Below are 114,384 nucleotides of genomic sequence, written 5' to 3' on the forward strand. Positions count from 1 at the left end.
ACACCTCTTTTTCAACTTCCTTTTGGCTTCGATGACCTGAAGCACCTGCTGTCGAAATCTGCGTAACTCATTGTTTACCAAGGAGTTTTCCGTTTCGACTGCGCCGGAAGTGGGGCGAATTATAGGCCTCCAGAATCTGCCGTCAACCACTAATTACGCCTTTTTGGCAGAAGAGGCCTTTTTAGCCACTAGACGCGGTATTCGACGGGCCAAGGGCGGTAGCCGCAGCACTAAAAGCAGCGCACCTATAGATGCATAGATCGCCCACTCCTTCAGATCGGCGCGAACGATCCACAGCATATGCAGCAATCCAAGCACGAGAATCAAATAAGCCAGACGATGGAGCTTCTTCCAGCGAGCCCCCAAGCGTCGCTGACTGTATCGATTGGACGTGCACGCCAACGCCAGCAAACACAAAAAACCCAACGCCCCGACAATGATGTACGGACGCTTGCGCAGCTCCACCCCAAGCTGCGACCAATCAAATCCAAGAATGAATGCCAGATAGGCGCTCAGGTGCAGAACTACATAAGCGAAACACCACAACCCCAGTTGCCGCCGGACCGCTACCCACCCCGCCCAACCCGTCAGCCTCTGCAGCGGCGTAATGCTTAATGTAATGAGCAGCAGAACAAGTGTGCCCACCCCCAATCGATCAACCAACACCTTGCCCGGATCAGGCCCGAGCACTTCTGCCCAGGCCTGGTACAACCAGAGCAGTGGCCACACCATCGCTGCAACAAACACGGCCACACGCCAAAGCGGATATCGCATCAGTAGTTCTTCCGCAGATCGAGCCCTGTATATAGAGAAGCGACTTCATCCGCGTAGCCATTGAACATTTGCGTGTCACGCACATTCGGTTTGAACAGGCCGCTCGGCAAGCGCCGCTCCCGGGCCTGAGTCCAGCGTGGGTGGTCGACGGTCGGATTCACATTGGCATAGAAGCCGTACTCGTCCGCAGCAATACTCTGCCAGGTGGTTTTTGGCTGCTCACTCACCAAACTGATCCTCACAATCGACTTGATGCTTTTAAAGCCGTACTTCCAGGGCACCACCAGGCGCAAGGGTGCACCGTTCTGATTCGGCAACTCACGCCCATACATGCCCACCGCCAAAATCGCCAGAGGGTTCATTGCCTCGTCCAGACGCAACCCTTCTATATAAGGCCAGTCGATCAAGGCGAAACCGGAGCGCTGTCCCGGCATGCTTTGCGGGTCCTGCAGGGTTTCGAAGCGAATGAATTTCGCGCTGGAAGCCGGCTCGACCTGCTTGAGCAGCGCTGAAAGGGGAAAACCTATCCATGGAATGACCATCGACCAGGCCTCCACACATCGAAGGCGATAGATGCGCTCCTCCAGCTGATAAGGCTTCATGAAGTCTTCCAGCGCATATCGCCCCGGTTTACCCACTTCTCCGTCCACGACTAGTGTCCATGGCTCGGTCTTCAGCGCACCGGCATTGGCAGCCGGATCCCCCTTGTCGGTGCCGAACTCATAGAAGTTGTTGTAATGGGTCGCATCCTTGAACGGCGTTATCGCCTCGTCCTTGACGTTGACCGCACCCCACCGGGTTGCCGGGAGTTTTTCGCTGAACCAGGAAGGCGCCTTGCCGGGTTCAACATCCGGGTAACGCGCAGCATCGCCAGCACTGGCCCATTGCGGCAGGCTGCCCAGAGCGAAGCCGGCAACCGTGGCGCCGAGCACTTTGCGTCGAGACAGATAGAGGGATTCAGGCGTGACGTCCGACTCGTGGCAGTCGGACGCTTTGGAGACTTTGATCAGCATGGTTACTCCGCAGCTCTGGAAGACTGTTGCACCCATAGACTGCGGAGTATGAGGGAAGTCAGGCCTTCTTGTTACGACGAAGACGTAACAGGTATTGAACCGGACCAGAGGCTGCATAGGCGAGAAAAACCAGCAACAGGATGCGCGGCGGATCACTGAACACCACTGCGAACACCAGCACCACAGCGAGAATCGCCACGAAAGGCACTCGCCCCTTCAGGTCCAGCTCCTTGAAGCTGTTGTACTTGATGTTGCTGACCATCAGCATGCCGGCCGCAGCCACCATCAGCGCTACCAGGAAGGACATCTTCGAGCCCTGGATACCGTAATCGCTGAACGCCCAGACGATGCCCGCAACCACGCCCGCCGCCGCCGGGCTGGCCAGTCCGATAAAGTAGCGCTTGTCCGCCGTACCGACCTGAGTGTTGAAGCGCGCGAGACGCAGCGCCGCACCCGCGACATAGATGAAGGCGACCATCCAGCCCACCTTGCCCATGTCACCCAGCGCCCAACCGAAGGCCAGCAACGCCGGCGCGACACCGAAGGCAACCATGTCCGACAACGAGTCATACTCGGCACCGAACGCACTCTGGGTATTGGTCATGCGAGCCACGCGGCCATCAAGGCCGTCGAGAACCATCGCAACGAAAATGGCGATGGCGGCAAACGCAAAGTACTTGCTTGCGTTGGCGGAGTCGCCAGCACTCAAGGCTGCCTGGGCGCTCATCGAGTTGATGATGGAGTAGAACCCTGCGAACAGGTTCGCAGTGGTAAACAGATTCGGCAGAAGATAGATACCACGATGCCGGACTTTACGACCTTCAGCGTCATGGCCCTCCTCGACATGTTCATCGATGGGCAGCAGGCTTTCGGCGTCAGAAGCCTGGTTTGGCTCTTCGGGGCGTTCGCTCATGGACATTACCTTGCAACGGGGTGGAAAGTTTGGACAGGTGTCTGGGACGACGGTTCGACCACAAACGATGCAGCTTTATACCAGAACCGGCCTCCCAAACGAAAAAACGCGGCCTAAGCCGCGTTTTTCGTACAAGCGCGTGACTTAGTTTTTAGCTTTGTCGACGATCTTGTTGGCACCGATCCACGGCATCATGGAGCGCAGTTGCTCGCCGATGATTTCGATACCGTGAGCGGCGTTGTTACGACGCTTGGCGGTCATCGAAGGATAGCCGGTAGCGCCTTCGCTGATGAACATCTTGGCGTATTCGCCGTCCTGAATACGTTTCAGGGCGTTGCGCATGGCCTGACGGGATTCGGCGTTGATGACTTCCGGGCCGGTCACGTACTCGCCGTATTCGGCGTTGTTGGAGATCGAGTAGTTCATGTTGGCGATACCGCCTTCGTACATGAGATCAACGATCAGCTTCAGTTCGTGCAGGCACTCGAAGTAGGCCATTTCTGGCGCGTAGCCAGCTTCAACCAGGGTTTCGAAACCGGCTTTGACCAGTTCAACGGTACCACCGCACAGAACGGCTTGTTCGCCGAACAGGTCGGTTTCGGTCTCGTCCTTGAAGGTGGTTTCGATGATGCCGGTACGACCGCCGCCAACACCGGCAGCGTAGGACAGCGCGACGTTCTTGGCGTTGCCCGAGGCGTCCTGGTAGATAGCGATCAGGTCAGGGATACCGCCGCCCTTCACGAACTCGGAACGCACGGTGTGGCCTGGAGCCTTTGGCGCGATCATGATCACGTCGAGGTCGGCGCGCGGCACAACCTGGTTGTAGTGGATCGCGAAGCCGTGGGAGAAGGCCAGGGTGGCGCCTTTCTTGATGTTCGGCTCGATTTCGTTCTTGTACAGGGCGGACTGGAATTCGTCCGGGGTCAGGATCATGACAAGGTCGGCAGCCGCGACAGCGGAAGCAACGTCAGTCACTTTCAGGCCGTGGGCTTCAGCCTTGGCAACGGTAGCCGAACCTTTACGCAGACCAACAGTCACGTCAACGCCGGAGTCTTTCAGGTTGCACGCTTGGGCGTGGCCCTGGGAACCGTAACCGATGATGGCAACTTTCTTGCCCTGGATGATGGACAGGTCGCAGTCTTTTTCGTAATAAACTTTCATGAAATTCCCCTATATATCCAGGCCGTTCAGGCCGTTCGCTAATTTGGTTTAGATGCTGAGTACTTTGTCGCCGCGGGCAATGCCGGTCACGCCGCTACGGACGGTTTCCAGAATCGATGCGGTGCCGATGGACTGAATGAAGCTGTCGAGCTTGTCGCTGGTACCGGTCAGTTGAACGGTATACACGCTGGCGCTGACATCGACGATCTGTCCACGGTAAATATCGGTGGTGCGCTTGATCTCGGCGCGCTGGGCGCCGGTGGCCTTGACCTTGACCAGCATCAGTTCGCGCTCGATGTGAGCACTCTCCGACAGGTCGACCAGTTTTACCACTTCGATCAGCTTGTTCAGGTTCTTGGTGATCTGCTCGATGACTTCATCATGACCAACGGTGGTCAGCGTCAGACGCGACAGGGTCGGGTCTTCGGTCGGGGCCACGGTCAGGCTTTCGATGTTGTAGTTGCGCTGCGAGAACAGGCCAACCACACGAGACAGAGCGCCGGGTTCGTTTTCCAGAAGCAAGGAAATAATGTGCCGCATGATTAAGTACGCTCCGTCTTGCTCAGCCACATATCGCGCATGGAGCCGTCTTTGATCTGCATCGGGTAGACGTGCTCGCTGGTGTCGACCGAAACATCAATGATCACCAGGCGATCCTTCATGGCGAACGCCTCTTCCATCTTCGACTTCAAATCTTTCGATTCAGTGATGCGCACGCCAACGTGACCATAGGCCTCTGCCAGCTTGACGAAGTCAGGCAACGATTCCATGTAGGAATGAGAGTGGCGGCTGCCGTAGCTCATGTCCTGCCACTGGCGAACCATGCCCAGTACACCGTTGTTCAGGATGACGATTTTTACCGGCAAACCATATTGCAGACAGGTCGACAGTTCCTGAATGTTCATCTGGATGCTGCCTTCGCCGGTGACACACACGACGTCGTCATCCGGGAAGCTCAACTTGATGCCCATAGCTGCCGGGAAACCGAAGCCCATGGTGCCCAGGCCACCGGAGTTGATCCAGCGGTTCGGCTTGTTGAACCGGTAGTACTGCGCAGCGAACATCTGGTGTTGACCCACGTCGGAGGCTACAAAGGCATCGCCCTTGGTCACTTCGCACAGGGTTTCGATCACTGCCTGCGGCTTGATGACGCTGCCGTCGCCCTTGTCATAAGGGAACAGGCCACGATCACCGCGCCACTCATCGACCTGCTTCCACCAACTGGCTACGGACTCCTTGTTCGGGGTCTCGCCGATTTCCTTGAGGATCGCGACCATTTCGGTCAGGACGCTCTCGACCGGACCAACGATAGGCACGTCGGCCTTGATGGTCTTGGAAATCGAAGCCGGGTCGATGTCGATGTGAATGATCTTGGCGTTCGGGCAGAACTTCGATGCGCCGTTGATCACGCGATCGTCGAAACGTGCGCCGACAGCCAGGATCACGTCAGCATGGTGCATCGCCAGGTTGGCGGTGTAGCTGCCGTGCATGCCGAGCATGCCGATGAACTGACGGTCGGTGCCAGGGTAGCCACCGAGGCCCATCAGGGTATTGGTCACTGGCAGGTTGAGCATCTTCGCCAGTTCGGTCAGTGGTGCGGAGCCACCACCGAGGATCACGCCACCACCCGAGTACAAGACTGGGCGCTTGGCCGCCAGGAGCATTTCTGCCGCCTTGCGGATTTGACCGGAGTGACCGCGAACAGCCGGGCTGTAGGAACGCAGCTTGGCTTTTTTCGGGAAGACGTATTCGAACTTCTCGGCCGGGTTGGTCATGTCTTTCGGAATATCGACAACGACCGGGCCAGGACGACCGGATTGCGCCAGGTAGAAGGCCTTCTTCATGACTTCCGGGATTTCCGACGCGTGCTTGATCATGAAGCTGTGCTTCACGATCGGCCGGGAGATACCGATCATGTCGGTTTCCTGGAAAGCGTCGGTACCTACCATGGTGCTAGGCACCTGGCCGGAAATGACCACCATCGGAATGGAGTCCATGTAGGCCGTGGCGATACCGGTGATGGCGTTGGTTGCACCCGGGCCGGAAGTCACCAGTACCACACCGGCTTTACCGGTGGCACGGGCGTAGCCGTCAGCCATATGGGTAGCCGCTTGCTCATGACGAACCAGGATGTGGGTCACTTCCGGTTCTTTGAACAGGGCATCGTAGACATGAAGAAGAGCACCACCCGGGTACCCGTAGATATATTTGACGCCTTCGTCACGCAAAAAGCGGACGAGCATCTCACCGCCAGATAAAAGCTCCACGTTGCTCACCTCTAAAACGCCAGAATACCGCCCACGAAAAATGGGACGGGTCTTAATAGGTTTACTTCTCGGCAGAGCATGAGCGACGGTGGTCGCCGACTACGTCAGCACTGACTGAGCAAGTATTGGGATCGTCCCAAGTGTTGCGGGCCTTTCCCACCCAGCGCGAGGTAACGCGTTGCGGGTGTAACAGGTCGACGCGGATATGCGCCTCATGATCTGCTGAGAGGGTCTGCTTCTGGCAGTCCCTGTACAGCGGACTTTGGATTCTTCTGTTTCGCCCTTCGCAAGTCAAGTCGTCTATGCGCTTTATTCTACTAAGCACATGAGAACGCAAGAAAAAACCTGTAAATCCGCCGTCTGTTAGCTTCGATTGCGCAACTTTTGGTAAAAAATTGGCACGCGCATGCGCTTACCCGGCAATGGCCGACAAAATAGAGAGAGATTGTGAACAACTGCCAGCGGACGCTGGCAGCTTCTGGCTCAGCGAGACGCCGTGATCAACTGGTCGAACTGTTTGAGCAATACCTGCAACTGCCGGTCCCTGCCCTGGACATTGCGTCCGGCAAAGACCATTTCAGCCATTTCCTGAATGCCCGATGCATTGGGCAGCGGCAAATCCTGCTCGAGGATCATCTTCATGCGCGGCAGGAAGATCCATTGCAGCCATTGCTCGAAATCCAGTGTGTCGACCGAAAACGGCTCGACACTGGAAAGCGCTTCATCGGACGGGGGGACTTCATCCCACCATCCTTGCACTCGCAACTCACGCTCGATCAACAACAGTTGATCGGCGATTTCAAGAAAACGCGCATCCATCACAGCGTTACCTTGGCCTTCTGACGCGCCAGCGACGCGCCCTGGGCGTCACCCTGCTTCTCGCGCGCCTGGGCAATCAGTTCCCACAAATTGGCCTGCAGGGCCGGACGGCCATTGGCCAGGGTCAGGCCACGGCGAGCGAACTGCTCGGCCTGGGCCGCATCGCCTTGGGCCATCCGCACCTGTGCCAGACGGTAAAGCACCTGCGGCTCACGCGGAGCAACGCGCTGGGCGCGCTCGAGGCTGGAGGACGCACCATTGAGATCACCGCTGGCCTGCTGCTGTTGAGCGGTGGTCAGCAAGGCCAGTACCGGGCCGTCCAGTTGCTCGTCGGCGGAAAGCCCGCCCGAGCCGGCCGACGGAATCCCGCTTGGCGACGACGGCATGCTGTAGCTGCCCTGATTGATCGGTGCCGACTGGACCGGCGACGTGTCAATCGGCCCCGGCGTGATCGGACCCGGAGTGATCGGCGTGGTGCTGATCGGCGTCGAAGTCGTTGCCGCGCCTGGCACCATCACCACGACGCCGGTGTCGCCCTGCGGAATCGCCTGGGTCTGCGACTGACCTTGCGCTGGGCGCTTGACGGTCGTCTGGCGGAAGCCGCCATTGGCCGAGACCCGCTCGCTGTTGGAAACGGCAGTGCCGGAATCCACGACCGGAATCGAACCACGTTGTACGGTGGAGCAACCGCTGAGCAAAGCCACGGCGGTAACCGCTGGAATCAACCACTTGTTCACTTGAAACCCTCTTTGCTTAATTCATCCAGCCCTTGACCCAGTCCATCACCGACTCGGCAGGGTTTTCACCACCGCATGCGGCGCCGGGAGGCGGTTCGCTGCCGCGAATATACGGCATCTGCACGGCACCCGGGCAACCGGCGTCAGAACCTTGTCCGGTTCGTGAATCAACCCAGGCCTGAACGATATTATCCGGCTGCGGCATATCCAGCGGCAACGGGTCGGCCTTGCGCATGAAGCTGGTCCAGACCTGCAGGGCCCCGGTGGCACCGGTGAACGGGGTCTTGCCGTTGTCGTCGCGACCCAGCCAGACCACCGCCAGCAAGTCCTGGCTGAAACCGGCGAACCAACTGTCCCGCGAGTCGTTACTGGTGCCGGTTTTACCCGCCAGGGTCAGGGTTCTTGGCAACACGTTGTAAACCGAGCTGCCGGTACCTTCACGCATCACCCGCTGCATGGCGCTCTGGATCAGGTAAATGGAGGCCGGATCGAAACGCTGCTGAATCTGGAACGGATAACGCTTGAGCGGCTCACCCTCGGCCGTCAGCACGCTGCGAATCCCGCGCATCGGCGTATTGAAGCCGCCGTTGGCGAGGGTCTGGTACATGGTCGCCACTTCGATGGGTGTCATGCCGCCAGCGCCGAGCAACATCGACGGGAAGGCCGGGAATTCACGAGACACACCCAGGCGCTCCACCGTCTTCAGGACGTTCGGCACACCGACCGCCAACCCGAGCCGCGCGGTCGACAGGTTGTAGGAATGCGCCAGGCCCTGATAGAGGAAGACCGTGCCGTGGGAGCGACGATCGTAGTTCTGCGGCTTCCAGACCTGACCGTCCGCCCCTTTGACCGAGAAGGACTCGTCCGACAGCCAACTGGTCAATGTGTACTGGCTCGGTTTCTCCAGCGCCGTCAGGTAGACCGCCGGCTTGATCAACGAGCCGATCGGACGCACAGCATCCAGTGCCCGGTTGAACCCGGCAAAACTGGCCTGGCGACTGCCGATCATGGCCTGCACCTCACCGGTCTCCGGGTTGGTCACGACCATTGCCGCTTCGACGTCATCGGAACCCTTGCGCCCCGAAAGGCGCTTGAAGGTGTCGTTGACCGAGGCTTCAGCCTTCATCTGCAGGATCGGGTCGAAACTGGTGAAGATGCGCAGACCTTCTTCGGTCAAGTCTTCGTCGCGATAGTCTTCGCGCAACTGGCGCTTGACCAGATCGAGGAAACCGGGGAACGAGCTGTCCGCCAGGCTGCCACGCTTGGTCACGCCCAGCGGCATTTTCTTCGCCGCCTCAACCTGCTCGGCAGTGGCGACGCCCTGCTCTTGCAGCACATCGAGTACCAGGTTGCGCCGCTCGAGAGCACGCTCCGGATAACGACGCGGGTTGTAGGAAGAAGGTCCTTTGACCATGCCCACCAGCAATGCGACCTGATGCAACTTGAGTTCGGCCAGCGGCTGGCTGAAGAAGAACTGGCTGGCCAGCCCGAAACCGTGCACCGCGCGCTGACCGTCCTGCCCGATGAACACTTCGTTGAGGTAAGCCTCGAGGATTTCGCGCTTGTCGTAATGCAGCTCGAGCAGCAACGCCATCATCGCTTCGGTGAGTTTGCGGCTCAGGCTGCGCTCGTTGGTCAGGTAGAAGTTCTTGACCAACTGCTGAGTCAGGGTACTGCCGCCCTGACGCATGCGGCCGGACGAACCGTTGACCCAGATTGCGCGGGCGATCGACTTCGGCGAAACACCGAAGTGATGATAAAAATCGCGGTCCTCGACTGCCACCAGGGTCTCAAGCAGGTACGGCGGCACCTGATCGATCTTGATCAGGATCCGGTCTTCGAGGTTTTTCGGGTACAGGCCGCCGATCAGCAACGGTTCCAGGCGCACCACCGAAAGCTTCGAGCCTTTGGCTCCCGCCAGTTCCGCCACGTAATCGCCAGAGAAACGCACACGCACCGGCTGCGCCTGCTCCATGCCTTCATAGAACTGGAAGCCACGGGTGTTCAGATCAACGGTATTGCCGTTGACCGACGCCGCGCCCGGACCGTTGGCCACGCTTTCACGGCGATAGCCCAGGGCATCGAGTTCGGTCAGGAAATCATCCCTGCTCAGCTTCTGTCCGACGAACAGCTCGAGCGGACGCGCGTAAACCTTGGCCGGAATGGTCCAGCGCTTGCCGGAGAATTTCTCCTGGACGATCGCATCAAGGTAAACGGCGAATCCGGCCAGCACTACCAGGCCGACCAGACTGAGTTTAATGGCCCAGCCCAAACAGGGGCGCAGGCCTCTGGAGGGTGGTTTCTTGGGGGTACGAGGAGTTCGGGTACGAGTCATGGCGGCGGATTATACGCACTTTATTCATACTCAACAGGAGCGCTCCGAGGTTTGCGTCGAGCGGAGTTGCGGCCATAATGGCACCCTTGATTTTCCAGACTCTGAAGGATCGCCTGTGAGCCAGTCCCTGATCGCTGCCCTGCAAAACCCTGCCATCTACCCGCATCCTGTAGACGGATTCCAGGTCATCGAAACCCATATTTCCTGGGTCGTTCTCACGGGTCCCTTCGCTTATAAAGTGAAGAAGCCGGTCAATTTCGGTTTTCTCGACTTCACCAGCCTTGAAGCCCGCGAACACTTTTGCACTGAAGAGCTGCGCCTGAACCAGCGCCTGACCGACGATCTGTATCTGGAAGTGCTGCCCGTTACCGGCAGTGTCGAGGCGCCGCAACTGGGCGGTGAAGGCCCGGCGATCGAATATGTACTGAAGATGCGCCAGTTCCCGCAAACCGGCTTGCTCAGCACCCTGCAAGCCAATGGCGAACTGACCACCGCGCACATCGACGAGATGGCCGAGCAAATCGCCCGCTTCCACCTCAGCGCACCGAAAGTGCCGGCCGGGCACGAAGCCGGCACCCCGGACAGCGTCATGGCGCCGGTGCGGCAGAACTTCGAACAGATCCGCCCGTTCCTCAGCGACAAAGCCGACCTGCTGCAGCTAGACGCCCTGCAAGCCTGGGCCGAAAGCAGCTTCGAACGCCTCAAGCCACTGCTCGCCCAGCGCAAGGCCGAAGGTTTCACTCGCGAATGCCACGGTGATATCCACTTGGGCAACGCTACCGTAATCGATGGCAAGGTCGTGATCTTCGACTGCATCGAATTCAACGAGCCGTTTCGCTTCACCGACGTATATGCCGACACCGGCTTCCTGGCGATGGACCTGGAAGATCGCGGCCTGAAGTGCCTGGCGCGTCGTTTCATCAGCCAGTACCTGGAACTGACCGGCGACTATCAAGGCCTCGAACTGCTGAACTTCTATAAAGCCTACCGCGCACTGGTTCGCGCCAAGGTCGCCCTGTTCAGCATGCCGGCCGATGCTACCCCCGTGCAGCGTGCCACGACCCTGCGCCAGTACCGCAACTACGCCAACCTGGCGGAAAGCTACAGCACCATTCCTTCGCGTTTCATGGCCATTACCCACGGCGTTTCCGCTGTCGGCAAGAGCCATGTCGCCATGCGTCTGGTAGAAGCCCTGGGCGCGATTCGCCTGCGCTCCGATGTCGAACGCAAGCGCCTGTTCGGTGAACAAACCATCGAGAACGATGTACAGGCCGGCATCTATAGCGCTGACGCCAGCGCAGCGACCTATAACCGCCTGCACGAAATCGCCGACATCATTTTGCGTGCCGGCTTCCCGGTGGTGGTGGACGCCACTTATCTCAAGCGTGATCAGCGTGACAGTGCCGCAAAGGTGGCCGAGGCCACAGGTGCGCCGTTCCTGATCCTCGACTGCAATGCGCCGCAGGCCGTCATCGAAAGTTGGCTGACTACCCGCCAGGCAGACAAAAAAGACCCGTCCGACGCCACCTTGGCCGTCATCGCCGCCCAGCAGGCCAGCCGCGAAGCGCTGACCCCCGCAGAAATCCTCTGCAGCAAGCGCGTCCAGACCAATGAAAGCGGGACTCTCGATACCGTTGTGGAACAGATTCGCCAGCGCCTGCCAGGCCTGTAAGAAACTATTTCAGTCGTGGGGCCCGCACAGGCTTCACGACTGCAAAATAGTGGCACTATACTGGCGTCATAAAACCATCAGGTGATGCGACATGAGCCAGCCTAAACTTCTCGACACTCCGCTTTATGCCCTGTTGCACAAAGACGACATCAGCGGCTTCAACAGTGAACGCCCCAAGGATGCCCCTATCGACATGGTCGGTGGAGACTTCCGCGGGCTGGACCTGCGCGAACTGAATGCCGACGGCGTGGATTTCAGCGACGCCTACTTCCGTTCCGCCGACTTGCGCGGCATCGACTTTCGCAAGGCGAACCTGGAAGGCGCGAGCCTGGCCCACGCGCAAATCTCCGGTACGTACTTTCCGGTGGAACTCAGTGCCGACGAAATACTGATGTCGATGAACTTCGGTACGCGATTGCGCTATCGCACCCGCTGATCATCGTCGCTGACTGGCACGTCCAGCGCTCTCCCTGCGCTGGACTGCAACGATGTTCGCGCGCAATTGCCGATTGTTCCCCACCTCTTCCTACCGCGTTCCCGACTTTTCCTACACTGCCCCCTACTCGTCTCTTAGAAGCATTTGCGTCGAAAACGAGCAAACAATCACGCTTTTCCTACTGATGGCTACACTCCTCAGAAGATTGCCCACGCTCTCCATTCGGCCATCGCAAGGAGGCTTGATGAATGATGAACTGCAACACCTGAAGAATCTTGGCAAGACGTCAGCGCAATGGCTGCATGCCGTGGGCATCCATAGCGCGTCGGACTTGCGTCGCCTCGGGGCGGTGGATGCTTATCGGGCCGTGCGTACGCGCGGTTTTCGGGCGTCCAAGGTGTTGTTGTACGCAATTGAAGGCGCCCTGATGGACGTTCACTGGAATGACATTCCTGCCGAGCGCAAGGAAGCCTTGAACAAACAACTGGAAGCTATCTCTACACGCCACAAGAACTGATCCGATAAATCCCCCTGACGCTTTGCCACCTGAAACCCAATGATTACGGGGTCTACAGAGGTAAGTTCGACGAATCGCAAAGAAATCAAAAAACAGCGGTTGACTTGGTAATGAGAATCGATATGATTATCACAACTGGTCGCGAGACTGGTCGATATTCTGAATAGCCCTTGGTTCGGACTCTCAGATTATCTCCTCATCAGGCTAATCACGGTTATTTGACCCGGCTCTTGCCGGGTCTTTTTTTGCCTGTGGAAGAGCCGAATCATTGATCGGCTGCACCTGGATAGAACCCGTCCGACAAAAGCTTGAGGCTTTGCGGCAATCGTGGTCCCAACCCGCCAACCAACAGCGTCGGATCGAGTTCGATCACCCGCCCGTCCCTCGCCGCACGGGTCGAGGCCAGTATCGGGTTCTCCTTGAACAACGCAGCGCGTGCGGCATCGCCTGCCAACGCCCGATCGGCAAATACCAGGACATCAGGGTCCAGACTGACCAGCGACTCGACAGAGAAAGGCTTGTAACCGCTATGGGTCGCCAAATTGTGTCCCCCGGCCTGTTGCAGCATCCAGTCGGCCGCAGTGTCCTTGCCGGCGATGAGCGGTTTACCACCGGCATGCCCGAGCAACACCAGCACGCCTGGCGACTTTTGCGTGAGCTGAGCCTGGGTGACAGGGACCTTTTGCTGTTCGAGTTGTTGTTGATACGACGCCATCATTTGCGCGGCCTGATCTTGCGCGCCCAGCAACTCGCCCAAATGCTGCAGGTTACCCTGCAATGCCGCCAGATCAGGCCGGGCCGAAAACAGTTCTACCTGTACGCCTGCGTTTCGGATCTGGGAAAGTACCGGTGGCGGTCCCATCTCTTCGGTGCCGATCAGGATCTGTGGGCGCAGGCTCAAAATCCCCTCCGCCGACAGTTGACGCTGATAACCGATACTCGGCAGGGATTTCAGGGATGCGGGGTGCTGGCTGGTGGTGTCGACGCCCACCAGCTTCGATTCGCCCCCCAGCGCACTCACCCACTCGGACAATGCACCGCCGGCACTGACCCAACGTTGCGGCAACTCGGCAGCAGCAGCGTGATAGCTGCCGAGAAGTCCGATGCAGATCATGGCGACGCGGGTGGTCAGGCGCATAAACAGCTTCCTTTTAGAGGTTTGCCGGGCATCGAAGGAGCAGGCCACGTATCCTTGGCGATGTGGCGTCCATACCCGGTGGGCAAGACAGCCATTTGATAATTGTTAGCATTTGACCGTCAAGCTCGGACATTTCCGGTCACTGGCTGCGGAACCGAGGACAGACATGAAGTTGCTTTGCACAGGTGCCGAACTGGTCGACGACAGCAGCCGCGGGTTCGACATCGATGGCCAGAAACTTTTTGCGGTGCGCCGCAGCGGGCAGGTGTATGTCTATATCAATCGTTGCCCGCACCGGGGCGTTGGGCTGGAGTGGCACCCCGACCAGTTCCTCGACCCCAGCAACAGCCTGATCCAGTGCGCCACCCATGGCGCACTGTTCCTGATCGAAGACGGCGAATGCGTCGCCGGCCCCTGTGCGGGGCAAGCCTTGACCGCGGTGGCTTGTCGCGAGGATGAACAAGGGATCTGGATCAGCCTTTAGCCACCCGGCAACACGTCCAGACGCCGCTCGACCAGCATCTCTTCGTGATTCAAGCGCACACCGTAAGCCAACACCTCGACCCCGCAGGCGATGGCCTCACGCAAGGCCTGCGCATAAGCCGGATCGATTTCCTGCGCCGGGCGCACCGCCTCGATGTCGGTCAGGCAAACGCAGTACAACTGCACCGCGCGAATACCGTCCCTGGCCAAGTGGGCAAGCTCGCGCAGATGCTTGGCGCCGCGCTGGGTGACCGCATCGGGAAACGCCGCCACCGCCGTACCGTCGAAGCCCAGGGTCACGCTTTTGACCTCGATGTAGGCCGGCCCGTCGGGATATTCGAGGCGGAAATCGATGCGACTGTTTTCCTGACCATAAGCCACTTCACGCTTGAGCCCGGTAAACCCGTTCAGCTCAGTGATGACGCCCGCCCGCAGCGCCTCTTCGATCAATCCGTTGGCGCGGGCGGTGTTGACGCAAAACAGCCGCCCTTGCGGGGTTTCACCGATCTCCCAGGTGCCCGGCAACTTGCGTTTCGGGTCGTTTGAGCGGCTGAACCAGACCTGCCCGCCTTCGACCTGACAATTGAGCATCGAGCCGGTGTTCGGGCAGTGAATGGTCAGCAACTCGCCGCCCACGGTTTCGATATCGGCGAGAAAACGCTTGTAACGACGAATCAGACGGCCTTCTTCGAGGGGGGGATGAAATCGCATCAGCCTTGCCAGCTCCGCAATCCGCGGGCAATGCGTTCCACCGCCTCCTGCAAACGCTCGAGGTTTTGCGTATAGGCGAACCGCACATGGTGTCCGGCCTGATATCGCCCGAAATCGAGCCCCGGAGTGAACGCCACATGTTCGGTTTCAAGAAAATACTTACAGAACGCGAAGGCATCGCCGCCGAACTTGCTGATATCGGCGTACAAATAGAAAGCCCCCTCCGGCTCCACCGCAATACCGAAACCCAATTCACGCAAGGCCGGCAGCAGGTAGTCGCGACGCCGGCCAAATTCGGCGCGACGCTCTTCGAGAATGCTGATGGTTGCCGGCTCGAAACAGGCCAGCGCGGCGTGCTGCGCCATGCTCGGAGCACTGATGTAGAGGTTCTGGGCGAGTTTTTCCAGTTCACCGACGGCAGCGTCGGGGGCCACCAGCCACCCCAGCCGCCAACCGGTCATCCCGAAATATTTCGAAAAACTGTTGAGAACGAACGCACTGTCGTCGACTTCCAGCACGCTGGCCGCGTCGGTGCCGTAGGTCAGGCCGTGATAAATCTCGTCGACCACCAAATGACCATGGCGCTCCTTGATCGCCACAGACAGCTTCGCCAGCTCGTCGCGGGTCAGGATCGTGCCGGTCGGATTGGCCGGGGACGCCACCAGTGCGCCGACGCTGTCATGGTCCCAATGACGCTCGATCAGCCCGGGCGTCAACTGATAACGCACATCGGGACCGACCGGCACCAGCTGTGCCGCGCCTTCGACCAAGCGCAGGAAATGCCGGTTACACGGGTAGCCCGGGTCCGCCAGCAACCAGTGCTTGCCGGGGTCTACCAGCAAAGCGCTGGCCAGCAGCAACGCGCCGGACCCGCCGGGGGTGATGAGGATGCGTCGAGGGTCGATGTTCAAACCGTAACGCTGCTGATAAAAGCCGGAAATGGCCTCGCGCAGCTCCGGAATGCCGCGCGCGGCGGTGTAACGGGTTTTCCCGGCTGCCAGCGCAGCCTGGCCGGCCTGGATGATCGGTTCGGCGGTGGTGAAGTCCGGCTCGCCGATCTCCAGGTGGATCACATCGTGGCCGGCGGCCTGCAATTCATTGGCCCGCGCCAACAGCGCCATGACATGAAATGGTTCGATCGCACGACTGCGGGCACTGTAGGGCTGAGCCATTGGCCTTCCTTCAACGGGAAAAAAAACGATTCTACCCAAGCGCAGGAACGAGCGAGAACCTAAAGCGGTCAGAGGCCTTATCACCCCCGAACACAAACGACTCGGGCGCGCGCCCCAGGTTTGACTAAAATCATTAATTGAGCAGCGCTCCAGAGCCGCCAGACAACGGTTTGCCATCATTGGCAAGCAACATGAGCCGCAACCTCGACATCCGGGAGTAGCGCGGCCCGAGTTGATCTGGTAAGTTCGCCCGCTTGCAGCCGCAGGGCCGGCAGGTGTCGGTGATGGAGCAATCCTGCGCAGATGGATTACAAGAGTAGAGGCGGTCTATTTCATGTCCACCCAAGCAAAGCAGCAAAACCAGACGATCAGCGGCTTCGAGCCCTATGTTCAGAAAGCCGGCGAAGAGTACATGGGCGAGCCCATGCGCAAGCACTTCACCAAGGTCCTGAATCAGTGGAAAAAAGAGCTGATGGAAGGTGTCGACAAGACCGTGGACCACATGAAGGACGAAGCGGCCAACTTTCCTGATCCGGCAGACCGTGCCAGCCAGGAAGAGGAATTCGCCCTTGAACTGCGTGCCCGCGATCGTGAACGCAAGTTGATCAAGAAGATCGACAAGACACTTCAGTTGATCGAAGACGAAGAATACGGCTGGTGTGAATCCTGCGGCATCGAGATCGGCGTCAAGCGCCTCGAAGCGCGTCCTACCGCCGACCTGTGCATCGACTGCAAGACCCTGGCGGAAATCAAGGAAAAGCAAGTCGGCAAATAATTGCGACTTGAATGAAGAACGGAGCGTGCGAACGCTCCGTTTTTGTTTCTGATGTTTGTATGGCCCCGAATGCATCCATGACCGCCAACACCCCCTACATCGGGCGCTTCGCCCCCACCCCCAGCGGCCATCTGCACTTTGGTTCGCTGGTCGCCGCACTGGCTTCCTACCTTGACGCGCGCTCGGTGGGCGGACGCTGGCTGATGCGCATGGAAGACCTTGATCCGCCCCGTGAAGAACCCGGCGCCCAGGCTGCCATTCTCAAGGCCCTGGAAAGCTATGGCTTCGAATGGGATGGCGAACTGGTGCGCCAGAGCGAACGGCACGATGCCTACGCCGAGGTGCTCAATCGCCTGTTCAATCACGGCCTGGCCTACGCCTGCACCTGTTCGCGCAAACAGCTGGAACCGTATCACGGGATTTATCCGGGGCTGTGCCGCAATGCCGGCCATGGCACCGATGATGCTGCCATTCGCGTGCGCGTACCGGAACTGGAATACCATTTCCTCGACCGGGTGCAGGGCGAGTACCGCCAGCACCTTGGCCGGGAAGTCGGCGATTTCGTGATCCGCCGCCGCGACGGGCTCTACGCCTATCAACTGGCCGTGGTCCTGGACGATGCCTGGCAGGGCATCACCGATATCGTTCGGGGGGCCGACCTGCTGGACTCCACGCCCCGCCAGCTCTACCTTCAGGAACTCCTCGGCCTGCCGCAGCCGCGTTACCTGCATATCCCGCTGATCACTCAGCCTGATGGCAATAAACTCGGCAAATCCTACCGTTCCCCGCCGTTGACCGAGGATCAGGCAACGCCCCTGTTGCTGCGGGCGCTGCGCGCACTGGGACAAAACCCGGGAACCGAACTGACTTACGCCACGCCACGGGAAGTGCTGAACTGGGCCATTACCCACTGGGATGCCTCGCTGATCCCGCGCACACTGAGCCTGCCCGAGGCACAGCTGCGGTGATGGCACTTGCAGTGGCGCGCCCATCCGTTACCATCGCCGCACGTTTTCGGGCACGCGCATAAAAAAAGAGAGGCCGGGATGTACATCTATCGCTTGGTCCTGCTTTTGGTAGTGGGGATTTACCTGTTTTCCCCGGCCATCATGGATTGGTGGATCGACGCCACTGGCGCCTGGTATCGCCCTTATCTGCTCTGGCTGATTCTGATCGTCGTGACCTTCATCCTGCAGAGCCAAAAAGATGCCGATGAGCTTTAGCCTGACCCAGATGATCCTGATCAGCGCCGCGTACCTGGCGGTGCTGTTCGGTGTGGCCTGGATCAGTGAACGGGGCATGATTCCCCGGGCGATCATTCGCCACCCGCTGACTTACACCCTGTCGCTGGGCGTCTATGCCAGTGCCTGGGCGTTTTATGGCACCGTGGGCCTGGCCTATCAGTACGGCTATGGCTTTCTTTCCAGCTACCTCGGTGTCTCCGGGGCATTTCTGCTGGCGCCGGTGCTGCTCTACCCGATCCTGAAGATCACTCGCACCTATCAACTGTCGTCGTTGGCGGACCTGTTCGCCTTCCGCTTCCGCAGCACCTGGGCCGGTGCGCTGACCACGATTTTCATGCTGGTCGGCGTACTGCCGCTGTTGGCCTTGCAGATTCAGGCGGTCGCCGACTCCATCAGCATCCTCACCCAGGAGCCGGTACAGCATCGCGTGGCCCTGAGCTTCTGCGCCCTGATTACGCTGTTCACGATTTTCTTCGGCTCCCGCCACATTGCCACCCGCGAAAAACACGAAGGCCTGGTGTTCGCGATTGCCTTCGAGTCGGTGATCAAACTGATCGCCCTCGGCGGTGTCGGGCTGTATGCGCTTTACGGCGTGTTCGACGGCCCGCAACAGCTTGAACTGTGGCTGCTGCAAAACCAGACCGCCCTCGCCGCCCTGCATACGCCGTTGCAGGAAGGCCCGTGGCGGACGCTGCTGCTGGTGTTCTTCGCGTCGGCGATCGTGATGCCGCACATGTATCACATGACCTTTACCGAGAACCTCAACCCGCGCTCGCTGGTCAGCGCGAGCTGGGGCCTGCCGCTGTTCCTGTTGCTGATGAGCCTGGCGGTGCCGCTGATTCTCTGGGCCGGCCTGAAGCTGGGCGCCACCACCAACCCGGAGTACTTCACCCTCGGCATCGGCATCGCCGCCAACAGCAAGGCTTTGGCGTTGCTTGCCTATGTCGGCGGGCTGTCCGCCGCCAGCGGCCTGATCATCGTCACCACGCTGGCGCTGTCCGGGATGGCCTTGAACCACCTGGTGCTGCCGCTGTATCAACCACCGGCCGAAGGCAACATCTACCGCTGGCTGAAGTGGACCCGCCGGGCGCTGATTGTCGCGATCATCATGGCCGGCTACGGCTTCTACCTGATGCTCGGTGCCGAGCAGGACCTGGCCAACCTCGGCATCGTCGCGTTCGTCGCCACGTTGCAGTTCCTGCCGGGCGTGCTCTCTGTCCTGTATTGGCCGACCGCCAACCGTCGCGGCTTCATCGCCGGCTTGCTGGCGGGGATCCTGGTGTGGCTGGTGACCATGCTGTTACCACTGGTCGGCAACCTGCAGGGCTTCTACATTCCGCTGCTGAACATGATCTACGTGCTGGACGACACCAGTTGGCACATGGCTGCGATTGCCTCGCTGGCAGCCAACGTACTGATGTTCACCCTGATCTCGCTGTTCACCAACGCCAGCACCGAAGAGGCCAGCGCCGCTGAAGCCTGCGCCGTGGACAACGTGCGCCGCCCGCAACGCCGGGAACTGCACGCCGCCTCGCCCCAGGAATTCGCCACGCAACTGGCCAAGCCATTAGGTGCAAAAGCCGCACAGAAAGAAGTGGAACAGGCACTGCGCGATCTTTATCTGCCTTTCGACGAACGCCGACCGTATGCCCTGCGCCGCTTGCGTGACCGCATCGAGGCCAACCTCTCCGGCCTGATGGGCCCGAGCGTGGCCCAGGACATGGTCGAAACCTTCCTGCCGTACAAGGCTGGCGGTGAAAACTATGTCACCGAAGACATTCACTTCATCGAAAGCCGCCTCGAGGACTACCACTCGCGCCTGACCGGCCTGGCCGCCGAACTCGATGCCCTGCGCCGCTATCACCGCCAGACCCTGCAGGAATTGCCGATGGGCGTTTGCTCGCTGGCCAAGGATCAGGAGATCCTCATGTGGAACAAGGCCATGGAGGAACTCACCGGCATCGCCGCGCAACGCGTGGTCGGTTCCCGCCTGAGCACCATTGCCGATCCGTGGAAAGAATTGCTGCAAGGCTTCATCAATCTGCCGGACGAGCACTTGCACAAGCAGCACTTGGCCCTCGACGGCCAGACTCGCTGGCTGAACCTGCACAAGGCGGCGATCGACGAACCCCTCGCGCCGGGCAACAGTGGCCTGGTGTTGCTGGTGGAAGACCTGACCGAAACCCAGATGCTCGAGGACAAACTGGTGCACTCCGAGCGCCTGGCCAGCATCGGTCGACTGGCGGCCGGCGTCGCCCATGAAATCGGCAACCCGATCACCGGTATCGCGTGCCTGGCGCAGAACCTGCGCGAAGAACGGGAAGAAGACGGCGAGCTGAAGGAAATCAGCGGCCAGATCCTCGAGCAGACCAAACGCGTGTCGCGCATCGTCCAGTCATTGATGAGCTTTGCCCATGCCGGCAGCCATCAGCACAGCGACGAGCCCGTCTGTCTGGCCGAAGTGGCTCAGGATGCCATCGGCCTGCTGGCCCTGAACCGACGCAATTTCGAAGTGCAGTTCTACAACCTGTGCGACCCCGATCACTGGGTCGAAGGCGACCCGCAACGGCTGGCCCAGGTATTGATCAACCTGCTTTCAAACGCCCGTGACGCCTCGCCTCCCGGCAGTGCGGTACGGGTCAAGAGCGAAGCCGGCGAACACACGGTCGACCTGATCGTGGAGGACGAAGGCAGCGGTATTCCGTCGAGCATCATGGACCGATTGTTCGAACCTTTCTTCACCACCAAGGACCCTGGCGAAGGCACCGGTCTGGGCCTTGCACTGGTCTATTCCATCGTTGAAGAGCATTATGGACAAATCACCATCGACAGCCCGGCTGATGTTCAAAGCCAACGCGGTACCCGAATCAGGGTTACCTTGCCGCGTCATGTCGAAGCGACGTCCGCTGTGAACTGAGACCGTCGAGAGTATCGAATCAATGCCGCACATTTTGATCGTCGAAGACGAAACCATTATCCGCTCCGCCTTGCGCCGCCTGCTGGAACGTAACCAGTACCAGGTCAGCGAAGCCGGTTCAGTGCAGGAAGCACAAGAACGCTTCACCATTCCCTCGTTCGATCTGATCGTCAGTGACCTGCGCCTGCCGGGCGCGCCTGGCACGGAGTTGATCAAGCTCGCCCAAGGCACGCCAGTGCTGATCATGACCAGCTACGCCAGCCTGCGCTCGGCGGTCGATTCGATGAAAATGGGCGCGGTGGACTACATTGCCAAGCCATTCGACCACGACGAAATGCTGCAAGCCGCCGCACGAATCCTGCGTGACCGACAAACGGCACAAACCGGTGGCGAAGCCGTTCCTGGCAAAGCCGCCAATGGCGCGGCGAAATCCGGTGCCGACAACAGCAATGGTGAAATCGGCATTATCGGTTCGTGTCCGCCGATGCAGGACCTGTACGGCAAGATCCGCAAAGTCGCGCCGACCGACTCCAACGTGCTGATCCAGGGCGAATCGGGCACCGGTAAAGAACTGGTGGCGCGCGCTCTGCACAACCTGTCCAAACGCGCCAAGGCGCCGATGATTTCGGTGAACTGCGCGGCCATTCCGGAAAGCCTGATCGAGTCCGAACTGTTCGGCCACGAAAAAGGCGCATTCACCGGCGCCAGCGCCGGGCGCGCCGGCCTGGTGGAAGCGGCGGACGGCGGCACTTTGTTCCTCGACGAAATCGGCGAACTGCCACTGGAAGCCCAGGCTCGCCTGCTGCGCGTATTGCAGGAAGGCGAAATTCGTCGTGTAGGCTCGGTGCAGTCACAAAAAGTCGATGTGCGCCTGATCGCCGCGACTCACCGCGACCTCAAGAGCCTGGCAAAGATCGGCCAGTTCCGTGAAGACTTGTATTACCGCCTCCACGTGATCGCGCTGAAGCTGCCCGCCCTGCGCGAACGCGGTGCGGACGTCAACGAAATCGCCAACGCCTTCCTGGCGCGGCAAAGTGCGCGAGTCAACCGCACCGACCTGAAATTCGCCGCAGATGCCGAGCAAGCGATTCGTCACTACTCCTGGCCGGGCAACGTTCGTGAACTGGAAAATGCCGTCGAGCGCGCCGTTATCCTGTGCGAAAGCCCGGAAATCTCCGCCGAGCTGCTGGGCATCGACATCGAGTTGGGCGACCTGGACGACGACGAGTTCATTGGCCTTGCGCCCCAACAGGGCAACGGCAGCAGCAGTAACAGCAACCACGAACCGACCGAAGACCTGTCCCTGGAAGACTACTTCCAGCATTTCGTCCTCGAGCATCAGGACCACATGACCGAAACCGAGCTGGCCCGCAAGCTTGGGGTCAGTCGCAAATGCCTGTGGGAGCGTCGTCAGCGCCTGGGCATCCCGCGGCGCAAGACCGGGGTGGCCAGCGAAAGCTGAACCACACCTGTCGCATGTGCGGGTAACACGTGACTTTGTGAAAAAACTGTTACCTCGGTTTTTTCACGTAACAGAAGCCGGGGCTTACGGTAACGAAGCCCCGGCTTTTTTTGGCCCTCGAAATGCCTGTCGTTCGGCCTAACCCCTTGTTTTATTGGGTTTCGCAAAAGTTGGCACGCACCCTGCTATATGTTTGGTACAAGAACAATAACAAGCAATGCACAAGACAATAAAAATAAGACGAATCGACTCACGCACAATAAAAACAAGACGGCGAGAGGCGCAGCTAACTGATTCTTTTGGAGAGGCGTTGTATTTGGGGCTTGCCCCACGACCAGGCCGAGAACAACAAAAAACTGTCTTAAGACAGAGCCTGTACTGGTTGGATCGAAAGATCACTGCAATTCAGCGACCAAAGCAATCCGTTTGCTCTTGGCTCCCGATTGGGAGGGTCATGAAGGAAAGCTTCATGGCGAGGGCACTCAACAAAAACAAGAAGCCCGAAACCAAAAATAAAAATAGAGCATGCAACTACTTCTTGGGGAGCTTCGGCTCCCCTTGTGGTTTCCGTGATTCGGAAAACCCCTGTGGGAGCGAGCCTGCTCGCGAAAAACCCATTGGCGCCGCTGGACACCTGATTCCCGCATTATCGTTAACGACCATCGCGAGCGTGCTCGCTCCTACAAGGTCAATTTGCGCCGTCCTACACCATCCCCCGACTAAATGCTAGAATCCCCGCCCATCATGCGGTCATTCTTCTGTTATGGCCGAATATTCCTTCAAACAGTGCATCCCATGCTGAAGAAGCTGTTCCAGTCATTCCGTACTCCCAAGCGTCCTACGCAACACATTCGCAGCACGCCTGAAGTGCTAAACAGCGGCCAACACTCGCTGCAGAAGGCGCAATTCAGCCGCTACGCGGTGAATATCGTTGAACGCCTGCAGAACGCCGGTTATCAGGCTTACCTGGTTGGCGGTTGCGTGCGCGACATGCTGCTGGGCATCACGCCGAAAGATTTCGACGTTGCCACCAGTGCCACACCCGAGCAGGTGCGGGCCGAATTCCGTAACGCGCGAATAATCGGGCGCCGGTTCAAGCTGGTGCACATCCATTTCGGCCGCGAAATCATCGAAGTCGCGACCTTCCGCGCCAATCACCCGCAAAACGAAGACGAGGAAGACAGCAACCAGTCTTCGCGCAACGAAAGCGGGCGCATCTTGCGCGATAACGTCTATGGCACCCTTGAAGAAGACGCGCAACGTCGCGACTTCACCATCAATGCCTTGTATTACGATCCGGTCAGCGAACGCATCCTCGACTACGCCAATGGCGTACACGACATCCGCAATCACCTGATCCGCCTGATCGGCGATCCGACGCAACGCTACCAGGAAGACCCGGTACGGATGCTGCGGGCCGTGCGTTTCGCCGCCAAGTTGAACTTCGGCATCGAAAAACACAGCGCCCTGCCGATCCGCGGCCTGGCGCCAATGCTGCGCGAGATCCCGTCGGCCCGCCTGTTCGAAGAGGTGCTCAAGCTGTTCCTCTCCGGTCATGCCGCCGATACGTTTGAAATGCTGGTCGACCTGCAGCTGTTCGATCCACTGTTCCCGGCCAGCGCCGAAGCACTGGAATACAACCCGACGTACACCCACACCCTGATCAGCGAAGCCCTGATCAATACCGACCTGCGGATCAAGCAGAACAAACCGGTAACCCCGGCGTTCCTGTTTGCAGCCCTGCTCTGGCCTGCCCTGCCGGCCCGCGTCCTGCGTTTGCAGGAACGTGGCATGCCGCCGATTCCGGCGATGCAGGAAGCGGCGCACGAGCTGATTGCCGAGCAGTGCCAGCGCATCGCGATTCCGAAACGCTTCACCATGCCGATCCGCGAGATCTGGGACATGCAGGAACGCCTGCCGCGCCGCAGCGGCAAGCGTGCCGATCTGTTGCTGGACAATCCGCGCTTCCGTGCCGGCTACGACTTCCTGCTGCTGCGCGAGAGTGCGGGCGAGCAGACCGATGGCCTGGGCGAATGGTGGACGGACTATCAGGACGCCAATGAAAGCGAGCGTCGCGACATGATTCGCGATCTCAGCGGCAAGGAAGATGGCACCGGTGCTCCGCGCAAGCGTCGCCGCAGCGGTGGTTCCAAGCGCAAACGCGCCGCCGGCGCTTCGAGCACCACGGGCGAGTAATCGATGGAACGCATCTACATCGGCATGGGCAGCAACCTGGCTGACCCTGCCGAACAATTGCGCAGCGCCGTCGAGGCGCTGGCGTACTTGCCGCACACGGAACTGGTCGGGGTGTCCGCGTTTTATCAAAGCGACTCGCTTTTGCCCGGCCAACCGCGCTACACCAATGCGGTGGCCGCTCTCGACAGCACGCTGGCGCCACTGGATTTGCTCGATGCCTTGCAGGCCGTCGAAAACGGCCAGGGCCGCGAGCGCCTTGAGCGTTGGGGCCCACGCACGCTGGACCTCGACATCTTGCTGTTCGGTGATCGCCTGATCGACGAACCGCGCCTCAAGGTGCCTCATTACCATATGCAGGAACGGGCCTTCGTCCTGTATCCGCTGGCGGAACTGGCCCCTGCGGATCTGCGCCTGGCCGATGGCCGCACTCTGACCGAACTACTCAAGGCATGCCCGTTCGTCGGCCTGGAACGCCTGCACCTACACTGACCCCACTCCCGCATCAGGTTTGGCCAGGCACAAGATCTGCTGCTGAATCGCATCAGTTACCCCGGTAACACCCCACCCGTAACAATGCGGTAACACACGCAATTGACTTCCCTCGTTCTCCTCACGACTATAGGCGTCCCGCTGCCGCCAACCGGCGTTCAAGGGCGCAATCCAGGCCTTAAAAGCACGACAAAAGAGCGTGCGCCTGTATTCAACGAAGAATCACGCGCGTTACTCGCAGTAGTTTCCACAGCGCCTGAATGAGGAACTTTTCATGCCAGCCATCACCCTGACCACCCTGCAAGGTCTGAAGCAAAAAGGTGAAAAGATCACCATGCTGACCTGCTATGACGCAACCTTCGCCCATGCCTGCAACCAGGCCGGTGTCGAAGTGCTGCTGGTGGGCGACTCCCTCGGCATGGTTTTGCAGGGCCACGACAGCACCTTGCCTGTCACCACCGCGGAAATGGCTTACCACGTGGCTGCCGTCAAACGCGGTAACAGCGACGCCCTGATCCTCGCCGACCTGCCTTTCATGGCCTACGCCACCACCGAGCAAGCCATGACCAACAGCGCCCTGTTGATGCAGGCCGGCGCGCACATGGTCAAGGTTGAAGGCGCGTTGTGGCTGGCCGATTCGATCCGCCTGCTCGCAGAGCGCGGCATCCCCGTGTGCGCGCACATGGGCCTGACGCCGCAATCGGTGAACATCCTTGGCGGCTACAAGGTCCAGGGTCGCAATGAAAACCAGGCGCGGCAGATGCGTGCCGACGCGATCTCCCTGGAACAGGCCGGCGCGGCCATGCTGCTGCTCGAATGCGTGCCGAGTGAACTGGCGGAAGAAATCACCCAGGCGGTGAAGATCCCGGTGATCGGGATTGGCGCCGGCAATCGTACCGACGGCCAGGTGCTGGTCCTGCACGACATGCTCGGGCTGTCCATTACCGGCCGCGTGCCAAAATTCGTGAAAAACTTCATGACTGGCCAGACCAGCATTGAAGCTGCACTGAATGCCTACGTGACTGAAGTCAAGGCGGCGACTTTCCCTGGGATCGAACACGGATTCTCTGCATGAACACCGTAAAAACCGTACGAGAACTACGGGCCGCCGTGGCCCGGGCCCGTAGCGAAGGCAAGCGCATCGCCTTTGTACCGACCATGGGCAACCTGCACAGCGGCCATGTTGCGCTGGTGACCAAGGCCTCCCAACGGGCAGACTTCGTGGTGGCGAGCGTTTTCGTCAACCCGCTGCAATTCGGTGCGGGTGAAGACCTCGACAAGTACCCGCGCACCCTCGCCGCCGACCAGGAAAAACTGCTCCAGGCCGGTTGCCATCTGCTGTTTGCCCCCACTGTCGAAGAGATGTACCCCGACGGCATGGCCGGCCAGACTCGCGTCAGTGTCCCGCAATTGTCCGAAGGCCTGTGCGGCGCCAGCCGGCCCGGGCATTTCGAAGGCGTGGCGACGGTGGTCAGCAAGCTGTTCAACATGGTCCAGCCGGACCTGGCGATTTTCGGCGAAAAAGACTTCCAGCAACTGGCGGTGATTCGTGCGCTGGTACATGACCTGAACATGCCGATCCAGATCATCGGCGAGCCGACCGTACGGGCGGCCGATGGCCTGGCGCTGTCCTCGCGCAACGGTTTCCTCAACGAGGAACAGCGGGCCGTAGCGCCGGTGGTCTACCGCACGCTGAATGCGATCAGCGAGGCGATCAAGCTGGGCGAACGCGATTTCCCGGCGCTGATCGGTATGCAGCGCCAACAGCTCGAAGCCGCGGGCCTGCGTCCTGACTATCTGGAAATCCGCCATGCACTGAGCTTGCGCCCGGCGACGGCGCAGGATCGTGACTTGGTGATCCTGGTGGCGGCGTTCCTCGGGACAACACGGTTGATCGACAACCTGCACCTGAATCTCGACGCGCCGATCTAATCACCGAAATCGCTCCTGTAGGAGCGAGCCTGCTCGCGATGAATTCCGACGCGCCGCGTACATTCAGGAACACGCGTAATCGTTAACGTCCATCGCGAGCAGGCTCGCTCCTACAGGGGGTTACGCCCACAAACCCTTCGGGCCATGTGCCCGCCGACCTGGGAAACATCCATGCACGCCATCATGCTCAAAGCCAAGTTGCATCGCGCCGAAGTCACCCACGCCGTACTCGATTACGAAGGCTCCTGCGCCATCGACGGTGAGTGGCTGGACCTGTCCGGTATCCGCGAGTACGAACAGATCCAGATCTACAACATCGACAACGGCGAGCGCTTCACCACTTACGCCATCCGTGGCGAAGAGGGTTCGCGCATGATCTCGGTCAACGGCGCCGCGGCACACAAGGCCAAGGTCGGCGATCGCGTGATCATCTGCGCTTACGCCCATTACAGCGAAGCCGAACTGCTCAACTTCAAGCCACGCATGCTCTACATGGCACCGGGCAATGAATTGAGCCACACCAGCAACGCCATTCCGGTCCAGGTCGCCTGATCCGAGTCCTGTCTCTTCCGTTTGTCGGACTATTCCTAACTTCGATGTTAAAAAAGTACCGGAAACAGCTCAGACAAAGTCAAGACAGATCATTGCGCGGGGTTTACTGTATTCGCCCTGCGCCATGAAATCGTGTCGACGCAGTTGACCGGAACGCCCATCCATAGCGCTCCGGGATTTTTAGTGTTCAAAAGGCCGTTCAAGTAATAAGGAAACCCGCAGCGATGGCGTATTACCGCACTCCTCACGACGTTACCGCTCTGCCTGCCTGGCAAGCGCTGAATGACCACCGCCAAGCCATGCAGGATTTCAGCATGCGCGAAGCCTTCAATGCCGATCCGCAGCGTTTTACTCAATTCACCCTCAGCAGCTGCGGTCTGTTTCTCGACTACTCGAAGAACCTGATCAACGCCGAGACCCGCAATCTGCTGGTGGGCCTGGCCGACGAAGTTGACCTCAAGGGCGCGATCAAGGCGCTGTTCGACGGCGAAATCGTCAACGCTTCCGAAGGTCGTCCAGCCCTGCACACCGCCCTGCGGCGCCCGGTTGGCGACAAGCTGTCGGTCAACGGCGTCAACGTGATGCCGGAAGTGCACAAGGTGCTGAACCAGATCACCGACCTCGTGGGCCGTATCCACGATGGTCTGTGGCGCGGTTACACCGAGAAGCCGATCACTGACGTGGTCAACATCGGCATCGGCGGCTCCTTCCTCGGCCCCGAGCTGGTGTCCGAAGCCTTGCTGTCCTACGCCCAGAAAGGCGTGCGCTGCCACTACCTGGCGAACATCGACGGCAGTGAGTTCCACGAGCTGACCATGAAGCTGCGTGCCGAAACCACGCTGTTCATCGTTTCGTCGAAGTCCTTCAACACCCTCGAAACCCTGAAGAACGCCCAGGCCGCCCGTGCCTGGTATCTGGCCCAGGGTGGTTCGGAAGCCGAGCTGTATCGCCATTTCATCGCGGTATCGAGCAACAACGCCGCCGCCGTGGCGTTCGGCATCCGCGAAGAAAATATCTTCCCGATGTGGGACTGGGTCGGCGGCCGCTACTCGCTGTGGTCGGCCATCGGTTTGCCGATCGCCCTGGCCATCGGCATGTCCAACTTCAAGGAATTGCTGTCCGGTGCCTACACCATGGACCAGCACTTCCTGACCGCGCCATTCGAACAGAACATGCCGGTGCTGCTGGCCTTGCTCGGCGTGTGGTACGGCAACTTCTGGGGCGCGCAAAGCCACGCGATCCTGCCGTACGATCACTACCTGCGTAACATCACCAAGCACCTGCAACAGCTGGACATGGAATCCAACGGCAAGAGCGTGCGCCAGGACGGCAAGCCCGTGTCCACCGACACTGGGCCGGTGATCTGGGGCGGCGTTGGCTGCAACGGGCAGCACGCCTATCACCAGTTGCTGCACCAGGGCACCCAGTTGATCCCGGCCGACTTCATCGTGCCGATCGTCAGCTTCAACCCGGTGTCCGACCACCACCAGTGGCTGTACGCCAACTGCCTGTCGCAGAGCCAGGCGCTGATGCTCGGCAAGACCCTGGCCGAGGCCGAAACCGAGCTGCGTGACAAGGGCCTGAGCGAAGACGAAGTGCAGAAGCTGGCGCCACACAAGGTGATCCCGGGCAACCGTCCGAGCAACACCCTGGTGGTCGAACGCATCAGCCCGCGTCGCCTCGGCGCCCTGGTGGCGATGTACGAACACAAAGTCTTCGTGCAAAGCGTGATCTGGGGCATCAACGCCTTCGACCAGTGGGGTGTGGAACTGGGCAAAGAGCTGGGCAAAGGCGTCTACAACCGTCTGGTCGGCAGCGAAGAAACCGCCGCCGAAGACGCTTCGACCCAAGGGCTGATCAACTACTTCCGCGGTCGTCACCGCGGGTGATTTGATGGCCCCCTGTAGGAGCTGGCTTGCCAGCGATGACGGTGTGTCAGTCCAATAAATTTTGACTGATCCACCGCCTTCGCTGGCAAGCCAGCTCCTACGAGGGTCGCACAGCTCCCCTCTTGAACCCTTTCACCTCTCGGCGCATCTTTATCTTTGTCGCAATACAAGAATAAGGAACCGTCATGTTCGATATCAGCACGTTCCCCAAAGCCGATGCCGTCCGCCGGGCTGCGCAATTGAGTCAAGACGACTATCAGCGCCTGTATCGCCAATCCATCGAACACCCCAGCACCTTCTGGGCCGAACAGGCCGCGCGTTTTCTCGACTGGAGCGCGCCCTGGGAAACCGTCCAGCGCTACAACCTGAAGACCGGTGAAGCCAGCTGGTTTGCCGGCGCAAAATTGAACGTCAGCTACAACTGCATCGACCGACACCTGGAAAAACGCGGCGATCAGGTCGCCATCATCTGGGAAGGCGACGACCCTGCCGACTCGGCATCAATCACCTACAAACAACTGCATGACAACGTCTGCCGCCTGGCCAACGTGCTGAAAAGCCGTGGCGTGAAGAAAGGCGACCGCGTGTGCATCTATATGCCGATGATTCCGGAGGCGGCCTACGCCATGCTTGCCTGCACCCGCATCGGCGCGGTGCACTCGGTGGTGTTCGGCGGTTTTTCCCCGGACTCGTTGCGCGACCGCATTCTCGACGCCGACTGCCGCACCGTGATCACCGCCGACGAAGGCGTGCGTGGCGGCAGGGTCGTGCCACTCAAGCAGAACGTCGACAAGGCGCTGCAAAGCTGCCCGGACGTGAGCACAGTGCTGATGGTCGAGCGCAGCAAAGGGCAGGTGAACCGCGTCGAAGGCCGCGACATCAATTATCAGCAGGCCCTGCGCGACGCCGACAGCCATTGCCCGCCCGAACCGATGGATGCCGAAGACCCGCTGTTCATCCTCTACACCTCCGGCAGCACCGGCAAACCCAAAGGCGTGCTGCACACCACCGGCGGCTATCTGCTGCAAGCCGCGATGACCTTCAAGTACGTGCTGGACTACCGCGACGGCGAAGTCTTCTGGTGCACCGCCGACGTCGGCTGGGTCACCGGCCACAGCTACATCGTGTACGGCCCGCTGGCCAACGGCGCGACCACGCTGATCTTCGAAGGCGTGCCGAGCTATCCAACCAGCTCGCGCTTCTGGCAGGTCATCGACAAGCACAAGGTGAACATTTTCTACACCGCCCCGACGGCCCTGCGCTCATTGATGCGTGAAGGCCCCGGACCATTGAAGGGAACCTCCCGCGCCAGCATCCGACTACTCGGCACGGTCGGCGAGCCGATCAACCCTGAAGCCTGGGAGTGGTACTTCCATGAGGTCGGCGAAGAACGCTGCCCGATCGTCGATACATGGTGGCAGACCGAAACCGGCGGCATCATGCTCAGCCCGTTGGTCAGCGCGCAGCGGATCAAGCCCGGCTGTGCGACCCAACCGATGTTCGGCGTGCAACCCGTGCTGCTCGATGAGCAGGGCAAGGAAATCAAAGGTCCCGGCAGCGGCGTACTCGCCATAAAGTCCAGCTGGCCGGCACAGATCCGCAGCGTCTACGGCGACCCGCAGCGCATGGTCGATACCTACTTCAAACCGTATCCCGGTTACTACTTCACTGGCGATGGCGCGCGACGCGATGAAGATGGCGACTACTGGATCACTGGCCGCATCGACGATGTGATCAACGTGTCCGGCCACCGTATCGGCACCGCCGAAGTGGAAAGCGCCCTGGTGCTGCACGAGAGCATCGCCGAGGCTGCCGTGGTCGGTTACCCCCACGACGTCAAGGGCCAAGGCATCTACGCCTTCGTCACACCCATGAATGGTGCCGAACCCAACGACGAACTGAAAAAAGGATTGCTGGCCCTTGTCAGCCAGGAAATCGGCAGCTTCGCCAAGCCGGACTTGATCCAGTGGGCGCCGGCCTTGCCGAAAACCCGCTCGGGCAAGATCATGCGACGCATCCTGCGCAAGATCGCCTGCAACGAACTCGACAGCCTGGGCGACACTTCGACACTGGCCGATCCAAGCGTGGTACAAGGCTTGATTGATAAACGCCTGAATCAATAACGTGCCTTTGTAGGAGCGAGCTTGCTCGCGATGGACTAAAGCGCGCCGCGCATATTCAGGAAACACGCGTTATCGTTAGCGTCCATCGCGAGCAAGCTCGCTCCTACAGAATTACAGAGTCACCATGGAATTCATCCGCACCCGCATCGAAACCCAGATCATGAGCTTGACCGGTTTGTCCCTGGGCAAACTCGACCTGGAAAACCCCAAGGGCGACCCCGGCCTGTTCGGACCGGACTCGGTGAGCTGGCAAGTCCATGGCGACTTCAGCAGCATGCTGATCGGCGGCATCAGCGCCCTGATGCTGCAAGCCCTGCACCCACTGGCACTGGCCGGAGTCTGGGACCATTCGAATTTCCGTGAAGACATGCTCGGCCGATTGCGCCGCACCGGGCAGTTCATCTCCGGCACCACCTTCGGTTCGCGGCAGGATGCCGACTGGCTGATCGAAAAAGTCCGCACCATCCATTTGCAGATTACCGGCACCGCGCCGGACGGGCGCCCGTACGCCGCCAGCGATCCCGATCTGCTGACCTGGGTGCATGTGGCGGAAGTCAGCAATTTCCTCGCTGCTCATTTGCGCTATCGCAACCCGCATCTTTCACCCGCCGATCAGGATCGCTATTACGCGGAAATCGCCTTGGTCGCCGAGCGCCTGGGTGCCCGGGATGTGCCCCGTTCGCGCCGGGAAGTTGCCGACTACCTTGAGCGTATCCGTCCACAACTGCTGTGTGACGAGCGCAGCCGTGAAGTCCTGCGCCTGTTGCTGAACGCGCCCTCCCCCAGTCGCCTGGCCAAGCCTTTTGGCGGTTTGATGATGCAAGCCGGCATCGACCTGCTGCCGGACTGGGCCAGTGACATGCTCGGCGTCAGCCAGAACCCGCTGCAACGCAAACTGATCCGCGCCAGCGTCAATCGAAGTGCGCCGATGCTGCGCTGGGCGGTGCGTAATGGGTCGGTGCAGCGGGCTAAACGACGGATGGGGTTGTAGGAGCTGGCTTGCCAGCGATGAACGATAACGCGGATTGTCAGATAAGCCATGTTGCGGCCTTCGCTGGCAAGCCAGCTCCTACAGGTTGTGCTCCAAACTGTTAAACTCCCGCGCCCAATTCTCTCCTGCAAGGCGCCCAGCATGTCTTCCTTGAATCAGGCGCTGCGCGCCGCCCTCGATCAACGCCAGGACCTGCTCGCCGAACTGCACCAGCAAGGTACCGATTGCTATCGCCTGTTCCATGGCAGCCAGGAAGGCGCCGGTGGCCTGGCCATCGACCGCTACGGCCCGCAATTGCTGGTGCAAAGTTTCCACCAGGCGCTGGAGCGCGAGACGCTGCTGCAATTGCACGAAGCGATCAATCAGCACCTGGGTCTTGAAACCCTGCTGGTCTACAACGACCGCTCCCGTGGCAATTCGCGCATCGATCGCGAAGACATCGTCTACCGCGCCGACGAAGCCGCCCTGCAAGACCTGATCGGCCACGAATGGGGCCTGAACTATCGGGTCCGTGGCCGCCATGCCGGACAAGACCCGTTGCTGTTCCTCGACCTGCGCAACACCCGTGGCTGGGTCAAGGACCACAGCAAGAACAAAAGCGTACTGAACCTGTTCGCCTACACCTGTGGCGTCGGCCTCAGTGCTGCTGCCGGTGGAGCGCGCGAGGTCTGCAACCTGGACTTCGCCGAAGGCAACCTGGCGGTCGGTCGGGAGAACGGTTTACTCAACCCGCAGTTGCCGACCATGCAATTCATCCAGTCCGACTACTTCCCGGCGATTCGCCAACTGGCCGGCCTGCCGATCAGCCAGCGCCGCGGGCAAAAACTGCCGAGCTATCAGCGTCTGGAACAGCGCCAGTACGATCTGGTGCTGCTCGACCCTCCGGCCTGGGCCAAGAGCGCATTCGGCACAGTAGACCTCTTGCGCGACTACCAGAGCCTGCTCAAGCCGGCCTTGCTGACCACCGCCGACAACGGCGTGCTGATCTGCTGCAACAACCTGGCGAAAGTCAGCATGGACGACTGGCGCGAGCAGGTGTTGCGTTGTGCAGAGAAGGCCGGGCGGCCGGTGCGTGAGTGGACCGTGATGAAACCAGGCGCCGACTTCCCGTCGATGGATCAGCAACCACCGCTGAAAACCCTGATTCTGCAACTCTGACCGCTGTGGGATAAATCTGAAATATCCTCAACAGGCCAATCACTTCGGAACCGGAAACGCGTGCCATACTCCAAGGCACTCCGATTCAGACAGATGAAGCCGCACATGTACAAAGGATTGATCCGCGCCATCGGCGCCTTGTTGACTGCTCTGGCCCTCTACAGCTTGCTGGGCTTTCTGATTTTACCGGGGGTCGCGTTGCGCGTTGCCAACCAGCAACTGGCCAACTACGCCACCACCCCCGCCACGATCCAGCGGATCGAGTTCAATCCGTTCAGCCTTGAACTGACCCTCTGGGACCTGAACATCGGCGAGCCCGGCAAGGAGCAGGTCGCTTTCGAACGTCTGTACGCCAACTTGCAACTCGACAGTCTGTGGACCAAGGCGGTGCACCTGTCCGATATCGAACTGGACAAGCCCAAGACCGAGATCCTGTTCAGCAAGGACGGCAAGCTCAACCTGCTGGGGCTGTTCACACTGCCCGCGAGCGAGCCGACACCGGCCGACCCGGATGCCAAGCCGTTTCCGCTGCGCATCGAGCGGATCAAACTGGCCGGCGGCGCCGTGCACTTTGAAGATGCCCGGCCCAGCGAGCCCATCGAGTTTCTCTACGACACACTCGATTTCGAGCTGAAAAACCTCAGCACACTGCCCGAAGACAGCGCCGACATGACCTTGGTGGCCATCGGCCCCAACGGCGGACAGATCGACTGGACCGGCAATTTCAGCCTGATCCCGATCGCCTCCGAAGGTAAGCTGAAAATCACTGACGGCAAGATGAAAGCCTTTTGGCCCTACGTGCGCGATGCCGTGCCCCTGGACCTTGAAAACGGCGTGATGAGCATCAGCACCGACTACAAGCTCAACCTGGCCAAGGAAACCGAACTGCTGCTGAGCAATGTAGCGGTCAGCGTCGCCCCCCTCTCGATCAAGGCCCCCGATTGCCGGCCGCTGGTGAAGCTGGAGCGCCTGGACGTCAGCGAAACCACCGTGGACCTGGCGAGACAGCAAGTGGTGGTCGGCAAGATCCGCAGCAACAAACTGGAAACCTGGGCCGCGCTGGAGTCGGATGGCCAACTCGACTGGCAGAAACTGTTCGCCAGCCAACCGTCAAAACCCGCTGCCAAAGCCCGGGCCGATGCCGAACCGACCAGCGCACCGGCCGCCGCAGACTCCCCGAAGCCTGAACCGGCCGCACCGGACAAACCCTGGCAGGTGCTGCTCAAGGATGTGCAGCTGCGCAATTACACGGTGCATCTGGCTGACCGCAAGGCACAACCCGCCGTTGCACTTGATCTGACCCCGCTGAACCTCGACCTGCAGAATTTCGACAGCCTCAATGGCTCACCCTTTACCCTGAAGCTCGATACCGGCGTGGGCAAGCAAGGCAAGATCCTGGCCGATGGCGAGGTCAACCTGGCCCCGGTCAGCGCCCGGCTGAAGGTCCAGACCAGGGATATCGACCTGAGAGTTGCGCAGTCCTACATCACGCCGTTCATTCGCCTGGAACTGCGTAGCGGCATGCTCGGCAGCGACCTGGCAGTCGACCTCAAAAGCACCGAGCCCCTGGCATTCGGTGTCACCGGCCGCGCCCAGGTCGATCAGTTGCATACCCTGGACACCCTGAAAACCCGCGACTTCCTCAAGTGGCAGCAGGTCGTGGTCGAAGGCCTGAACTATCAGCACGGGGACAGCCTGTCGATCGACAAGGTCAACCTGTTTCAGCCCTACGCGCGTTTCATGATCAACGATGATCGCACCACCAACATCGATGACCTGCTGGTTCCACAACCGGCGGACGCCGGGACAAAAACGGCAGCGAACAAACCGGCCAGTAATGAAAAACCGCTGGGCATCCACATCGGCGGCATTTTCATCAATGATGGTTCGGCCAACTTCGCCGACTTCAGCCTGACGCCGAACTTCGCGACTGCCGTCCAGCAGCTCAACGGGCAGATCGGCACCATCGACAGCCGCAAACCGAAACCGGCCAGTGTCGACGTCAAGGGCAAGGTCGATCGTTACGCGCCGGTGACCATCAAGGGCGCGGTCAATCCGTTCGACCCGATGGCGAGCCTCGACATCGCCACCAGCTTCAAACGCGTGGAACTGACCACGCTGACGCCCTACTCCGGCAAGTTCGCCGGCTACCGTATCCGCAAGGGCCGACTCAATCTCGACCTGCATTACCAGATCACCAAGGGTCAGCTCAAAGCTGAAAACAAAGTGGTGGTCGAGCAGCTGCAACTGGGCGAAAAAGTCGACAGCCCGGACGCCGTGAGCCTGCCGCTGAAACTGGCGATTGCCTTGCTCAAGGACGTTGATGGCAAGATTTCCATCGAACTGCCGGTCACCGGTGACCTCAACAACCCGCAGTTCAGCGTCATGCCGATTGTCTGGCAGACCCTGCGCAACCTGATCGTCAAAGCTGCGGCGGCACCGTTCAAACTCATTGGCGGGCTGGTCAGCGGTGGCGGTTCGGAAGATCTGGGCAGTGTCTCTTTCGCTGCAGGCTCCAGCGACTTGGGCAAGGACGCCGAAGGCGCACTGGACAAACTGTCCAAGGCGCTCAAGGAGCGCCCGGCCCTGCGCCTGGAAATCGAAGGTACTGCCGCCCAGAGCAGCGATGGCCCGCTGATCGCCGAACAGCGCCTGGAACGCGAATACCAGTACAACTACTACAAAATGCTCCAGCGCCGGGGCGACAAGGTCCCGGCCCAGGCGTCGTTGCTGGAGGTACCGGACGGAGAAAAAGGCCCGCTGCTCGAAGGTATCTACCGCACCCGCCTGAAAACCCAGCCCCTTGCCGAATGGAAAGACCTGGGCAAGGAAGAGCGCACCGCGAAAATGCGTGCCGAGGTGATCAAGTTCTGGAGTTCCAGTGACGTGCTGTTGCGTCAACTTGGCCAGGAACGCGCCAGCAGCATCAAGGACTACCTGGTCGACAAGACCCAGCTGGAAGATGACCGGGTGTACTTCATCGACGCCAATCTGGGCGAAGCGGAAAGTGACGGCCGCGTGGTGACTCCGATGCATCTGGATGCCGAGTGATGATTCATCGGCTGCTGGCAGGCCTGATTCCGGCGTGAACCTGATCACCCGTAAACGCTGCAATTAGTCAGCCGCGACCCAATGTGGCAGCACTGCAAACAGAACAGGCCCCGGCAAAAAATGCGCGGGGCCTGTGGTGGCCAAACTCCTTTTGGCCGTTCGCATGAACACTCAGGTTGCAACAGACATATGACTCGGCTCGTCTGTTGCGCCCTCTCCCGGTCCAGGCGAGAAGCCTTGCCTTACTCGGCTTTCAGGCCGTCAGCGGAGACCGCTTTGACGCCTTTGATTTTCTTGGTGATGGCGACGGCGGTGGATTTCTGCGCGTCGGTGACCGCCACGGTGGACGACAGCGATACAACACCTTTGTTGGTTTCGACTTTGATATCGGTGCCTGGAATGCCTTTTTCGGTCATCAGGTCACTTTTGACTTTGGTGGTGATCCAGGTATCGGAAGTAGCTTCTTCAGCCTTGGTCATTTCACCCGCCGCCAGGGTCATTGGAGCCTGGGTGGCTTGAGTGGTCTGGGCGAATGCCGCGTTTGCCATGGTCAGGGTCAGCGCGGTAGCAGCAGCGGCAGTGATAGCGAACTTCTTCATACGAGTAACTCCTGTTTTTCGGAAAAGTCTGCCGGGTGTCATGTCGGCAGGGTTACCAGGGATATTGCGAACGCTGTGCCAACTTTGAAACAAGAATTAAAACCTTATAAATCAACAAGTTATAAAATTAGCCCATTTTCGAAATCATGCAAAATGCACGAGAAGCACAATCACTGCATGCAAGTTGCAGGTTTATGGAAAGTTCCTAAGATGCTGAAATTTCTGAGCTTTATCTGAGGTATTTGACGACGGGTCGACAATCAGGAAAGCCCCGCATTGGCGGGGACTTGAACCTGCAATTCCTGCTGTTTAACCGGTGCAGCCTTTAGGCCTGTAATCATCGGATACCGTGCTTTTACACGACCAGCCTTTGGCTTCATCCCGTGTCAGGGTGACGGTTTTGCCCTGGACCACCCCCGGGGCATTCTGCAACGTGCAAGCGATCGATCCCCCTCCCGCCGGGGTTGAAGCCGTCACGGCAAGTCCGCAGTGGGTGGTCGCCGCTTCGCCGGCCGGCGCCACGTTGGCAATTGTCGGCGTGTCCCCCTGATTGAGCACATCCTCGAACGGCACCTTCATTGCAGTCAGCTCCGCCAGTGCCGCCGTGACTTTGGCCCGAGCCTGGTATTTGGAATACATCGGCAGACCCAGTGTTGCCAGGATCCCGATGATCGCCACCACGACGAGCAACTCGATCAGGGTAAAACCTCTTTGATTGTTCATGTACAGGCTCCATGCATGAGTCGAAGGCTCATGACCTGCCCCATGGCAGCACAGCCTGTGCCAAGGCATAGACTCCCTGCTGGCTGGGGCCGTGGCGCCTGCGAAGCCCTTCCCCGCCATCAGGATCAGCACTATCTGACGCTTTTTGTCACCTCAACCTTGCCGGTTTGGCTCCGTCGTTTGACTAGGCTATAAGAGCAACTCAACCGGATTACCCAGGACTGAACATGGCGGTCAAGGCAGCGAAAATCAGTGTGTATGCATGGGAAGGGATTGACCGCAAAGGCACAAAGGTAACCGGTGAGCTCAGCGCTCAGAACCCGGCACTGATCAAGGCGAAACTGCGCAAGCAAGGCATCAGCCCCGGCAAGGTACGCAAAAAAAACCATTCGCTTTTCAACATGGGCAAGCGCATCAAGGCCCAGGACATTGCCCTGTTCACCCGGCAAATGGCGACGATGATGAAGGCCGGCGTGCCGTTGCTGCAGTCGTTCGACATCATCGGCGAAGGCTTTGACAACCCTGCCATGCGCACGCTGGTGGACGAACTGAAACAGGAAGTCGCGGCGGGCAGCAGCTTCGCCACCGCCCTGCGCAAGAAACCCCGGTACTTCGATGAGCTGTATTGCAACCTGGTGGATGCCGGCGAGCAGGCCGGGGCCCTCGACACCCTTTTGGAACGGGTCGCGACCTACAAGGAAAAAAGCGAATCACTCAAGTCCAGGATCAGGAAAGCCATGACCTATCCGCTGGTGGTGGTTTTTGTTGCGGCGATTGTCACCGCGATTCTGCTGGTCAACGTCGTGCCGCAGTTCGAGTCGGTGTTCAAAGGCTTTGGCGCCGAACTGCCGGCCTTTACCCTGATGGTCATCGGCCTGTCGCAATTCATGCAGGCCTGGTGGTGGACGGTGCTTGGTGCGCTGATCGCATTGGTGTTCGGGGTGCGCCACGCCCTCGCGACATCCCCGGCCTTTCGTGACCGGATGGACACCTGGCTGCTGAAACTGCCGCTGGTGGGCACGTTGATGTACAAGTCCGCCGTGGCCCGGTTCGCCCGTACACTGTCGACTACTTTCGCGGCCGGCGTGCCGTTGGTGGAGGCCCTGGAATCAGTGGCCGGCGCGACCGGCAATAGCGTGTTCAAGCGCGCTGTGCTGCGTATCCGGCAGGATGTGTCGACCGGCATGCAATTGAACTTCGCCATGCGTACTTCCGGCGTCTTCCCGAACATGGCGATACAAATGACCGCCATCGGCGAAGAGTCCGGCACCCTGGACAATATGCTCGACAAAGTCGCGGGGTTCTACGAAGACGGCGTCGATAACATGGTCGATAACCTCACCAGCCTGATGGAGCCGTTCATCATGGTGGTTCTGGGTGTTATCGTCGGTGGACTGGTAGTTGCCATGTACCTGCCCATCTTCCAACTCGGCTCAGCGATCTGACATGCCCTTGAATGAAATCCTGATTCACTATCCGCTGGCCTTTGTCCTTCTCGCAGGCATCACCGGTCTGCTGGTCGGCAGTTTCCTCAATGTGCTGATCTGGCGCCTGCCGAAAATGCTCGAGCGCGAATGGCGTGTGCAGGCCCATGACATTCTCGGGCTGCCTGGCGAAACGCCGGTGCCCACCTACAATCTGCTGCTGCCCCATTCCCAGTGCCCGCACTGCGGTCACCGGATCCGCGCCTGGGAAAACATCCCGCTGCTCAGTTATGTATTTTTGCGCGGCCGCTGTTCAGCCTGTGCGACGGCGATCAGCCCGCGCTACCCGTTGACCGAACTGGCCTGTGGCCTATTGTCCGCGTTTGTCGCCTGGCACTTCGGTTTCGGTTGGCCGGCCTGCCTGCTGCTGGTTCTGAGCTGGGGTTTGCTGGCGATGAGCCTGATCGACGCCGAACATCAGATACTGCCGGACGTGCTGGTACTGCCATTGCTGTGGCTGGGGTTGATCGCCAACAGCTTCGGCTTGTTCGTATCGCTGCACGAGGCGCTGTGGGGGGCGATAGCCGGCTACAGCGTGCTGTGGTCGGTGTTCTGGCTGTTCAAGCTGATCACGGGCAAGGACGGTATGGGTCACGGTGATTTCAAGCTGCTGGCAATGCTGGGCGCCTGGGGTGGCTGGCCTATTTTGCCGTTGACCATCCTGCTGTCCTCGCTGGTAGGTGCCATTATCGGGCTGATCCTGCTGCGCTGGCGCAATGCAAAAACCTCGACGCCGATCCCTTTCGGTCCCTATCTGGCCATTGCCGGCTGGATTGCCTTGCTCTGGGGTGGTCAAATAACCGACCTCTATTGGCAGTTTGTCGGTTTGAAATGAATACCCCTGTGGAAAAACCCTGGATTCTCGGCCTGACCGGCGGCATCGGCAGCGGCAAAAGCGCGGCCGCCCAACACTTCATCGACCTTGGTGTGCACGCGGTCGACGCCGATCACGCTGCCCGTTGGGTGGTGGAGCCGGGGCGTCCGGCACTGGCGCAAATTGCTCAACATTTTGGCCCCGGCGTACTGCAACCCGACGGGCAACTGGACCGCGCCGCGCTGCGCAAGTTGATCTTCGAGGTGCCTGAAGAACGCCTGTGGCTGGAGGCCCTCCTGCATCCGCTGATCGGCGAGGAGATTGCCCACCACCTGGCGCTGGCAAAATCACCCTATGCGATCCTGGTTTCGCCATTGCTGATCGAATCCGGGCAGTACGCCATGACTCAGCGAGTGCTGGTCATTGATGCCCCCGAGCAGCTCCAGATCGAACGCACCTTGCGGCGCGACCAGACCAGCGAGCAACAAGTCCAGGCGATCCTCAAGGCCCAGTCCAGCCGTCAGGATCGCGTGAGCCATGCCGACGACGTCGTGGTCAATGATCGCGACCTTGCCTGGCTGCACAGCGAGGTTGAGCGCCTGCATCACTTTTATCTTACTTTGCGTGGAGGCCAGTCATGAGCCAACCAACAACCGTCGAATGCCCAACCTGTGGCGCCCCCGTGGAATGGACCGCCGAGAGCAAATTCCGGCCCTTCTGCTCCGACCGCTGCAAACTGATCGACCTGGGCGCCTGGGCGTCCGAAGAACACAAGATTCCAGTGGCCCCCGATGCCGAGGACGAATTGTTCAGCGGCGACTTCGATCCGCGCCACTGATCCACCGGGCCGACGATTTCAAGACTTGGGATCGTCGTCCTTCCAGGGGGCCGAGAGGTAGCGGGTGCGGTTGAACGTCTCCAGCCATTCCGGGCAGAACACCACCAGCGCGCTGACGACCATGCCGTTGATGAACGCCTCGGGAAAAATGATCAGCCACAGATAACCGACAAAATCCTCCAGCCAATACGGCATCTCGAAACGCTCATCGAACCACAGCAACCACAGCGCCAGCAGCAGGCACAGCAACGCCGACAGCGCGGCGGCAAAGAATCCGGAAACGAAGATATACACAAAAGGATTTCGTGGCTGTGCACGCTCCACCAGAATCGCGCAGCACTCGGTGACCAGCACCGGCAGCGCTATCAAGAGCGCGCCATTGACCCCGACCGCCGCCAGGTCCTGACGGCCGAGCAGCACCAGCCCCAATTGCGCCACCAGGCCACCCATCAGCGCCAGCGGCCAATCCAGCAACAGGGTGACCGCCGTCATGCCGATAAAGTGATAAGACACGCCGGTATCAAAGTCGCGCCGCACCAGCCACAGCAGAAACAGCGCAAACACCGTCCCGAACAGCAGATGCTGACGACGGCTGTCGGTGAACAGTTCAACCCACGGCGCGCGACAGATCGCCCAGATCAACACCGGCACATAGATCAGCCAGCCGACCGCAAGGGTTTGCGATGACAGCAACTCTGCACCGATCATGGCTACGCACGCCTCCCAGGCGAAGAACAACAGACACTCAGTCTACACCGCCGCTCGTCTGCCCTTCGACTTCAAGCCCAATGCCGCGGATCATTCATCACCGCGTCATGTTCGGCGAACAGTTTCGGTAGCTCAGACTTGAGAAAGTCCACCCAGGTGCGGACCTTGGCATCGAGAAAGCGTCGCGAAGGATACAGCGCATACACATTGCGCTCGCGCAGGCGCCATTCAGGTAACACGCGCAGCAACGTGCCATCCCTCAAGGGCCGCGTCGCGGTATAGAACGGCAGCAGGCTGATGCCCATGCCCGCCTCCGAAGCCTTGACCATCGACTCGGCCACATTGCACTGAAAGGTCTTGGCCGGGCTGACGGCGTGTTCGCCGTGCTGGTCCTGGAACAGCCATTGATCGCTGTACAGCGGGTCGAGCATGCGCAGGCATTGATGATCGCCCAGCGCCAGCGGCTGCTGCGGCACACCCCGGCGGTGCAAGTAAGCCGGGGAGGCACAGGGCACGCTGTAGATCTGCCCGATGGCCTGCGCAACCATTTGCGAATCGGCCAGTTCGGGAGCGATCGAAATCACCACATCGTGCCCCTCCTCCAACAGGTCGGGATTGCGCTGCGACAAGGTCAGCTCGAACACCACATCGGGATAAAGCTCGCTGTAGCGGGCGATCAATGGCGTGAGCAGCACACCGAGGCCGGTCATGCTGTGCACCCGCAGCCGACCCGCAGGATTGATATGGGCGCCACGAGCTTCGGCCGTTGCCTCCTCCGTGGCTTCGACGATTTCCCGGCTGCGCAGCAAGAACCGCTCGCCGGCGTCGGTCAGGCTCAAGCGCCGCGTGGTGCGCTGCAGCAGGCGCGCCTGTACATGTTCCTCCAGATCCGCCACCAATCGGGAGACCTGCGCGGTCGACAGATCCAGTGCATCGGCAGCCCCGGTGAAACTGGCGCAGTCAACCACCCGGATGAACACGCGCAAGTTGTTAAGCAAATCCATAAGCCTCCTTCGAGCGGTGATTGTTACGTTTCATGTAAGGCTGCATCCGCCGTTCGCCCCTTTATCCGCCGGTGGCAAAGACTAAAATTCAGACATCGAAACCGACACGGAACACGCCAACATGAAAACGTTGATCAGCCTGTTGCTGACCGTCATCGCCACCTCGGCCATGGCCACCGACAACGAGCCACTCGCGGTCCTGTACAACCCGGCGCAGCCACTGGACATCGCCAAGGTGGTTTCGGTATCGGACACGGCGACCGCGTGTGGAGTCGTACCGGCCACCATGGAGTATGTCGATCATCAGGGCCAGACCCACCGCGTGACCTATAACGTCATCGGTGACTGCACCAGTAACCTGTGATCAAAGGGCTCACAGCAAGGTCCACGTGTAGCTGAGGATCAAGCGGTTCTCGTCGATATCACTGCGGTAGTTTGAACGCGCCATCGCGTTGCGCACACGGATGCCAAGGCCTTTGAGGCTGCCGCTCTGCAGCACATAGCCGATGTCCAGGTCACGCTCGCGATCCTTGCCTTCGTAGCCCTTGCCGGTATCGACATTGTTGCCGCTGATGTAGCGCACGGTGCTGGTCAGCCCCGGTACGCCGAGCGCTGCGAAGTCGTAGTCGTAGCGCGCCTGCCAGGAACGTTCATCGGTGAAAGCGAACTCATAGGTCGGCACTTCGTTGCCCAGCGGCGATATGTTGGCAAACACCCGTGGGAACGCACTGTCACCGAACATGCCCTGATAACCGACGTAAAACGTATGGCCGCCACGCTTGGCCGACAGCAACGAGAAGAACGCCTGGTTGTCGATGTTGCCCAGCAGTTTCTTGCCGTCCTCGCGCGAATCGTAGTAACCGAGGTTGGCACCGAGGATCCAGTCGCCCACCGGTTCACTGTGCTTCAAACCCAGAAAACGCTGGTTGTAGATATCTTCCAGTTGCCCGTACCAGGCGCTGACCGAGCTGCGCTTGTCGTTGAAGACATAATCAGCGCCGGCAAAATTGAAACCGTCACTGCTGACCTGACGCTGCGGCACGTGCCCCAGCATCGCTTGCATCTTTTCGTCGCCAGCCTCGTTGCGCAGACTGGTTGAACTCAAGTGCCCCCCCTGCAGCGTCAGGCCATTGATCTCGTTGGAGGTGATGCTTGCGCCCTGATAGCTCGGTGGCAACAGGCGAATATCGCTGAAGGCCAACACCGGCAGATTGGGTTGCAGCTCGCCGACTTTCAGCTCGGTTCTGGAGTAGCGCATCTTCAACGCGCCTTCCAGACGACTGTAGTTGTCCGCCGCGCGGCCGTCGTCCTGCACCGGCAGCAACCCGGTATTGGTCCGGTCCGGGGCGCTGTCGAGCTTGAGGCCGAGCAAGCCGATGACGTCCACCCCAAACCCGACGGTGCCCTGGGTGTAACCGGACTTCACGTTGAGGATGAAACCCTGGGCCCACTCTTCCGCCTTCGATTGCTGGTTGGCGCCGACGATGTCGGAATAGTCGCGGCTGAAGTAGTAATTGCGCGCCTGCAACGTCGCGGTGGTGTCTTCGACAAAGCCTTTTTCAGCGGCCATCGTGCCTGTGGATAAACTCGAGACGACAGCCAGGGACAACACCGAACCGGTTGTTGGGAGAATCTGTTTCATCGTTTTTCTCTTATTGTTATTGATCGACTGGTTGAAGGACTTCAGTTGCAGTGGATTTGCGAGGGAGAACGGGACGACGGGCGCTCAACAGCACATGGGTGACCATGCCGAAAATCAGCCCCCAGAATGCCGCGGACAAACCGAACAACGACATGCCCGAAGCCGTGACCAGAAAGGTCACCAGCGCGGCTTCACGATCACTCGGCACCGCCATCGCGCCCGTTAACGCGCCGGCAATGGCGGCGAACAAGGCAAGGCCGGCCAGCGCCGCGATCAACTCTTTGGGGAACGCAGAAAACAGCGAGACCAGCGTGGCGCCGAAGATCCCCAACAGCAGGTAGCACAGACCGCCGACCACCCCGGCTACGTAGCGTTTGCCAGGATCTTCGTGGGATTCGCGACCGGTGCAGATCGCCGCGGTGATCGCCGCCAGATTCAGTCCATGGCACCCGAACGGCGCCAGCAATGCCGTGCCCAGCGCGCTGCTGGCGATGATCGGGCTCGCCGGCGTTGGATATCCACTGGCCCGCAGCACCGCCATACCGGGCACGAACTGACCGGTCAGCGCCACCATCACCAGCGGCAAGGCGATGTTCAGGATCGCGCCCAGGCTGAACTCGGGGGTGATCCACACCGGCGTGGCCAGGCCGATCACCAGCGCTTCACGATGCAAGTCACCGGTGAACGCGGCAATCGAACAGCCCACCAACAGCACCATCATCACTGCATAACGCGGCATTACACGCTTGCAGACCAGGTACGTGGCAAACATCGCCAGCACCAACAGCGGCTTGCGTTGCATCGACACGAACAACCCGGTGCCGAAACTGAACAGGATCCCCGCCAGCATCGCCGCCGCGATGGCTGCAGGCAGTTTGCTGATGATCCGGTCGAAAGCCCCCGAGATGCCGACCACGAAAATGATCAGGCTGCTGACCAGATAAGCCCCCACCGCCTCTGCCATGGAGATGTCCGGCAACAGCGTCACCAGCAACGCCGAGCCCGGCGCCGACCAGGCGATGATCACCGGAACGCGGTAGCGCAGGCTCAAACCGATCCCGAGCACCGCGCTACCGATAGAGATCGCCCAGATCCAGGACGACAACACTTCCCGCGAAAGATGTGCCGCTTCTGCCGCCTGAAAAATGATCACCAACGGGCCGGCGTAGGAAATCACCGTGGCGATGAATCCAGCCACGGCGGCTGACAACGAGAAGTCCTGGAAAAACGCTTTCATGATTCAGGCACCGGTCGCTGACAAAGCCGGGTTGACGCCAGCAGCGCTGCGTCGGCTGCTGATGGCGAACACGGTCATGGCCAGGGCCGCCACCGCGCCGGGCAAGGCAAACGCCATGAAGTTCAGTTGCAGGGGCAGGCTGATCCCGAGCAAGGCACCACCCAGCAGCGGACCGACGATGGCCCCGTTGCGCCCGATGCCCGAGGCCCAGCCCAGGCCGGTCGAACGAATCGTCATGGAGTAGAACTGCGCGGCGCAGGCGTACAAGAGAATCTGCGAGCCAATGGTGGTGGCACCCGCAATCGCGATCAGCAGGTACAACACCGGCATCGGGCTGTTGAAGCCCAACAGGGTGATAGACACCGCCGCCATGGCGAAAAACACCGACAGCACCCGCGGCAGATTGAGTTTGTCGCCCAACACCCCGCCACCGACCGCGCCGAAGATCGCCCCGAAGTTCAACACCAGCAGGAACGACAGGCTCGAACCCAGGCTGTAACCGGCGTTGGCCATCAGTTTCGGCAGCCAGGAGCTCAGCGCGTACACCATCAACAGGCAGCAGAAAAACGCCAGCCACAGCATCAGCGTGCGCAGCGCGCGGCCTTCACGGAACAACTGCAACACCGGGGTGCCCGTGCCTTTCACTTCGGCCATGTGCAATTGATCAGAGGATTGCGCGACGTAGGCCGGATCGATGCGCTGAAGAATGTTGCGCGCCTCTTCATTACGCCCCTGACGCAACATGAAACCCACCGATTCGGGCAGGAAATACATGATCAGCGGCAACAACAGCAACGGCAGGACCGCCACGTAAAACACCGACTGCCAGCCGAAACTCGGGATCAGCACAATGCCCAGTCCGGCGGACAACATGCCGCCCACCGAATAACCACTGAACATGATCGCGACCAGCGTGCTGCGGATTTTTTTCGGCGCGTACTCGTTCATCAGCGCCACGACGTTAGGCATCACGCCGCCAATGCCGAGCCCGGCAATGAAACGACACAGTCCGAACTCCGTGGGGTTGCGGGCGAAACCGTTGAGCACGGTGAAGCCACTGAAGAGCATCACACAGATCGTGATGGCCTTCTTGCGGCCGATTCTGTCCGACAGCGGACCGAAGAACAGCGCGCCGAACATCATGCCGAACAGTGCATAACTGCCCAATGCACCCGCTTGCAGGGGACTGAGCCCCCACTCTTTCATCAGCATCGGCAAAACCACGCCGTAGATCACCAGATCGTAACCGTCGAAGATAATGATCAAGGCGCACCAGAACAGCACCATCCAGTGAAAGCGGTTGAAACGAGCGTTGTCGATGACCTCATGTACGTCGATCTTGCGCATGGCATCTTTCTCTTGTTGTTGTTTTATTAGAGCGGCGGTAACACGGCTTACGTCCGTACAGCCGAGGGTAGAGCCGCCCGATGCGTGGCAATAGCCAGTCAGCGCAGATCACTATCCGTTTTGTGCAGGGCCCTGGAACAGGAGGCTTTGAGCCTCTGCGACAAAATTGTCTTCTTTGCGATCACATTTGAACGCTAAGCTTGGGCCTATGGATGACTCAGATTACTTACGCCTGCTGACCATCGCGGCCGAGCAAGCCAACGCATTCCTGTCCAATGCCCGCAAATGGGAGCGCGAGCGTTGGGTCTGCCAGCGCCTGCTGCAAGGCTTGAACATCCCCTACCGTGCAGATGAGTTCGCCCCCGCCGGGGAGCCGCCGGACGTGCTGTTTCGTGACGCCAGCTTCGAGGTGTTTTTCGTGCTCGACGAGGGCCGGCGCCTCAACGATGAATGGCGTGACGAGCTGCAACGCCGCCGCAGCGCGTTTTCCCTGAGCCAACTGGTGCGCCGCGAAGCCAAGCCACGACGCATCCCGGCCAACGAATTCTTGCTGCGATTGGCGCCGACCTTGCGCAAAAAAGCGCACAACTACAAAGAGCGCGGCATGGACCTGGGTGAGCTGGACATCATTGCCTTCGCCAGCCTCAAACGCGAAGTGCTGGACCTCAACAGCCATTTCCCGCCGCCGACCGAATACCTGCGCCAGGGCTGGCGTTCGCTGTCACTGGTCGGGCCGACCTTCGCCCGCGTGCTGTTCGCCCACCCGGATGCACCGGACTTCCTGCGCAGCAACCTGGGGCGCAGCATTGTTTTTGATGTCGGGATCAGTTTGTGAGCCCGCTGCAGGAGCTGATCGCCGAGGTGCCGCAACAAGGTCGCGTGCGCTGGATCGGTGTGCGCCCGCAATCACGCTCGCAGATGCTTGAACTCGATGCCGTGGAAGCGCGCCTGGAGGCCGGCCTGACCGGCGACCATGCCCGCCCCGGCGTGCGCAACGCGCGACAGGTGACGCTGATTCAGTGGGAGCACCTGGCCGTGATCAGCTCATTGATGGGGCGAGCGCAGGATCAGCCGGTGCGGCCTGAAGATCTGCGGCGCAATCTCGTTATCAGTGGCATCAATCTGTTCAGCCTCAAGGGCCGCCGTTTCCGCATTGGCCAGGCAACGTTCGAAACCACCGGCTGGTGCCAGCCTTGTGCACGCCTGGAAACCAACCTCGGCCCCGGGACCTTTCAGGCCGTGCGCGGCCATGGCGGAATCACCGCCCGGGTGTTACAAAGTGGAATCATTCGCCTGGACGATATCGTCAGCGTCGAACCCATACCGGACAGCGGCTATGCTGCGTTCAACCCCGGGTAAAAACACTGTAGCTTCTACACATCAAGCAACGTCTACCCCTGACGAGGCCCAATATGACCAGCCGCCTGAACCCCGACGACCAGAAGCATGTCGAAGAGTACCTGCATTTATCCCAGCACCAGGTTGAGCGCCGACCTTTCCGGCCGTGGATGCTCCTTGTTCTGGTATTGGCAGTGACCATTGGTCTTGGCCTGCTGAGCCGACTTATCAGTTACCTGACGCTATGAGCTGCCTTGCGCTCGCTTGGGTAACCGTACCGATTTCCTTTAGCCTTGCGAGTTATCCCCATGTCCCATCGTATTGTCATTGTCGGCGGCGGCGCCGGCGGTCTGGAGTTGGCTACCCGTCTGGGTAAGACCCTGGGCAAGCGCGGCACCGCCAGCGTGATGCTGGTCGACGCCAACCTGACCCACATCTGGAAACCGTTGCTGCACGAAGTGGCGGCCGGTTCCCTGAACTCTTCCGAAGATGAACTCAACTATGTCGCCCAAGCCAAATGGAACCACTTCGAGTTCCAGCTGGGGCGCATGAGCGGGCTCGATCGCGCGAAGAAAAAAATCCAGCTGGCCGCCACCTATGATGAAGCCGGTCTGGAACTGGTGCCGGCCCGCGAAGTGCCTTACGACTCGCTGGTGATCTCCGTCGGCAGTACCACCAACGATTTCGGCACCCAGGGCGCGGCGCAGCACTGCCTGTTTCTCGACACCCGCAAACAGGCCGAGCGCTTCCACCAGCAACTGCTCAATCACTATTTGCGCGCGCACGCGGGCCAGTCCGACGCCGTCGAACAAATCAGCGTGGCCATCGTCGGCGCCGGTGCCACCGGGGTCGAACTGGCCGCCGAACTGCACAACGCCGCCCATGAACTGGCAGCCTATGGCCTGGACCGGATCAAACCGGAAAACATGCACATCACTCTGATCGAGGCCGGACCACGCGTCCTGCCGGCGCTGCCGGAGCGGATTGGCGGGCCTGTGCATAAAACCCTGGAAAAACTCGGGGTCAACGTCATGACCAATGCTGCGGTCAGCGAAGTGACGGCCGAAAGCCTGATCACCGCCGACGGCAAAGTGATCAACGCCAGCCTGAAAGTCTGGGCCGCGGGGATTCGCGCACCGGGTTTCCTCAAGGACATCGATGGCCTGGAAACCAACCGCATCAATCAGCTGCAAGTGCTGCCGACCCTGCAAACCACCCGTGACGAGAACATCTTCGCCTTCGGTGACTGCGCCGCCTGCCCGCAACCGGGCAGCGACCGCAACGTGCCGCCACGTGCCCAGGCTGCGCATCAACAGGCATCGTTGCTGGCCAAATCGCTGAAACTGCGCATCGAAGGCAAGGCGCTGCCGGAGTACAAGTACACCGATTACGGCTCGCTGATCTCGCTGTCGCGTTTTTCGGCTGTGGGTAACTTGATGGGCAACCTCACCGGCAGCGTGATGCTCGAAGGCTGGCTGGCGCGGATGTTCTATGTGTCGCTGTACCGTATGCACCAGATGGCGCTGTACGGGCCGTTCCGCACGGCGATGCTGATGCTGGGCAGCAAGATCGGCCGTGGCACCGAGCCACGCCTCAAGCTGCACTAAAGCAAACCATGTGGGAGCTGGCCTGCCAGCGATTGCGGTATGTCAGTCAACAAAGATGTCGACTGGCCCGACGCCATCGCGGGCAAGCCACGCTCCCACAGGTTTCAATGGCGTTCATGCATGTTTTCGCGTTTTTCGCGGACAAAAAAAATCCCCGTATCTTTCGATACGAGGATTTTTAATATGGTCGGGGTAAGGGGATTCGAACTCCTGACATCCTGCTCCCAAAGCAGGCGCGCTACCGGACTGCGCTATACCCCGGTAAAAAAAAGGCACCTTTGAAAGGCGCCTTCTTCGATCAGCGCTTTTGGCCTCTGATCTTAAGATTCGATTCCAGCGCTAACTGGTTTCAAAAATGGTGGGTCGTGTGGGATTCGAACCTACGACCAATTGGTTAAAAGCCAACTGCTCTACCAACTGAGCTAACGACCCAAAAATGGTCGGGGTAAGGGGATTCGAACTCCTGACATCCTGCTCCCAAAGCAGGCGCGCTACCGGACTGCGCTATACCCCGGTTTGAAATTGGCTCCGTGACCAGGACTCGAACCTGGGACCCAATGATTAACAGTCATTTGCTCTACCGACTGAGCTATCACGGAACTACACATTTCAATTTACAACTTTGAAGCTTTACTGCGTTCTCTTCGACCCGTTCGCATCGCTGCGTTCGTGTGTCTGAGGCGCGCTATTCTACAATCTTCAGCACCTCTGTCAACCCCCTAAATTGCTTTCAAGTTAATGATTTGCAACTTATTTTGGATTCCTGCCTGGGAAGCGGAAACCCTGGTGGGTGACTGACTGCGGGGCGCACTTTACAAGCCTTTTCCTTTGAGTTCAACAGCCTAACGAAAAAAAGGCCTCGCGATGCGAGGCCTTTTCGATTTTGCCGCCGTTATGGATCAGACGAAGACGATTTCGTCGTTCTCCACCACGCCATGGGCCGTATCGCCCGGCATGAAGCGTCCGGACAGGATCAACTGCGCCAGCGGGTTCTCGATCCAGCGCTGGATCGCTCGTTTGAGCGGCCGTGCGCCGTATACCGGGTCGTAACCGACCGCGATCAGCTTGTCCATCGCTTCAGGGCTGAGATCAAGCTTCAGCTCCCGCTCGGTCAGGCGGCTGCGCAGACGACCCAGCTGGATCTCGGTAATACCGGCAATCTGATCCCGCGCCAACGGCTCGAAGATCACCACTTCGTCGACCCGGTTGATGAACTCCGGCCGGAAGTGACTGGAAATCGCATCCATCACCGCTGCACGCTGCGCCTCACGGTCACCGACCAACTCCTGGATCTGCACCGACCCCAGGTTGGAGGTCATGACAATCACGGTGTTCTTGAAGTCCACCGTGCGGCCATGGCTGTCGGTCAGTCGGCCGTCCTCGAGCACTTGCAGCAAGATGTTGAACACATCCGGGTGTGCCTTCTCGACTTCGTCCATCAGGATCACCGAGTACGGCTTGCGACGCACGGCCTCGGTCAGGTAACCGCCCTCTTCATAGCCCACGTAGCCTGGTGGCGCACCGATCAATCGAGCCACGGAATGTTTCTCCATGAACTCGGACATGTCGATCCGCACCATCGCCTCTTCGGTATCAAAGAGGAATTCGGCCAACGCCTTGCACAGCTCGGTTTTACCGACACCGGTCGGGCCGAGGAACATGAACGAACCACTCGGCCGGTTAGGGTCGGACAACCCGGCACGGGAACGTCGTACCGCGTTGGAAACCGCGACCACCGCTTCATCCTGGCCAATCACACGCTGGTGCAACAGGCTTTCCATCTTCATCAGTTTTTCACGCTCGCCTTCGAGCATCTTCGACACGGGAATACCGGTCCACTTCGACACGACTTCGGCGATCTCTTCTTCAGTCACCTTGCTGCGCAGCAACTGGTTCTCGCTTTTGCCATGCTGGTCGACCATTTGCAGGCTTCGCTCCAGGTCCGGGATGACCCCGTACTGCAATTCGGCCATGCGGTTCAGGTCGCCTTTACGGCGGGCTGCTTCCAGCTCCTGACGAGACTGTTCGATTTTCTGCTGAATCTGCGCAGAACCCTGGACTTCGGCTTTTTCCGAGTTCCAGATTTCTTCGAGATCGGAGTACTCACGCTCATGACGAGCGATTTCTTCCTGCAATTTTTCCAGACGCTTTTTCGCCGCGTCGTCGCTTTCTTTCTTCAGCGCCTGGGATTCCACCTTCAGCTGAATCAGGCGACGCTCCAGACGGTCGAGCACTTCCGGCTTGGAGTCGATCTCCATGCGGATGCGGCTGGCGGCCTCGTCGATCAAGTCGATGGCCTTGTCCGGCAACTGACGGTCGGTAATGTAGCGATGGCTGAGCTTGGCTGCGGCAATGATCGCACCGTCGGTGATCGCCACCTTGTGGTGAACCTCGTAGCGCTCTTTCAGGCCACGCAGGATGGCGATGGTGTCTTCTTCGCTCGGTTCATCCACCAGTACTTTCTGGAAGCGACGCTCGAGAGCAGCGTCCTTCTCTATATATTGGCGATACTCGTTGAGCGTGGTCGCACCGACGCAATGCAACTCACCACGGGCCAGGGCCGGCTTGAGCATGTTGCCGGCATCCATCGAGCCTTCGCCTTTACCGGCGCCAACCATGGTGTGCAGTTCGTCGATGAACAGAATGATCTGCCCTTCCTGCTTCGACAGCTCATTGAGCAGGGATTTCAGGCGCTCTTCGAACTCACCGCGGTACTTGGCACCGGCGATCAGCGCCCCCATGTCCAGGGACAACAGGCGCTTGCCCTTGAGGCCGTCCGGCACTTCGCCATTGATGATGCGCTGGGCCAGGCCTTCGGCGATGGCGGTTTTACCCACGCCAGGCTCACCGATCAGCACCGGGTTGTTCTTGGTGCGACGCTGCAGCACCTGAATCGTGCGGCGAATTTCGTCGTCACGGCCGATCACCGGATCGAGCTTGCCGTCTTCGGCGCGCTTGGTCAGGTCGACGGTGTATTTATCCAGCGCTTGCCGGGCTTCCTCGTGGTTCGGGTCGTTGACGGCCTCGCCACCACGCAGGTTGTTGATTGCGTTTTCCAGGGCTTTCTTGCTCACGCCCTGGCCGAGCAACAGCTTGCCGAGCTTGCTGTTCTCGTCCATGGCGGCGAGCAGCACCAGCTCACTGGAAATGAACTGATCGCCCTTCTGCTGGGCCAGGCGGTCGGCCTGATTGAGCAGGCGCGCCAGATCCTGCGACATGTTCACGTCGCCGGTGGGGTTCTGGATTTTCGGCAGCTGGTCGAGCTCTTTGGTCAGCTCTTTACGCAGGCTGTTGACGTCGAAGCCTACCTGCATCAGCAGGGGCTTGATCGAACCGCCCTGCTGTTCGAGCAAGGCTTGCATCAAGTGCGCTGGCTCGATGGCCGGATGATCGTGGCCGACAGCCAGGGATTGGGCATCGGACAACGCTAACTGCAATTTGCTGGTTAAACGGTCTATACGCATGGGTCACCTTCCTTTTGAGCAGGCCGGACCTATAAAACATCCTGAATGAAGAAACCTGCCAGATACCGTTATAGATGCGGTCGATTCTGGGAGTTTCAAGCGTCTTGATGTTGATGCAGGTCAGGGAAGCTTAGCGGGCGAGCCAGATCAGGGAGGCGAATCGACCGGTGCGGGACGCACGGCGATAGGAAAAGAAACGAGGATCGGTCACGGTGCAGAAACCGCCACCGTAGACAGCGGTGACTCCGCGAGCCGCCAGACGCAGACGCGCCAGCTTATAGATGTCGGCCATGAACTTGCCGGGGTTTTGACTCGGTACAAAGGCCTCGGCCGCTTGCGGCAACTGCTGCACGAAGGTTTCGCGCACTTCCGGGCCGACTTCAAAGGCTTGCGGGCCGATGGCCGGGCCGAGCCAGACCAGTACCTCGGCAGGTGGCACCGCCAGACTGTCGAGGGTGGCTTCCAGCACACCCGCCGCCAGCCCGCGCCAACCGGCATGGGCCGCCGCGACACGAGTGCCGGCACGGTCGCAAAACAGCGCAGGCAGGCAATCGGCAGTCATCGCCGCGCAGGCGATGCCCGGCGTTGATGTCCAGCTGGCATCAGCTGTATCCACCCGGCCTGGATCGGCATGGGCCACGACAATGCCGTGGACCTGCTGCAGCCAGGCTGGCTGAATGGAAAAGTGATCGGTAAGGCGACGGCGATTTTCGGCGACCGCTTCAGCGCTGTCGTCGACGTGAACGCCGAGGTTGAGGCTGTCGAACGGCGCCAGACTGACGCCGCCCGCACGGGTGGTGACGCAGGCTTTGACCCCGTCCGGCGCGGGCCAGTCAGGAATCAGCCAGTCACTCATCCAATGAACGCCTCACGGTCTTGCTTGAGCAGGGTCAGCAGCCAGACGAAGTCTTCCGGCAACGGCGATTCCCAGCTCATGCGCTGACCGGTCGTCGGATGATCCAGCTCCAGGAAACGCGCATGCAGCGCCTGACGCGGGAAGTTCTTCAGCGACTCGACCATGGTCGGGTTGGCGGCCGGCGGAATACGGAAACGACCGCCGTAGGCAGGATCTCCGACCAACGGGTAGTTGATGTGCGCCATGTGCACGCGAATCTGGTGCGTACGGCCGGTTTCCAGCTTCACCCGCACGTGAGTGTGGGAGCGGAAGCGCTCGAGCACGCGGTAATGGCTGACGGCTTGCTTGCCACCTTCCATCACGGCCATGCGCTGGCGCTGTTGGCCGTGGCGACCGATCGGCGCGTTGATCTTGCCACCGGCTGTCACCACACCGATCACGATGCACTCGTAGATCCGGCTGACGCTGCGGCTCTGCAACTGTGTAACCAGCTGCGTCTGCGCTTGAATGGTCTTGGCCACCACCATCAGACCGGTGGTGTCCTTGTCCAGGCGATGCACGATACCTGCGCGGGGCACATTGATGATGTCCGGCACGTGGTGCAGCAAGGCGTTGAGCAAGGTGCCGTCGGCATGACCGGCAGCCGGGTGCACCACCAGGCCCGCAGGCTTGTTGATCACCAGGATGTCGTCGTCTTCGTAGACGATGTCCAGGGCAATGTCTTGAGCGACCCATTCACCCTGAGCTTCCTGCTCGGCGGTCAACTCAAGGATGGCGCCGCCATGGACGATGTCTCGCGGGCGGATAACCGCCCCATCCACAGTCAGGCGGCCGTCTTTGATCCAGGCGGAAAGGCGCGAGCGCGAGTGCTCAGCGAATAATTGTGCGGCGACTTGATCGAGGCGTTGGCCGCCCAATTCGGACGGCACCTCTGCGCGAAGTTCAATTTTATCGGACATGCTCAGACTAGGCGTCGGCACAGCCTTTGGTTTCGGCTGCGCGCTTGTGGTTAAATACGGCGTCTTTTGCCCCGAGGCTATTCAACGGGGCGCTCATCATAACAGGACGGCCACGCCCAAGACAGCGGCCGTCATAGGGACGCAAGCCGCCATGCAAGTGAAACACCTGCTGCTGATCGCCATCCTCGCATTGACCGCTGCTTGCTCATCGAAGGAAGTCGTAGACGAAAACCTTAGCGAAGTCGAGCTCTACCAAGAGGCTCAAAAGGACCTGGACAACAGTAGCTACACCAGCGCCATCGCCAAGCTGAAGGCTCTGGAGTCGCGTTATCCGTTCGGTCGCTACGCTGATCAAGCGCAACTCGAGCTGATCTACGCCAACTACAAGAACACCGAGCCAGAAGCGGCCAAGTCCGCTGCGGAGCGCTTCATTCGCCTGCACCCACAGCATCCGAACGTCGATTACGCCTACTACCTCAAGGGCCTGACTTCTTTCGACCAGGACGTCGGCCTGCTGGCGCGTTTCCTGCCGCTGGACATGACCAAGCGTGACCCGGGCGCCGCCCGCGACTCCTATAACGAGTTCGCCCAGCTGACCAGCCGCTTCCCGAACAGCCGCTACGCGCCGGACGCCAAGCAGCGCATGATTTATCTGCGCAACCTGCTGGCGGCCTACGAAATTCACGTGGCCGACTACTACCTGACCCGTCAGGCCTATGTCGCCGCGGCGAACCGCGGTCGCTACGTGGTGGAAAACTTCCAGGAAACCCCTTCGGTCGGCGACGGCCTGGCGGTGATGACCGAGGCCTACCAGCGCCTGCACCTGGACGAACTGGCTGCCACCAGCCTGGAAACCCTGAAGCTCAACTACCCGAACCACCCGACGCTGGTCGACGGTCAATTCGTACCAACCGTGGCCGAAGCCGACAACCGTTCGTGGCTGAGCAAGGCGACCCTGGGCCTGATCGAGTCCCGTCCGCCGCTGCCACCGGGTGAAACCCGCGCCAACCAGGACGTACAGAAGCAGTTCCAGGACGCCAAGGACGCGATCCCGAGCGAGCTGAAGCCTAAAGACGGCAACGGTGACGTGATCGAAGAAGAGAATCACGAAGCGGAAGGCAACAACAGCGACCGTTCTTGGTTCAGCTACATGACCTTCGGCGTGTTCGACTGACTGTGCAAAAAGGGAAACTTGTAGGAGCGAGCTTGCTCGCGATGGACGTCAACGTTAACGCGCTTTGTCTGAATAAACGCGTCGTCCTTGAGACCATCGCGAGCAAGCTCGCTCATACATAAGCTATTAGGCTGTGCGCTGGCCATGTCCTTGGCTAAACTAGCTAATCACTAGTCGAAAAGCAGCTCACCATGCTTCGTTTATTGTTCTGGATTGTCCTGATTGCCGCTGCGGTATGGTTCTGGCGCAAATTCAAGGGGCAGACTTCCACCCCCAGGTCCCCTGCCGAACGGGATGCGGCGCCCATGGTCCGTTGCGCCCATTGCGGCGTTCACCTGCCCCGTGACCGCGCGCTGAGCCTCGACCAGCGATGGTATTGCAGCCAGGCTCATCTCGAGCAAGACAAAGGCTCCAGCGACCGCTGACACACCACCAAAATACCGGCAGATTGAGGACTATCGCGCGCGCCCAAGGAACTGAAAGGCGTCGATCGACGTCTGACGCAGATTATTCAAGACTCTTCTCTGCGAATGAACCGGGTAATCGAAAACGTCCTGCACCTGCAGCGTCGCGCGCAAATGTCGCCGCTACGGGTCGTCCTGAAACCACTGGAAATACTCGATAACAAAGCCCCCGCCCTTCATATCAAGGGCCCGGGGCTTTATCTGTCCGCCCAGCCGGGCGAAAGCATTCTGTCCCGCCTAGACTTCAAGGCACGCCAGGAAAGCGGCTGCTTTTGCATGACCTTTGCTCACGGACGGAACCCACGTTGAATACCAGACCACGACAAAAAGTCTTGATCGTCGATGACGAACCAGACATACGCGAACTCCTGGAAATCACCCTGGGAAGGATGAAACTGGAGACGTTCAACGCCCGCAACGTCGGCGAAGCGCAATCCTTGCTGAAGAGCGAAACCTTCGATCTGTGCCTGACCGACATGCAGTTGTCGGACGGCACTGGCCTGGAGTTGGTGCAGCACATCCAGCAACGCCACCCTCAGGTCCAGGTGGCGATGATCACCGCCTATGCCAGCCTCGAAACCGCAATCAATGTGCTCAAGGCCGGGGCATTCGACTTCCTGACCAAACCGGTGGACCTGACGCGCCTGCGTGAACTGGTCACCAGCGCCCTTCTGCTTCCCGCGCGCGGGGCCGGCATCGATCGTCGCTTGCTGGGCGACTCGTTACCCATGCGCAACCTGCGTAAACACATCGGCAAGCTGGCCAGCAGCCATGCGACGGTCTACATCAGCGGAGAATCCGGCAGCGGCAAGGAGCTGGTCGCGCACCTGATCCATGATCAAAGCCCCCGCGCCAATCAACCGTTCATTGCGGTCAACTGCGCGGCAATTCCCTCGGAACTGTTGGAGAGCGAGTTTTTCGGTCATCGCAAAGGCAGTTTCAGTGGCGCAATCGAGGACAAACCCGGCCTGTTCCAGACAGCCCACGGCGGCACCCTGCTGCTCGACGAGGTGGCTGACCTGCCGCTGGCGATGCAAGTCAAACTGCTGCGGGCCATTCAGGAGAAAGCCGTACGCAGCGTCGGCGGGCAGCAGGAAGTCGCGGTGGATGTGCGCATTCTTTGCGCCACGCACAAGGACCTGAGCGCCGAAGTCGCCGCCGGGCGGTTTCGCCATGATCTTTACTACCGCCTGAACGTGATCGAACTACGGGTGCCGCCCCTGCGCGAGCGTCGTGACGACATCGAAATGCTGGCCAGCCACATACTCAAGCGCCTGGCCGCCGATACGGGTCAACCGGCAACGAGACTCCACCCCCAAGCCCTCGATGCGCTGAAAAGCTATCGCTTCCCGGGCAATGTGCGGGAACTGGAAAACATGCTCGAACGGGCGCACACCCTGTGCGAGAACAATCAGGTCGAAGCCGGCGACCTGCGCCTGGCCGAAGGCAGCAGTGGTGCCGAAGCTGGCGTGCCGGACCTGACCCTGATCGACAATCTGGAAGCCTACCTGGAAAATGTCGAACGCCAACTGCTGCTCCAGGCCCTGGAGGAAACCCGCTGGAACCGCACGGCGGCGGCCCAGCGGCTGAACCTGTCATTCAGGTCGATGCGCTACAGGCTCAAGAAGCTGGGACTGGATTGACGACCTCTGAAATCAGATCCGCCCGGCAGGCGCATAAGGCGCCGGATCGATAATCGGTGCCCGGCCCAGCATCACATCGGCAAACAACTGGCATGACGCCGGCGCCAGCACCAGCCCGTTGCGGTAATGCCCGCAATTGAGCCAGAGCCCGTCAAACCCCGGCACCGGGCCGATGTAAGGAATGCCCTCGGGAGATCCCGGACGCAACCCGGCCCAATGCCCCACCACTTCGGCATCGGCCAGTGCCGGGATCAACTCCACCGCGGACGCCTTCAGGCTTTCCAAGGCCGACGCGGTCGGGGTCTTGTCATAGCCTTCATGCTCCAGCGTGCTGCCGATCAGTATGTGCCCGTCGCGCCGGGGAATGGCATAACGGCCTTTGGCCAGGACCATGCTCGGCAGGAAATCCGCCGCACACTTGTAGAGAATCATCTGCCCTTTCACCGGCTCGACCGGCAGCGTCAGATCCAGAAGCTTGAGCAAATCACCGCTCCAGGCGCCTGCCGTCAGGACGATCTGATCGCCCGGGACAGCACCCGTGGCGGTCTGCACGCCGACGATTTTATTGCCGTCACGAACAAACCCGCTGACTTCGCACTGCTCATGGATCGTCACGTTCGGCAGCGCCAGCAATGCGGCCTTGAGTGATTTGACCAGACGCGGATTACGCACGTTGGCGACGTCGGCCATGTAGATCGCCCTGGAAAAACCGCTGCCCAGCACCGGCACGGCGTCGTGGGCTGCCGAAATATCCACCGCGCTCAACGGACGATTTTCCCGGGCGGCCCATGCCAGCGCTTCAGCCTCGTCATCCAGATCCAGCCAGTACAGACCGGTGGTGTGCACTTCGGGATCAACGCCGGTGGCGGCAAACAAGCGCTCGCCCAGCTGTGGATAAAAGTCCTGTGACCAGTGCGCCAACGCGGTGACCGCCGGGCTGTAGCGCCACGGGTAAAGCGGCGAAACGATGCCGCCACCGGCCCAGGACGATTCCTGGCCGACGTTCGAGCGATCCAGCAGCACAACGCTTTGCACTTCGGACGCGAGATTGAAGGCCGTCAGCAAACCAATAACGCCACCGCCGACAATCACCACTTGCTGTTGCCTGGTCATGTTCTGATCCAATCGTTAAATAGACAGAGGGTGCAACAGGCACCCGAAAAAAACTCAGCGCCCCCAGCAGTCTTTGCTGGTCAGGCCGGATTCTGCGTTGACCATGCCCAGGACACCCGTGTTGGTGATGGTCAGATCACCGCACTTGTCAGTGGCCATGCTCGAGTCAGGCTTGCGCACCGCTGTCAGCACAAAGGTCTGGTCGGTCAGGGTCGGTGTGATGCTGTAGTAATCATTGCCGGCGCTGAGGCCCGTCGCATCGGTGTAGACATTTTTCTGCGAATAGAAGCGCTCGAGGATCTGCGCCTGCTCCGAGAGCAGACCGGCTGCCTCTGCGCGACGGCCCTTGTTCAGGTACTCGGTGAAACTCGGGGCAGCAATGGTCATGACAATCCCGATGATCGCAATCACGATCATGATTTCGATCAGGGTAAAACCGCGGTTGGAACTACGCATGCCTCAACTCTCACTTACTGTATTTGTCGCCACATGATGCGACGGCTGCCGCCGGATTTTTCCATCCCCGGACTATCGTCGCCAGCGGAATTGTCGCTGGCGTCCTGTGTTGAATGCTCTCCAACAAAGATCACGCCTTCGGACAGCGAGTCGACGTTGTCGACCACGCCATCTTCGTTGCTGTCGAGCATCTTAACGCTGATCGCCTCGGGCAGCTTCAGGCAGACAGCTTTCAAGCCCTGATTGCCGTGGTAGAACCCGTACCAGTTGCCATTCGCCAGGCAGGTTGGCCGGTTCAGCGCTGGCGAATCCGCTGATGCGGCGGCGTGCGCCGACAGGCCAAGCGCGACCACGATACCCACCAGTGCTGACCACAGTCGCTCAGTACTTCGCATAGATACTCTCCACCACACTGCGCGAGTGACCCGCGATGCCGACTGCCGTCACCCGATACAAGGTCGCCTGGGTATTGATGGGCACATTCACCGCACCCCGGCTGTCGCCGATGTTTTGCACCCCGTAAAAGCCATTGCCCGAGGCAATCCAGGTCACTCCGGAAGAGGCGTTGAAACCGGCAGCGGTAATGCTCGAGGACTCGGAGGGCGGTGCACATTGAATGATGCCGCTGCAAACAGGAAGTGCATAACTGTCCCTTTGCACCGTACTTTCTCCCACCCGCAATGCGGCTTCGGCACTCTGAAATGACTGGTTGCGCAAGGCGACGCTGCCGGCCATTTTTTCCTGCAGGGTGGCACTCTGCATCGATGAAAGACCAATCAGCGTCAACAAGAGCAAGAACACCAGACTGACCAGCAACGCCATGCCGCGCTGGGTGCAATACGTCATGGGAGAGCGATTCATCGGCACCCCCTCATGGCAAGCGATTGCGCAGAGCGGCAACCACGTTGAAGGTTTGATCGCTCACCCGGTGGTTCGGATCGGTGAGGGTCAGGCTCAGGCGAACGCTTCGAATCAGCGCAGGGTCCGGCGGGTTGCTGCTGTAGCGGGACGCCGCCAGATCAGTGGCCGTGCTGGCCAGGCCGAAGCTCACGTCAAACGCCTCCACGTGGTCCACCAGTACCTGTGGATTGGCATCCCCTCCCTTCAGGAGCAGTTGGTTGTTGCTGAAGCTGTAAGTCAGCTGCCGTATCGGAAAGGCCAGTTCCCCTGCCACCGGGGTCCGGCTTTTGCTGTAGGCCGTCGAATGGCTTCGACAATCGGAAAGAACGGTCCAGTCCGGGCTGCTGCCGTTGCCACCCACATCCGTCGTCACCAGAGTCAACTTGCGGCCGCCATTGTCCCAGCGAATCGGCGTTAGCTGACTGGCATGGAAATCGCGCTTCTTACTCGCATCGGTGATCGTTTCCAGGCAACCGAACATCCCGACCATGCGGATTTCCTGAATCATTTTGCTCAACGCAAAACGTGCGTCCTCCTGGATGTTCGCGGCCGCATTCTGGCTGAGATAGGTGTTCTTGGCCGCAATGAAAACCTGTACCACGCCCAGCACCACGATCAGGCTCAGTGCCAGGGCGATCAGCAACTCGACCAGGCCAAAACCTCTGCTGCGGCGACTCACGGGACCGCCACCGGATCGATGGCCGTGCGGCTGGTCAGGACAAAGTTGCGCCGCGAGTCGGCAGCATTCGCAGCCCGTGAGTCGTCCCAGGTAATGGTGATGGTGTACAGCTGCTGATTGACGGTGACACTGCCCGTCGCGGTGGCGCCGAGTGAGCTGACAATGTTGGAATTGAAATCGAACAGGTCCTGATCCCGGGTGACATCCGGATTGCCCGAAGCCGGCGGCGCAATGGTGTAGTCCGCAGCGGCATTGGCGCGAATGCGGTCCAGCATGTCGTAGGCGATAAAGCTGGCCTGACTCGCCATGCGCGCGCTATCCGTATACTTCAGCGCATTGAGCTGAAACGCCGCCGCCCCCAGCAACCCCACTCCCAGAATGACCAACGCCACGAGAACTTCGATCAGCGTCATGCCCTTTTGCGTGCCTTGCATCCCTGCCGTCATCCGCAACTTCCGCCCAATAGAATTCGTCCGTTCAAACACACTGCCAGCGTTCTGCTTTGTGTCCCCCGCCCATAGCTGATCACGACCTCCGAAGACGGTGATGACAATCCGCCCATACTGTTGAAATCGATGGCCGTGACGCCTGAGGTTAGCGTCAGAGTTGCGCCGCTGCTCATCGCCGGAATAACCCGTAATACATTGGCCAAAACGCCAGTACCGTCATAGACCGCCAGCTCTCCACTCCAGGCATCTGCGCCGGCCGTCGGGCGCACGCGCGTGGCATTGCCCCGTTCGATGGCTTCGAGCCGGGCGAAATTGAGCGCTCGTCGCAGGTCACCGATTTCGGTGTCAGCCCTCGTAGTTTGCGTCGAGCGGGTAAACGCCGGGACAGCCAGCGTCAGCAAAACCAGAAGGATCGCGATCGCGACCAGCAACTCGATCAGCGTGAAACCTTTTGTACGATGATCCATCGGGGCCTTCTGTTTCCTTCGGCTATACCTGAATTGCGCGGCACAACATTCGAGCGATGCGGTGCGTTTGCGTTGCCATTTCTCGCGCAGGGATTGCGCGAGCCACAGCACGCCACGGAGGGAGATGTCATGCGGCAACAAGGCTTCAGCCTGATCGAACTGCTCATGGGACTGGCAATTACAGGAATTGTTCTGCAACTGGTCAGTCCGGCGTTCGCAACGCTGATCGAGTCAAACCAGCGGGAGCAAGCGGCACAGGCACTGTTCAGTGGTATTCGCACCGCTCGCACTGAAGCCATCGTGCGCAACCAGGCCGTGGTGATTCACAGCATCAATGGTGACTGGAGCCACGGCTGGCGGATGATTCTGGATATCAGCGGCAAGGGGGAGATGGACAGCGACAATCCACTGCTGGCCGAACGCCAGGGAAACGCACGAGTGTCGATTGTCGGAAACGGCCCGGTCGAAAGCTCAATACGCTTCAGAGGTCAGGGCGAGTCACTGATTGGCGGGACATTACACATTTGCGCAGTTCGCGAACCGGTGAGCCAACATCAAGTGGTGTTGGCACGGACCGGTCGCGTCAGCCTGCGCAGCGACAAGGCCGCGCATCCGTTATGCGAAGCAAGGCAAAAAATCAGGTCAGCGAGCGAACGCGCAGTTCCTTAGGCATCGAGAACGTGATGTTCTCCTCGCGACCAGCCAGCTCATCGGCGCCGGTAGCACCCCAGGCCTGCAACTGCTGGATCACGCCGCGCACCAGGACTTCCGGGGCGGATGCACCAGCGGTGATGCCGATACGCTCGACGCCTTCGAACCAGCTCTTTTGCAGGTCTTCGGCACCGTCGATCAGGTACGCCGGCGTGGACATGCGCTCAGCCAATTCGCGCAAGCGATTGGAGTTGGAGCTGTTCGGGCTGCCGACCACCAGCACCACGTCGCACTCGTCGGCCAGTTGCTTGACCGCGTCCTGACGGTTTTGCGTGGCGTAGCAAATGTCGTCCTTGCGCGGTCCACCGATGGCCGGGAAGCGCGAACGCAGCGCGTCGATAACGCGGCTGGTGTCGTCCATCGACAAGGTGGTCTGGGTTACGAAGGCGAGCTTTTCAGGGTTGTTCACCTGCAACGCCGCGACATCTTTCTCGTCTTCGACCAGGTAGATCGCGCCGCCGTTACGGGCATCGTACTGGCCCATGGTGCCTTCGACTTCCGGGTGACCGGCGTGGCCGATGAGAATGCATTCGCGGCCGTCGCGGCTGTAGCGTGCCACTTCGATGTGGACCTTGGTCACCAGCGGGCACGTGGCGTCGAACACTTTCAGCCCACGACCGGCCGCTTCGCTGCGCACGGCCTGGGAAACGCCGTGGGCACTGAAGATCACGATGACGTCGTCCGGTACCTGATCCAGCTCTTCGACGAAGATCGCACCACGGGAGCGCAGGTCTTCGACAACGAATTTGTTGTGGACCACTTCATGGCGCACGTAGATCGGCGGCCCGAAGACTTCCAGGGCGCGATTGACGATTTCGATCGCACGGTCCACACCGGCGCAGAAGCCACGGGGATTGGCGAGTTTGATTTGCATGCTGTGCCTCGTGTCTTGCGCGCAAGAAATAGCGAAAACAGTAGAAAACAAACTGTGAGAGCGAGCTTGCTCGCGATAGCGGAGGATCAGCCAACATCGATGTTGAATGTCTGGCCCTCATCGCGAGCAAGCTCGCTCCCACAGTGTCCGGTGGCAACAGGAGTCGCCCCGTAGTGCATTAGAGCGGTTTGACGGAAATGATTTCCACGTCAAAGGTCAACGTCTTGCCCGCCAGCGGGTGGTTGAAGTCGATGGTCACTTGCGCGTCATCGAACTCTTTGACCACGCCCGGCAATTCAGTATTGGCCGCATCGTTGAAGATCACCAGCAAGCCAGGCGACAGTTCCATGTCCTGGAACTGTGAACGCGGGATGATCTGCACATTCTGCGGGTTCGGCTGGCCGAAAGCGTTTTCCGGCTCGATGCTCAGTGTACGCTTGTCACCGGCCTTGAAACCAAACAGCGCCGCCTCGAAACCTGGCAACAGGTTGCCGTCACCGACCTTGAAGGTCGCCGGGGCTTTGTCGAAGGTGCTGTCCACCGTATCGCCGTTCTCCAGGCGCAATGCGAAATGCAAGGTGACTTCCGTGTTCTGGCCGATGCGTTGCTCAGCCAATACCTGTTCAGTCATGAACGGCTTCTCCGGTCTTTTTACTTTTGAACATATCCAGTGCCAGCATGACCGCGCCTACAGTGATTGCACTGTCAGCAAAGTTGAACGCCGGGAAATACCAGCGATTCTGCCAATGCACCAGAATGAAATCGATCACATGGCCCAGGGCAATGCGGTCATACAGATTGCCCAGCGCGCCGCCGAGCACCAGTGCCAGCGCAACCGCCAGCCAGGTCTCGTTGCGCCCCAGACGCTTGAGCCACACCACCAGCACCGCACTGACCACTACTGCGATCAACGCGAACAGCCAGCGCTGCCAGCCGGAGCTGTCAGCCAGGAAGCTGAACGCCGCGCCGGTGTTGTAGGCCAGGGTCCAGCTGAAGTAATCGGGGATGATCACGATCTGCTGGTACATCTGGAGCTTGTCTTCGAAGTAGAACTTGCTGGCCTGGTCGATGACCAGGACCAGCAAGCTCAACCAGAGCCAGCTCAGCCGTCCGAAACGGCCAACGGCATTAGGCATAGTGACGAACCTCGCCAGCGCCGCTGATGTTGTCGACGCAACGACCGCAGATCTCCGGATGCTCCGGGTTCACACCGACGTCTTCACGGCAGTGCCAGCAGCGGGAGCACTTGGCGTGGGCCGACTTGACGATCTTCAGCTTCAGGCCGCTGACTTCGGTGACCACGGCATCGGCCGGCGCCTGCGCCAATGGCGCGACACTGGCGGTCGAAGTGATCAGCACGAAGCGCAGTTCGTTGCTCAGTTTGGCCAGGTCGGCGGTCAACGCGTCTTCGGCGAACAGCGTCACTTCGGCTTGCAGGTTGCCACCGACAGCCTTGGCTGCACGCTGGATTTCCATTTCCTTGTTGACCGCGACCTTGACCGCCATGATGCGGTCCCAGTAAGCGCGATCCAGCTCGAAGCCTTCCGGCAATTCGCTCAGGCCTTCGTACCAGGTGTTGAGCATGACAGACTCGTTACGCTCGCCCGGCAGGTACTGCCACAGTTCGTCGGCGGTGAACGCCAGGATCGGCGCGATCCAGCGCACCAGCGCCTCGGAGATGTGGAACAGCGCGGTCTGGCACGAACGGCGGGCCTTGCTGTCGGCGCCAGTGGTGTACTGACGGTCCTTGATGATGTCGAGATAGAAACCACCCAGCTCCTGCACGCAGAAGTTGTGGATCTTCGAGTACACGTTCCAGAAGCGGTATTCGCCGTAGTGCTCTTGCAGCTCGCGTTGCAGCAGCAGCGTACGGTCCACGGCCCAACGGTCCAGTGCCAGCATTTCTTCGGCCGGCAGCAGGTCGGTGGCCGGGTTGAAGCCGGTCAGGTTGGAAAGCAGGAATCGTGCGGTGTTGCGAATGCGGCGGTAGGCGTCCGCACTGCGTTGCAGGATTTGCTCGGAAACCGCCATTTCACCGGAATAGTCGGTCGAAGCGACCCACAGACGCATGATGTCGGCGCCCAGGGTGTCGTTGACTTTCTGCGGCGCGATCACGTTGCCCAGGGACTTGGACATCTTGCGGCCGGACTCGTCGACCGTGAAGCCGTGGGTCAGCAGTTCGCGGTACGGCGCGTGGTTGTCGATGGCGCAACCGGTCAGCAGCGACGAGTGGAACCAGCCACGGTGTTGGTCCGAGCCTTCCAGGTACAGGTCGGCGCGTGGACCGGTTTCGTGGCCCATCGGGTGCGAACCGCGCAGGACGTGCCAGTGCGTGGTGCCCGAGTCGAACCAGACGTCCAGGGTGTCGCTGATCTTGTCGTACTGCGGTGCTTCAGCGCCCAGCAGCTCGGCAGCGTCCAGCTTGAACCAGGCTTCGATGCCTTCGCCTTCAACGCGCTTGGCAACTTCTTCCATCAGTTCGACGGTACGTGGATGCAGCTCGCCGCTTTCCTTGTTCAGGAAGAACGGGATCGGCACGCCCCAGTTGCGCTGACGGGAGATGCACCAGTCAGGACGATTGGCGATCATCGAGTGCAGGCGCGCCTGGCCCCAGGCCGGAACGAACTGGGTCTCTTCGATGGCCTTGAGCGAACGCTGGCGCAGGGTATCGCCAGTGGTCGGCTGCTTGTCCATGCCGATGAACCACTGCGCGGTCGCGCGGTAGATCAGCGGGGTCTTGTGGCGCCAGCAATGCATGTAGCTGTGTTCGATGACGGTGGTGTGCAGCAGCGCACCGACTTCGGTCAGTTTTTCGACGATGGCCGGGTTGGCCTTCCAGATGAACTGGCCGCCGAAAAACTCCAGCGACGGCACGTACACGCCGTTGCTTTGTACCGGGTTGAGGATGTCATCGTTGACCATGCCGTATTTCTTGCAGGTCACGAAGTCGTCCACGCCGTAGGCCGGAGCGGAGTGAACCACACCGGTGCCGGCGCCCAGTTCAACGTAGTCGGCCAGGTAAACTGGCGACAGACGATCGTAGAACGGGTGACGGAAGTTGATCAGTTCGAGCTCTTTACCGGTGGTGTTCGCGATGACCGAGCCTTCCAGCGAGTAGCGCGCCAGGCACGACTCGACCAGTTCTTCAGCCAGTACCAGCAGCTTGTCGCCGACGTCGACCAGGGCGTAGTTGAATTCCGGGTGGACGTTCAACGCCTGGTTCGCAGGGATGGTCCACGGGGTGGTGGTCCAGATCACGATCGAGGCAGGCTTGGCCAGGGTTGGCAGACCGAAGGCGGCAGCCAGTTTGGCTTCGTCGGCAATCGGGAACGCCACGTCGATGGTCGAGGACTTCTTGTTCTCGTACTCGACTTCCGCTTCGGCCAGGGCCGAACCGCAATCGAAGCACCAGTTCACGGGTTTCAGGCCCTTGAACACGAAACCGCCCTTGACGATTTCAGCCAAGGCACGGATTTCGCCGGCCTCGTTCTTGAAATCCATGGTCTTGTACGGGTTGGCAAAGTCACCCAGCACACCCAGACGGATGAACTCGGACTTCTGGCCTTCGATCTGCTCGGTGGCGTAGGCACGGCACAGTTCGCGGGTCTTGTCGGCGCCCAGGTTCTTGCCGTGGGTCACTTCGACCTTGTGCTCGATCGGCAGGCCGTGGCAATCCCAGCCCGGAATGTAAGGCGCGTCGAAGCCCGACAGGGTCTTCGAGCGGATGATCATGTCCTTGAGAATCTTGTTCAGCGCATGACCGATGTGAATCGTGCCGTTGGCGTACGGAGGGCCGTCGTGCAGTACGAACTTCGGACGATCCTTGCCAATCTCGCGCAACTTTCCGTACAGGCCAATGCTGTCCCAGCGCTGCAGAATCTGCGGTTCGCGCTGAGGCAGGCCGGCCTTCATTGGGAAGGCGGTGTCCGGAAGGTTTAGCGTGGCTTTATAGTCGGTCATTTAAGGCTCTTCATTAGCGATGGGCGCTAGGTGCGGCTAGTGCACGGGCGGCGGCGACATCCGCGTTGATCGCCGTTTTCAGCGCCTCCAGAGAGGCGAATCGCTGCTCTTCACGCAGCTTGTGGTGGAAAACCACCGTTAAACGCCGGTCGTACAGATCGCCGGCAAAATCTAAAAGATGCACTTCCAGGTGGGCTTTGCCATCACCTTGAACCGTGGGCCGCACGCCGATATTGGCGACGCCGGGCCAGGTCTTGCCGTCGATCTCGACGTCCACCAGATAAACCCCGGTGAACGGCACGCGACGACGCTTGAGTTGTATGTTGGCGGTGGGCGTACCCAACTGCCGAGCGAGTTTCTGGCCATGCAATACACGACCGGCGATTCGGTACGGCCGCCCGAGCAAGCGCTCGGCCAGGGCGAAATCCGCCGCGGCCAGGGCATTGCGGACCTGCGTGCTGCTGACCCGAATGCCATCGAGCTCGACGGTTTGCGCCGCTTCGACGGTAAAGCCCTGGAGGATGCCGGCCTGTAGCAGGAAGTCGAAATCTCCCGCCCGGTCACAACCGAAACGGAAGTCATCACCGACCTCCAGGTGCTGGACACCCAGCCCATCCACCAGGATGGTATCGACGAACTCGCTGGCACTGAGCTTGCTCAGGCGCTGGTTGAAGGCCAGGCACAGAACACGGTCGACGCCTTCGGCGGCCAACAATTGCAGCTTGTCCCGCAGACGGGCCAGACGGGCCGGCGCAGTCTCCGGAGCGAAGAACTCGCGCGGCTGCGGCTCGAAAATCACCACGCAACTGGGCACGCCCAACTCGAGCGCACGCTCACGCAGGCGCGCCAGGATAGCCTGGTGGCCACGGTGTACACCGTCAAAGTTGCCAATAGTGGCGACACAGCCCCGATGCTGGGGGCGCAGATTGTGGAGGCCTCGAACCAGCTGCATAACGCGCTTCTTGCTCATAAAGTGGTCGATTATAACCACACCCGGCGGCCGACGACAGGCAACACCGTAACCCAAAGTGATCGAGCCGACAAAACCGCCGGCTCGCCCGTGTTTATCGAGGCCAGAACCTCTATCCCAGCGCCTTGCGATTGAAGTCGCGCAAACGGAAGCCCATCAACACTAACATGCCGAAATAAGCCACCACACCGGCAACGACCAAGGCACCCAGACGCAGGAAACGCTCAAGCATCTGCCCTTCGCCCCAGGCCGGCATGAAATGCATCCCTGCCAGCAACACGCCAGACATCACCGAGACCGCTATCACCAGCTTCAAGCCGAACTTTGCCCAGCCCGGCTGCGGCTGGTACATCTGCTGCTTGCGCAATTGATAGAAGAGCAAGCCTGCATTGAGACAGGCGCCGGCGCTGATGGCCAGTGCCAGGCCCGCGTGAGCCAGCGGACCGATCAGCAACAAGTTGAACAACTGGGTGACGACCAGCGTGAAAATTGCGATTTTCACCGGCGTGCGGATGTTTTGTTGCGCATAAAACCCCGGTGCCAGCACTTTGATCACGATGATCCCGAGCAAACCGACGGAATAAGCGATCAGTGCGCGCTGGGTCATGGCGGCATCATGGGCATCGAACTGGCCGTACTGGAACAGCGAAACCGTCAGCGGCTCGGCCAGAATCCCCAGCGCCAGGGCGCAAGGCAATACCAGCACGAAGCACAGGCGCAGGCCCCAATCGAGGATGCGCGAGTACTCCTGGCGATCCTTGCTGGCGTAGGTCTTGGCCAGAGTCGGCAGCAGAATTGTCCCCAACGCGACGCCCAGAACACCAGACGGCAACTCCATCAGGCGGTCGGCGTAGTACATCCAGGACACGGAACCGGCGACCAGGAACGAAGCGAAAATAGTGTTGATGATCAGCGAAATCTGACTCACCGACACCCCGAGGATCGCCGGCAGCATCTGCTTCATTACCCGCCACACGCCTGTATCGCGCAGATTAAGGCGCGGCAGCACCAGCATGCCGATCTTTTTCAGGTGCGGCAGCTGATAGAGCAGCTGCGCCAAGCCACCGACCAGTACCGCCCAGCCGAGCGCCATCACGGGAGGATCGAAATACGGTGTCAGGAACAACGCAAAGATGATCATGCTGACGTTGAGCAGGGTCGGCACGAACGCCGGCACCGAAAAACGGTTCCAGGTATTGAGGATCGCGCCCGCCAATGACGACAGGGAGATCAGCAATATGTAAGGAAAGGTCACCCGCAATAGATTGGACGTGAGCTCGAATTTTTCCGGAGTATCGGTGAATCCCGGCGCAGTCACCCAAATGACCCAGGGCGCGGCAAGCATGCCCAGCGCCGTGACCAGCGCCAGCACCAGCGTCAACAAACCCGAAACGTAGGCAATGAAGGTGCGCGTCGCCTCTTCGCCCTGCTGGCTTTTGTATTCCGCAAGAATCGGCACGAAGGCTTGGGAAAAAGCCCCTTCAGCGAAGATCCGGCGCAGCAGATTGGGCAATTTGAAGGCGATGAAGAAGGCGTCCGTCGCCATTCCCGCGCCAAATGTGCGCGCAATGAGGGTGTCTCGAACAAATCCCAGAATCCGGGAAAGCATCGTGATAGAGCTGACGGCGGCCAACGATTTGAGCAGATTCATGGAAGAAGTTTGTGCCTGTCGATAAACAGCAGGCGAACAATGCGCCTACTTGTGCGATACTCCGCGCCGCAACAGCACAGAGCCAAAGCTCGCGAGTTTACAGGTCAAGCGCCGGAAATAAATATCCCGCCTCTTCATACCTACCACTTAGCGGAACGTTTCAAGCGCCCTTGACAAGACTTCTCTTCATCGGCATGATTCGCGGCCTATTTTGTTTGCTATTTCCTAAAAAGTCTTTCGAGGAGCTCGACGGTGGCCAACTCACCTTCCGCCAAAAAACGTGCAAAACAGGCTGAGAAGCGTCGCAGCCACAACGCCAGCCTGCGTTCCATGGTTCGTACCTACATCAAGAATGTAGTTAAGGCCATCGACGCAAAAGACGCTGAAAAAGCTCAAGCTGCATACGTTCTGGCTGTGCCAGTTATCGACCGCATGGCCGATAAAGGCATCATCCACAAGAACAAGGCTGCTCGCCATAAGAGCCGTTTGAATGGCCACGTTAAGGCCCTGAACGTTGCCGCTGCTGCCTAAGCGACTCGTTCATTAAAAAACCGACCTCAGGGTCGGTTTTTTATTGTCTGCGATTTGATGGGCACAAAAAAACTGTAGGAGCGAGCCTGCTCGCGATGGACGTCAACGATAACACGGGGCACCAGACAGCCCATGTCGCCCATGCGTCCCTCGCGAGCAAGCTCGCTCCTACAGAGTTCGATTTACATCAGGTTATTGGGCGTGCGCCCACGGCAAGATCGGAATCGCCGTCACCGCATTCTGCGGACTACCCTCGATCAAACGATCGCTATACACCAGGTACACCAGCGTATTGCGCTTCTTGTCTAGGAAGCGCACCACCTGCATGGTCTTGAACACCAGGGACGTGCGCTCCTTGAACACCTCGTCGCCATCCTTGAGCTCACCCTTGAAGCTGATCGGCCCGACCTGGCGACAAGCGATGGACGCCTCGGCACGATCCTCGGCCAACCCCAGGCCACCCTTCACACCGCCCGTCTTGGCGCGCGACAGATAGCAAGTCACGCCGTCGACCTTGGGATCATCAAAGGCCTCGACCACGATCCGGTCATTCGGCCCGACGAACTTGAACACCGTCGACACCTGACCGATTTCCTCGGCCGAGGCCAGCAATGGCATCGCCAACAGCAATCCCAACAATCCTTTTGCCACGCGCATTCAGGTATTCCTTCAGACCAGGATCAGGTTATCGCGGTGAACCAGTTCCGGTTCCGCCATGTAACCCAACAGACCGACAATCGCCTCGGACGACTGACCGATGATTTTTTGCGCTTCCAGCGCACTGTAGTTCGCCAGGCCACGGGCAATCTCACGACCGTCCGGCGCCACGCAGACCACCATTTCGCCACGACGGAAGCTGCCCTGCACCAATTTGACCCCGACCGGCAGCAAGCTCTTGTTGCCCTGGGACAACGCGGTCACCGCCCCCGCATCCAGCACCAGGGTGCCACGGGTTTGCAGATGACCGGCCAGCCACTGCTTGCGCGCCGCCAGCATGCCGCGCTCTGGCGACAGCAAGGTGCCGATGCGCTCGCCAGCCTTGAGACGATCCAGCACGCGCTCGATCCGCCCACCGACGATGATGGTGTGAGCACCCGAACGGGCCGCCAGACGCGCAGCGCGCAGCTTGGTCTGCATGCCACCACGCCCCAGCGCCCCGCCCGTACCGCCCGCCACCGCATCGAGCGCCGGATCATCGGCACGCGCTTCGTAGATCAGCCGGGCATCCGGATTGTTGCGCGGATCGGCGTCGAACATGCCATCGCGATCCGTCAGGATCACCAGCAAGTCCGCCTCGACCAGGTTGGCCACCAGCGCCGCCAGGGTGTCGTTGTCACCAAAACGGATTTCGTCGGTGACCACGGTGTCGTTCTCGTTGATCACCGGGATGACCTTGAGCTCGACCAGCGCACGCAAGGTGCTGCGGGCATTGAGGTAGCGCTTGCGGTCGGACAGGTCGTCATGGGTCAGGAGAATCTGAGCCGTATGCCGGCCATGCTCGGCAAAGCTCGACTCCCAGGCCTGCACCAGCCCCATCTGACCGATTGCGGCGGCGGCCTGAAGCTCGTGCATCGCACTGGGTCGCGAGGTCCAGCCCAGACGGCTCATGCCGGCCGCCACCGCCCCGGAGGACACCAGCACCAGCTCGACGCCCGCCTCATGCAAGGCCACCATCTGCTCAACCCAGACACCCATTGCCGCGCGATCCAGGCCCTTGCCGTCCGCCGTCAGCAAAGCGCTGCCGATCTTCACGACCCAACGCTGCGCACCTGTCACCTTGCTCCGCATCATCTTCAACCTTAGCTTGAGGGCAGCGCGACCTGGCACTGCCCGTGACGTTATTCGTGGTTATTCGTGACCAACAATCAATTTCCAGATACTAAAACGCCGCTCGATTGAGCGGCGCTTAAGTTTATCGCAACGAATCAGTCACGCACGTAAATGATTTCCGGACCGTCTTCGTCATCCACATCTTCTTCATCCCAGTCATCGTCGCCGATGTCGTGGACCGACTTCACGCCGCTGCGACGCAGGGCACGCTTGTCATCCAGCGCCTGCAGTTGCGCGCGGGCTTCATCTTCGATGCGCTGATCGAGATCAGCCAGCTCTTCCTTGTAGGCCGGGTCATTGGCCAGGCGATCGGCGCGATCTTCCATGTAACGCATGATGTCGTGGCACAGACGCTCGGTACCGAGCTTGGAGATGGCCGAGATCACGTAGACCGGACCCGTCCACTCCAGGCGATCAACGATTTCCTTGACGCGAGCATCGTGCTCTTCATCAAGGATCTGGTCGCACTTGTTCAGGACCAGCCAGCGATCACGCTCCGCCAGTGACGGGCTGAACTTGATCAGCTCGTTGACGATCACTTCAGCGGCATCCGGTGCGCTGGCGTCATCCAGCGGCGCCATGTCCACGAGATGCAGCAGCAGACGCGTACGCGCCAAGTGCTTAAGGAAGCGAATGCCCAGGCCCGCACCGTCGGAAGCACCCTCGATCAGACCCGGAATGTCCGCGACCACGAAGCTCTTCCAGCGATCGACACTGACCACACCCAGGTTCGGCACCAGCGTGGTGAACGGGTAATCGGCAACTTTCGGCTTGGCAGCCGACACCGAACGGATAAAGGTACTTTTACCGGCGTTCGGCAAGCCCAGCAGACCGACGTCAGCCAGTACTTTCATTTCCAGTTTCAGGTCGCGCTGCTCACCCGGCTTGCCCGGAGTGGTCTGGCGCGGCGCACGGTTGGTACTGGATTTGAAACGGGTGTTGCCCAGACCGTGCCAGCCGCCCTGCACTACCATCAATTTCTGACCGGCCTTGGTCAGGTCGCCAATGACTTCCTGAGTGGCAGAGTCGATCACCGTAGTACCGACCGGTACACGCAGGATCAGGTCCTCGCCCTTCTTGCCGGTGCAGTCGGTGCTGCCGCCGTTGGAGCCACGCTCGGCATCGAAGTGCCGGGTGTAACGGTAGTCGACCAGGGTGTTGAGGTTTTCGTCGGCCATCATGTAGATGGAACCGCCGTCACCGCCATCACCGCCGTTCGGGCCGCCGTTCTCGATAAATTTTTCCCGACGGAAACTCATGGCGCCATTGCCACCATCGCCGGCTTTTACGCGAATCGATACTTCATCAACAAACTTCATAACAAACGCCTCTCGCCATACGGACGAGCCGAAAAACAATCAAGACATAAGACTCTTGCAAAAATGAGCGCAGCGACCCCAAACCACGATACCTACATCGTACGCCGACAGCCCATACAAACAGCTTTGCAAGAGACTCACCCCACAAACGAAAAAGCCCCGTCGCGAGACAGGGCTTTTCCAGCGATCGCGCAATTAAGCGGCGATTACGCTCACGTAACGACGACCGAAGGCGCCTTTTACTTCGAACTTGATCACGCCTTCGACTTTAGCGAAGAGGGTGTGATCTTTACCCATGCCAACGCCGTAGCCAGCGTGGAATTGGGTGCCGCGCTGACGCACGATGATGTTGCCTGCTTTGATAGCCTGGCCGCCATACATCTTCACGCCAAGGCGTTTGGCTTCTGAGTCGCGACCGTTACGGGTACTACCACCAGCTTTTTTGTGTGCCATGAGTTCAATTCTCCTAGTGAGGAATTAGGCTGAAATTAAGCCTGAATACCGGTGATTTTGATCTCGGTGTACCACTGGCGGTGGCCCATACGCTTCATGTGGTGCTTACGACGACGGAACTTGATGATGCGGACTTTATCGTGACGACCTTGGGAGATCACTTCAGCCACAACGGTAGCGCCAGCAACAACTGGAGCGCCGATATTCACGTCGTCACCGTTGGCAACCAACAGAACGCGATCAAAGGTAACGGATTCGCCGGTAGCGATTTCCAGTTTTTCGATCTTCAGGTATTCACCTGGAGCGACTTTGTACTGCTTGCCGCCAGTAACGATTACTGCATAAGACATGGTATTTCTCCGATAATCCTGCTCACCCAGCTCTTTATAAGAAGAGGTATTGGCTGGCATGGCTGCATGGGGCTGGAGGCCCGTTTGCAATTGCGTAAGGCAGGTGCTGCCCAGGAAGTTCAGGGTGCGCGATTGTACGCAAGCCACGAGCGCCTTGCAAGGGGCCGTCCATCGCGCCTTGACAGGCCCGGACGTGGGTCCTAGCATGCCGCGCAACCCTTCTGGAGCGACTGTCGCTGATGCAACCCCAAGCTTTCTACCGCGCGGTGGCGGACGATTTTAGCGCCGTCGACGGCATCATCAAGAAGCAGCTGACTTCGCGCGTGCCGCTTGTCTCGAAAATCGGCGATTACATCACCTCGGCCGGCGGCAAACGCCTGCGTCCTTTATTGGTGCTGCTGTGCGGCAAGGCCCTGGGTCGCGAAGGCGATGACCTGCGCCTGCTGGCCGCGACCATCGAGTTTCTGCACACCGCCACCCTGCTGCATGACGACGTCGTCGACATGTCCGGCATGCGCCGTGGCCGCTCGACCGCCAACGCCATGTGGGGCAACGCCCCGAGTGTGCTGGTGGGCGACTTCCTGTACTCGCGTTCCTTCGAAATGATGGTCGAGCTGGGCTCCATGCCGGTGATGAAGATCCTTTCGCAAGCCACGCGCATCATCGCCGAAGGCGAAGTGTTGCAGCTGTCGAAGGTGCGTGACGCCAGCACCACCGAAGAAACCTACATGGAAGTCATCCGCGGCAAGACCGCGATGCTCTTCGAAGCCTCGACCCACAGTGCCGCCGCCCTGTGCCAGGCCACGCCGGAACAGGCCGAAGCCCTGCGTACGTTCGGTGATCACCTGGGCGTGGCCTTCCAACTGGTCGACGACCTGCTCGACTACAAGGGCGACGCCGAAACCCTGGGCAAGAACGTCGGTGACGATCTCGCCGAAGGCAAGCCGACCCTGCCGCTGATCTACACCATGCGCGAAGGCACGCCGGAACAGGCCGCCCTGGTGCGCAAGGCGATCCAGAAAGGCGGAATCGAAGACCTGGAAAGCATCCGCGAAGCCGTGGAAGCCTCGGGCTCGCTGGAGTACACCGCGCAACTGGCCCGCGATTACGTGGCCCGCGCGATCAAGTGCCTCGACGCGCTGCCTGCCAGCGAATACCGCGATGCACTGGTTGAACTGAGCGAGTTCGCGGTCGCGCGTACGCACTGATCCGCTTTTCGCAGGAGCCGGCTTGCTGGCGATCGCATCACCGGAGTGTTCCTGACACACCGAGGCGCATGCATCGCCAGCAAGCCGGCTCCTACAGTCCCACCTCCCTGCAATAAAACCCTATATAATGTGCGCTTTTTAGCGATCCTGAATCCAAGGAGCCTTAGTGAGCACGTTGCCACCCTGCCCGAAATGCAATTCCGAATACACCTATGAAGACGGCGCCCAGCTGATCTGCCCCGAGTGCGCCCACGAATGGTCCGCCAGCGGTGAAGCCGAAGCGACATCCGATGACGCAGTAAAAAAGGATTCGGTCGGCAATGTCCTGCAGGACGGCGACACCATCACAGTGATCAAGGACCTCAAGGTCAAGGGTACGTCTTTGGTGGTCAAGGTCGGCACCAAGGTCAAGAACATCCGCCTGTGCGATGGCGACCACGATATCGATTGCAAGATCGACGGCATTGGCCCGATGAAACTCAAGTCCGAGTTCGTCAGAAAAGTCTGAGCCTGCTGTTTTCCATCCCGCGCCCGGCGTGGGATGGCACCTCCCCTCCCCGCTTCCCCCAGTAAACCCTCGCAATAGCCAAACGCCAGCCCCTTTGACTTGACGCAATCTTTACCCGGAAAAAAGCGCAATCCGCCAATAGGCCCTTGCTATTTGATGAATAAGAATTATTCTCATCAAACCTTCAATGGAGATGAGAACCATGACTTATTTGATCGATGCCTGGCTGGACCGCCCACACCCTTACCTCAGGATCCTGCATCGGGAAACCGGGGAAGTCTGTGCCGTGCTGGAAGAAGAAGCCTTGAGTGAATTGCAGGATCAGGGTGACCTGGACGTCAGCGGCCTGAGCTCCAGCGAACCGGTGGTGCTCAAGGAACTGGTGCGTAACCTGTTTCTGTTCTGCTATGCCCGGGCGTTGCGCCCGTCGCACGATCTGAACCATAAGATCGAGATATGAAACACCATAAAAACTGTAGGAGCGAGCTTGCTCGCGAAGAACTCAAACACACCGCGTTCATTCAGAATGGCCGCGTAATCGTTGACGCCCATCGCGAGCAGGCTCGCTCCTACAGATACAGCTAATCAGCGGGTCTTACAGAACGTCGAGCAGCTCGACGTCGAACACCAGTACGCTGTGCGGCGGGATGCCGCCAACGCCTTGAGCGCCGTAAGCCAGTTCGCTCGGCACGTACAGGCGCCATTTGCTGCCGGCGTTCATCAGTTGCAGGGCTTCGGTCCAGCCGGCGATCACGCCGCCAACCGGGAACTCTGCAGGCTGGCCGCGCTCGTAGGAGCTGTCGAACACAGTGCCGTCGATCAGGGTGCCGTGGTAGTGGGTACGCACGGTGTCTTCACGGGATGGCTTGGCGCCTTCGCCAGCGGTCAGCACTTCGAACTGCAGGCCGGAAGCCAGAGTGGTGATGCCTTCACGCTTGGCGTTTTCAGCCAGGAAAGCCAGGCCTTCGCCAGCGGCCGCTTCAGCCTTGGCTGCAGCTTCGGCCTGCATGATTTCGCGGATGACCTTGAAGCTGGCGGACATCTCTTCCTGACCCACACGGCTTGGTTTGCTGGCGAATGCGTCGGTCAGACCGGCCAGGATCGCGTCCAGGCTTACACCCGGTGGCGGGTTGTCGCGCAGTTGGTCGCCCAGCTGACGGCCAATGCCGTAGCTGACGCGGGTTTCGTCGGTGGACAGATTTACTTCGGACATGACACTGCTCCGCTGTGCGGACGACTCGGGAACAAGCCGTGCGTACACAGCGCGCCCCGGAGCGCCCGGAACCAAAAGGGCCAGCAGACTAGCACAGATGTCATGCGATTGATGAAGGACGTCAGGCGATCGGCACCTTCAGGTTTTCCTCCACGTCGGCAACCAGCCCGCACATTTCGTCATGCACGACCGTGTGCACGAGGTTGAAATGCAACTTGGGAAAGGAGCGCAGCACATCACGGGCATGCTCCACCGAACGCAGGTTCATCATGTGCCCGTGCGTATCGCTCAAGGGATACGCCGCGCCATGCATCCGTGCTTCCAGCAGGTAAATGCCCCCCTCCATGGAGATCAGGTTCAGCTCATCGACCTTCCCGGCGATGGCATAGGCATTCAACTCTTGCAGGTTCATGAACGCACCTCACGCTATGGCGAGCCAACACACTTACAGGGATAGGCTTCGGCGCTTCATAGCACAAGACACAAACGAAGCCGCCCGTCTGTTTTGCACACCACAATGAGAAGTTGAAATCAGTGCTTGGTGACTTTATCCAGGTAGCCCATGGCAAATGCCGAGACCACGAAAGTCATGTGGATGATCACGTACCACTGCAGATGCTCAGGATCGACGTTCTTGGCGTCCATGAAGATGCGCAACAGGTGAATGGACGAGATGGCCACGATCGATGCGGCCACCTTCATCTTCAGCGACGAAGAGTCCATGGTGCCCAGCCAGTTGAGCTTTTCCTTGGAGTCGTCGATATCCAGTTGCGAGACAAAGTTCTCGTAGCCGGAAATCATCACCATCACCAGCAAACCGCCCACCAGCGCCATGTCGATCAGCGACAGCAGCACCAGGATCAAGTCCGATTCGGCCATCGAAAACACGTTCGGGATGACGTGGAAGACTTCCTGGAAGAATTTCAGTGCCAGCGCCAACAGCCCGAGGGACAGACCGAAATAGATCGGCGCCAGCAGCCAGCGCGAGGCGTACATTGCATTTTCGATAAAGCGTTCCATTGAATCTCACATGTTGGGCTGTAAACGGTCGCGAGTATACCAGCCCGCCGTCCGTACCCAGAAGCAGTCAGAAATCGTCGAAAAATCCGTCACCTGCGCCTGTGTGCCAAGGTTTTTCTGCTAGTGTCCAAATCATTGAACGCTCAGTGATATCGGACAGGAAGACTGGAAATGGATGTGCGATTGCCTTTGACGAGTGCCGGAGTTTGCCTGGCGCTACTGCTAAGCGGCTGCTCACCCAGCGATGAAAAACGCCAGGTCAGCCTCGCAGAGAAAACCGCGCAGTTCGAAAAGTCGCTGGATGCCATCCAGGATCCGCGGCTCAAGGATGCCGTGTCGGAGCTGGGCGGCTCGCTGTTGCTGCTCGAACGCGCGCAACTCAAGCTCGACAGCAAACCGCTGGAAACCGAATACGGCGAAGACGCCCTCGCCATGCTCAAGCACTACCCGACCCCACAGGCCCTGGTCGACACCTACATCAACGGGTTGTTCGTGCTGCAAAAGGACTCCAGCTCCGACTACCTGACCGACCTGCAACCGGTATTTCCCTTCACGTTCAGCGCTCCCGCCACGTTTTTGTTTCCCCATGGCCTGGAATGGCAGTCGGTCACCCTGAGCAATAAGCGAGTGATCCCCTTCCAGCCGGAATGGTCGGAAACCGACCCCGGCATTCAACTCAGCCCATCGAGCTCCAACCTGACCAACCCCGATGACCTGACCATCGCCTACCCCTTCATCGATGGCCTCGACATCGACAAGAAAAAACAGCCGCAGCCCGTGAGCCTGCAGGGTAAGGTCGAAGTCATAGCGCCCCGCCGGCTCTACAGTTTCGACCTGACGAAAAAGGACATCGGCCAGACCCGCAGCAATGACAACCTGAGCGTTACCCTGCTCACGCTGACGAACAACTACGCGGAAATCGAATACAACAACAGCGCGCCGCTGGCGCCTGAGGTCAGTGAAACACCGCTGAATCCGCTGATCGTCCAGGCCAGGGACACGACCGGGCAATACATCTCGCGCGCAGGCTCGATCAACGAAGCCGCGGCGCAAATTGCCTTCTATCGGCAGCAGTTGGCCAAGATGCAGCAACAAAAGAGTTGGAGCGAGGCACTGGAAAAACAACTCGACGAAGAACAACGCACTTTTGAGAAACAGCAGACTCGACACTATTCGAAGGTGTACTTCAACGGGACCATCGAAACCCTCGAAGTCAACATCCTGGATTTTTCGGCTGCCAGCGTTACCCGCAAGGACCTCGACCTGCCCGTCCGGCGCTTCGATGCCGACACCACGGACAAGGCCATTGAGCCCTTGAACCTGCCCGTGGTGGTCTATGACGATCAGGCGGCGACCTGGTTGAAAGGGGCAACGTTGAGCGAGGATCAACTGAAAAAGAACGTCAGCATCAGTCAGTCGGTCGATGACCCCAGCGCTGCGCGAATCGAGTTTACTCATTTGCGCAGTTTCAACGATGAACTGCTGGGCACATCGTTCAACCCTGGTGATAGCCCGGTGAGTTTCTTTACCGAAGACGCGGGTGGCAAACGCGACGAGCCGATCGAGCTGCCGCCCGAGGCGTACCAGATCGATCCCCTGCGCGGCACCATCACTTATGATCTGAACCTGTTTCCAGAAACGCCGGCCTACGCGGTAGGTTCGATGCCGCTGTTCCTGGCCACAGTCGAGCAAAAAACCATCGAAGGCCGTCAATTGCCCAAGGGGCTTGAGCTCAAAGGCAATGCACTGGTGGTGGACCTGAAGGCATTTCCTGCCCAGGACTGGCGTTTTTTCGCCAAGGACGACAGCGGCAATTACCTGAAGGAAATTCTATCGGTCAGCCATGACGCGAGCGCACAGGGCCCGGCGCAGTTTGCCGTGCATTACTTCTACGGGCAGCCAACGCGCCTGGAAACCTATCAGCGCACTGACCTCGCCACCGTGCAATATGGTTACGAGGTCAAACTCGACAAGGCCGACATGACGCGCCTTGATCAATAGTGCGACTCAATGCTCGGGGTGAAACTCGAAGCCACCCACGTTACGGCAGCGACCACCGTTGATTTCCCGCAACTGGGCTTGCAGGTGCAGGCACCAGATCTGCGGATCGTCGGCCAACTCGTAGCCGTGCAGGGTCAGGCTTTCAACGATGGTGTCGAGGATTGATTCAGCAGCGAACGGACCGTGAAACGGGCCTTGGGCCTTGATGGCCGAAGGTTGTTCACCGGCCATTCCGGCGGCGAACAGCAGAGTCCACATGCCGGTGTCTCCCGCCAGCGGACGGATGGCACATTCGATACGGGTCACAAGGCCCAGGCATTGACGGGTGAGGCAGAGGTTGCGCGACATGGCGGCGACCCTCGGTAGATCCGGTATTCAGCCCCCATGTGAAGGCTGTTTCGATCCTGTGATTACTGTCGATATCCCTGAGCTGAGAATAGAAGAAAAGTCTGGCCTGTAAGCCGAGTGAGACCGAAAGGCGCCGAATGGTCATAGTGTGAATATTGACGTCATTTCGACGACGCTTTTCGACGTTCGCTACAAAAAAATGTGGGAGCGAATTCGCTCCCACAAGGATTGCACGGTTTCAAATCAACGATGTGTCAAGCCGGCTTGGTTTCCGCCAGTGCCTCTTGCGCCAACTCCTTCTCGGCTTCTTTCAGATCCTCTTCGCTGATCATTTCCGCGATAACCCGCAGGCGCTCCACGACCCGCGCGTTCACGCTGCCTTCAGGGAACTCGCCATTCTCGTCCGGCTCGCCGGCCGGTTCACCGACCAACAGGCTCAAGGCTTCATCGGCCTGGCGAACCGCGTAGACATGAAACTGCCCCGCGCGCACCGCCGCCAACACCTTCTCGTCGAGCATCAGCGTGGCGACGTTGGCTTGAGGGATGATCGCCCCCTGCTCGCCAGTCAAACCGCGGGCCTCGCACAGACGGAAGAAGCCCTCGATCTTCTCGTTGACTCCGCCGACCGCCTGCACTTCGCCGAACTGGTTGATCGAACCGGTGATGGCAAAGCACTGCTTGAGCGGGGTTTTCGACAAGGCCGAGATCAGCGTGCAGGCCTCGCCCAAGGAAGCACTGTCGCCATCGACATAACCGTAGGATTGCTCCAGGGCGATGCTCGCGGAAATCGCCAGCGGGAACTCCTGGGCGTAGCGGCTGCCCAGATAACCGGTAAGGATCATCACGCCTTTGGAGTGGATCGGCTGGCCGAGGTTGACCTCGCGCTCGATGTCGACGATTCCGCTGCCACCGGGGTACACCGTGGCGGAAATCCGCGCCGGCACACCGAAAGCCGAATCGCCGACCTCCAGCACGGTCAAGCCGTTGCACTTGCCGACCGCGGCGCCATCGGTGTCGATCAGGATGATCCCGGCCAGCATGTCGTCGAGAATCCGCGCCGAAACCCGGCCGGTCCGCGTGGCCTTGGCCTTGAGCGCACGCTCGATGTGCCCGGCGTCGGTCATTTCATCAGCGGCCAGATGGCGGATGAAGTCCGCCTCGCTGACCAGTTGGAACAAGTCACCGATACGCGCCGACAAGCGCCCCTGATGCTCGGCCAGACGGGCACTGTAGGTCGCCAGGCGCGCCACCGCATCGGCGGTCAGCGGCGCCATGCCTTCTTCGGAAGTACGGGTCTTGAGCAACTGGGCGAACTGCTCCAGGCTCTCGTCGACCATCGGGATGTCTTCGTCGAAATCCACCAGGACGCGGAACATCTCCTGGAAGTCCGGATCGAGGTCCTGCAGCGTGTAATACAGCTGGCGGGCACCGATGATGACGACTTTGACCTGCAACGGAATGTGTTGCGGTGTCAGGGTCACGGTGGCCAGGCGGCCCATCTCGCCCAATGGCGATTCCATTTTCAGCTTGCGCGATTGCAGGGCGCGTTTCAGTGCGTCCCACACGAATGGCTCGCTGAGCATCTTGTCCGCTTCAAGGATCAGGAAACCACCGTTGGCCCGGTGCAGGGCACCCGGCCGCAGTTGGCGGTAGGTGGTGTACAGCGCGCCCTGGTCGGTGCTGTATTCGATACGACCGAAGAGGTTTTCGTAGGTCGGGTGCGGCTCGAACACCACCGGCGCACCGCCGCTGGCCGAGTGACCGACCACCAGGCTCGGCGCGTACTGTTCTTCCAGCAACTTGCGGGCAACTGCGTCGGTCTTGCTGTCGTCCACCAACTGCTCGACCACGGTCTTGAGCAAATACACCTGCATGGCTTGCAGATAACCGCAAACCGCGGCGTTCTCGGCGTACTTCTCCGACAATGGCGACAACAATGGCTGCAAGGCCAGGGTGATGGTTTCTTCGTTCAGATGACGCAGCTGGTTGCTCGACTCGCGCTTCCATTGCGGCAGGCTGGCGAGTTCTTCGTTCAGGCGTTCCTCGAGTGCCGAAATGTCCTCGTGAAAGCGTTCGCGCTCGGCTTCCGGCAACTGGGCGAATTCAGCTTCGTCCAGCGCCTTGCCGTCGCCCATCGGGGTGAAGGCGATATTGCTGGCGTCGCGGTAGAGCGCGACGTCCTTCTCCAGCGCCAGGCGCTCGATCACGTCCAGGGCCTTGTCGTAGCGCTGGTTGAAGGCGCGGTCGATGCTGCTTTTCTTCTGCTGGTAGGACGGGTGCTCGAAGACTGCCGGAAACGTCGCCAGCAGGTTGTCGATCAAGCCGTTGATGTCACCGATGAAGGCACCGGCGGTACCCGACGGCAGTTCCAGTGCGCGCGGCTCGCGAGGCTCATCGAAATTGTTGACGTAGACCCAGTCCGCTGGGGTCTGCAGGCGCTTGCCTTCGGCCTTGAGGTAGCGTTTGACGAACGAGAACCGGCCGGTGCCGGGCTCGCCCATGACAAATACGTTGTAACCGGGGCGTGGCATGGCCACACCGAACTGCAAGGCTTCGACCGCACGTTCCTGGCCAAGCACACCGCGAAAGGGCTCCAGATCATTGGTGGTAGAGAAGCTGAACTGTTCAGCGGAAAACGGACGGGTCAGCGCTTCGGGCGCTAGACGCAAGCTGGCAGCAACAGGATCAGGCATCGGGCTTCCTTACAATCAGGCGGGGCAGATGGCAGCATTCTGGCGCTGCCCATGCCCGACTGGCAAGGAGCGCCGCAGGCCTGAGCATAGTCAATCTGCCAACCCCAGGCGGGCCGGGCCTTCTCCGCCGTTTGACATGAATGTTTTGCAAAAAATCACGGAACCCCGCGATCGTGCCTAAACTCCAAACTGCGCGGCCGGACTATTGCCCGGCCCACTGGCACCGGAACGGGCCAGACTCCCTTGTCTATTGGTACGCACATAAAGAGAACAAAGCTATGAAACGGATTCTTCTTGGTACTCTCTTCACCGCTGTATCCATCAACGCCATGGCTCAGGCGCCAGGCGGCCCGGATTGCGGTTGGGGCAACATGCTGTTCGAAGGTCAGCGTGGCACTCCGGCTCACTTCCTGGCATCCACCACCAACGGCACTTCCGGCAACGCAACCTTCGGCATGACCTCCGGCACCAACGGTTGCGCAACCAATGCTTCGCTGACCTATGGCGGCAAATCCTGGTTTGCCATGAATGGCATGATGAACGAGCTGTCCGAAGACATGGCCAAGGGTCAGGGCGAAGCGCTGACTACCTATGCCGTGGTACTGGGCGTAGCGCCGGAAGACCGTGCGCACTTCGCCGCCATCACTCACGAGCACTTCCAGCAGATCTTCAGCAAGGCTGACGTGACTGCCGAAGACGTGCATACCAATACCCTGGCCGTGCTCAAAGCCGACCCTCGTCTGGCCAAGTACGCAACTCAAGCTTAAGCTCGACCTGCCCCGCTTCTTTCGGGAAGCGGGTTTTGTTTTTTGGGTGATGCCTGCGTACTGTAGGAGCTGGCTTGCCAGCGATGGTCGTTAACGATGACGTGTGTCTACTGGATAAACGCGGCGCCTTAGAGACCATCGCTGGCAAGCCAGCTCCTACAGGGGGAAGCATCAACCGCGCCGGTCTTCATTTTTTTCAAGTTAAGTTGCCACCTATGCTCAAACGCCTTGCCTGGCTGGCGCTGTGTGCCTGCGCCCCACTGTATGCCGCACCTCACATCGACTCTCAACGTTTGCAGCAACTGGCCAACGACCCTTTCTGGATATCCCTGGGCCATTACGAAACCGCCAAGCTCGGTGGCTGGCGCAGCTATGTCAGCGACCCGAAATTCTTTCTCGCCGCAGACGGCAATGAACATCCGGACCGTGAACTCGCGGCGACCGTACAAGCCTTGTACGCCCCGGCCAGTGCCGGTGAAACACACGCTCAATGCGTCTACCCGGCCCGTACCCGCTGGCTGAAGGAACAACTCGGCCTGACCGGCCTGCCGACGCCGGCCTGCGCCGAGTTCAAACAATGGTTCAAGGACGTCTCGCCGGACAGTGCGGTGATGATCTTCCCGGCGGCCTATCTGAACAGCCCGTCCTCGATGTTTGGCCACACCCTGCTACGCATCGACCAGGCCGAGGCGAAGAGCGACAACACTTCGCTGCTCAGTTATGCGATCAACTTCGGCGCCTACATCGAGGGCTCGGACAACAGCATCCTCTATGCCTGGAAAGGCCTGATGGGCGGCTATCCCGGCCTGTTCGCAATGGTGCCCTATCAGGAAAAACTCTCGGAATACCGCAGCCTGGAAAACCGCGACCTGTGGGAATACCGGCTGAACCTGACCCGGCAGGAAACCGCGCGCATGGTCGAGCACGTCTGGGAGTTGAAGCAGATCAAGTTCGACTATTTCTTCTTCGACGAAAACTGCTCCTACCGCTTGCTGGAACTTCTGCAAGTGGCCCGCCCGAGCCTGCGCCTGACCGGGCAATTCCCGCTCACGGCCATCCCCACCGACACCGTCAAGGCCGTGAAAGAGGCCGGGCTGGTGGAGTCGATCCAGTATCGTCCCTCCCGGGAACGCGAGTTGCTCAGTCGCGCTGAGCCGTTGAACCCTGAAGAGCAGCAATGGGTGCTGAAAATCAGCGCCGATCAGAAACAATTGCAAGATCCTGCGTTCAAGACGCAACCCCGCGACCGCCAGGCGCTGATCATCGATGCGGCCTATCGCCTGGAGCGCTATCGCGCCAACGGTCAGGAACGCGACCCGGCGCGTGCCCAGCGCAGCTTCGAACTGTTGCGGGCAATCAACCAGAACCCGGCACCCGAGCTGAACATCCCGCAGCCCGGCCTGCCTGAAGACGGCCACGAGTCCCGTACCTGGCAGCTCGGCCTTGGCACCCGTGGCGATAAAGCCTTTGGCGAATATGGCCTGCGCATGGCTTATCACGACCTCAATGACAACAACGAAAGCTTTCCCCTCGGCGCGCAGATCGAAATCCTGCAATTGAAACTGCGCCAGTACGAAGGCAATGACTGGCAAGTGCAGCAACTGGACCTGGCGACCATCCGCTCCCTGACCCCGCGCAATGAGTTGCTGCAACCACTGTCATGGCAAGTCACCGGTGGCCTTGAGCGGGTGCCGGGCAAGCACGATGACCAAACCCTGGTCAGCCACGTCAACGGCGGTGGCGGCGGAACCTGGCAACTGGGCGAGAACATGCTCGGTTTTGCCCTGGGCACCGTGCGTATCGAACACAACAACGACTTCGCCGCATTCGTGGCGCCAGCGGCGGGCTTCAACACGGGCGTGCTGTGGAAAAACCCGCTGGGCAACTTGAGCGTGGAAGCCAAGGGCGATTTCTTCACCAATGGTGAAGTGCGTCGTAGCCTGAGTCTGAATCAGCAGTGGGAAATATCCCGCAATCTCGGCCTGCGCTTGAGCGCCCAGCGCGAGTTCAGCCATTTGGCGACGGCCGAGAACGAGGTGATGCTTGAGCTCAAGTGGTACCACTATTGATCGCCACGCCTGTAGGAGCCGGCTTGCTGGCGATGGCATCAGCGTGGTTACTCGGACACACCGCGTTGATCCCATCGCCAGCAAGCCGGCTCCTACAAGAATTCTTTGATCTTTCTTTCACGATCGCCTCACTCGTCCTCTCCTAGACTTCACCCATAGGCCGCCGAATGGCCCGGGAGTGAGGAATGCGCCGTTATACAAGTGTTGTGGGTGTGTTGTTGCTGCTCGCAGGTTGCCAGTCAACCCACGATGACTTGCTCGCCAAAGGTTATCCGCCCGCCTTCGCCGATGGCTTCGATGACGGTTGCAGCAGCGGCCGGCAAGCCGCCGGGGCGATCACTGGCGAATTCCGCAAGAACGTCCCACGCTACTTGAAGGATCCGCTGTACGCCGAAGGCTGGAGCGATGGCTTTCGCCAGTGCCAGGCGATGCGGGACAACCAGGACCGCGGGGATTATCGCAACAGCCATCTGGAAGAACGGGACAAAGCCTGGGAGCAGCAAAAGGATCAGGACGCCGCCCGGGCCTATCACTCGCCGTAAGTCGCTTTCAGACATCCAGTGAAACCAAATGCCTGCGACCATGGCCCAAACCCTATACCGGGAGAATTCCATGAGTCGTGCCTTCGTCAATGAAGATAACGCCGCCGCGCAAGCCGATCAGCCCGTCGAACGGCAGGTCAGCGCTCAGCCCAACTACGTCACGCCGCAAGGCCTGGACCTGTTGCAGGCTAAATTCGCCGAACTGCAAAGCCTGCACGCCGAACAATCGGCAAGGGGCGAGCAGGCCGACAAGCAGCGCCTGGCCGATCTCGAACGTGATTTGCGTTACTTCAAGCAGCGCCTGGGCAGCGCTCAGGTGGTACCCGTTGCGACGTCGACCGACAAGGTGCAGATCGGCAGTTGGGTGACCTATGCCGATGAACACGACACCGAACGCCGGGTACAACTGGTGGGCGAGGATCAGGCCGATGCGGGCCACGGCCTGATCAATTGGGGTTCACCGCTGGGCCGGGCGCTGCTCGGCGCACGACTCAACGATGAAGTGCTGTGGCAGCGCCCCGCCGGGGATCAACTGATCGAAGTGATCCGCATCGAACCGGCTTAGACGACGCCTTGGGCCAGCATGGCATCGGCGACCTTCACGAAGCCGGCGATGTTCGCACCCTTGACGTAGTTGATCCGGCCGTTTTCTTCGCCGTAATGCACGCACGCGTGGTGAATCGACTGCATGATCGCGTGCAGCTTGCTGTCCACTTCGCCACTGGTCCACGCCAGGCGCATGGCGTTCTGCGACATTTCCAGCCCGCTCACCGCCACGCCACCGGCGTTGGACGCCTTGCCCGGCGCAAACAGAATGTCCGCCTCGATGAACAGGTCCACCGCTTCAAGGGTGGTCGGCATGTTCGCGCCTTCGGCCACGCAGATGCAGCCGTTGCGCAGCAAGGTGCGGGCAGCGTCGGCATCCAGTTCGTTTTGCGTCGCGCATGGCAGGGCGATGTCGCAGCTCAGGCTCCATGGCAACTCACCGGCGCGGAACTCCAGGCCAAAACGGCCGGCCAGTTCACGGATACGCCCGCGCTGTACGTTCTTCAGTTCCAGCACCGCCAGCCATTGCTCTTCGGTCAAACCGCTTTCGCAATACAGGGTGCCTTCGGAGTCGGACAGCGAAATCACCTTGCCGCCCAGGTCCATGACCTTGCGCGCGGCGTATTGCGCGACGTTGCCGGAGCCGGAGATCGCTACGCGTTTGCCTTCCACGGCCAGGCCGCGGCGCTTGAGCATTTCCTCGGCGAAGTACACACAACCGAATCCGGTGGCCTCCGGACGAATCAGGCTGCCGCCGTAGCTCGGGCCCTTGCCGGTCAGCACGCTGGTGAACTGGTTGCTCAGGCGCTTGTACTGGCCGAACAGGAAGCCGATTTCCCGCGCACCGACGCCGATGTCCCCGGCCGGCACGTCAACGTCCGCACCAATGTGGCGGTACAACTCGCTCATGAAGGCCTGGCAGAAGCGCATGACTTCCGCATCGCTCTTGCCTTTGGGGTCGAAGTCCGAACCGCCCTTGCCGCCGCCCATTGGCAGCGAAGTCAGGGAGTTTTTGAAGGTCTGTTCGAAGGCGAGGAATTTCAGCACGCCCATGTTCACCGACGGGTGGAAACGCAGGCCACCCTTGTACGGGCCGATGGCGCTGTTCATCTGGATGCGGAAACCGCGATTGACCTGGACCTTGCCCAGATCGTCGACCCACGACACGCGAAACACCACCGCCCGCTCCGGCTCGCAGATGCGCTCCAGGATGCCGGAGGTCAGGTAATGCGGATTGGCTTCAAGAAACGGCCACAGGGTACGCAGGACTTCTTCGACAGCCTGGTGAAATTCGGGTTGGTCCGGGTCGCGTTTTTTCAGGCGCGCAAGGAAAGATTCGACGGATTCGATCATGGAAAAGTCTCGGCAAATTTATTGTCGTTGGAGGAGATTGGGCCGGACTGTAACAAACGACTCGCGCACAGGAACAGAGCAAAATGTCGCATTCATGAAATTAAATGGTGCACAGGATATAAATTAACCGAGTTTTTGGACATTACTGCACCTGAATGGGGAGATCAGATTCAAGTCATGCACCAACAGTTACACCGTCATCGCTGGCAAGCCGGCTCCCACAGTTTTCCCGGCGTTCCCACAATCCGGGCACAACACAAATCATGTGGGAGCTGGCTTGCCAGCGATGAATCCAACTCGGTCTCACTGAAAAAAAACGCAAAAAAACGGAGCCCGAAGGCTCCGCTCTTTATGCAACCCACCCGAATTCAGGCGAGTTTCTTGTGGCGTACACGATGCGGCTGGGCAGCTGCTTCGCCGAGACGCTTTTTACGGTCGGCTTCGTACTCGGTGTAGTTGCCTTCGAAAAACACCGCTTGCGAGTCGTCTTCGTACGCCAGGATGTGCGTTGCCACGCGGTCAAGGAACCACCGATCGTGAGAGATCACAATGGCGGCGCCCGGGAAGTCCAGCAGGGCTTCTTCCAGGGAACGCAGGGTTTCGACGTCGAGGTCGTTGGACGGTTCGTCGAGCAGCAGGACGTTGCCGCCCTCCTTCAGGGTCAGGGCCAGGTGCAAGCGACCGCGCTCACCACCGGACAGGTCCTTGACGAACTTCTGCTGATCGCCGCCCTTGAAGTTGAAGCGACCGACGTAGGTACGCGACGGGATCTCGTAGTTGCCGATGCGAATCTGGTCGGAACCGTCGGAGATCTGCTGGAACACGGTCTTGCTGCCGTCCAGGTCTTCGCGGCTCTGATCCACACAAGCCAACTGCACGGTTTCGCCGACTTCGATGCTGCCCGAATCCGGCGTTTCCTTGCCCATCAGCATGCGGAACAGGGTCGACTTACCGGCACCGTTACCGCCGATCACGCCGACGATGGCGCCTTTTGGCATGGAGAACGACAGGTTGTCGATCAGCACGCGGTCGCCATAGCCCTTGGTGACGTTCTTGAATTCGATGACCTTGTCGCCCAGGCGCGGACCGGCCGGAATGTAGATCTCGTTGGTTTCGCTGCGCTTCTGGAATTCCTGCGACTGCATTTCTTCGAAGCGTTGCAGACGAGCCTTGGATTTGGACTGGCGGGCCTTGGCGCCTTTGCGCACCCACTCCAGTTCTTCCTTCATGGCCTTTTCATGGGCCGACTGCTGCTTGGATTCGGCAGCCAGACGATCGGACTTGGCTTCCAGCCAACCCGAATAGTTGCCCTCGTAAGGAATACCCGCGCCACGGTCGAGTTCCAGGATCCAGCCGGCTACGTTGTCCAGGAAGTAACGGTCGTGCGTGATCGCGACCACGGTACCCGGGAAGTCGTGCAGGAAGTGCTCGAGCCACGCAACGGAATCGGCGTCCAGGTGGTTGGTCGGTTCGTCGAGCAGCAGCATGTCCGGCGCGGACAGCAGCAGGCGGCACAGGGCCACACGACGCTTCTCACCACCGGAGAGGAATTCGACCTTGGCGTCCCAGGCCGGCAGACGCAGCGCGTCGGCGGCGACTTCCAGTTGACGATCGAGGTTGTGACCGTCGCTGGCTTGCAGGATCGCTTCGAGCTTGGCCTGTTCGGCAGCCAGTTTGTCGAAGTCGGCGTCTTCTTCAGCGTAAGCCGCGTAGACCTCGTCCAGGCGCGCCTGGGCGTTCTTGATCACGCTGACCGCTTCCTCGACCACTTCACGCACGGTCTTGGTCGGATCCAGTTGCGGCTCCTGCGGCAGGTAACCGATGTTCAGCTCCGGCATCGGACGGGCTTCGCCCTCGAATTCGGTGTCAACGCCGGCCATGATTTTCAGCAGCGTGGACTTGCCCGAACCGTTGAGGCCGAGCACGCCGATCTTGGCACCCGGGAAGAAGGACAGAGAAATGTTTTTGAGGATTTCCCGCTTCGGCGGAACAACTTTGCCCAGCCGATGCATGGTGAATACGTATTGAGCCATGGAGAACCTTGGGTCAGTGACTGATGAATGATTGGAGCGCAGGCATTGCCCGGCCAGACTGTGCGCGCCGTCCGTGTGAGGCGACGCTGAAAAAGTCTGAGTCTAGGAGCTGGAACGCTCCCGCGTAACCGGCAAAGCTACCTGAATGACAGATGGCAGTCCAGCCGACGGACAAGGGCTGGCACTTCGCCACAACTCAAGGCATGCTAGCCGCCCTTCGGGCGTCCGGCTTATAGTGCACGTCGCGCCAGTCCAGCCAAACCGCAGGATTACAGCTTGTCCAATGTCCCACCGCCTCTGACTTCCAGTGCGCCCACCACAGCGCCCGGCTCCCCCCTGCGCGGCACCTTGAAGGGCACCTTGGCGACACTCGTGTTATTGCTGCTGGCCCTGCTGTTCTGGCAGTTGCTCGATCAGTTGCGCGAAACCCAGAAAAACCAGCGCCAGTACACCATCGACTACACCGCCGACCTGGCTGGGCAAGTCAGCCTGAACATGGCACTCAACGCGCAGATCGCCCTCAACCTGTTGCCGATCGTCGAGCAACCGCAGGGCGCCGATGAACTGCAGGCCCTGCTGCGCAAGCTGCAACAGTCGCTGCCGGATCTGCGCAGCCTGGCGTTGCTCAGCCCCTCGGGAAAAGTCATCAGTGACAGCGCTGCCGACAGCGATGACAGTGACTACCTGAGTGAACTGGTCCGCCGCAGCCACTCCCAGGCGCACTACTTCAGCAACGCCACCGACGGTTCCGTGGTGCATTTATTGTTGCATCAGGCCAGCGGCAGCTCCCGAGGCTACTGGGCCTTGCGCCTGACCCCCACCTTCTTTTCGTCCCTGACCAAGCAAATCGAGGCCGGTGGCCGCCCGATGTGGCTGGTGGAAAACCGCATCAATCATCAGATCATCAGCCGCGACGAAGCGCAGCCCGCGGTCAATCCGGGCACACTGACCGAGGACGATATCGCCAACAGCGTGCTGACGGTTCCGTTGAGCAGCAGCGATTGGCAACTGCGTGGCTTGTTCGACCGGCAACGCGTGCTGGAGGAGCTGCTGCCGGCGTTCATTGGCAAATGCGTGTTGGGCCTGGCGTTTTCCATGCTGCCGTTCATCGCCTTGCTGAACATGCGCCGGCGTCAGCGCCAATTGAATGAAGGCCGCCGGCGTTATCAGGACATTTTCGAAGGCACTGGTGTGGCCTTGTGTGTCCTCGACATGTCCGGGCTCAAGCTTTTCTTCGACAAGACACACCTGCAGGACAGCGAACAACTGCAAGCGTGGCTGGCGATCCCGGAACAACGCCGGCAACTGCTGCAGGAGCTGCGGATCACCGAGGTCAACCAGGTCGCCCTGCAACTGCTCAATGTCGATAACGCCAACAACGCCTGGAAACTGCTGATCGACGGTAACCCGCTGGACGGCACCGCCATCGGCAACCAGGTGCTCGACGCGGTACTCAACCAGCAGCAACAGCTTGAGCTGGAAATCAAACTGCAGGATGCCAGCGGTCGCGACCAGCACCTGTGGCTGGTGCTGCGCCTGCCGCAAACCCAGGACGACTATAAAGCGGTGATCCTGAGCATCACCGACATCACCAGCCGCAAGCTCATCGAACTGTCCTTGCAGGAGCGCGAAGGGTTCTGGTCGGACGTGGTGCGCACCGTGCCGGATCACCTGTATGTGCAGGATGTGATCAGTCAGCGCATGATTTTCAGCAACCACCATCTGGGCCAGACCCTGGGTTACAACCGCACCGAACTGCACCAGATGGGCGAATACTTCTGGGAAATCCTCCTGCACCCCGAAGACGCCGACTATTACCACCGCTCCCGCCAGGTCCAGCGCCAGGCCGGTTATCGCCAGTTGATGCAGTGCCAGCTGCGCTTCCGCCATCGCGACGGCCAGTGGCGACGCTTCGAGATTCGCGAGCAGGCACTGGCGCGGGACAAGGACGACCAGGTCACGCGGATCATTGGCGTGGCCAAGGACATCACCGACCAGATCGAAGCCAGCGAATCGCTGCGCGACAGCGAGCAACGCTACCGGATGCTCGCCGAGAGCATCAGCGACGTGATCTTCTCCACGGACAGCCGCCTTAACCTCAACTACGTCAGCCCTTCGGTGCAAGCCGTGCTGGGTTACGACGCCGAGTGGATTTTCCAGAACGGCTGGCAATCGACCATCGCCAACCCGCAACAACTGACCGGCATCTACCAACTGATGGACCGCGTCAGCAAAGCGCTGGATCAGCCGGACCAGCTGGCAGTGTTACGCAGCCAGGTACAAACCCAACTGTTCCTGTTCGATTGCCTGCGGGCCGACGGGCGCAAGATCCCGATCGAACTGCGCCTGGTATTGGTCTGGGACGAGCACGGGACATTCGAAGGCGTGCTAGGCGTCGGCCGCGACATCAGCCAGCAACGCCGGGCCGAAAAAGACCTGCGCATGGCCGCCACGGTATTCGAACATTCGACCTCGGCGATCCTGATCACCGACCCGGCCGGCTACATCGTCCAGGCCAACGAAGCCTTCAGCCGTGTCAGCGGATATGCCGTGGAGCAGGTGCTCGACCAGTTGCCGAACATGCTGACCGTCGACGACCAGCAGGAGGCCCATCTGCGCTATGTGCTCAAGCAATTGGGCCAGCACAGCACCTGGGAAGGCGAAGTCTGGCTCAGGCGCCGCAATGGCGAGCACTACCCGGCCTGGGTCGGGATCACCGCCGTGCTCGACGATGAAGGCGACCTGGCCAGTTACGTGTGCTTCTTCAGCGACATCAGCGAGCGCAAGGCCAGCGAGCAGCGGATTCACCGCCTCGCCTACTACGACGCCCTGACCCACCTGCCCAACCGCACGCTGTTCCAGGACCGCCTGCACACCGCCCTGCAATCGGCCGAACGGCAGAAGTCATGGGTGGTGCTGATGTTCCTCGATCTCGATCGCTTCAAGCCGATCAACGACTCCCTGGGCCACGCCGCCGGCGACCGCATGCTCAAGGAGATGGCCACGCGCCTGCTCGGTTGCGTCGACGATGACGACACCGTGGCACGCATGGGCGGCGACGAGTTCACCTTGCTCCTGCAACCGCGGGCCAACCGCGAAATCGCCCTGAACCGGGCGATTCATGTGGCCGAACAGATTCTCGCCAGCCTGGTGAAACCGTTCGTGCTCGAAGGCCGCGAGTTCTTCGTCACGGCCAGTATCGGCATCGCCCTGAGCCCGCAGGACGGCAACGAGCTCAGCCAGCTGATGAAGAACGCCGACACGGCGATGTACCACGCCAAGGAGCGCGGCAAGAACAACTTCCAGTTCTATCAGGCGGACATGAACGCCAGCGCCCTGGAGCGGCTGGAACTGGAAAGCGACTTGCGCCATGCCCTGGAACAGAACGAATTCGTCCTGTATTACCAGCCGCAATTCAGTGGCGATGGCAAACGTTTGACCGGCGCCGAAGCCCTGCTGCGCTGGCGCCACCCGCGTCGTGGCCTGGTGCCACCCGGGGATTTCATTCCGGTGCTCGAAGAGCTCGGCCTGGTGGTGGATGTCGGCGACTGGGTGATCAGCGAAGCCTGCCGTCAACTCAAGGCCTGGCATCAGGCCAGGGTCCGCGTGCCCAAGGTGTCGGTGAACATCTCGGCGCGGCAGTTCTCCGACGGCCAGCTCGGTACGCGCATCGCCACCATCCTCAGGGAAACCGGCCTGCCGCCGGCGTGCCTGGAGCTGGAACTCACCGAAAGTATCCTGATGCGCGAAGTCAGCGAGGCGATGCAGATCCTCGATGGCCTGAAAAACCTCGGCCTGAGCATTGCCGTCGACGACTTCGGCACCGGTTACTCATCGCTCAACTACCTCAAGCAGTTCCCGATCGACGTCCTGAAGATCGACCGCACCTTCGTCGATGGCCTGCCATCCGGCGAACAGGACGCGCAGATCGCTCGGGCGATCATCGCCATGGCCCACAGCCTCAACCTGGCGGTGATCGCCGAAGGCGTGGAGACCCATGAACAGCTGGACTTCCTGCGCGAGCACGGTTGCGACGAGGTGCAGGGCTACCTGTTCGGGCGTCCGATGCCGGCGGGGCGATTCGAAGGGCAGTTCAGCAATGATGCGCTGTTCATGTTCGACTGAATTTTTGTAGCGCCGCTACTGGCGCCTTCGCGAGCAGGCTCGCTCCCACAGTGGATTTACAGTGTTCACATATTTTGTGTGCACCCGAGAACCCTGTGGGAGCGAGCTTGCTCGCGATGAGGCCGGCACGATCACCGCTGATCCCGACATGAAGCCCACTTGTCTGCGACATGATGCCGTTTCATATGCCATCTAAAACCCATTGGGTTAGAATGCCCCCCTTTTCCGCCCCCGATCCTTGAGGACCGCCATGTTCAGCCGTGATTTGACTATTGCCAAGTACGACGCCGATCTCTTTGCCGCCATGGAGCAAGAAGCTCAGCGCCAGGAAGAGCACATTGAGCTGATCGCTTCGGAAAACTACACCAGCCCTGCGGTGATGGAAGCTCAAGGCTCGGTACTGACCAACAAGTACGCCGAAGGCTACCCGGGCAAGCGCTACTACGGTGGTTGCGAGTACGTAGACGTCGTCGAGCAGCTTGCAATCGATCGTGCAAAAGAACTGTTCGGCGCCGATTACGCCAACGTTCAGCCGCACGCCGGCTCGCAAGCCAACAGCGCCGTCTACCTGGCCCTGCTGTCGGCTGGCGACACCATCCTGGGCATGAGCCTGGCCCACGGTGGTCACCTGACCCACGGCGCCAGCGTTTCGTCCTCGGGCAAGCTGTACAACGCCATCCAGTACGGCATCGACGCCAACGGTCTGATCGACTATGACGAAGTCGAGCGCCTGGCCGTTGAGCACAAGCCAAAAATGATCGTGGCCGGTTTCTCTGCCTACTCGCAGATCCTCGACTTCCCGCGCTTCCGTGAAATCGCTGACAAGGTTGGCGCTTACCTGTTCGTCGACATGGCCCACGTGGCCGGTCTGGTCGCCGCTGGCGTCTACCCGAACCCGGTGCCTTTCGCTGACGTCGTGACCACCACCACCCACAAGACCCTGCGCGGTCCACGTGGCGGCCTGATCCTTGCTCGCGCCAACGCCGACATCGAGAAGAAGCTGAACTCCGCGGTATTCCCGGGCGCCCAGGGCGGCCCGCTGGAGCACGTGATCGCCGCTAAAGCGATCTGCTTCAAGGAAGCGCTGCAGCCTGAGTTCAAGGCTTACCAGCAACAAGTGGTGAAAAACGCCAAAGCCATGGCTGGCGTGTTCATCGAGCGCGGTTTCGACGTGGTTTCCGGCGGTACTGAAAACCACCTGTTCCTGCTGTCGCTGATCAAGCAGGAAATCTCCGGTAAAGACGCCGATGCCGCTCTGGGCAAAGCGTTCATCACCGTGAACAAGAACTCCGTGCCAAACGACCCACGCTCCCCGTTCGTCACCTCCGGCCTGCGCTTCGGCACTCCGGCTGTGACCACTCGCGGCTTCAAGGAAGCAGAGTGCAAGGAACTGGCCGGCTGGATCTGCGACATCCTGGCCGACCTGAACAACGAAGCGGTGATCGATGCCGTTCGTGAGAAGGTCAAGGCTATCTGCAAGAAGCTGCCGGTATACGGCGCTTAATAAGCCCCGCTAAATCACAGTTGAGAAAACCGGCACTTGTGCCGGTTTTTTTATGCCCGTCACTTACAACTCCAAAAACTGTAACTTCCTCACAGACAACAACACCGAATAAAACTTAAAATCTTGTAACACACCAGAAATCCAGATTTTAAACCTTGATGATAGTCTCGCCCCTGACAAGCAACGAATAATCCGACTCGCTCACCACAAATACGAGGGTTATTCATATATCAAGGAAGAGATTATGTTCATAGATCGAACTCAATCGTTCACCGCTCAACTTTTTGTCGATAACAAACCTATTGCCACGGCTCGAAAGGTTATAAACAAACTTCTTGAAGAACTAGACACTGGAGAAGGCTGGCACGAGTTTCATCGTAACGCTCGCAAACACGACCCACTGGAACTGAGCTACAGCGAAGGTGTAACACCCGAAACTTTCTACTTCGCCTATCATGACGATGTATACACCATCCGAATTAAAGGCGTTAACACTCTTTTCCAGGCAACGGCAAGCATGGAAGGTGCAACTCGTAATTTGAGCATCTTCGAAGGAGATGATCCCACTTACTTCCGCATCATTAACAGCTCCGGCAATGTTGTAAAAATGGACGAAATTCCGGACGCAATCAGCGAAATCTATCTTTACGCCGGCCCACAACGTCGGCCAGTTAAATCCTATTCCGGACCACCCACCTTCCCGGTTCTGACCGATAATCCAAGCCGCATCGGGACCCCTCTGGTTTTCAAGCTAAAAATCATTGAGCGCAACCCCAGTGATGCATCTTGGTTATAAGTACAAAATGCCCGCAAGCAATTGTCGGTGCACTGCGCTCAATAAACCTCGCAAGTTATAACAGCAACAATATTAATCTCCCAATCAAGGAAGAGATAAGCGTCATGCAAAACATGGATAACCAATCGTTCACCGCTCAACTATTCGTCGATAACAAGCCGGTTGCACTAGCAGGTAAAGTCATTCGGAAAATGTTGGAGTCCCCCGACTTCAATGATGGTGAGAAGGCTATCCTCGAGAAAAAACTCGACATTTACGGAGACGTTCTTCTGAGTTACGCGGAGGACGTTGCCCCAGAAACGTTTCTTTTCGCCTACCACGACGACGTCTACACTATCAAGATTGAAGATCGTGACGGAAACTTCAAAAACACTGCAAGTATGGAAGGCGAACAGCGTAACCTGTCGGTTTTTGAAGGTGATGACCCTACTTACTTTCGCATCATCAACAGCCAGGGTGATAGTGCAAAACTGGACGACCTGCCAGGCGAAGTCAACAACATCCGCCTTCATACCGGTCCACAGCGTCGAGAGGTACTGATCTATGGCGAGTCCCCAAACTTTCCGATTCTCACCGACAAAGAACGACGCGGCAAACTTGTCTTCTTCGACCTGAAAATCATCAATCGCAACGTCTCGCGATAAGATCGTCGATTGAATGCTCTGTGAGAGCATGAGCTTAAAAAACCGGTCAGCGATGGCCGGTTTTTTCTGCCCGGGAAAAAAAATCCAGCCTCCCAAAAGGCTAAAGGTCGGGGTATCCAACCCAACTGGTAAGACCGGTCATGCCAATTATGCAATTTCCACTTGCGATCCGCCAAAAATAGCGCCTAGACTCCACCTGCACTGGACATACCGGTAAGACCACAATAATTAAGTCCTGAAGTCGATGCGCCTCGCGCACGGCAGCCAGGACACCGACCAGGATTCCTCCCATGCTCAGATGGTGCTCGCGTTCAATCTTCCTCCAAGTGGTTCTCGGACTGGTGCTCGGCATCGTCTGCGGGCTGACCCTTCCCGAATACTCCGCTCAGCTCAAACCACTCGGTGACGGTTTTATCAAGCTGATCAAAATGCTCATTGGCCTGATTGTGTTCTGCGTGGTGGTCAGCGGCATCAGTGGCGCCGGCGACCTGAAGAAGGTCGGGCGCATCGGCCTGAAATCGGTGATCTACTTTGAAATCCTGACCACCATCGCCCTGGTGATCGGCCTGGTGTTCGCCTTCAGTACTGGCATCGGCAGCGGTGCGAATATTCATCTTGAGCAGCTTTCCGCCGCCGACATGGGCGATATCGCCCAGCGCGGCCAGCACATGCACACCACCACGCAGTTCCTGATGGATTTGATTCCGACCTCGGTCATCGGCGCATTTGCCGACAACAATATCCTGCAGGTCCTGCTGTTTTCGGTGCTGTTCGGCAGTGCACTGAACCTGGTGGGCGAAGCGGCGTCGGGTATTTCGCGGCTGATCAATGAGCTGAGCCACGTGATCTTCCGCATCATGGGCATGATCGTGCGCCTGGCGCCGATCGGTGTGTTCGGCGCGATCGCCTTCACTACCAGCAAATATGGCCTGGATTCGCTGCAACACCTGGGCAGCCTGGTCGGCTTGTTCTACCTGACCTGTATAGCCTTCGTTACCCTGATTCTCGGCCTGGTGATGCGCCTCTCCGGCTTGAAGATGTGGCCGTTGCTCAAGTACCTGCGCGAAGAACTGCTCATCGTCATGGGCACCGCTTCGTCCGACGCAGTGCTGCCACAAATCATGCGCAAGCTTGAACATCTGGGCATCGGCAGTTCGACGGTCGGCCTGGTGATCCCGACGGGCTACTCGTTCAACCTCGACGGCTTCTCGATCTACCTGACCCTGGCCATCGTGTTCATCGCCAATGCCACCGGCACGCCACTGGCCATGACCGACCTGCTGACGATCCTGTTGGTATCGTTGATCACCTCAAAAGGCGCGCATGGCATTCCAGGTTCCGCACTGGTAATCCTGGCGGCGACCCTGACGGCGATTCCGGCGATCCCGGTGGTGGGCCTGGTGCTGGTACTGGCCGTGGACTGGTTCATGGGCATTGGCCGGGCGCTGACCAACCTGATCGGCAACTGCGTCGCCACGGTGGCCATCGCACGCTGGGAAAAGGACATCGATGTGCAACGGGCGAACAAGGTACTGTCCGGCCAGGTGGGTTATACCTTCCAGCCGCGAAAACCGGTGAGCCCGGCGCATCAGCAGGAATTTTGAATCACCGCCGTGCCTGCCCCCGGGCAGGCACGGCCAACAAAGGTTACAGAGGCTCATGGAGCGAACAGTGATTACCACATCGACCGTTGTAAATTCAGTCGTGGAAAAACTTCGGGCCGCACTGGCCCGTGGTCAGTGGCGCTCCGGCGAAATGCTGCCGGGGCAACGCGAACTGGCCGAACAATTGGGCATCAGTCGTCCGAGCCTGCGCGAAGCGGTGATCGTCCTGGAAACCCTCGGTCTGGTGCGTTCGATGCCGGGCAAAGGTGTGGTGGTGCTCGAAGCCAATCCCGCCGACAGCCAGGCGCATGACAACGCGGTGGCCGCCGCGAGCCTGGAAGACGTGCTGCAACTGCGCTACACCCTTGAGCCGTTTATCGTCGGCCTGGTGGCGCAGTCCATCAGCAGCAAGGAAATCGGGCAATTGCGCCTGACCCTGATGGACATGCGCGAAGCCCTGGAGGCCAATGACAGTGAGGCTGGCGTAAACGCCTACATCGCATTCCACGAAGAGCTGTTCACGCTGACATCCAACCCGATCTTCCAGAGCGTGGTGCAACAAACCAGCAATGCGCTCAAACAGAGCGCCCAAGTGTTGCGCAATTCCCCGGAGCATCTGGCTGAACGCCTGGACGAAAACGAAGCGGTGGTTCGGGCGATCCGCAGCAAGAACAGCGCCCAGGCCAGCGCCGAGATGCGCCGGCACATTTTGCGCGAAGGTCAGCGCATGGGCATCGAACTGAACATCCCGGAAGACAACTTCGGCAGTTGAAACCTCTTCGAACTGGAGATTGGCCATGAACAGCATCGCCTCGCCACAAACGCTCGCCACCCTGCCCGTCCGCCCGTCGGTGGATGATCTGTATTCGCGGGTCCTCGATGCCATTTTCGAACAGCGTATCCATTCGGCCAGCCGCTTTACGGAAGAAAGCCTGGCGCAAATGTTCGGTGCCCGCCGCAGCGACGTGCGTGATGTGCTGACGCGACTGTCCCATCAGCACATCATCCACCTTCGCGCCAACCATCGTCCGCGTGTCGCCGAACTGGATGCCGAGCAGGTCCGGCAGGCCCTGCATGCCCGGCGGCTGGCCGAGGTCATGCTGGTGCGGCTGGCGTGTCAGCGACCTTGCGCGCAAGACTTGAAGCAGCTGCGGGCGCTGCTCGATAACGAGCGTCTATGCGCCGAGCGAGGCCCGGCGATTCGTTTGTCGGGAGCGTTTCATCTGCAGTTGGCAAAAATGGCGGGGAACGCACCGCTAGCGCACTTTCTCGAGAGCCTGGTACCGCTGACTTCGTTGGCGATTGCGCAGCTTGGTCTGCAACAGAAGGATTATTGCGCGGGGCCGGTGCACATGGAGATTGTCGATGCCGTTGAACGTGGAAACGCAGCGACAGCGGTGATGTTGATGAACCGGCATATGGATCATCTGGAACAGACACTGCTCAATACAACCCGTGAGCACTGCGCTGCCGGCTAGGACGCCACAAAACTTCAATCCGCCGCCACCCGCGCGAACCCCTCGCGGATCTTTTCTTCCGGCAAATCATCGGCAATGAACACGATCACGCTTTCGCGGCTTTCATCGTCCGCCCACTCGGTGTCCCAGTCGAATCCATAAAGCTTCAGCACACCCTGAAACACCATGCGCCGCGGTTCGCCGAGAATGCTCAACACGCCCTTGTAGCGCAGCAACTGCTTGCCATGCTCCTCCAGGAGCTCATTCATGAACTCGCTGAGCTTGTCGATATCCAGCGGTTTATCAGTGCGCAGCACCAGGCTGGAAATGCGGTCGATGGAGGGTGCCTGGCTGACAGGTCGCAAACTCACACCGCCACCGAGGTCGGCATTGAGATTGAAACCGCGCACGTCGAGCAACTCGGCCAGATCGATCTTGCCGTGGTCGACCACGCGGATCGGGGCACGACGGTTGATGCGGGTCAGGCGCTCGCTCAACGCGGTGAAGGTCGGTTCGTCCACCAGATCGCGCTTGCTCACCAGCAAGCGATCGGCAAAACCGATTTGCGCCTGGGCGATGGTCTGGGTCAGGTGCAGGTCGGCGTGGGCCGCGTCCACCAGGGTGATGATGCCGTCGAGGATGTAGCGCTCGCGCAGTTCTTCGTCGATGAAAAAGGTTTGCGCCACGGGCGCCGGGTCGGCCAGGCCAGTGCACTCGATCACCAGGCGGTCGAAGGCGATATCGCCCTGGTCCAGGCGTTCGAGCAACAGGTAAAGCGCCTTGGTCAGGTCCGTATGGATGGTGCAGCAGACACAGCCGTTGGACAGTGTCATCACTTGCACCGGCTCATCGCCCAACAACTGGGTGTCGATGCCGGCATCGCTGAATTCGTTCTCGATCACGGCGATTTTCAGGCCGTGCTCGGCTTTGAGCAGGTGGCGCAACAGGGTGGTTTTACCAGCGCCGAGGAAGCCGCTGAGGATCGTGACAGGTATAGGGACTGACAAAATAAGGTCTCCTGGGCGCAGAAAAGACTGTAGGAGCCGGCTTGCTGGCGATGGCGTCCCGAAGATCGCTATCGCCAGCAAGCCGGCTCCTACAGAGGTGATGCCTAAGTGGTGTGTTTCAACAGCACTTAGGCCCACCCTTGCCACCGTAACGGGCTTCCTGACGTTCGCGGAAGAACATCTCGTAGCTCATCACCGGTTTGTCCGGGTGCTTGGTCTGCATATGCTCGACGTAGTTGTCGTAGTCGGGCATGCCGACCATCAGGCGCGCGGCCTGGCCGAGGTATTTACCGAGGCGACTGAGGTCATTGAACATGGTGCAAATCCTCGATCACGCTTCCGGCAGTGCCTGGAACGGCGCTTCTTTATCCGTACGCTCCTTGGTGCCCCAGGCGGAAATACCGACCTTGAGCGCATAGAACAGGATACTGAACACCACGAACAGGAACAGCGCAGTCAGCGTTGCGTTGGTGTAGGCGTTGAAGATCACGTGCTGCATCTGCGTGATGTCCTTCGCCGGGGCGAGGATCTGGCCGTTGGCCAGGGCATCGCTGTATTTTTTCGCCAGGGACAGGAAGCCGATCGCCGGGTTGGCATCGAACAGCTTGATGAAGCCGGCGGTGGTGGTGCAGATCAGCAGCCACACAGCCGGCACCAAAGTCACCCAGATGTAGCGTTGGCGTTTCATCTTGATCAGCACGACGGTGCCGAGCATCAGCGCGATACCGGCCAGCATCTGGTTGGAGATGCCGAACAGCGGCCACAAGGTGTTGATGCCACCCAAAGGATCGATCACGCCCTGGTACAGCAGATAACCCCACATGGCCACGCAACCGGCGGTGGCGATCAGGTTGGCAGTCCACGACTCGGTACGGCGCAGGGCCGGCACGAACGAGCCGAGCAAGTCCTGGAGCATGAAGCGCCCGGCACGAGTACCGGCGTCGACCGCGGTCAGGATGAACAGCGCTTCGAACAGGATCGCGAAGTGGTACCAGAACGCCATGGTGTTTTCACCCGGCAAAACACTGTGCAGGATCTGCGCGATCCCCACCGCCAGGGTCGGCGCACCGCCGGCACGGGCCAGGATGGTGGTTTCACCGATGTCATGGGCCACTGCCTGCAACGCTTCCGGGGTGATGGCAAAGCCCCAGTTGCTGACCGCCGTGGCTACGGCCACTACGTCCCCGCCGACGACCGCGGCCGGGCTGTTCATGGCGAAATACACGCCCGGTTCGATCACCGAGGCGGCCACCATGGCCATGATGGCCACGAACGATTCCATCAGCATGCCGCCGTAACCGATGTAGCGGGCGTTGGTTTCGTTATCCAGCAGTTTCGGCGTGGTCCCGGAAGAGATCAGCGCATGGAAACCCGAGACCGCGCCACAGGCGATGGTGATGAACAGGAACGGGAACAGACCGCCCTTCCACACCGGACCGGTGCCGTCGATGAACTGGGTCAGGGCCGGCATTTTCAGCTCGGGCATGGTCACAAGGATGCCGATGGCCAGGGCGACGATAGTGCCGATTTTCAGGAAGGTGGAGAGATAGTCACGCGGTGCCAGGATCAGCCACACCGGCAACACCGCTGCGACAAAACCGTAACCGATCAGCATCCAGGTGATTTGCACGCCCGTGAAGCTGAACGCCTTGGCCCACACCGGATCAGCGGCAATCTGCCCGCCCAGCCAGATCGAGCCGAGCAGCAACAGCACGCCGATGACGGAGATTTCACCGATGCGACCCGGACGTATGTAGCGCATGTAGATGCCCATGAACATCGCGATCGGTATGGTCGCCATCACCGTGAAAATACCCCATGGGCTCTCGGCCAGGGCTTTGACCACGATCAGCGCCAGCACCGCGAGGATGATGATCATGATCAGGAAGCAGCCGAATAGCGCGATGGTGCCGGGGATGCGGCCCATTTCTTCGCGGACCATGTCACCCAGGGAACGGCCGTTGCGGCGGGTAGACATGAACAGGACCATGAAGTCCTGCACCGAACCGGCCAGCACCACGCCAGCGATTATCCATAGCGTGCCGGGCAGGTAGCCCATCTGCGCCGCCAGGACCGGACCGACCAACGGCCCCGCGCCGGCGATGGCCGCGAAGTGGTGACCAAAGAGAATGTGTTTGTTGGTCGGAACGTAATCCAGACCGTCATTGTTGAGCACGGCGGGAGTGGCCCGTCGCGCATCGAGTTGCATGACATTGTTAGCGATGAACAGACTGTAGTAGCGGTATGCAACCAGATAGATGGCCACGGCAGCGACCACGATCCACAAGGCGTTGATTGCCTCGCCTCGGCGCAATGCCACTACACCCAGGGCGCACGCACCTACGATTGCCAGCAGCAGCCAAGGCAAATGGCGTAGCGGGCTATTATTATTTTTCATTTTATTATTCCAGCCAGAGTGGACAAGAAAGACAGCCACCCCGAGTTTAGCGCTCCTGACGACAAAGGCCATAGCCCGACATAGGTCTAGACACCTGCCCCACGCTGGCAGCCTTGAAGAATGCAGGTCTATAGTCAGCGTACATCTACGAGGATCGCGCCATGAGCGAGCACCCTGCCGAACGTCGCCGCTTCAAACGTATTGCGTTCGATGCCCGAACCGAGCTGAGTCAGGGTGAGTCCACCTGGCCGGTGAAGTTGATTGACCTGTCGCTCAAGGGGTTGTTGATCGAGCGACCCGATCCGTGGTTGGGCAAGGCGCAGCAGGATTTTGTGGTCGACATTCATCTGAGCGAGGGGGCCGATATCACCATGGATGTGCAACTGGCCCACGACGACCATGGCCAACTCGGCTTTGTCTGCCGGCACATCAGCCTTGAGTCTATCGAACGTTTGCGGCGGTTGATCGAGCTCAACCTGGCTGATCCAGAAGAGCTGGAGCGCGAACTGGGTGCGCTGATCGAAGTCTAGAAGCCGCCGAATACCAAAGTGGGAGCGAGCCTGCTCGCGAAGGGGCCGTCAGTTTCAACATTTATGTTGACTGATACTCCGCTTTCGCGAGCAGGCTCGCTCCCACAGGGTTGTGCATTAACTGGAATTTATTCGAACAACGCGTCCAGCGCCTGTTCCAGCCGCGTCACGGCAATGATCTGCAACCCTGCCGGCGCCTCTTTCGGCGCATTGCCCTTGGGCACGATGGCGCGCTTGAAGCCGTGCTTGGCAGCTTCCTTCAAACGCTCCTGACCGCTCGGCACCGGACGCACCTCACCGGAAAGCCCCACCTCACCAAACACCAACAGGTCGTGAGGCAGCGGCCGGTTGCGCAAACTGGACATCACCGCCGCCATCAACGCCAGATCGGACGCTGTTTCCAGTACCTTGACCCCGCCGACCACGTTGAGGAACACATCCTGATCGTGGGTCGGAATGCCGCCATGACGGTGCAGCACCGCCAGCAACATCGCCAATCGGTTTTGATCCAGCCCCAACGTAACCCGACGCGGGTTGGCCAGGTGACTGTCGTCCACCAGCGCCTGAACCTCCACCAGCATCGGCCGCGTGCCTTCCCACGTCGCCATCACCACGCTGCCCGGGACCTCTTCCTGAGCACGGGTCAGAAAAATCGCCGAAGGGTTGGAGACTTCTTTCAGGCCCTTGTCAGTCATGCCGAACACGCCCAGTTCATTGACTGCACCGAAACGGTTCTTCACCGCCCGCAGCAGCCGCAGGCGCCCGTCGGACTCGCCCTCGAAATACAGCACGGTATCGACCATGTGCTCCAGCACCCGAGGCCCAGCCAGTGCGCCTTCCTTGGTGACGTGGCCGACCAGGAAAATCGCCGTGCCGCTCTGTTTGGCATAACGCACCAGCAACGCCGCGCTCTCACGCACCTGGGATACACCACCCGGGGCCGATTGCAGCTGCTCGGTAAAGATCGTCTGGATCGAGTCGATCACCATCACCCTGGGCTTTTCCTGACGAGCCGTGGCAATGATGGCTTCGATACAGGTTTCGGTCATCACCCGCAGCTGATCCTGAGGCAACCCCAGGCGTCGCGCGCGCATGGCCACTTGCTGCTGGGATTCCTCACCGGTGACGTACAGCGCCGGCATGCTCTTGGCGAGGTTGCACAAGGTTTGCAGCAGAATGGTCGACTTGCCGATGCCGGGGTCACCACCGATCAGCACCACCGAACCGTCGACCAGCCCGCCACCCAGAACCCGGTCGAGCTCGCTGGATGCGGTGGAGAAGCGCGGAATTTCTTCGACACTGACTTCAGCCAGGGTCTTGATCTGCGCCTGCTGGCCGGCCCAGCCGGTACGACCGCTGGGGGCGGCTGCCCCGCCGCTTTCCACCATGGTTTCGGTAAGCGTGTTCCAGGCCCCGCACTCACCGCACTGGCCGGCCCATTTGGGGAAGGTTGAACCGCACTCGGTGCAGCCGTACATGCGCTTGGCCTTGGCCATCGGAACCCCCGGAAAAAAACGCGATGATAGCTCAGCTGAGACATGCGAGTGCGCCAGATGTCTTGCAACCCTCGGGTGATTTCAAATAGCCTTTATCAAACTCTGGCTTTTTTGAAATATTCCCGCCATACAAAAATCCTGTATAAGTTTTCCACTCAACTCGCCCAACAAACTCTAGAGACATGCCTTACCGCCCCATTAAAAACCTATACAAGCTTTATTCATCTGCATACTTGATGCACAACTTTAAAACACTCGCGCAAAACCAGACCTTCAATTCCGACAAGCACGAAAATCTTTAATCAATAGCAAAATTAACTAATTAGTTAGACGTATGTTGACTGCAATTAATTTTCAATACCAACGCTAGAACACGCAAATGCCCATCAACTTGAATATCCCGATTCATGGATGGTCTTTCACCCTGCGCCACTCATACAAACGAAACCCTATCGCTGTAAAAAGTCGTATTCCACCCCCCCGCAGAAGGCCTGGCCTCCCTCCGATCGAGATCAATCGGTGAATTTTTCAAGACCACCCGGGTCGATTGCTGGCGAGCACAGCAGGCAGTTGATTCGAGCAGGATGCGCTTTGCTGATTTACACTGCGTTCATCAACCTCATCTGTAACAAGGAAATAACCTATGGGCGTGCTAAACGAGTTCAAGGCCTTCGCGGTCAAAGGCAATGTGGTCGACATGGCCGTCGGCATCATCATCGGTGCGGCCTTCGGCAAGATCGTCACATCGTTTGTCGGTGACCTGATCATGCCGCCAATCGGCATGCTGATCGGTGGCGTGGACTTCAGTGACCTGGTCATAACGCTCAAGGCAGCAGACGGCGCTGCTCCGGCGGTCGTGCTGGCGTACGGCAAATTCATCCAGACCATCCTCGACTTCGTCATTGTCGCCTTCGCGATCTTCATGGGCGTCAAGGCGATCAACCGCCTGAAGCGCGAAGAGGCCGTGGCCCCTAGCCTGCCTCCGGTTCCCACCAAGGAAGAAGAGTTGCTGGGCGAGATCCGCGACTTGCTCAAGGCCCAGAACAACCAGCCTTGACCGCACCCGCATTAAAAACGGCGCCCTTGAGGCGCCGTTTTTTTACCAGAAGTTTTCCACCGCCACCTGGCCGGGCCGTCGGCTGAGGCTCAGGTGCATGTCCCGCTGTTTAAGCAGCTTGCGCGTGTCATCGATCATCTGCGGATTGCCGCACAGCATGACCCGTGAATGCTCCGGTGTCAGCGCGACGCCCGCGGTGCGCTCCAGCTCGCCGTTCTCGATCAGCGTGGTGATCCGCCCGTTCAATGCGCCAGGATGCTGCTCACGAGTGACCGTGGCGATGAATTGCAGTTTGTGTGCGTACTCCGCCAGATAGTCACGTTGCGCCAGCCCCGCTATCAGCTCCTGATAGGCCAGTTCCCGGGCTTCGCGAACGCTGTAGACCAGGATGATCCGCTCGAATCGCTCCCAGACTTCAAAGTCCTGCAATATCGAGAGGAACGGCGCCACCCCCGTCCCGGTGGATAACAGCCACAGATCGCGCCCATCGACAAAGCGGTCCGGCGTCAGGTAACCGAAGGCCTGGCGGTCGACCAGCAATTTGTCACCCACGACCAGCCGGCTGAGCTCACTGGTGAACTCACCGTCCGGCACGACAATGGAGAAGAACTCGAGGAACTCGTCAAAGGGCGAGGACACCATGGAGTAGGCGCGCCATACCGTACTGCCATCCGCCTTGGTGACGCCCAACCGGGCAAACTGCCCCGCCCGAAAACGAAACCCGGCATCCCGCGTGGCACGCAGGGTAAACAGATTCGGGGTCAAGGGATGAACCTCGAGCAAGGTTTGACGGGTAAATTTTTCTTCACTGACGGACATGGAAGGCTCCAATCAAAAGACACCCACAGTGTCCCGCAAAGACGGCAGCGTAACCACAGACATTTTGTAGTGATATTAAGCCATCAAGTTATTGATTATTCGGCACTGCAAACATCAGTCAAAATAAAATTACATATGGCATTTGATAAGTCGCCGATTGCCTAAGAACCTGGAACACACTTTTTCAGCGGTTAAAAGAGCAAAATCGTCGAACTGCAATTATCGGAAATGTCCTACACTCCGTCTCGTGCCGGATCTCGGATCCAAATCAGCACCCCCGAGAACATAGTGTTGGAGACCGCCCGAATGGAACTCTGGAAGGAATCACAGCTTCAACTGCTTTCTCACTCACAAGACATTAATATCGCCTATCGAATATCACTGAATTTCGTCAGGAACCTTGGATATAAATTTTGTGCCTTTTCAACCATTTCAGCCAACAGTCGCGCTGATTACTGCCCGGTCAACCTGAATAACTATCCACATGACTGGAACGCTCAATATGAACAAAACGATGTCAGCAAGATTGATCCGATAGCAGCCTATTGCAATCACTCCACGTTACCCGTGCTCTGGAGCCAAGAGCTTTTCTCCAAAACCCCGTGGTTATGGCAAATGCTGCAACAGCAAGGCCTGGCGCATGGCTGGTCGCAAGCGGTCCACGATGAAAAATGCGGGATGCACAGCATGCTCAGCCTGGCCAGAAGCCATTGCCCGATTTCAGCCTTTGAGCTGTACGAAAATCTTGGATTCTCGGTTTTCATCAGCCGCCACTTGCACGCCCTGGCAATTGCGATGCAACCGAAAAAACCGGCCTCGCCTCTGCCTCCTCCCTTGTCACGGCGGGAACTCGAAGTGTTGAAACTGTCGGCCGATGGCAAGACGGCCTATGAAATTTCCAGGATCCTCAGCCTAAGTGAACGCACGATCAACTTTCATGTGCATAGGGCCATTGAAAAGCTGGGCGTCAACAACAAGATTGCGGCAGTCATTGCCGCGGCCCGGTCCGGAGCCATCTGAAACGCCCGACTGCGGGAAAACCTGCGGGTAATCCAGGCAAAAAAAACGTACCATTTGCGGTCCCCCCGAAGTGATGGCGTGTAAACCTTCACGACGCAATACACTCGGACGGCTCCGCCCGCGCCAACACCTTGGTGAGGCGGGATATCCGTTGATTACCCAGAGCCCCGCCCCATGCCTTTGCTCGAAACGCCCTTCGCCAGCCTCGACCTGATCCGCCAGCCAGAACAGCAGAATGAACCGCTGCAGGCTTTCGATGCGGCCGATGAATACCTGCTCGATTACCTGGCCGAACAGCAGCCCACGGCTGACACGCGGGTATTGGTGCTCAACGACAGTTTCGGCGCACTGGCGGCCAGCCTGGCGGGCAAGGTGCGGGTGGTCAGCAGTGGTGATTCGTTCCTGGCATTCCAGGGCCTGGAAAAGAACCTGGTGCGCAACGGCCTGGCGTTTGATGCGGTGTCGAGCGTCCCCGCCAGCGAGGCCCCTGTCGGGCCGTTCGACCGGGTGCTGATCCGTGTACCGAAAACCCTGGCGCTGCTGGAGGAACAACTGATCCGCCTGCAAGGCCAACTGGCGCCCGGCGCCCAAGTGGTCGCCGCGGCCATGATCAAGCATCTGCCCCGGGCGGCGGGCGACTTGCTGGAGCGTTACGTCGGCCCTGTGCAAGCCTCGCTGGCAGTGAAGAAGGCGCGGCTGTTGATTGCCAAGGCCGAGGACAAAACGCCTGCAGCATCGCCTTACCCGAGCCGATACAAACTCGACGAACCGGCTATCGAACTGCTCAACCACGCCAATGTGTTCTGCCGCGAAGGCCTGGACATCGGTACCCGGGCGTTTTTGCCACACCTGCCGAAAAATCTCGGTGCGGCACGGGTCGCGGATCTCGGTTGCGGCAATGGTGTTCTGGCCATCGCCAACGCCCTGCAAAACCCCGAGGCCCACTACACGCTGGTGGACGAGTCGTTCATGGCCGTGCAATCGGCCTCCGAGAACTGGCGCGCAGCACTGGGTGAACGGGAAGTGACCGTGCGTGCCGGTGACGGCCTGGCCGGCCAGGAACCACAATCGCTCGACATCGTGCTGTGCAACCCACCGTTTCACCAGCAACAGGTGGTGGGCGACTTCCTGGCCTGGCGGATGTTCCAGCAGGCCCGCGAAGCGCTGGTCGTGGGCGGCGCGCTGTACATCGTCGGCAATCGTCACCTGGGTTACCACAGCAAGCTCGCGCGCCTGTTCCGTGGCGTCGAGCAAGTGGCAGCCAATCCGAAATTCGTGATCCTCAAGGCGCGCAAGTAACAGGCAAAAAAAACCCTCCGTGCGGAGGGTCGTAAATCCGTGCCTTGGGGCTACGGGAAGGATGTCAGTGCGTGGTCAGGCCGGCCGCGTTCATGAACAGGCGCATCAGGCTGGCGACGATGAACAAGGCGCCCACGCTACCGACCCAGATCAGGGCCAACCAGCCGAGCCGCTGCCACAGCGGCTTTTTTTCGGCTTCTTCAATGTCGTGCAAGGTGTGTTTGCCAGGCATGAATCAATTCTCCGGGTTAGCAGCAGGCTAGTGATAGCCGTCCTCATGGGTGACCTTGCCGCGGAACACGTAGTAGCTCCAGAAGGTGTAGCCCAGGATGAACGGGATGATGAACAGCGTGCCCACCAGCATGAAGCCCTGGCTTTGCGGCGGCGCAGCGGCGTCCCAGATCGAAATCGACGGCGGGATGATGTTCGGCCACAGGCTGATGCCCAAACCGCTGTATCCGAGGAAAATCAGCACCAGGGTCAGCAGGAACGGCGTGTAATGCGCGTTGCGTGCCACCGCGCGGATCAGGCCGTACATCGTCACCAAGACCAGGATCGGCACCGGCATGAACCAGAACAGGTTCGGCATGGTGAACCAGCGTGCGGCGATATCCGTGTGGGCCAACGGGGTCCAGATGCTGACGATGCCGATCACCGCCAACAGCACGAAGGCCAATGGCCGTGCCAGGTCGTGCATCTGTTCCTGCAACTTGCCTTCGGTCTTCATGATCAGCCAGGTGCAACCGAGCAACGCATAGGCCACCACCAGCGCCGCGCCACAGAACATCGTGAACGGTGTCAGCCAGTCCAGTGAACCACCGGCGAACTGCCGATTGACCACCGGCAGCCCATCGATGAACGCGCCAAGCGCAACGCCCTGGAAGAACGTCGCAGTGACCGAGCCACCGATGAAGGCCTTGTCCCACAGGTGGCGTTTGTCGTCCTTGGCCTTGAAGCGGAACTCGAACGCCACGCCGCGGAAGATCAACCCGATCAACATCAGGATCAGTGGCAGGTACAACGCCGAGAGCACCACCGAATAGGCCAGCGGAAACGCGCCGAACAATGCCGCGCCGCCCAGCACCAGCCAGGTCTCGTTGCCGTCCCAGACCGGGGCGACGGTGTTCATCATCACATCGCGATCGGTCTTGCCCGGAATGAACGGGAAGAGAATGCCGATGCCCAGGTCGAAACCGTCCATGACCACGTACATCATGATGCCGAAGATGATGATCACGGCCCAGATCAGCGGAAGATCAATACCCATGATTCAAATCTCCTTGGTCAGGCTGTTGCCGGCTTCGGCGTGATCGTCGTCGGCGGCGGACAGCGGACGGGCCGGTGTGCGTTTCTGGCCCGGGCCTCCGTCGTTGGTTTCCTTGCCTTCGTCGATCTTCGGCCCCTTGCGCACCAGGCGCATCATGTAGCCAAGACCGGCGCCAAACAGCGCGAAATAGACCACGACAAACAGGATCAGGGTGATGCTCATCTGCATGAAGCTATGGTTGGACGACGCATCCGCCGTGCGCATCAGGCCGTAGACCACCCACGGCTGACGGCCGATTTCGGTGGTGAACCAGCCAGCGAGGATCGCGATCAGGCCCGATGGCCCCATCCACAACGCCAGGTACAGGAACGGCCGCGAGGTGTAGAGGGTGTCACGCTTGCGCAGCCACAGGCTCCACAGACCGGTGAAGATCATCAGGAACCCCAGGCCGACCATGATCCGGAACGACCAGAACACAATGGTCGAATTCGGCCGGTCCTCAGGCGGGAACTCCTTGAGCGCCGGCACCTGCTTGTCCAGCGAGTGAGTCAGGATCAGGCTGCCCAGGTACGGGATCTCGACGGCGAATTTGGTTCTCTCCTCCTTCATGTCCGGCCAGCCGAACAGGATCAGCGGCGTGGCCTCGTCGCCCTTGTTTTCCCAGTGGCCTTCGATCGCGGCGATTTTCGCTGGCTGATGCTTGAGCGTGTTGAGGCCGTGGAAATCACCGATGACGGCCTGGATCGGCGCGACGATCAAGGCCATCCACATGGCCATCGAAAGCATTTTGCGGATCGCCGGGTTGTCCTTGCCGCGCAGCAAATGCCAGGCCGCGGAGGAGCCGACGAAGAAGGCCGTGGCAACGAACGCCGCCGTGGCCATGTGCATCAGGCGATACGGGAACGACGGGTTGAAAATGATCGCCAGCCAGTCGGTGGGGATGACCTGGCCGTTGACGATTTCAAACCCCTGCGGGGTCTGCATCCAACTGTTGGAGGCCAGGATCCAGAAGGTCGAGATCAGCGTACCGATGGCCACCATCACGGTGGAGAAGAAGTGCAGGCCGCGCCCGACCTTGTTCCAGCCAAACAGCATGACGCCGAGAAACCCCGCCTCGAGGAAGAACGCCGTGAGCACTTCATAGGTCAGCAACGGCCCGGTCACGGAGCCGGCGAAGTCCGAAAAGCGGCTCCAGTTGGTGCCGAACTGATAGGCCATGACCAGGCCGGAAACCACCCCCATGCCGAAGTTGACGGCAAATATCTTCGACCAGAAATGGTAGAGGTCACGGTAGGTATCGTTATGGGTTTTCAGCCACAGGCCTTCGAGTACCGCCAGGTAACTCGCCAGGCCGATGGTGATGGCCGGAAACAGGATGTGGAACGAGATGGTGAACGCGAACTGAATTCGGGCGAGATCAAGTGCCTCTAAACCGAACATAAGTCTTCCTCTGTCAGGTAGTACGGCTGCTGGCTGGAAGCCTGCACCCACGGCCCCCACGGATATGGAGTGTGGCGAT

107 protein-coding genes, 4 tRNA genes and 1 pseudogene are annotated in these 114,384 nt (G+C 59.7%); 53 read left to right on the forward strand and 59 right to left on the reverse strand.

The genetic code is table 11. The annotated features are described in order from the left end of the window. Positions 1–153: 153 nt before the first annotated feature. The 9 genes from msrQ to mrcB all read right to left on the reverse strand — a co-directional run bounded on the left by msrQ (position 154) and on the right by mrcB (position 10,019). Complete coding sequence (msrQ, locus tag EI969_RS01405) at positions 154–774, reverse strand: protein-methionine-sulfoxide reductase heme-binding subunit MsrQ (protein ID WP_160385616.1); 621 nt, start codon at positions 772–774, stop codon at positions 154–156. Further along, complete coding sequence (gene msrP / locus EI969_RS01410) at positions 774–1,787, reverse strand: protein-methionine-sulfoxide reductase catalytic subunit MsrP (RefSeq protein ID WP_160385617.1); 1,014 nt, start codon at positions 1,785–1,787, stop codon at positions 774–776. Before msrP ends, msrQ begins: the two co-directional genes overlap by 1 nt. Before the next feature lie 58 nt (positions 1,788–1,845). Beyond that, positions 1,846–2,700, reverse strand: coding sequence for a CDP-diacylglycerol--serine O-phosphatidyltransferase (gene pssA, locus EI969_RS01415; RefSeq protein ID WP_150716670.1), 855 nt, complete (start codon positions 2,698–2,700; stop codon positions 1,846–1,848). A gap of 144 nt (positions 2,701–2,844) precedes the next feature. Continuing rightward, positions 2,845–3,861: a ketol-acid reductoisomerase gene (ilvC, locus tag EI969_RS01420; protein WP_007948647.1), complete on the reverse strand. Its 1,017-nt coding sequence runs from the start codon at positions 3,859–3,861 to the stop codon at positions 2,845–2,847. A gap of 48 nt (positions 3,862–3,909) precedes the next feature. Beyond that, a complete protein-coding gene (gene ilvN / locus EI969_RS01425; RefSeq protein WP_003176102.1) occupies positions 3,910–4,401 on the reverse strand; it encodes an acetolactate synthase small subunit in 492 nt (163 codons plus the stop codon). 2 nt (positions 4,402–4,403) lie between these two features. Then, complete coding sequence (locus tag EI969_RS01430; protein ID WP_150716671.1) at positions 4,404–6,128, reverse strand: acetolactate synthase 3 large subunit; 1,725 nt, start codon at positions 6,126–6,128, stop codon at positions 4,404–4,406. A gap of 483 nt (positions 6,129–6,611) precedes the next feature. Further along, complete coding sequence (locus EI969_RS01435) at positions 6,612–6,947, reverse strand: YqcC family protein (protein WP_160385618.1); 336 nt, start codon at positions 6,945–6,947, stop codon at positions 6,612–6,614. Then, complete coding sequence (locus tag EI969_RS01440; RefSeq protein WP_160385619.1) at positions 6,947–7,684, reverse strand: tetratricopeptide repeat protein; 738 nt, start codon at positions 7,682–7,684, stop codon at positions 6,947–6,949. Before EI969_RS01440 ends, EI969_RS01435 begins: the two co-directional genes overlap by 1 nt. A 16-nt stretch (positions 7,685–7,700) precedes the next feature. Next, positions 7,701–10,019, reverse strand: coding sequence for a penicillin-binding protein 1B (gene mrcB, locus EI969_RS01445; protein ID WP_160385620.1), 2,319 nt, complete (start codon positions 10,017–10,019; stop codon positions 7,701–7,703). Positions 10,020–10,134: 115 nt separating this feature from the next. On the opposite strand from mrcB, the gene EI969_RS01450 reads away from it, so the two are divergent. The 3 genes from EI969_RS01450 (at position 10,135) to EI969_RS01460 (ending at position 12,644) form a co-directional block, all read left to right on the forward strand. Beyond that, on the forward strand, positions 10,135–11,691 hold the full coding sequence (locus EI969_RS01450; RefSeq protein WP_160385621.1) for a bifunctional aminoglycoside phosphotransferase/ATP-binding protein: 1,557 nt from the start codon (positions 10,135–10,137) through the stop codon (positions 11,689–11,691). Positions 11,692–11,782: 91 nt separating this feature from the next. Then, the gene (locus EI969_RS01455; protein ID WP_160385622.1) at positions 11,783–12,127 is read left to right on the forward strand and encodes a pentapeptide repeat-containing protein; all 345 of its coding nucleotides are present in this window, start codon (positions 11,783–11,785) and stop codon (positions 12,125–12,127) included. Positions 12,128–12,371: 244 nt separating this feature from the next. Further along, complete coding sequence (locus EI969_RS01460) at positions 12,372–12,644, forward strand: TfoX/Sxy family protein (protein WP_008053897.1); 273 nt, start codon at positions 12,372–12,374, stop codon at positions 12,642–12,644. A gap of 265 nt (positions 12,645–12,909) precedes the next feature. Here EI969_RS01460 and EI969_RS01465 read toward each other — a convergent pair whose 3' ends face one another. After that, the gene (locus EI969_RS01465; protein ID WP_160385623.1) at positions 12,910–13,782 is read right to left on the reverse strand and encodes a hemin ABC transporter substrate-binding protein; all 873 of its coding nucleotides are present in this window, start codon (positions 13,780–13,782) and stop codon (positions 12,910–12,912) included. A 166-nt stretch (positions 13,783–13,948) separates the two neighbouring features. On the opposite strand from EI969_RS01465, the gene EI969_RS01470 reads away from it, so the two are divergent. After that, a complete protein-coding gene (locus EI969_RS01470; protein ID WP_160385624.1) occupies positions 13,949–14,266 on the forward strand; it encodes a Rieske 2Fe-2S domain-containing protein in 318 nt (105 codons plus the stop codon). Here EI969_RS01470 and sfsA read toward each other — a convergent pair. Both sfsA and EI969_RS01480 read right to left on the reverse strand, forming a co-directional pair. Then, the gene (gene sfsA, locus EI969_RS01475; RefSeq protein WP_160385625.1) at positions 14,263–14,976 is read right to left on the reverse strand and encodes a DNA/RNA nuclease SfsA; all 714 of its coding nucleotides are present in this window, start codon (positions 14,974–14,976) and stop codon (positions 14,263–14,265) included. The two genes, EI969_RS01470 and sfsA, sit on opposite strands and share 4 nt — an antisense overlap. Next, positions 14,976–16,148, reverse strand: coding sequence for a pyridoxal phosphate-dependent aminotransferase (locus EI969_RS01480; protein WP_160385626.1), 1,173 nt, complete (start codon positions 16,146–16,148; stop codon positions 14,976–14,978). The genes sfsA and EI969_RS01480 overlap by 1 nt, the downstream gene beginning before the upstream one ends. A gap of 334 nt (positions 16,149–16,482) precedes the next feature. Here EI969_RS01480 and dksA point away from each other — a divergent pair, with 334 nt between their 5' ends. The 15 genes from dksA to EI969_RS01555 all read left to right on the forward strand — a co-directional run bounded on the left by dksA (position 16,483) and on the right by EI969_RS01555 (position 36,927). Then, entirely contained in the window at positions 16,483–16,923 is a 441-nt protein-coding gene (gene dksA / locus EI969_RS01485) for an RNA polymerase-binding protein DksA (RefSeq protein ID WP_007995322.1), read from the forward strand. Positions 16,924–17,000: 77 nt separating this feature from the next. Next, a complete protein-coding gene (gluQRS, locus tag EI969_RS01490) occupies positions 17,001–17,891 on the forward strand; it encodes a tRNA glutamyl-Q(34) synthetase GluQRS (protein WP_160385627.1) in 891 nt (296 codons plus the stop codon). A 78-nt stretch (positions 17,892–17,969) separates the two neighbouring features. Beyond that, positions 17,970–18,146: a hypothetical protein gene (locus EI969_RS01495; protein WP_003176118.1), complete on the forward strand. Its 177-nt coding sequence runs from the start codon at positions 17,970–17,972 to the stop codon at positions 18,144–18,146. Continuing rightward, positions 18,130–21,084, forward strand: coding sequence for a sensor histidine kinase (locus EI969_RS01500; protein ID WP_160385628.1), 2,955 nt, complete (start codon positions 18,130–18,132; stop codon positions 21,082–21,084). Before EI969_RS01495 ends, EI969_RS01500 begins: the two co-directional genes overlap by 17 nt. Before the next feature lie 22 nt (positions 21,085–21,106). Beyond that, positions 21,107–22,546 (forward strand): sigma-54 dependent transcriptional regulator, encoded by a 1,440-nt coding sequence (locus EI969_RS01505; protein ID WP_160385629.1) that lies wholly within the window; start codon positions 21,107–21,109, stop codon positions 22,544–22,546. A gap of 795 nt (positions 22,547–23,341) precedes the next feature. After that, positions 23,342–24,742: a polynucleotide adenylyltransferase PcnB gene (locus EI969_RS01510; RefSeq protein ID WP_160385630.1), complete on the forward strand. Its 1,401-nt coding sequence runs from the start codon at positions 23,342–23,344 to the stop codon at positions 24,740–24,742. A gap of 3 nt (positions 24,743–24,745) precedes the next feature. Then, positions 24,746–25,231 (forward strand): 2-amino-4-hydroxy-6-hydroxymethyldihydropteridine diphosphokinase, encoded by a 486-nt coding sequence (gene folK, locus EI969_RS01515; RefSeq protein ID WP_160385631.1) that lies wholly within the window; start codon positions 24,746–24,748, stop codon positions 25,229–25,231. 274 nt (positions 25,232–25,505) lie between these two features. Beyond that, a complete protein-coding gene (gene panB / locus EI969_RS01520; RefSeq protein WP_110661771.1) occupies positions 25,506–26,306 on the forward strand; it encodes a 3-methyl-2-oxobutanoate hydroxymethyltransferase in 801 nt (266 codons plus the stop codon). Next, positions 26,303–27,163 carry a pantoate--beta-alanine ligase gene (panC, locus tag EI969_RS01525; RefSeq protein WP_160385632.1) on the forward strand — a complete coding sequence of 287 codons (861 nt, stop codon included), beginning with the start codon at positions 26,303–26,305 and terminating at the stop codon, positions 27,161–27,163. The genes panB and panC overlap by 4 nt, the downstream gene beginning before the upstream one ends. Before the next feature lie 171 nt (positions 27,164–27,334). Continuing rightward, positions 27,335–27,715, forward strand: coding sequence for an aspartate 1-decarboxylase (gene panD, locus EI969_RS01530; RefSeq protein ID WP_008153310.1), 381 nt, complete (start codon positions 27,335–27,337; stop codon positions 27,713–27,715). Positions 27,716–27,939: 224 nt separating this feature from the next. After that, on the forward strand, positions 27,940–29,604 hold the full coding sequence (gene pgi / locus EI969_RS01535; protein ID WP_160385633.1) for a glucose-6-phosphate isomerase: 1,665 nt from the start codon (positions 27,940–27,942) through the stop codon (positions 29,602–29,604). 185 nt (positions 29,605–29,789) lie between these two features. Continuing rightward, the gene (gene acs / locus EI969_RS01540) at positions 29,790–31,727 is read left to right on the forward strand and encodes an acetate--CoA ligase (protein WP_160385634.1); all 1,938 of its coding nucleotides are present in this window, start codon (positions 29,790–29,792) and stop codon (positions 31,725–31,727) included. 124 nt (positions 31,728–31,851) lie between these two features. Further along, positions 31,852–32,718 (forward strand): oxygenase MpaB family protein, encoded by an 867-nt coding sequence (locus EI969_RS01545; RefSeq protein ID WP_160385635.1) that lies wholly within the window; start codon positions 31,852–31,854, stop codon positions 32,716–32,718. 141 nt (positions 32,719–32,859) lie between these two features. Next, positions 32,860–33,876 (forward strand): class I SAM-dependent rRNA methyltransferase, encoded by a 1,017-nt coding sequence (locus tag EI969_RS01550; protein ID WP_160385636.1) that lies wholly within the window; start codon positions 32,860–32,862, stop codon positions 33,874–33,876. A gap of 93 nt (positions 33,877–33,969) precedes the next feature. After that, positions 33,970–36,927 carry a DUF748 domain-containing protein gene (locus EI969_RS01555; protein WP_160385637.1) on the forward strand — a complete coding sequence of 986 codons (2,958 nt, stop codon included), beginning with the start codon at positions 33,970–33,972 and terminating at the stop codon, positions 36,925–36,927. A 242-nt stretch (positions 36,928–37,169) separates the two neighbouring features. Here the strand turns inward: EI969_RS01555 and EI969_RS01560 are convergent, their stop codons facing one another. Both EI969_RS01560 and EI969_RS01565 read right to left on the reverse strand, forming a co-directional pair. Then, positions 37,170–37,526 carry a BON domain-containing protein gene (locus tag EI969_RS01560; protein ID WP_160385638.1) on the reverse strand — a complete coding sequence of 119 codons (357 nt, stop codon included), beginning with the start codon at positions 37,524–37,526 and terminating at the stop codon, positions 37,170–37,172. A gap of 309 nt (positions 37,527–37,835) precedes the next feature. Then, positions 37,836–38,249, reverse strand: a complete 414-nt coding sequence (locus tag EI969_RS01565; protein WP_160385639.1) for a pilin — start codon at positions 38,247–38,249, stop codon at positions 37,836–37,838. A 227-nt stretch (positions 38,250–38,476) separates the two neighbouring features. Here EI969_RS01565 and EI969_RS01570 point away from each other — a divergent pair, with 227 nt between their 5' ends. The 4 genes from EI969_RS01570 to yacG are packed head-to-tail and all read left to right on the forward strand — an operon-like array spanning position 38,477 to position 41,385. Beyond that, positions 38,477–39,694, forward strand: coding sequence for a type II secretion system F family protein (locus EI969_RS01570; protein ID WP_160385640.1), 1,218 nt, complete (start codon positions 38,477–38,479; stop codon positions 39,692–39,694). Position 39,695: 1 nt separating this feature from the next. Further along, the gene (locus tag EI969_RS01575; protein WP_160385641.1) at positions 39,696–40,568 is read left to right on the forward strand and encodes an A24 family peptidase; all 873 of its coding nucleotides are present in this window, start codon (positions 39,696–39,698) and stop codon (positions 40,566–40,568) included. Continuing rightward, the gene (gene coaE / locus EI969_RS01580) at positions 40,565–41,188 is read left to right on the forward strand and encodes a dephospho-CoA kinase (RefSeq protein ID WP_160385642.1); all 624 of its coding nucleotides are present in this window, start codon (positions 40,565–40,567) and stop codon (positions 41,186–41,188) included. Before EI969_RS01575 ends, coaE begins: the two co-directional genes overlap by 4 nt. Beyond that, positions 41,185–41,385: a DNA gyrase inhibitor YacG gene (yacG, locus tag EI969_RS01585; protein WP_008022439.1), complete on the forward strand. Its 201-nt coding sequence runs from the start codon at positions 41,185–41,187 to the stop codon at positions 41,383–41,385. Before coaE ends, yacG begins: the two co-directional genes overlap by 4 nt. 18 nt (positions 41,386–41,403) lie before the next feature. On the opposite strand, the gene EI969_RS01590 is transcribed toward yacG, so the two are convergent. Continuing rightward, positions 41,404–42,093, reverse strand: coding sequence for an energy-coupling factor ABC transporter permease (locus tag EI969_RS01590; protein WP_160385792.1), 690 nt, complete (start codon positions 42,091–42,093; stop codon positions 41,404–41,406). A gap of 71 nt (positions 42,094–42,164) precedes the next feature. Next, complete coding sequence (locus EI969_RS01595; RefSeq protein ID WP_160385643.1) at positions 42,165–43,097, reverse strand: LysR family transcriptional regulator; 933 nt, start codon at positions 43,095–43,097, stop codon at positions 42,165–42,167. Positions 43,098–43,218: 121 nt separating this feature from the next. Between EI969_RS01595 and EI969_RS01600 the strand changes: the two genes are divergently transcribed. Then, positions 43,219–43,461, forward strand: a complete 243-nt coding sequence (locus tag EI969_RS01600; RefSeq protein WP_160385644.1) for a DUF2790 domain-containing protein — start codon at positions 43,219–43,221, stop codon at positions 43,459–43,461. Between the two features lie 9 nt (positions 43,462–43,470). Here EI969_RS01600 and EI969_RS01605 read toward each other — a convergent pair whose 3' ends face one another. Genes EI969_RS01605 through EI969_RS01615 form a run of 3 tightly spaced genes read right to left on the reverse strand, consistent with a single transcriptional unit; the run spans position 43,471 to position 47,323 of the window. After that, a complete protein-coding gene (locus EI969_RS01605) occupies positions 43,471–44,739 on the reverse strand; it encodes an OprD family porin (RefSeq protein ID WP_160385645.1) in 1,269 nt (422 codons plus the stop codon). A 16-nt stretch (positions 44,740–44,755) separates the two neighbouring features. Next, complete coding sequence (locus tag EI969_RS01610) at positions 44,756–45,976, reverse strand: benzoate/H(+) symporter BenE family transporter (protein WP_160385646.1); 1,221 nt, start codon at positions 45,974–45,976, stop codon at positions 44,756–44,758. A gap of 3 nt (positions 45,977–45,979) precedes the next feature. Further along, the gene (locus tag EI969_RS01615) at positions 45,980–47,323 is read right to left on the reverse strand and encodes an aromatic acid/H+ symport family MFS transporter (RefSeq protein ID WP_150754961.1); all 1,344 of its coding nucleotides are present in this window, start codon (positions 47,321–47,323) and stop codon (positions 45,980–45,982) included. 208 nt (positions 47,324–47,531) lie between these two features. Here EI969_RS01615 and EI969_RS01620 point away from each other — a divergent pair, with 208 nt between their 5' ends. The 4 genes from EI969_RS01620 to EI969_RS01635 are packed head-to-tail and all read left to right on the forward strand — an operon-like array spanning position 47,532 to position 50,268. Next, complete coding sequence (locus tag EI969_RS01620; protein ID WP_007970534.1) at positions 47,532–48,158, forward strand: DUF1780 domain-containing protein; 627 nt, start codon at positions 47,532–47,534, stop codon at positions 48,156–48,158. Then, positions 48,155–48,682, forward strand: coding sequence for an MOSC domain-containing protein (locus EI969_RS01625; protein ID WP_160385647.1), 528 nt, complete (start codon positions 48,155–48,157; stop codon positions 48,680–48,682). Before EI969_RS01620 ends, EI969_RS01625 begins: the two co-directional genes overlap by 4 nt. Before the next feature lie 53 nt (positions 48,683–48,735). After that, the gene (locus tag EI969_RS01630) at positions 48,736–48,909 is read left to right on the forward strand and encodes a DUF3094 domain-containing protein (protein ID WP_085718464.1); all 174 of its coding nucleotides are present in this window, start codon (positions 48,736–48,738) and stop codon (positions 48,907–48,909) included. Between the two features lie 60 nt (positions 48,910–48,969). Further along, positions 48,970–50,268, forward strand: coding sequence for an NAD(P)/FAD-dependent oxidoreductase (locus EI969_RS01635; RefSeq protein ID WP_160385648.1), 1,299 nt, complete (start codon positions 48,970–48,972; stop codon positions 50,266–50,268). A gap of 184 nt (positions 50,269–50,452) precedes the next feature. Here EI969_RS01635 and EI969_RS01640 read toward each other — a convergent pair. The 7 genes from EI969_RS01640 to rluD form a co-directional block, all read right to left on the reverse strand. Next, positions 50,453–50,529 (reverse strand) — tRNA-Pro (locus EI969_RS01640). A 95-nt stretch (positions 50,530–50,624) separates the two neighbouring features. Next, a tRNA-Lys gene (locus tag EI969_RS01645) sits at positions 50,625–50,700 on the reverse strand. Positions 50,701–50,705: 5 nt separating this feature from the next. Then, positions 50,706–50,782 (reverse strand) — tRNA-Pro (locus tag EI969_RS01650). 9 nt (positions 50,783–50,791) lie between these two features. After that, positions 50,792–50,867, reverse strand: a tRNA-Asn gene (locus tag EI969_RS01655). A 300-nt stretch (positions 50,868–51,167) separates the two neighbouring features. Beyond that, a complete protein-coding gene (gene clpB, locus EI969_RS01660; protein ID WP_160385649.1) occupies positions 51,168–53,732 on the reverse strand; it encodes an ATP-dependent chaperone ClpB in 2,565 nt (854 codons plus the stop codon). A 130-nt stretch (positions 53,733–53,862) separates the two neighbouring features. After that, positions 53,863–54,588 carry a peptidoglycan editing factor PgeF gene (pgeF, locus tag EI969_RS01665; RefSeq protein ID WP_160385650.1) on the reverse strand — a complete coding sequence of 242 codons (726 nt, stop codon included), beginning with the start codon at positions 54,586–54,588 and terminating at the stop codon, positions 53,863–53,865. Then, positions 54,585–55,547, reverse strand: a complete 963-nt coding sequence (rluD, locus tag EI969_RS01670) for a 23S rRNA pseudouridine(1911/1915/1917) synthase RluD (protein WP_008052092.1) — start codon at positions 55,545–55,547, stop codon at positions 54,585–54,587. Before rluD ends, pgeF begins: the two co-directional genes overlap by 4 nt. A 151-nt stretch (positions 55,548–55,698) precedes the next feature. Here rluD and EI969_RS01675 point away from each other — a divergent pair, with 151 nt between their 5' ends. The 4 genes and pseudogenes from EI969_RS01675 to EI969_RS01685 all read left to right on the forward strand — a co-directional run bounded on the left by EI969_RS01675 (position 55,699) and on the right by EI969_RS01685 (position 58,828). Further along, positions 55,699–56,721 (forward strand): outer membrane protein assembly factor BamD, encoded by a 1,023-nt coding sequence (locus tag EI969_RS01675; protein ID WP_150716705.1) that lies wholly within the window; start codon positions 55,699–55,701, stop codon positions 56,719–56,721. 191 nt (positions 56,722–56,912) lie between these two features. Beyond that, positions 56,913–57,146: a PP0621 family protein gene (locus EI969_RS01680; protein WP_160385651.1), complete on the forward strand. Its 234-nt coding sequence runs from the start codon at positions 56,913–56,915 to the stop codon at positions 57,144–57,146. 30 nt (positions 57,147–57,176) lie between these two features. Continuing rightward, positions 57,177–57,494 (forward strand): annotated as a pseudogene (locus tag EI969_RS30395) (hypothetical protein); the annotation flags it as partial. Then, positions 57,491–58,828, forward strand: coding sequence for a sigma-54 dependent transcriptional regulator (locus EI969_RS01685; protein WP_160385652.1), 1,338 nt, complete (start codon positions 57,491–57,493; stop codon positions 58,826–58,828). The pseudogene EI969_RS30395 and the gene EI969_RS01685, both read left to right, overlap by 4 nt. Positions 58,829–58,840: 12 nt before the next feature. Here the strand turns inward: EI969_RS01685 and thiO are convergent, their stop codons facing one another. Genes thiO through EI969_RS01720 form a run of 7 tightly spaced genes read right to left on the reverse strand, consistent with a single transcriptional unit; the run spans position 58,841 to position 62,892 of the window. Then, entirely contained in the window at positions 58,841–59,941 is a 1,101-nt protein-coding gene (gene thiO, locus EI969_RS01690) for a glycine oxidase ThiO (RefSeq protein WP_160385653.1), read from the reverse strand. 54 nt (positions 59,942–59,995) lie between these two features. After that, positions 59,996–60,397, reverse strand: coding sequence for a type IV pilin protein (locus EI969_RS01695; RefSeq protein WP_150716710.1), 402 nt, complete (start codon positions 60,395–60,397; stop codon positions 59,996–59,998). A 14-nt stretch (positions 60,398–60,411) separates the two neighbouring features. Beyond that, a complete protein-coding gene (locus tag EI969_RS01700) occupies positions 60,412–60,792 on the reverse strand; it encodes a hypothetical protein (protein WP_160385654.1) in 381 nt (126 codons plus the stop codon). Then, entirely contained in the window at positions 60,779–61,258 is a 480-nt protein-coding gene (locus EI969_RS01705; protein WP_110661952.1) for a PilX N-terminal domain-containing pilus assembly protein, read from the reverse strand. Before EI969_RS01705 ends, EI969_RS01700 begins: the two co-directional genes overlap by 14 nt. Before the next feature lie 10 nt (positions 61,259–61,268). Then, positions 61,269–61,976: a prepilin-type N-terminal cleavage/methylation domain-containing protein gene (locus EI969_RS01710; RefSeq protein WP_160385655.1), complete on the reverse strand. Its 708-nt coding sequence runs from the start codon at positions 61,974–61,976 to the stop codon at positions 61,269–61,271. After that, positions 61,973–62,422 (reverse strand): type IV pilus modification protein PilV, encoded by a 450-nt coding sequence (gene pilV, locus EI969_RS01715; RefSeq protein WP_160385656.1) that lies wholly within the window; start codon positions 62,420–62,422, stop codon positions 61,973–61,975. The genes EI969_RS01710 and pilV overlap by 4 nt, the downstream gene beginning before the upstream one ends. Then, positions 62,419–62,892, reverse strand: coding sequence for a GspH/FimT family pseudopilin (locus EI969_RS01720; RefSeq protein ID WP_160385793.1), 474 nt, complete (start codon positions 62,890–62,892; stop codon positions 62,419–62,421). Before EI969_RS01720 ends, pilV begins: the two co-directional genes overlap by 4 nt. 129 nt (positions 62,893–63,021) lie before the next feature. Here EI969_RS01720 and EI969_RS01725 point away from each other — a divergent pair, with 129 nt between their 5' ends. Continuing rightward, positions 63,022–63,561, forward strand: coding sequence for a GspH/FimT family pseudopilin (locus tag EI969_RS01725; RefSeq protein ID WP_160385657.1), 540 nt, complete (start codon positions 63,022–63,024; stop codon positions 63,559–63,561). Here EI969_RS01725 and ispH read toward each other — a convergent pair. The 6 genes from ispH to murJ form a co-directional block, all read right to left on the reverse strand. Next, positions 63,530–64,477, reverse strand: a complete 948-nt coding sequence (gene ispH, locus EI969_RS01730; protein WP_160385658.1) for a 4-hydroxy-3-methylbut-2-enyl diphosphate reductase — start codon at positions 64,475–64,477, stop codon at positions 63,530–63,532. The two genes, EI969_RS01725 and ispH, sit on opposite strands and share 32 nt — an antisense overlap. A gap of 178 nt (positions 64,478–64,655) precedes the next feature. Next, the gene (fkpB, locus tag EI969_RS01735; RefSeq protein ID WP_178120517.1) at positions 64,656–65,093 is read right to left on the reverse strand and encodes an FKBP-type peptidyl-prolyl cis-trans isomerase; all 438 of its coding nucleotides are present in this window, start codon (positions 65,091–65,093) and stop codon (positions 64,656–64,658) included. A gap of 7 nt (positions 65,094–65,100) precedes the next feature. Next, complete coding sequence (gene lspA, locus EI969_RS01740; RefSeq protein WP_150716718.1) at positions 65,101–65,613, reverse strand: signal peptidase II; 513 nt, start codon at positions 65,611–65,613, stop codon at positions 65,101–65,103. After that, positions 65,606–68,437: an isoleucine--tRNA ligase gene (ileS, locus tag EI969_RS01745; protein WP_160385660.1), complete on the reverse strand. Its 2,832-nt coding sequence runs from the start codon at positions 68,435–68,437 to the stop codon at positions 65,606–65,608. Before ileS ends, lspA begins: the two co-directional genes overlap by 8 nt. 13 nt (positions 68,438–68,450) lie before the next feature. Beyond that, on the reverse strand, positions 68,451–69,389 hold the full coding sequence (gene ribF, locus EI969_RS01750; RefSeq protein ID WP_160385661.1) for a bifunctional riboflavin kinase/FAD synthetase: 939 nt from the start codon (positions 69,387–69,389) through the stop codon (positions 68,451–68,453). A gap of 130 nt (positions 69,390–69,519) precedes the next feature. Beyond that, on the reverse strand, positions 69,520–71,058 hold the full coding sequence (gene murJ, locus EI969_RS01755) for a murein biosynthesis integral membrane protein MurJ (RefSeq protein WP_160385662.1): 1,539 nt from the start codon (positions 71,056–71,058) through the stop codon (positions 69,520–69,522). Between the two features lie 252 nt (positions 71,059–71,310). Here murJ and rpsT point away from each other — a divergent pair, with 252 nt between their 5' ends. After that, positions 71,311–71,589 carry a 30S ribosomal protein S20 gene (gene rpsT / locus EI969_RS01760; RefSeq protein ID WP_020798646.1) on the forward strand — a complete coding sequence of 93 codons (279 nt, stop codon included), beginning with the start codon at positions 71,311–71,313 and terminating at the stop codon, positions 71,587–71,589. A 192-nt stretch (positions 71,590–71,781) separates the two neighbouring features. Here rpsT and EI969_RS01765 read toward each other — a convergent pair whose 3' ends face one another. The 5 genes from EI969_RS01765 to rplU form a co-directional block, all read right to left on the reverse strand. Then, complete coding sequence (locus EI969_RS01765; protein WP_008022496.1) at positions 71,782–72,246, reverse strand: CreA family protein; 465 nt, start codon at positions 72,244–72,246, stop codon at positions 71,782–71,784. Positions 72,247–72,258: 12 nt separating this feature from the next. Next, on the reverse strand, positions 72,259–73,377 hold the full coding sequence (proB, locus tag EI969_RS01770; protein ID WP_160385794.1) for a glutamate 5-kinase: 1,119 nt from the start codon (positions 73,375–73,377) through the stop codon (positions 72,259–72,261). Positions 73,378–73,514: 137 nt separating this feature from the next. Continuing rightward, positions 73,515–74,738, reverse strand: coding sequence for an Obg family GTPase CgtA (gene cgtA / locus EI969_RS01775; protein ID WP_150716722.1), 1,224 nt, complete (start codon positions 74,736–74,738; stop codon positions 73,515–73,517). A 195-nt stretch (positions 74,739–74,933) separates the two neighbouring features. After that, positions 74,934–75,191, reverse strand: a complete 258-nt coding sequence (rpmA, locus tag EI969_RS01780; RefSeq protein ID WP_003205738.1) for a 50S ribosomal protein L27 — start codon at positions 75,189–75,191, stop codon at positions 74,934–74,936. A gap of 35 nt (positions 75,192–75,226) precedes the next feature. Beyond that, on the reverse strand, positions 75,227–75,541 hold the full coding sequence (gene rplU / locus EI969_RS01785) for a 50S ribosomal protein L21 (protein WP_003176051.1): 315 nt from the start codon (positions 75,539–75,541) through the stop codon (positions 75,227–75,229). Positions 75,542–75,780: 239 nt separating this feature from the next. Here rplU and EI969_RS01790 point away from each other — a divergent pair, with 239 nt between their 5' ends. The 3 genes from EI969_RS01790 to EI969_RS01800 all read left to right on the forward strand — a co-directional run bounded on the left by EI969_RS01790 (position 75,781) and on the right by EI969_RS01800 (position 77,717). After that, complete coding sequence (locus EI969_RS01790; RefSeq protein ID WP_160385663.1) at positions 75,781–76,749, forward strand: polyprenyl synthetase family protein; 969 nt, start codon at positions 75,781–75,783, stop codon at positions 76,747–76,749. A 166-nt stretch (positions 76,750–76,915) separates the two neighbouring features. Next, complete coding sequence (locus EI969_RS01795; RefSeq protein ID WP_034148223.1) at positions 76,916–77,257, forward strand: zinc ribbon domain-containing protein YjdM; 342 nt, start codon at positions 76,916–76,918, stop codon at positions 77,255–77,257. Positions 77,258–77,459: 202 nt separating this feature from the next. Further along, on the forward strand, positions 77,460–77,717 hold the full coding sequence (locus EI969_RS01800; RefSeq protein ID WP_150716723.1) for a hypothetical protein: 258 nt from the start codon (positions 77,460–77,462) through the stop codon (positions 77,715–77,717). Positions 77,718–77,852: 135 nt separating this feature from the next. On the opposite strand, the gene EI969_RS01805 is transcribed toward EI969_RS01800, so the two are convergent. The 3 genes from EI969_RS01805 to EI969_RS01815 all read right to left on the reverse strand — a co-directional run bounded on the left by EI969_RS01805 (position 77,853) and on the right by EI969_RS01815 (position 79,490). Beyond that, complete coding sequence (locus EI969_RS01805) at positions 77,853–78,470, reverse strand: FKBP-type peptidyl-prolyl cis-trans isomerase (protein ID WP_108231230.1); 618 nt, start codon at positions 78,468–78,470, stop codon at positions 77,853–77,855. 121 nt (positions 78,471–78,591) lie between these two features. Beyond that, positions 78,592–78,882, reverse strand: coding sequence for a DUF6482 family protein (locus tag EI969_RS01810; RefSeq protein WP_160385664.1), 291 nt, complete (start codon positions 78,880–78,882; stop codon positions 78,592–78,594). A gap of 119 nt (positions 78,883–79,001) precedes the next feature. Continuing rightward, entirely contained in the window at positions 79,002–79,490 is a 489-nt protein-coding gene (locus EI969_RS01815; protein ID WP_007970904.1) for a TIGR00645 family protein, read from the reverse strand. A gap of 171 nt (positions 79,491–79,661) precedes the next feature. On the opposite strand from EI969_RS01815, the gene EI969_RS01820 reads away from it, so the two are divergent. Continuing rightward, a complete protein-coding gene (locus tag EI969_RS01820) occupies positions 79,662–81,491 on the forward strand; it encodes a hypothetical protein (protein WP_160385665.1) in 1,830 nt (609 codons plus the stop codon). 6 nt (positions 81,492–81,497) lie between these two features. Here EI969_RS01820 and EI969_RS01825 read toward each other — a convergent pair whose 3' ends face one another. Together EI969_RS01825 and EI969_RS01830 are read right to left on the reverse strand one after the other, a co-directional pair. Then, the gene (locus EI969_RS01825; protein WP_160385666.1) at positions 81,498–81,839 is read right to left on the reverse strand and encodes a hypothetical protein; all 342 of its coding nucleotides are present in this window, start codon (positions 81,837–81,839) and stop codon (positions 81,498–81,500) included. A gap of 254 nt (positions 81,840–82,093) precedes the next feature. Then, a complete protein-coding gene (locus tag EI969_RS01830; protein WP_160385667.1) occupies positions 82,094–84,532 on the reverse strand; it encodes a Lon protease family protein in 2,439 nt (812 codons plus the stop codon). Between the two features lie 278 nt (positions 84,533–84,810). Between EI969_RS01830 and EI969_RS01835 the strand changes: the two genes are divergently transcribed. From EI969_RS01835 to EI969_RS01850, 4 genes are all read left to right on the forward strand, one after another. Continuing rightward, on the forward strand, positions 84,811–85,299 hold the full coding sequence (locus EI969_RS01835; RefSeq protein ID WP_160385668.1) for a DUF3015 domain-containing protein: 489 nt from the start codon (positions 84,811–84,813) through the stop codon (positions 85,297–85,299). 215 nt (positions 85,300–85,514) lie between these two features. Further along, entirely contained in the window at positions 85,515–87,368 is a 1,854-nt protein-coding gene (locus EI969_RS01840) for a DUF4105 domain-containing protein (protein ID WP_160385669.1), read from the forward strand. A 185-nt stretch (positions 87,369–87,553) separates the two neighbouring features. Then, positions 87,554–87,910, forward strand: a complete 357-nt coding sequence (locus tag EI969_RS01845; protein ID WP_160385670.1) for a hypothetical protein — start codon at positions 87,554–87,556, stop codon at positions 87,908–87,910. Between the two features lie 70 nt (positions 87,911–87,980). Then, on the forward strand, positions 87,981–88,475 hold the full coding sequence (locus tag EI969_RS01850) for a GreA/GreB family elongation factor (protein ID WP_160385671.1): 495 nt from the start codon (positions 87,981–87,983) through the stop codon (positions 88,473–88,475). Here the strand turns inward: EI969_RS01850 and gdhA are convergent. Then, the gene (gene gdhA, locus EI969_RS01855; protein ID WP_160385672.1) at positions 88,472–89,809 is read right to left on the reverse strand and encodes an NADP-specific glutamate dehydrogenase; all 1,338 of its coding nucleotides are present in this window, start codon (positions 89,807–89,809) and stop codon (positions 88,472–88,474) included. The genes EI969_RS01850 and gdhA overlap by 4 nt on opposite strands. Before the next feature lie 368 nt (positions 89,810–90,177). Then, entirely contained in the window at positions 90,178–91,842 is a 1,665-nt protein-coding gene (ettA, locus tag EI969_RS01860) for an energy-dependent translational throttle protein EttA (protein WP_075948376.1), read from the reverse strand. Between the two features lie 276 nt (positions 91,843–92,118). Here ettA and EI969_RS01865 point away from each other — a divergent pair, with 276 nt between their 5' ends. From EI969_RS01865 to EI969_RS01895, 7 genes are all read left to right on the forward strand, one after another. Further along, positions 92,119–95,967, forward strand: coding sequence for a bifunctional diguanylate cyclase/phosphodiesterase (locus EI969_RS01865; protein WP_160385673.1), 3,849 nt, complete (start codon positions 92,119–92,121; stop codon positions 95,965–95,967). A gap of 250 nt (positions 95,968–96,217) precedes the next feature. After that, on the forward strand, positions 96,218–97,471 hold the full coding sequence (gene glyA, locus EI969_RS01870; protein WP_077185842.1) for a serine hydroxymethyltransferase: 1,254 nt from the start codon (positions 96,218–96,220) through the stop codon (positions 97,469–97,471). 244 nt (positions 97,472–97,715) lie between these two features. Then, positions 97,716–98,267, forward strand: a complete 552-nt coding sequence (locus EI969_RS01875) for a hypothetical protein (protein ID WP_178120510.1) — start codon at positions 97,716–97,718, stop codon at positions 98,265–98,267. Positions 98,268–98,371: 104 nt separating this feature from the next. Continuing rightward, on the forward strand, positions 98,372–98,911 hold the full coding sequence (locus EI969_RS01880) for a hypothetical protein (RefSeq protein WP_160385674.1): 540 nt from the start codon (positions 98,372–98,374) through the stop codon (positions 98,909–98,911). Between the two features lie 290 nt (positions 98,912–99,201). Then, the gene (locus EI969_RS01885) at positions 99,202–100,515 is read left to right on the forward strand and encodes a C4-dicarboxylate transporter DctA (RefSeq protein WP_160385675.1); all 1,314 of its coding nucleotides are present in this window, start codon (positions 99,202–99,204) and stop codon (positions 100,513–100,515) included. 67 nt (positions 100,516–100,582) lie between these two features. Beyond that, complete coding sequence (locus EI969_RS01890) at positions 100,583–101,287, forward strand: FadR/GntR family transcriptional regulator (protein WP_160385676.1); 705 nt, start codon at positions 100,583–100,585, stop codon at positions 101,285–101,287. Positions 101,288–101,312: 25 nt separating this feature from the next. Beyond that, positions 101,313–101,993 carry a GntR family transcriptional regulator gene (locus tag EI969_RS01895; protein WP_160385677.1) on the forward strand — a complete coding sequence of 227 codons (681 nt, stop codon included), beginning with the start codon at positions 101,313–101,315 and terminating at the stop codon, positions 101,991–101,993. Between the two features lie 14 nt (positions 101,994–102,007). Here the strand turns inward: EI969_RS01895 and yjiA are convergent, their stop codons facing one another. From yjiA to EI969_RS01910, 3 genes are all read right to left on the reverse strand, one after another. Continuing rightward, complete coding sequence (yjiA, locus tag EI969_RS01900) at positions 102,008–102,979, reverse strand: GTPase (protein ID WP_160385678.1); 972 nt, start codon at positions 102,977–102,979, stop codon at positions 102,008–102,010. Between the two features lie 118 nt (positions 102,980–103,097). Then, entirely contained in the window at positions 103,098–103,295 is a 198-nt protein-coding gene (locus EI969_RS01905; protein ID WP_007895266.1) for a YbdD/YjiX family protein, read from the reverse strand. 15 nt (positions 103,296–103,310) lie between these two features. Continuing rightward, entirely contained in the window at positions 103,311–105,377 is a 2,067-nt protein-coding gene (locus EI969_RS01910) for a carbon starvation CstA family protein (protein ID WP_160385679.1), read from the reverse strand. Positions 105,378–105,538: 161 nt separating this feature from the next. On the opposite strand from EI969_RS01910, the gene EI969_RS01915 reads away from it, so the two are divergent. Then, a complete protein-coding gene (locus tag EI969_RS01915; protein ID WP_160385680.1) occupies positions 105,539–105,907 on the forward strand; it encodes a PilZ domain-containing protein in 369 nt (122 codons plus the stop codon). A gap of 128 nt (positions 105,908–106,035) precedes the next feature. Here the strand turns inward: EI969_RS01915 and radA are convergent, their stop codons facing one another. After that, on the reverse strand, positions 106,036–107,403 hold the full coding sequence (gene radA / locus EI969_RS01920; protein ID WP_057400505.1) for a DNA repair protein RadA: 1,368 nt from the start codon (positions 107,401–107,403) through the stop codon (positions 106,036–106,038). 643 nt (positions 107,404–108,046) lie between these two features. On the opposite strand from radA, the gene mscL reads away from it, so the two are divergent. Next, positions 108,047–108,460, forward strand: coding sequence for a large-conductance mechanosensitive channel protein MscL (gene mscL / locus EI969_RS01925; protein ID WP_150716741.1), 414 nt, complete (start codon positions 108,047–108,049; stop codon positions 108,458–108,460). Positions 108,461–108,502: 42 nt separating this feature from the next. Here the strand turns inward: mscL and EI969_RS01930 are convergent, their stop codons facing one another. Continuing rightward, the gene (locus tag EI969_RS01930; RefSeq protein WP_160385681.1) at positions 108,503–109,279 is read right to left on the reverse strand and encodes a ferredoxin--NADP reductase; all 777 of its coding nucleotides are present in this window, start codon (positions 109,277–109,279) and stop codon (positions 108,503–108,505) included. A gap of 306 nt (positions 109,280–109,585) precedes the next feature. Between EI969_RS01930 and EI969_RS01935 the strand changes: the two genes are divergently transcribed. Then, positions 109,586–110,299, forward strand: a complete 714-nt coding sequence (locus tag EI969_RS01935; RefSeq protein WP_160385682.1) for an autoinducer binding domain-containing protein — start codon at positions 109,586–109,588, stop codon at positions 110,297–110,299. Between the two features lie 174 nt (positions 110,300–110,473). Further along, the gene (locus EI969_RS01940) at positions 110,474–111,598 is read left to right on the forward strand and encodes a methyltransferase (RefSeq protein ID WP_160385683.1); all 1,125 of its coding nucleotides are present in this window, start codon (positions 110,474–110,476) and stop codon (positions 111,596–111,598) included. 64 nt (positions 111,599–111,662) lie between these two features. Here EI969_RS01940 and EI969_RS01945 read toward each other — a convergent pair whose 3' ends face one another. The 3 genes from EI969_RS01945 to EI969_RS01955 are packed head-to-tail and all read right to left on the reverse strand — an operon-like array spanning position 111,663 to position 114,305. Next, a complete protein-coding gene (locus EI969_RS01945; protein ID WP_080925332.1) occupies positions 111,663–111,830 on the reverse strand; it encodes a DUF2474 domain-containing protein in 168 nt (55 codons plus the stop codon). A gap of 27 nt (positions 111,831–111,857) precedes the next feature. Continuing rightward, positions 111,858–112,865, reverse strand: a complete 1,008-nt coding sequence (gene cydB, locus EI969_RS01950) for a cytochrome d ubiquinol oxidase subunit II (protein WP_150716745.1) — start codon at positions 112,863–112,865, stop codon at positions 111,858–111,860. Positions 112,866–112,868: 3 nt separating this feature from the next. Further along, positions 112,869–114,305 (reverse strand): cytochrome ubiquinol oxidase subunit I, encoded by a 1,437-nt coding sequence (locus EI969_RS01955; protein WP_160385684.1) that lies wholly within the window; start codon positions 114,303–114,305, stop codon positions 112,869–112,871. Between the last annotated feature and the right edge of the window lie 79 nt (positions 114,306–114,384).

The sequence above is a fragment of the Pseudomonas sp. PB101 genome (genome assembly GCF_009764265.1).
GTDB lineage: Bacteria > Pseudomonadota > Gammaproteobacteria > Pseudomonadales > Pseudomonadaceae > Aquipseudomonas.

Excerpts from the sequence above, each read along its gene's own strand:
- msrQ (WP_160385616.1), bottom strand. The coding sequence starts at position 774 with ATGCGATATCCGCTTTGGCGTGTGGCCGTGTTTGTTGCAGCGATGGTG.
- msrP (WP_160385617.1), bottom strand. The coding sequence starts at position 1,787 with ATGCTGATCAAAGTCTCCAAAGCGTCCGACTGCCACGAGTCGGACGTC.
- pssA (WP_150716670.1), bottom strand. The coding sequence starts at position 2,700 with ATGAGCGAACGCCCCGAAGAGCCAAACCAGGCTTCTGACGCCGAAAGC.
- ilvC (WP_007948647.1), bottom strand. The coding sequence starts at position 3,861 with ATGAAAGTTTATTACGAAAAAGACTGCGACCTGTCCATCATCCAGGGC.
- ilvN (WP_003176102.1), bottom strand. The coding sequence starts at position 4,401 with ATGCGGCACATTATTTCCTTGCTTCTGGAAAACGAACCCGGCGCTCTG.
- EI969_RS01435 (WP_160385618.1), bottom strand. The coding sequence starts at position 6,947 with ATGGATGCGCGTTTTCTTGAAATCGCCGATCAACTGTTGTTGATCGAG.
- mrcB (WP_160385620.1), bottom strand. The coding sequence starts at position 10,019 with ATGACTCGTACCCGAACTCCTCGTACCCCCAAGAAACCACCCTCCAGA.
- EI969_RS01455 (WP_160385622.1), top strand. The coding sequence starts at position 11,783 with ATGAGCCAGCCTAAACTTCTCGACACTCCGCTTTATGCCCTGTTGCAC.
- EI969_RS01460 (WP_008053897.1), top strand. The coding sequence starts at position 12,372 with ATGAATGATGAACTGCAACACCTGAAGAATCTTGGCAAGACGTCAGCG.
- EI969_RS01465 (WP_160385623.1), bottom strand. The coding sequence starts at position 13,782 with ATGCGCCTGACCACCCGCGTCGCCATGATCTGCATCGGACTTCTCGGC.
- EI969_RS01470 (WP_160385624.1), top strand. The coding sequence starts at position 13,949 with ATGAAGTTGCTTTGCACAGGTGCCGAACTGGTCGACGACAGCAGCCGC.
- sfsA (WP_160385625.1), bottom strand. The coding sequence starts at position 14,976 with ATGCGATTTCATCCCCCCCTCGAAGAAGGCCGTCTGATTCGTCGTTAC.
- EI969_RS01480 (WP_160385626.1), bottom strand. The coding sequence starts at position 16,148 with ATGGCTCAGCCCTACAGTGCCCGCAGTCGTGCGATCGAACCATTTCAT.
- dksA (WP_007995322.1), top strand. The coding sequence starts at position 16,483 with ATGTCCACCCAAGCAAAGCAGCAAAACCAGACGATCAGCGGCTTCGAG.
- gluQRS (WP_160385627.1), top strand. The coding sequence starts at position 17,001 with ATGACCGCCAACACCCCCTACATCGGGCGCTTCGCCCCCACCCCCAGC.
- EI969_RS01495 (WP_003176118.1), top strand. The coding sequence starts at position 17,970 with ATGTACATCTATCGCTTGGTCCTGCTTTTGGTAGTGGGGATTTACCTG.
- EI969_RS01500 (WP_160385628.1), top strand. The coding sequence starts at position 18,130 with ATGCCGATGAGCTTTAGCCTGACCCAGATGATCCTGATCAGCGCCGCG.
- EI969_RS01505 (WP_160385629.1), top strand. The coding sequence starts at position 21,107 with ATGCCGCACATTTTGATCGTCGAAGACGAAACCATTATCCGCTCCGCC.
- EI969_RS01510 (WP_160385630.1), top strand. The coding sequence starts at position 23,342 with ATGCTGAAGAAGCTGTTCCAGTCATTCCGTACTCCCAAGCGTCCTACG.
- folK (WP_160385631.1), top strand. The coding sequence starts at position 24,746 with ATGGAACGCATCTACATCGGCATGGGCAGCAACCTGGCTGACCCTGCC.
- panB (WP_110661771.1), top strand. The coding sequence starts at position 25,506 with ATGCCAGCCATCACCCTGACCACCCTGCAAGGTCTGAAGCAAAAAGGT.
- panC (WP_160385632.1), top strand. The coding sequence starts at position 26,303 with ATGAACACCGTAAAAACCGTACGAGAACTACGGGCCGCCGTGGCCCGG.
- panD (WP_008153310.1), top strand. The coding sequence starts at position 27,335 with ATGCACGCCATCATGCTCAAAGCCAAGTTGCATCGCGCCGAAGTCACC.
- pgi (WP_160385633.1), top strand. The coding sequence starts at position 27,940 with ATGGCGTATTACCGCACTCCTCACGACGTTACCGCTCTGCCTGCCTGG.
- acs (WP_160385634.1), top strand. The coding sequence starts at position 29,790 with ATGTTCGATATCAGCACGTTCCCCAAAGCCGATGCCGTCCGCCGGGCT.
- EI969_RS01545 (WP_160385635.1), top strand. The coding sequence starts at position 31,852 with ATGGAATTCATCCGCACCCGCATCGAAACCCAGATCATGAGCTTGACC.
- EI969_RS01550 (WP_160385636.1), top strand. The coding sequence starts at position 32,860 with ATGTCTTCCTTGAATCAGGCGCTGCGCGCCGCCCTCGATCAACGCCAG.
- EI969_RS01555 (WP_160385637.1), top strand. The coding sequence starts at position 33,970 with ATGAAGCCGCACATGTACAAAGGATTGATCCGCGCCATCGGCGCCTTG.
- EI969_RS01560 (WP_160385638.1), bottom strand. The coding sequence starts at position 37,526 with ATGAAGAAGTTCGCTATCACTGCCGCTGCTGCTACCGCGCTGACCCTG.
- EI969_RS01565 (WP_160385639.1), bottom strand. The coding sequence starts at position 38,249 with ATGAACAATCAAAGAGGTTTTACCCTGATCGAGTTGCTCGTCGTGGTG.
- EI969_RS01570 (WP_160385640.1), top strand. The coding sequence starts at position 38,477 with ATGGCGGTCAAGGCAGCGAAAATCAGTGTGTATGCATGGGAAGGGATT.
- EI969_RS01575 (WP_160385641.1), top strand. The coding sequence starts at position 39,696 with ATGCCCTTGAATGAAATCCTGATTCACTATCCGCTGGCCTTTGTCCTT.
- coaE (WP_160385642.1), top strand. The coding sequence starts at position 40,565 with ATGAATACCCCTGTGGAAAAACCCTGGATTCTCGGCCTGACCGGCGGC.
- yacG (WP_008022439.1), top strand. The coding sequence starts at position 41,185 with ATGAGCCAACCAACAACCGTCGAATGCCCAACCTGTGGCGCCCCCGTG.
- EI969_RS01590 (WP_160385792.1), bottom strand. The coding sequence starts at position 42,093 with ATGATCGGTGCAGAGTTGCTGTCATCGCAAACCCTTGCGGTCGGCTGG.
- EI969_RS01595 (WP_160385643.1), bottom strand. The coding sequence starts at position 43,097 with ATGGATTTGCTTAACAACTTGCGCGTGTTCATCCGGGTGGTTGACTGC.
- EI969_RS01600 (WP_160385644.1), top strand. The coding sequence starts at position 43,219 with ATGAAAACGTTGATCAGCCTGTTGCTGACCGTCATCGCCACCTCGGCC.
- EI969_RS01605 (WP_160385645.1), bottom strand. The coding sequence starts at position 44,739 with ATGAAACAGATTCTCCCAACAACCGGTTCGGTGTTGTCCCTGGCTGTC.
- EI969_RS01610 (WP_160385646.1), bottom strand. The coding sequence starts at position 45,976 with ATGAAAGCGTTTTTCCAGGACTTCTCGTTGTCAGCCGCCGTGGCTGGA.
- EI969_RS01615 (WP_150754961.1), bottom strand. The coding sequence starts at position 47,323 with ATGCGCAAGATCGACGTACATGAGGTCATCGACAACGCTCGTTTCAAC.
- EI969_RS01620 (WP_007970534.1), top strand. The coding sequence starts at position 47,532 with ATGGATGACTCAGATTACTTACGCCTGCTGACCATCGCGGCCGAGCAA.
- EI969_RS01630 (WP_085718464.1), top strand. The coding sequence starts at position 48,736 with ATGACCAGCCGCCTGAACCCCGACGACCAGAAGCATGTCGAAGAGTAC.
- EI969_RS01635 (WP_160385648.1), top strand. The coding sequence starts at position 48,970 with ATGTCCCATCGTATTGTCATTGTCGGCGGCGGCGCCGGCGGTCTGGAG.
- clpB (WP_160385649.1), bottom strand. The coding sequence starts at position 53,732 with ATGCGTATAGACCGTTTAACCAGCAAATTGCAGTTAGCGTTGTCCGAT.
- pgeF (WP_160385650.1), bottom strand. The coding sequence starts at position 54,588 with ATGAGTGACTGGCTGATTCCTGACTGGCCCGCGCCGGACGGGGTCAAA.
- rluD (WP_008052092.1), bottom strand. The coding sequence starts at position 55,547 with ATGTCCGATAAAATTGAACTTCGCGCAGAGGTGCCGTCCGAATTGGGC.
- EI969_RS01675 (WP_150716705.1), top strand. The coding sequence starts at position 55,699 with ATGCAAGTGAAACACCTGCTGCTGATCGCCATCCTCGCATTGACCGCT.
- EI969_RS01680 (WP_160385651.1), top strand. The coding sequence starts at position 56,913 with ATGCTTCGTTTATTGTTCTGGATTGTCCTGATTGCCGCTGCGGTATGG.
- thiO (WP_160385653.1), bottom strand. The coding sequence starts at position 59,941 with ATGACCAGGCAACAGCAAGTGGTGATTGTCGGCGGTGGCGTTATTGGT.
- EI969_RS01695 (WP_150716710.1), bottom strand. The coding sequence starts at position 60,397 with ATGCGTAGTTCCAACCGCGGTTTTACCCTGATCGAAATCATGATCGTG.
- EI969_RS01700 (WP_160385654.1), bottom strand. The coding sequence starts at position 60,792 with ATGCGAAGTACTGAGCGACTGTGGTCAGCACTGGTGGGTATCGTGGTC.
- EI969_RS01705 (WP_110661952.1), bottom strand. The coding sequence starts at position 61,258 with ATGAATCGCTCTCCCATGACGTATTGCACCCAGCGCGGCATGGCGTTG.
- pilV (WP_160385656.1), bottom strand. The coding sequence starts at position 62,422 with ATGACGGCAGGGATGCAAGGCACGCAAAAGGGCATGACGCTGATCGAA.
- EI969_RS01720 (WP_160385793.1), bottom strand. The coding sequence starts at position 62,892 with ATGGATCATCGTACAAAAGGTTTCACGCTGATCGAGTTGCTGGTCGCG.
- EI969_RS01725 (WP_160385657.1), top strand. The coding sequence starts at position 63,022 with ATGCGGCAACAAGGCTTCAGCCTGATCGAACTGCTCATGGGACTGGCA.
- ispH (WP_160385658.1), bottom strand. The coding sequence starts at position 64,477 with ATGCAAATCAAACTCGCCAATCCCCGTGGCTTCTGCGCCGGTGTGGAC.
- lspA (WP_150716718.1), bottom strand. The coding sequence starts at position 65,613 with ATGCCTAATGCCGTTGGCCGTTTCGGACGGCTGAGCTGGCTCTGGTTG.
- ileS (WP_160385660.1), bottom strand. The coding sequence starts at position 68,437 with ATGACCGACTATAAAGCCACGCTAAACCTTCCGGACACCGCCTTCCCA.
- ribF (WP_160385661.1), bottom strand. The coding sequence starts at position 69,389 with ATGCAGCTGGTTCGAGGCCTCCACAATCTGCGCCCCCAGCATCGGGGC.
- murJ (WP_160385662.1), bottom strand. The coding sequence starts at position 71,058 with ATGAATCTGCTCAAATCGTTGGCCGCCGTCAGCTCTATCACGATGCTT.
- EI969_RS01765 (WP_008022496.1), bottom strand. The coding sequence starts at position 72,246 with ATGCGCGTGGCAAAAGGATTGTTGGGATTGCTGTTGGCGATGCCATTG.
- proB (WP_160385794.1), bottom strand. The coding sequence starts at position 73,377 with ATGCGGAGCAAGGTGACAGGTGCGCAGCGTTGGGTCGTGAAGATCGGC.
- cgtA (WP_150716722.1), bottom strand. The coding sequence starts at position 74,738 with ATGAAGTTTGTTGATGAAGTATCGATTCGCGTAAAAGCCGGCGATGGT.
- rpmA (WP_003205738.1), bottom strand. The coding sequence starts at position 75,191 with ATGGCACACAAAAAAGCTGGTGGTAGTACCCGTAACGGTCGCGACTCA.
- rplU (WP_003176051.1), bottom strand. The coding sequence starts at position 75,541 with ATGTCTTATGCAGTAATCGTTACTGGCGGCAAGCAGTACAAAGTCGCT.
- EI969_RS01790 (WP_160385663.1), top strand. The coding sequence starts at position 75,781 with ATGCAACCCCAAGCTTTCTACCGCGCGGTGGCGGACGATTTTAGCGCC.
- EI969_RS01800 (WP_150716723.1), top strand. The coding sequence starts at position 77,460 with ATGACTTATTTGATCGATGCCTGGCTGGACCGCCCACACCCTTACCTC.
- EI969_RS01805 (WP_108231230.1), bottom strand. The coding sequence starts at position 78,470 with ATGTCCGAAGTAAATCTGTCCACCGACGAAACCCGCGTCAGCTACGGC.
- EI969_RS01810 (WP_160385664.1), bottom strand. The coding sequence starts at position 78,882 with ATGAACCTGCAAGAGTTGAATGCCTATGCCATCGCCGGGAAGGTCGAT.
- EI969_RS01815 (WP_007970904.1), bottom strand. The coding sequence starts at position 79,490 with ATGGAACGCTTTATCGAAAATGCAATGTACGCCTCGCGCTGGCTGCTG.
- EI969_RS01820 (WP_160385665.1), top strand. The coding sequence starts at position 79,662 with ATGGATGTGCGATTGCCTTTGACGAGTGCCGGAGTTTGCCTGGCGCTA.
- EI969_RS01825 (WP_160385666.1), bottom strand. The coding sequence starts at position 81,839 with ATGTCGCGCAACCTCTGCCTCACCCGTCAATGCCTGGGCCTTGTGACC.
- EI969_RS01830 (WP_160385667.1), bottom strand. The coding sequence starts at position 84,532 with ATGCCTGATCCTGTTGCTGCCAGCTTGCGTCTAGCGCCCGAAGCGCTG.
- EI969_RS01835 (WP_160385668.1), top strand. The coding sequence starts at position 84,811 with ATGAAACGGATTCTTCTTGGTACTCTCTTCACCGCTGTATCCATCAAC.
- EI969_RS01840 (WP_160385669.1), top strand. The coding sequence starts at position 85,515 with ATGCTCAAACGCCTTGCCTGGCTGGCGCTGTGTGCCTGCGCCCCACTG.
- EI969_RS01845 (WP_160385670.1), top strand. The coding sequence starts at position 87,554 with ATGCGCCGTTATACAAGTGTTGTGGGTGTGTTGTTGCTGCTCGCAGGT.
- EI969_RS01850 (WP_160385671.1), top strand. The coding sequence starts at position 87,981 with ATGAGTCGTGCCTTCGTCAATGAAGATAACGCCGCCGCGCAAGCCGAT.
- gdhA (WP_160385672.1), bottom strand. The coding sequence starts at position 89,809 with ATGATCGAATCCGTCGAATCTTTCCTTGCGCGCCTGAAAAAACGCGAC.
- ettA (WP_075948376.1), bottom strand. The coding sequence starts at position 91,842 with ATGGCTCAATACGTATTCACCATGCATCGGCTGGGCAAAGTTGTTCCG.
- glyA (WP_077185842.1), top strand. The coding sequence starts at position 96,218 with ATGTTCAGCCGTGATTTGACTATTGCCAAGTACGACGCCGATCTCTTT.
- EI969_RS01875 (WP_178120510.1), top strand. The coding sequence starts at position 97,716 with ATGTTCATAGATCGAACTCAATCGTTCACCGCTCAACTTTTTGTCGAT.
- EI969_RS01880 (WP_160385674.1), top strand. The coding sequence starts at position 98,372 with ATGCAAAACATGGATAACCAATCGTTCACCGCTCAACTATTCGTCGAT.
- EI969_RS01885 (WP_160385675.1), top strand. The coding sequence starts at position 99,202 with ATGCTCAGATGGTGCTCGCGTTCAATCTTCCTCCAAGTGGTTCTCGGA.
- EI969_RS01895 (WP_160385677.1), top strand. The coding sequence starts at position 101,313 with ATGAACAGCATCGCCTCGCCACAAACGCTCGCCACCCTGCCCGTCCGC.
- EI969_RS01905 (WP_007895266.1), bottom strand. The coding sequence starts at position 103,295 with ATGTTCAATGACCTCAGTCGCCTCGGTAAATACCTCGGCCAGGCCGCG.
- EI969_RS01910 (WP_160385679.1), bottom strand. The coding sequence starts at position 105,377 with ATGAAAAATAATAATAGCCCGCTACGCCATTTGCCTTGGCTGCTGCTG.
- EI969_RS01915 (WP_160385680.1), top strand. The coding sequence starts at position 105,539 with ATGAGCGAGCACCCTGCCGAACGTCGCCGCTTCAAACGTATTGCGTTC.
- radA (WP_057400505.1), bottom strand. The coding sequence starts at position 107,403 with ATGGCCAAGGCCAAGCGCATGTACGGCTGCACCGAGTGCGGTTCAACC.
- mscL (WP_150716741.1), top strand. The coding sequence starts at position 108,047 with ATGGGCGTGCTAAACGAGTTCAAGGCCTTCGCGGTCAAAGGCAATGTG.
- EI969_RS01930 (WP_160385681.1), bottom strand. The coding sequence starts at position 109,279 with ATGTCCGTCAGTGAAGAAAAATTTACCCGTCAAACCTTGCTCGAGGTT.
- EI969_RS01935 (WP_160385682.1), top strand. The coding sequence starts at position 109,586 with ATGGAACTCTGGAAGGAATCACAGCTTCAACTGCTTTCTCACTCACAA.
- EI969_RS01940 (WP_160385683.1), top strand. The coding sequence starts at position 110,474 with ATGCCTTTGCTCGAAACGCCCTTCGCCAGCCTCGACCTGATCCGCCAG.
- EI969_RS01945 (WP_080925332.1), bottom strand. The coding sequence starts at position 111,830 with ATGCCTGGCAAACACACCTTGCACGACATTGAAGAAGCCGAAAAAAAG.
- cydB (WP_150716745.1), bottom strand. The coding sequence starts at position 112,865 with ATGGGTATTGATCTTCCGCTGATCTGGGCCGTGATCATCATCTTCGGC.
- EI969_RS01955 (WP_160385684.1), bottom strand. The coding sequence starts at position 114,305 with ATGTTCGGTTTAGAGGCACTTGATCTCGCCCGAATTCAGTTCGCGTTC.